The sequence below is a fragment of the Pacificispira sp. genome, assembly GCF_965228185.1.
Classification (GTDB): domain Bacteria; phylum Pseudomonadota; class Alphaproteobacteria; order UBA8366; family Aestuariispiraceae; genus Pacificispira.
This window is the reverse complement of sequence record NZ_CBDDHE010000005.1, coordinates 1-114366: the sequence shown is the minus strand read 5'-3', so window position 1 is coordinate 114366 and position 114366 is coordinate 1. Positions and strand designations below refer to the sequence as shown.

108 protein-coding genes and 1 tRNA gene (1 of these 109 only partly in view) are annotated in these 114366 nt (G+C 62.1%); 55 read left to right on the top strand and 54 right to left on the bottom strand.

Annotated features, from left to right (window positions below; genetic code table 11):
• Both ACO06O_RS10775 and ACO06O_RS10770 read left to right on the top strand, forming a co-directional pair.
• On the top strand, positions 1 to 732 hold the 3' portion of the coding sequence (locus ACO06O_RS10775) for a DUF3095 family protein (protein WP_421879396.1). Its footprint begins 474 nt before the window's first position; only the last 732 of its 1206 coding nucleotides appear in the window; its start codon lies beyond the left edge, outside the window; it ends in the stop codon at positions 730 to 732.
• Positions 733 to 741: 9 nt separating this feature from the next.
• Positions 742 to 1389 (top strand): glutathione S-transferase family protein, encoded by a 648-nt coding sequence (locus ACO06O_RS10770; protein WP_421879393.1) that lies wholly within the window; start codon positions 742 to 744, stop codon positions 1387 to 1389.
• Between the two features lie 10 nt (positions 1390 to 1399).
• On the opposite strand, the gene ACO06O_RS10765 is transcribed toward ACO06O_RS10770, so the two are convergent.
• The 4 genes from ACO06O_RS10765 to ACO06O_RS10750 are packed head-to-tail and all read right to left on the bottom strand — an operon-like array spanning position 1400 to position 5180.
• Positions 1400 to 2140 (bottom strand): class I SAM-dependent methyltransferase, encoded by a 741-nt coding sequence (locus ACO06O_RS10765; RefSeq protein WP_421879390.1) that lies wholly within the window; start codon positions 2138 to 2140, stop codon positions 1400 to 1402.
• The gene (locus tag ACO06O_RS10760) at positions 2130 to 2774 is read right to left on the bottom strand and encodes a class I SAM-dependent methyltransferase (RefSeq protein ID WP_421879387.1); all 645 of its coding nucleotides are present in this window, start codon (positions 2772 to 2774) and stop codon (positions 2130 to 2132) included. The genes ACO06O_RS10765 and ACO06O_RS10760 overlap by 11 nt, the downstream gene beginning before the upstream one ends.
• Positions 2771 to 4201, bottom strand: a complete 1431-nt coding sequence (locus tag ACO06O_RS10755; RefSeq protein ID WP_421879383.1) for a hypothetical protein — start codon at positions 4199 to 4201, stop codon at positions 2771 to 2773. Before ACO06O_RS10755 ends, ACO06O_RS10760 begins: the two co-directional genes overlap by 4 nt.
• Complete coding sequence (locus ACO06O_RS10750; protein ID WP_421879380.1) at positions 4194 to 5180, bottom strand: glycosyltransferase family 2 protein; 987 nt, start codon at positions 5178 to 5180, stop codon at positions 4194 to 4196. Before ACO06O_RS10750 ends, ACO06O_RS10755 begins: the two co-directional genes overlap by 8 nt.
• A gap of 132 nt (positions 5181 to 5312) precedes the next feature.
• On the opposite strand from ACO06O_RS10750, the gene glmM reads away from it, so the two are divergent.
• Positions 5313 to 6650 carry a phosphoglucosamine mutase gene (glmM, locus tag ACO06O_RS10745; RefSeq protein WP_421879378.1) on the top strand — a complete coding sequence of 446 codons (1338 nt, stop codon included), beginning with the start codon at positions 5313 to 5315 and terminating at the stop codon, positions 6648 to 6650.
• Between the two features lie 10 nt (positions 6651 to 6660).
• Here the strand turns inward: glmM and ACO06O_RS10740 are convergent, their stop codons facing one another.
• Entirely contained in the window at positions 6661 to 7587 is a 927-nt protein-coding gene (locus ACO06O_RS10740; RefSeq protein WP_421879375.1) for a DMT family transporter, read from the bottom strand.
• 351 nt (positions 7588 to 7938) lie between these two features.
• Here ACO06O_RS10740 and urtA point away from each other — a divergent pair, with 351 nt between their 5' ends.
• From urtA to rpsD, 6 genes are all read left to right on the top strand, one after another.
• Complete coding sequence (urtA, locus tag ACO06O_RS10735; RefSeq protein WP_420416165.1) at positions 7939 to 9231, top strand: urea ABC transporter substrate-binding protein; 1293 nt, start codon at positions 7939 to 7941, stop codon at positions 9229 to 9231.
• Between the two features lie 116 nt (positions 9232 to 9347).
• Positions 9348 to 10979 (top strand): urea ABC transporter permease subunit UrtB, encoded by a 1632-nt coding sequence (urtB, locus tag ACO06O_RS10730; RefSeq protein WP_421879371.1) that lies wholly within the window; start codon positions 9348 to 9350, stop codon positions 10977 to 10979.
• Between the two features lies 1 nt (position 10980).
• Complete coding sequence (gene urtC / locus ACO06O_RS10725; RefSeq protein ID WP_421879368.1) at positions 10981 to 12135, top strand: urea ABC transporter permease subunit UrtC; 1155 nt, start codon at positions 10981 to 10983, stop codon at positions 12133 to 12135.
• Positions 12132 to 12878 carry an urea ABC transporter ATP-binding protein UrtD gene (gene urtD, locus ACO06O_RS10720; RefSeq protein WP_421879366.1) on the top strand — a complete coding sequence of 249 codons (747 nt, stop codon included), beginning with the start codon at positions 12132 to 12134 and terminating at the stop codon, positions 12876 to 12878. The genes urtC and urtD overlap by 4 nt, the downstream gene beginning before the upstream one ends.
• A 9-nt stretch (positions 12879 to 12887) precedes the next feature.
• Positions 12888 to 13583 carry an urea ABC transporter ATP-binding subunit UrtE gene (gene urtE / locus ACO06O_RS10715; protein WP_421879363.1) on the top strand — a complete coding sequence of 232 codons (696 nt, stop codon included), beginning with the start codon at positions 12888 to 12890 and terminating at the stop codon, positions 13581 to 13583.
• A gap of 206 nt (positions 13584 to 13789) precedes the next feature.
• The gene (gene rpsD, locus ACO06O_RS10710) at positions 13790 to 14404 is read left to right on the top strand and encodes a 30S ribosomal protein S4 (protein ID WP_421879360.1); all 615 of its coding nucleotides are present in this window, start codon (positions 13790 to 13792) and stop codon (positions 14402 to 14404) included.
• A gap of 81 nt (positions 14405 to 14485) precedes the next feature.
• On the opposite strand, the gene ACO06O_RS10705 is transcribed toward rpsD, so the two are convergent.
• The 6 genes from ACO06O_RS10705 to ACO06O_RS10680 form a co-directional block, all read right to left on the bottom strand.
• Positions 14486 to 16054, bottom strand: a complete 1569-nt coding sequence (locus tag ACO06O_RS10705) for a caspase family protein (RefSeq protein WP_421879357.1) — start codon at positions 16052 to 16054, stop codon at positions 14486 to 14488.
• A gap of 155 nt (positions 16055 to 16209) precedes the next feature.
• A complete protein-coding gene (locus tag ACO06O_RS10700) occupies positions 16210 to 16629 on the bottom strand; it encodes a DUF7282 domain-containing protein (protein ID WP_421879354.1) in 420 nt (139 codons plus the stop codon).
• A 222-nt stretch (positions 16630 to 16851) separates the two neighbouring features.
• Positions 16852 to 17925 carry a tartrate dehydrogenase gene (locus ACO06O_RS10695; protein WP_421879352.1) on the bottom strand — a complete coding sequence of 358 codons (1074 nt, stop codon included), beginning with the start codon at positions 17923 to 17925 and terminating at the stop codon, positions 16852 to 16854.
• A 73-nt stretch (positions 17926 to 17998) separates the two neighbouring features.
• Positions 17999 to 19312: an MFS transporter gene (locus tag ACO06O_RS10690; RefSeq protein WP_421879349.1), complete on the bottom strand. Its 1314-nt coding sequence runs from the start codon at positions 19310 to 19312 to the stop codon at positions 17999 to 18001.
• A 96-nt stretch (positions 19313 to 19408) separates the two neighbouring features.
• Positions 19409 to 20194, bottom strand: coding sequence for a TIGR03084 family metal-binding protein (locus ACO06O_RS10685; protein ID WP_421879345.1), 786 nt, complete (start codon positions 20192 to 20194; stop codon positions 19409 to 19411).
• A 1-nt stretch (position 20195) separates the two neighbouring features.
• Complete coding sequence (locus tag ACO06O_RS10680) at positions 20196 to 20819, bottom strand: glutathione S-transferase family protein (protein ID WP_421879341.1); 624 nt, start codon at positions 20817 to 20819, stop codon at positions 20196 to 20198.
• 343 nt (positions 20820 to 21162) lie between these two features.
• On the opposite strand from ACO06O_RS10680, the gene ACO06O_RS10675 reads away from it, so the two are divergent.
• Entirely contained in the window at positions 21163 to 23457 is a 2295-nt protein-coding gene (locus ACO06O_RS10675) for a CHAT domain-containing protein (RefSeq protein ID WP_421879337.1), read from the top strand.
• Between the two features lie 78 nt (positions 23458 to 23535).
• Here ACO06O_RS10675 and ACO06O_RS10670 read toward each other — a convergent pair whose 3' ends face one another.
• Both ACO06O_RS10670 and rpmE read right to left on the bottom strand, forming a co-directional pair.
• Positions 23536 to 24000, bottom strand: coding sequence for an Hsp20 family protein (locus tag ACO06O_RS10670; RefSeq protein WP_421879334.1), 465 nt, complete (start codon positions 23998 to 24000; stop codon positions 23536 to 23538).
• A 243-nt stretch (positions 24001 to 24243) separates the two neighbouring features.
• Positions 24244 to 24465, bottom strand: coding sequence for a 50S ribosomal protein L31 (rpmE, locus tag ACO06O_RS10665; protein WP_420416179.1), 222 nt, complete (start codon positions 24463 to 24465; stop codon positions 24244 to 24246).
• A gap of 224 nt (positions 24466 to 24689) precedes the next feature.
• On the opposite strand from rpmE, the gene ACO06O_RS10660 reads away from it, so the two are divergent.
• Both ACO06O_RS10660 and ACO06O_RS10655 read left to right on the top strand, forming a co-directional pair.
• On the top strand, positions 24690 to 24962 hold the full coding sequence (locus ACO06O_RS10660) for a hypothetical protein (RefSeq protein ID WP_421879331.1): 273 nt from the start codon (positions 24690 to 24692) through the stop codon (positions 24960 to 24962).
• 96 nt (positions 24963 to 25058) lie between these two features.
• Positions 25059 to 25709, top strand: a complete 651-nt coding sequence (locus ACO06O_RS10655) for a MarC family protein (protein ID WP_421879329.1) — start codon at positions 25059 to 25061, stop codon at positions 25707 to 25709.
• A 9-nt stretch (positions 25710 to 25718) separates the two neighbouring features.
• Here ACO06O_RS10655 and ACO06O_RS10650 read toward each other — a convergent pair whose 3' ends face one another.
• Positions 25719 to 26099 (bottom strand): hypothetical protein, encoded by a 381-nt coding sequence (locus ACO06O_RS10650; RefSeq protein WP_421879326.1) that lies wholly within the window; start codon positions 26097 to 26099, stop codon positions 25719 to 25721.
• Between the two features lie 217 nt (positions 26100 to 26316).
• Here ACO06O_RS10650 and clpS point away from each other — a divergent pair, with 217 nt between their 5' ends.
• Both clpS and clpA read left to right on the top strand, forming a co-directional pair.
• Positions 26317 to 26700 carry an ATP-dependent Clp protease adapter ClpS gene (gene clpS / locus ACO06O_RS10645; protein ID WP_420416183.1) on the top strand — a complete coding sequence of 128 codons (384 nt, stop codon included), beginning with the start codon at positions 26317 to 26319 and terminating at the stop codon, positions 26698 to 26700.
• Between the two features lie 159 nt (positions 26701 to 26859).
• Positions 26860 to 29205 carry an ATP-dependent Clp protease ATP-binding subunit ClpA gene (gene clpA / locus ACO06O_RS10640; protein ID WP_421879323.1) on the top strand — a complete coding sequence of 782 codons (2346 nt, stop codon included), beginning with the start codon at positions 26860 to 26862 and terminating at the stop codon, positions 29203 to 29205.
• A gap of 82 nt (positions 29206 to 29287) precedes the next feature.
• Here the strand turns inward: clpA and ACO06O_RS10635 are convergent, their stop codons facing one another.
• Entirely contained in the window at positions 29288 to 29794 is a 507-nt protein-coding gene (locus ACO06O_RS10635; RefSeq protein ID WP_421879320.1) for a hypothetical protein, read from the bottom strand.
• Between the two features lie 299 nt (positions 29795 to 30093).
• On the opposite strand from ACO06O_RS10635, the gene ACO06O_RS10630 reads away from it, so the two are divergent.
• Together ACO06O_RS10630 and ACO06O_RS10625 are read left to right on the top strand one after the other, a co-directional pair.
• Positions 30094 to 30495 (top strand): DUF2946 family protein, encoded by a 402-nt coding sequence (locus ACO06O_RS10630; RefSeq protein ID WP_421879317.1) that lies wholly within the window; start codon positions 30094 to 30096, stop codon positions 30493 to 30495.
• Between the two features lie 40 nt (positions 30496 to 30535).
• Positions 30536 to 31948, top strand: coding sequence for a PepSY-associated TM helix domain-containing protein (locus ACO06O_RS10625; protein WP_421879314.1), 1413 nt, complete (start codon positions 30536 to 30538; stop codon positions 31946 to 31948).
• Between the two features lie 43 nt (positions 31949 to 31991).
• On the opposite strand, the gene ACO06O_RS10620 is transcribed toward ACO06O_RS10625, so the two are convergent.
• The 5 genes from ACO06O_RS10620 to ACO06O_RS10600 all read right to left on the bottom strand — a co-directional run bounded on the left by ACO06O_RS10620 (position 31992) and on the right by ACO06O_RS10600 (position 34826).
• Positions 31992 to 32528, bottom strand: coding sequence for a hypothetical protein (locus ACO06O_RS10620; protein ID WP_421879312.1), 537 nt, complete (start codon positions 32526 to 32528; stop codon positions 31992 to 31994).
• Positions 32525 to 33766 (bottom strand): DUF2325 domain-containing protein, encoded by a 1242-nt coding sequence (locus ACO06O_RS10615; RefSeq protein WP_421879309.1) that lies wholly within the window; start codon positions 33764 to 33766, stop codon positions 32525 to 32527. Before ACO06O_RS10615 ends, ACO06O_RS10620 begins: the two co-directional genes overlap by 4 nt.
• A gap of 100 nt (positions 33767 to 33866) precedes the next feature.
• A complete protein-coding gene (locus ACO06O_RS10610) occupies positions 33867 to 34307 on the bottom strand; it encodes a YqaA family protein (protein ID WP_421879305.1) in 441 nt (146 codons plus the stop codon).
• Between the two features lie 13 nt (positions 34308 to 34320).
• Entirely contained in the window at positions 34321 to 34476 is a 156-nt protein-coding gene (locus tag ACO06O_RS10605; RefSeq protein ID WP_421879301.1) for a hypothetical protein, read from the bottom strand.
• Between the two features lie 89 nt (positions 34477 to 34565).
• Complete coding sequence (locus tag ACO06O_RS10600; protein ID WP_421879298.1) at positions 34566 to 34826, bottom strand: hypothetical protein; 261 nt, start codon at positions 34824 to 34826, stop codon at positions 34566 to 34568.
• A gap of 104 nt (positions 34827 to 34930) precedes the next feature.
• Here ACO06O_RS10600 and ACO06O_RS10595 point away from each other — a divergent pair, with 104 nt between their 5' ends.
• Positions 34931 to 35395 (top strand): GNAT family N-acetyltransferase, encoded by a 465-nt coding sequence (locus ACO06O_RS10595; protein ID WP_421879295.1) that lies wholly within the window; start codon positions 34931 to 34933, stop codon positions 35393 to 35395.
• Between the two features lie 20 nt (positions 35396 to 35415).
• Here the strand turns inward: ACO06O_RS10595 and ACO06O_RS10590 are convergent, their stop codons facing one another.
• Positions 35416 to 35835: a hypothetical protein gene (locus tag ACO06O_RS10590; protein WP_421879292.1), complete on the bottom strand. Its 420-nt coding sequence runs from the start codon at positions 35833 to 35835 to the stop codon at positions 35416 to 35418.
• A 287-nt stretch (positions 35836 to 36122) separates the two neighbouring features.
• On the opposite strand from ACO06O_RS10590, the gene ACO06O_RS10585 reads away from it, so the two are divergent.
• Complete coding sequence (locus ACO06O_RS10585) at positions 36123 to 36647, top strand: hypothetical protein (RefSeq protein WP_421879290.1); 525 nt, start codon at positions 36123 to 36125, stop codon at positions 36645 to 36647.
• Between the two features lie 11 nt (positions 36648 to 36658).
• Here the strand turns inward: ACO06O_RS10585 and ACO06O_RS10580 are convergent, their stop codons facing one another.
• The 4 genes from ACO06O_RS10580 to cueR all read right to left on the bottom strand — a co-directional run bounded on the left by ACO06O_RS10580 (position 36659) and on the right by cueR (position 40296).
• A complete protein-coding gene (locus ACO06O_RS10580; protein WP_421879287.1) occupies positions 36659 to 37561 on the bottom strand; it encodes a hypothetical protein in 903 nt (300 codons plus the stop codon).
• 70 nt (positions 37562 to 37631) lie between these two features.
• Complete coding sequence (locus tag ACO06O_RS10575; protein WP_421879284.1) at positions 37632 to 39296, bottom strand: acetolactate synthase large subunit; 1665 nt, start codon at positions 39294 to 39296, stop codon at positions 37632 to 37634.
• A gap of 176 nt (positions 39297 to 39472) precedes the next feature.
• Positions 39473 to 39907, bottom strand: coding sequence for a c-type cytochrome (locus ACO06O_RS10570; RefSeq protein WP_421879281.1), 435 nt, complete (start codon positions 39905 to 39907; stop codon positions 39473 to 39475).
• Positions 39904 to 40296 (bottom strand): Cu(I)-responsive transcriptional regulator, encoded by a 393-nt coding sequence (gene cueR / locus ACO06O_RS10565; protein ID WP_421879278.1) that lies wholly within the window; start codon positions 40294 to 40296, stop codon positions 39904 to 39906. Before cueR ends, ACO06O_RS10570 begins: the two co-directional genes overlap by 4 nt.
• Positions 40297 to 40419: 123 nt before the next feature.
• Between cueR and ACO06O_RS10560 the strand changes: the two genes are divergently transcribed.
• Positions 40420 to 42576 carry a heavy metal translocating P-type ATPase gene (locus tag ACO06O_RS10560; protein WP_421879275.1) on the top strand — a complete coding sequence of 719 codons (2157 nt, stop codon included), beginning with the start codon at positions 40420 to 40422 and terminating at the stop codon, positions 42574 to 42576.
• Here the strand turns inward: ACO06O_RS10560 and ACO06O_RS10555 are convergent, their stop codons facing one another.
• The 7 genes from ACO06O_RS10555 to ACO06O_RS10525 all read right to left on the bottom strand — a co-directional run bounded on the left by ACO06O_RS10555 (position 42577) and on the right by ACO06O_RS10525 (position 51327).
• On the bottom strand, positions 42577 to 43401 hold the full coding sequence (locus ACO06O_RS10555) for an FG-GAP repeat domain-containing protein (protein ID WP_421879272.1): 825 nt from the start codon (positions 43399 to 43401) through the stop codon (positions 42577 to 42579).
• Between the two features lie 10 nt (positions 43402 to 43411).
• Entirely contained in the window at positions 43412 to 44671 is a 1260-nt protein-coding gene (locus ACO06O_RS10550) for a polyhydroxyalkanoate depolymerase (RefSeq protein ID WP_421879270.1), read from the bottom strand.
• Between the two features lie 198 nt (positions 44672 to 44869).
• Positions 44870 to 46450, bottom strand: a complete 1581-nt coding sequence (serA, locus tag ACO06O_RS10545; protein WP_421879267.1) for a phosphoglycerate dehydrogenase — start codon at positions 46448 to 46450, stop codon at positions 44870 to 44872.
• 4 nt (positions 46451 to 46454) lie between these two features.
• Positions 46455 to 47612 carry a phosphoserine transaminase gene (locus ACO06O_RS10540; RefSeq protein ID WP_421879264.1) on the bottom strand — a complete coding sequence of 386 codons (1158 nt, stop codon included), beginning with the start codon at positions 47610 to 47612 and terminating at the stop codon, positions 46455 to 46457.
• Between the two features lie 107 nt (positions 47613 to 47719).
• Entirely contained in the window at positions 47720 to 48394 is a 675-nt protein-coding gene (locus ACO06O_RS10535) for a gamma-glutamyl-gamma-aminobutyrate hydrolase family protein (protein WP_421879262.1), read from the bottom strand.
• On the bottom strand, positions 48391 to 49419 hold the full coding sequence (locus tag ACO06O_RS10530; protein WP_421879429.1) for an amidoligase family protein: 1029 nt from the start codon (positions 49417 to 49419) through the stop codon (positions 48391 to 48393). The genes ACO06O_RS10535 and ACO06O_RS10530 overlap by 4 nt, the downstream gene beginning before the upstream one ends.
• Before the next feature lie 33 nt (positions 49420 to 49452).
• Positions 49453 to 51327 carry an SLC13 family permease gene (locus tag ACO06O_RS10525; RefSeq protein WP_421879259.1) on the bottom strand — a complete coding sequence of 625 codons (1875 nt, stop codon included), beginning with the start codon at positions 51325 to 51327 and terminating at the stop codon, positions 49453 to 49455.
• 347 nt (positions 51328 to 51674) lie between these two features.
• On the opposite strand from ACO06O_RS10525, the gene ACO06O_RS10520 reads away from it, so the two are divergent.
• Positions 51675 to 51917 (top strand): hypothetical protein, encoded by a 243-nt coding sequence (locus ACO06O_RS10520; protein WP_421879256.1) that lies wholly within the window; start codon positions 51675 to 51677, stop codon positions 51915 to 51917.
• Between the two features lie 88 nt (positions 51918 to 52005).
• Positions 52006 to 52524, top strand: coding sequence for an invasion associated locus B family protein (locus ACO06O_RS10515; protein WP_421879254.1), 519 nt, complete (start codon positions 52006 to 52008; stop codon positions 52522 to 52524).
• Here the strand turns inward: ACO06O_RS10515 and ACO06O_RS10510 are convergent.
• Complete coding sequence (locus ACO06O_RS10510) at positions 52509 to 53504, bottom strand: glycosyltransferase family 2 protein (protein ID WP_421879251.1); 996 nt, start codon at positions 53502 to 53504, stop codon at positions 52509 to 52511. The two genes, ACO06O_RS10515 and ACO06O_RS10510, sit on opposite strands and share 16 nt — an antisense overlap.
• An 11-nt stretch (positions 53505 to 53515) precedes the next feature.
• Here ACO06O_RS10510 and ACO06O_RS10505 point away from each other — a divergent pair, with 11 nt between their 5' ends.
• The 11 genes from ACO06O_RS10505 to ACO06O_RS10455 all read left to right on the top strand — a co-directional run bounded on the left by ACO06O_RS10505 (position 53516) and on the right by ACO06O_RS10455 (position 69349).
• Positions 53516 to 54535, top strand: a complete 1020-nt coding sequence (locus ACO06O_RS10505) for a glycosyltransferase family 2 protein (protein WP_421879248.1) — start codon at positions 53516 to 53518, stop codon at positions 54533 to 54535.
• 86 nt (positions 54536 to 54621) lie between these two features.
• Entirely contained in the window at positions 54622 to 57285 is a 2664-nt protein-coding gene (locus tag ACO06O_RS10500; protein ID WP_421879246.1) for a class I SAM-dependent methyltransferase, read from the top strand.
• Between the two features lie 24 nt (positions 57286 to 57309).
• Positions 57310 to 58173, top strand: a complete 864-nt coding sequence (locus ACO06O_RS10495; protein WP_421879243.1) for a sugar nucleotide-binding protein — start codon at positions 57310 to 57312, stop codon at positions 58171 to 58173.
• Complete coding sequence (locus tag ACO06O_RS10490; protein ID WP_421879239.1) at positions 58170 to 58952, top strand: ABC transporter permease; 783 nt, start codon at positions 58170 to 58172, stop codon at positions 58950 to 58952. The genes ACO06O_RS10495 and ACO06O_RS10490 overlap by 4 nt, the downstream gene beginning before the upstream one ends.
• A 36-nt stretch (positions 58953 to 58988) precedes the next feature.
• Positions 58989 to 59747 carry an ABC transporter ATP-binding protein gene (locus ACO06O_RS10485; protein ID WP_421879236.1) on the top strand — a complete coding sequence of 253 codons (759 nt, stop codon included), beginning with the start codon at positions 58989 to 58991 and terminating at the stop codon, positions 59745 to 59747.
• Complete coding sequence (locus ACO06O_RS10480) at positions 59731 to 63216, top strand: SPASM domain-containing protein (protein WP_421879233.1); 3486 nt, start codon at positions 59731 to 59733, stop codon at positions 63214 to 63216. The genes ACO06O_RS10485 and ACO06O_RS10480 overlap by 17 nt, the downstream gene beginning before the upstream one ends.
• Positions 63217 to 63297: 81 nt before the next feature.
• A complete protein-coding gene (locus ACO06O_RS10475) occupies positions 63298 to 64269 on the top strand; it encodes a hypothetical protein (protein WP_421879230.1) in 972 nt (323 codons plus the stop codon).
• A gap of 58 nt (positions 64270 to 64327) precedes the next feature.
• The gene (locus ACO06O_RS10470) at positions 64328 to 65395 is read left to right on the top strand and encodes a sulfotransferase domain-containing protein (protein ID WP_421879227.1); all 1068 of its coding nucleotides are present in this window, start codon (positions 64328 to 64330) and stop codon (positions 65393 to 65395) included.
• 31 nt (positions 65396 to 65426) lie between these two features.
• On the top strand, positions 65427 to 67049 hold the full coding sequence (locus ACO06O_RS10465; RefSeq protein ID WP_421879224.1) for a hypothetical protein: 1623 nt from the start codon (positions 65427 to 65429) through the stop codon (positions 67047 to 67049).
• A 19-nt stretch (positions 67050 to 67068) separates the two neighbouring features.
• Positions 67069 to 68016: a sulfotransferase domain-containing protein gene (locus ACO06O_RS10460; protein WP_421879221.1), complete on the top strand. Its 948-nt coding sequence runs from the start codon at positions 67069 to 67071 to the stop codon at positions 68014 to 68016.
• Positions 68017 to 68065: 49 nt separating this feature from the next.
• Positions 68066 to 69349, top strand: a complete 1284-nt coding sequence (locus tag ACO06O_RS10455; protein WP_421879217.1) for an SGNH/GDSL hydrolase family protein — start codon at positions 68066 to 68068, stop codon at positions 69347 to 69349.
• 8 nt (positions 69350 to 69357) lie between these two features.
• Here ACO06O_RS10455 and ACO06O_RS10450 read toward each other — a convergent pair whose 3' ends face one another.
• Positions 69358 to 70725: a hypothetical protein gene (locus ACO06O_RS10450; protein WP_421879213.1), complete on the bottom strand. Its 1368-nt coding sequence runs from the start codon at positions 70723 to 70725 to the stop codon at positions 69358 to 69360.
• A 431-nt stretch (positions 70726 to 71156) separates the two neighbouring features.
• On the opposite strand from ACO06O_RS10450, the gene ACO06O_RS10445 reads away from it, so the two are divergent.
• The 10 genes from ACO06O_RS10445 to ACO06O_RS10400 are packed head-to-tail and all read left to right on the top strand — an operon-like array spanning position 71157 to position 79234.
• Entirely contained in the window at positions 71157 to 72176 is a 1020-nt protein-coding gene (locus tag ACO06O_RS10445) for an NAD-dependent epimerase/dehydratase family protein (RefSeq protein WP_421879210.1), read from the top strand.
• 39 nt (positions 72177 to 72215) lie between these two features.
• A complete protein-coding gene (locus ACO06O_RS10440; protein ID WP_421879207.1) occupies positions 72216 to 73253 on the top strand; it encodes an NAD-dependent epimerase/dehydratase family protein in 1038 nt (345 codons plus the stop codon).
• A gap of 2 nt (positions 73254 to 73255) precedes the next feature.
• Positions 73256 to 74794 carry a PfkB family carbohydrate kinase gene (locus ACO06O_RS10435; protein WP_421879203.1) on the top strand — a complete coding sequence of 513 codons (1539 nt, stop codon included), beginning with the start codon at positions 73256 to 73258 and terminating at the stop codon, positions 74792 to 74794.
• Positions 74795 to 74825: 31 nt separating this feature from the next.
• The gene (locus ACO06O_RS10430; RefSeq protein WP_421879200.1) at positions 74826 to 75434 is read left to right on the top strand and encodes an SIS domain-containing protein; all 609 of its coding nucleotides are present in this window, start codon (positions 74826 to 74828) and stop codon (positions 75432 to 75434) included.
• Positions 75435 to 75451: 17 nt separating this feature from the next.
• Entirely contained in the window at positions 75452 to 76264 is an 813-nt protein-coding gene (locus ACO06O_RS10425) for a sporadic carbohydrate cluster 2OG-Fe(II) oxygenase (RefSeq protein ID WP_421879197.1), read from the top strand.
• Entirely contained in the window at positions 76257 to 76718 is a 462-nt protein-coding gene (locus tag ACO06O_RS10420) for an LIC12192 family sporadic carbohydrate cluster protein (RefSeq protein WP_421879194.1), read from the top strand. The genes ACO06O_RS10425 and ACO06O_RS10420 overlap by 8 nt, the downstream gene beginning before the upstream one ends.
• Positions 76719 to 76743: 25 nt before the next feature.
• Positions 76744 to 77412: a class I SAM-dependent methyltransferase gene (locus tag ACO06O_RS10415; protein ID WP_421879191.1), complete on the top strand. Its 669-nt coding sequence runs from the start codon at positions 76744 to 76746 to the stop codon at positions 77410 to 77412.
• 34 nt (positions 77413 to 77446) lie between these two features.
• Positions 77447 to 77947: a hypothetical protein gene (locus ACO06O_RS10410; protein ID WP_421879188.1), complete on the top strand. Its 501-nt coding sequence runs from the start codon at positions 77447 to 77449 to the stop codon at positions 77945 to 77947.
• Complete coding sequence (locus tag ACO06O_RS10405; RefSeq protein ID WP_421879426.1) at positions 77896 to 78288, top strand: hypothetical protein; 393 nt, start codon at positions 77896 to 77898, stop codon at positions 78286 to 78288. The genes ACO06O_RS10410 and ACO06O_RS10405 overlap by 52 nt, the downstream gene beginning before the upstream one ends.
• A gap of 28 nt (positions 78289 to 78316) precedes the next feature.
• Entirely contained in the window at positions 78317 to 79234 is a 918-nt protein-coding gene (locus ACO06O_RS10400; RefSeq protein WP_421879185.1) for a transketolase family protein, read from the top strand.
• Positions 79235 to 79268: 34 nt separating this feature from the next.
• On the opposite strand, the gene ACO06O_RS10395 is transcribed toward ACO06O_RS10400, so the two are convergent.
• Positions 79269 to 80195 carry an SH3 domain-containing protein gene (locus ACO06O_RS10395; protein ID WP_421879183.1) on the bottom strand — a complete coding sequence of 309 codons (927 nt, stop codon included), beginning with the start codon at positions 80193 to 80195 and terminating at the stop codon, positions 79269 to 79271.
• 131 nt (positions 80196 to 80326) lie between these two features.
• On the bottom strand, positions 80327 to 81232 hold the full coding sequence (locus ACO06O_RS10390) for an NAD-dependent epimerase/dehydratase family protein (protein ID WP_421879180.1): 906 nt from the start codon (positions 81230 to 81232) through the stop codon (positions 80327 to 80329).
• A gap of 32 nt (positions 81233 to 81264) precedes the next feature.
• On the opposite strand from ACO06O_RS10390, the gene ACO06O_RS10385 reads away from it, so the two are divergent.
• From ACO06O_RS10385 to ACO06O_RS10350, 8 genes are all read left to right on the top strand, one after another.
• Positions 81265 to 82623, top strand: coding sequence for a hypothetical protein (locus ACO06O_RS10385; RefSeq protein ID WP_421879176.1), 1359 nt, complete (start codon positions 81265 to 81267; stop codon positions 82621 to 82623).
• Entirely contained in the window at positions 82616 to 83467 is an 852-nt protein-coding gene (locus ACO06O_RS10380; protein ID WP_421879173.1) for a VanZ family protein, read from the top strand. Before ACO06O_RS10385 ends, ACO06O_RS10380 begins: the two co-directional genes overlap by 8 nt.
• Positions 83430 to 85076 carry a sulfatase-like hydrolase/transferase gene (locus tag ACO06O_RS10375; protein ID WP_421879170.1) on the top strand — a complete coding sequence of 549 codons (1647 nt, stop codon included), beginning with the start codon at positions 83430 to 83432 and terminating at the stop codon, positions 85074 to 85076. The genes ACO06O_RS10380 and ACO06O_RS10375 overlap by 38 nt, the downstream gene beginning before the upstream one ends.
• A complete protein-coding gene (locus ACO06O_RS10370) occupies positions 85076 to 85435 on the top strand; it encodes a hypothetical protein (RefSeq protein ID WP_421879167.1) in 360 nt (119 codons plus the stop codon). Before ACO06O_RS10375 ends, ACO06O_RS10370 begins: the two co-directional genes overlap by 1 nt.
• Positions 85436 to 85961: 526 nt before the next feature.
• The gene (locus ACO06O_RS10365) at positions 85962 to 87035 is read left to right on the top strand and encodes an autotransporter outer membrane beta-barrel domain-containing protein (protein ID WP_421879163.1); all 1074 of its coding nucleotides are present in this window, start codon (positions 85962 to 85964) and stop codon (positions 87033 to 87035) included.
• Between the two features lie 102 nt (positions 87036 to 87137).
• Entirely contained in the window at positions 87138 to 88010 is an 873-nt protein-coding gene (locus ACO06O_RS10360; RefSeq protein ID WP_421879160.1) for an alpha/beta fold hydrolase, read from the top strand.
• Between the two features lie 78 nt (positions 88011 to 88088).
• Positions 88089 to 90155, top strand: coding sequence for a hypothetical protein (locus ACO06O_RS10355; protein WP_421879157.1), 2067 nt, complete (start codon positions 88089 to 88091; stop codon positions 90153 to 90155).
• A 14-nt stretch (positions 90156 to 90169) separates the two neighbouring features.
• On the top strand, positions 90170 to 91111 hold the full coding sequence (locus ACO06O_RS10350; protein ID WP_421879154.1) for a glycosyltransferase family 2 protein: 942 nt from the start codon (positions 90170 to 90172) through the stop codon (positions 91109 to 91111).
• A gap of 229 nt (positions 91112 to 91340) precedes the next feature.
• On the opposite strand, the gene katG is transcribed toward ACO06O_RS10350, so the two are convergent.
• Positions 91341 to 93506, bottom strand: coding sequence for a catalase/peroxidase HPI (gene katG / locus ACO06O_RS10345; RefSeq protein ID WP_421879151.1), 2166 nt, complete (start codon positions 93504 to 93506; stop codon positions 91341 to 91343).
• A 332-nt stretch (positions 93507 to 93838) separates the two neighbouring features.
• Positions 93839 to 93913 (bottom strand) — tRNA-Thr (locus ACO06O_RS10340).
• Positions 93914 to 94444: 531 nt separating this feature from the next.
• Between ACO06O_RS10340 and murA the strand changes: the two genes are divergently transcribed.
• Both murA and ACO06O_RS10330 read left to right on the top strand, forming a co-directional pair.
• Positions 94445 to 95719: a UDP-N-acetylglucosamine 1-carboxyvinyltransferase gene (gene murA, locus ACO06O_RS10335; RefSeq protein WP_421879423.1), complete on the top strand. Its 1275-nt coding sequence runs from the start codon at positions 94445 to 94447 to the stop codon at positions 95717 to 95719.
• Entirely contained in the window at positions 95719 to 96531 is an 813-nt protein-coding gene (locus ACO06O_RS10330; protein WP_421879148.1) for a phosphate/phosphite/phosphonate ABC transporter substrate-binding protein, read from the top strand. Before murA ends, ACO06O_RS10330 begins: the two co-directional genes overlap by 1 nt.
• A 1-nt stretch (position 96532) precedes the next feature.
• Here the strand turns inward: ACO06O_RS10330 and ACO06O_RS10325 are convergent, their stop codons facing one another.
• Together ACO06O_RS10325 and ACO06O_RS10320 are read right to left on the bottom strand one after the other, a co-directional pair.
• Entirely contained in the window at positions 96533 to 97063 is a 531-nt protein-coding gene (locus ACO06O_RS10325) for a hypothetical protein (RefSeq protein ID WP_421879146.1), read from the bottom strand.
• A 62-nt stretch (positions 97064 to 97125) separates the two neighbouring features.
• A complete protein-coding gene (locus tag ACO06O_RS10320; protein ID WP_421879143.1) occupies positions 97126 to 97920 on the bottom strand; it encodes a helix-turn-helix domain-containing protein in 795 nt (264 codons plus the stop codon).
• A gap of 100 nt (positions 97921 to 98020) precedes the next feature.
• Between ACO06O_RS10320 and hppD the strand changes: the two genes are divergently transcribed.
• Positions 98021 to 99100 carry a 4-hydroxyphenylpyruvate dioxygenase gene (hppD, locus tag ACO06O_RS10315; RefSeq protein ID WP_421879140.1) on the top strand — a complete coding sequence of 360 codons (1080 nt, stop codon included), beginning with the start codon at positions 98021 to 98023 and terminating at the stop codon, positions 99098 to 99100.
• Positions 99101 to 99144: 44 nt separating this feature from the next.
• The gene (locus tag ACO06O_RS10310; protein WP_421879138.1) at positions 99145 to 99933 is read left to right on the top strand and encodes a creatininase family protein; all 789 of its coding nucleotides are present in this window, start codon (positions 99145 to 99147) and stop codon (positions 99931 to 99933) included.
• Positions 99934 to 99935: 2 nt separating this feature from the next.
• Here the strand turns inward: ACO06O_RS10310 and ACO06O_RS10305 are convergent, their stop codons facing one another.
• The 11 genes from ACO06O_RS10305 to ACO06O_RS10255 all read right to left on the bottom strand — a co-directional run bounded on the left by ACO06O_RS10305 (position 99936) and on the right by ACO06O_RS10255 (position 109582).
• Positions 99936 to 100655 (bottom strand): SOS response-associated peptidase, encoded by a 720-nt coding sequence (locus ACO06O_RS10305; RefSeq protein ID WP_421879136.1) that lies wholly within the window; start codon positions 100653 to 100655, stop codon positions 99936 to 99938.
• 7 nt (positions 100656 to 100662) lie between these two features.
• The gene (locus tag ACO06O_RS10300) at positions 100663 to 101277 is read right to left on the bottom strand and encodes a CDP-alcohol phosphatidyltransferase family protein (RefSeq protein WP_421879133.1); all 615 of its coding nucleotides are present in this window, start codon (positions 101275 to 101277) and stop codon (positions 100663 to 100665) included.
• Positions 101278 to 102317: 1040 nt separating this feature from the next.
• Positions 102318 to 103412 (bottom strand): 1,2-phenylacetyl-CoA epoxidase subunit PaaE, encoded by a 1095-nt coding sequence (gene paaE / locus ACO06O_RS10295; RefSeq protein ID WP_421879130.1) that lies wholly within the window; start codon positions 103410 to 103412, stop codon positions 102318 to 102320.
• An 11-nt stretch (positions 103413 to 103423) separates the two neighbouring features.
• A complete protein-coding gene (gene paaD / locus ACO06O_RS10290; RefSeq protein WP_421879128.1) occupies positions 103424 to 103948 on the bottom strand; it encodes a 1,2-phenylacetyl-CoA epoxidase subunit PaaD in 525 nt (174 codons plus the stop codon).
• 3 nt (positions 103949 to 103951) lie between these two features.
• Positions 103952 to 104725 carry a 1,2-phenylacetyl-CoA epoxidase subunit PaaC gene (paaC, locus tag ACO06O_RS10285; protein ID WP_421879126.1) on the bottom strand — a complete coding sequence of 258 codons (774 nt, stop codon included), beginning with the start codon at positions 104723 to 104725 and terminating at the stop codon, positions 103952 to 103954.
• A gap of 3 nt (positions 104726 to 104728) precedes the next feature.
• Positions 104729 to 105022, bottom strand: a complete 294-nt coding sequence (gene paaB / locus ACO06O_RS10280) for a 1,2-phenylacetyl-CoA epoxidase subunit PaaB (RefSeq protein ID WP_420416255.1) — start codon at positions 105020 to 105022, stop codon at positions 104729 to 104731.
• A gap of 12 nt (positions 105023 to 105034) precedes the next feature.
• Positions 105035 to 106018, bottom strand: coding sequence for a 1,2-phenylacetyl-CoA epoxidase subunit PaaA (paaA, locus tag ACO06O_RS10275; RefSeq protein ID WP_420416256.1), 984 nt, complete (start codon positions 106016 to 106018; stop codon positions 105035 to 105037).
• A 158-nt stretch (positions 106019 to 106176) separates the two neighbouring features.
• A complete protein-coding gene (locus ACO06O_RS10270; RefSeq protein WP_420416257.1) occupies positions 106177 to 106617 on the bottom strand; it encodes a DUF2948 family protein in 441 nt (146 codons plus the stop codon).
• Positions 106618 to 106691: 74 nt separating this feature from the next.
• Positions 106692 to 107354: a flavin reductase family protein gene (locus tag ACO06O_RS10265; RefSeq protein ID WP_421879122.1), complete on the bottom strand. Its 663-nt coding sequence runs from the start codon at positions 107352 to 107354 to the stop codon at positions 106692 to 106694.
• A gap of 117 nt (positions 107355 to 107471) precedes the next feature.
• Positions 107472 to 108386 carry a fumarylacetoacetate hydrolase family protein gene (locus ACO06O_RS10260; protein ID WP_421879120.1) on the bottom strand — a complete coding sequence of 305 codons (915 nt, stop codon included), beginning with the start codon at positions 108384 to 108386 and terminating at the stop codon, positions 107472 to 107474.
• 71 nt (positions 108387 to 108457) lie between these two features.
• Positions 108458 to 109582 carry a cupin domain-containing protein gene (locus ACO06O_RS10255; RefSeq protein ID WP_421879117.1) on the bottom strand — a complete coding sequence of 375 codons (1125 nt, stop codon included), beginning with the start codon at positions 109580 to 109582 and terminating at the stop codon, positions 108458 to 108460.
• 331 nt (positions 109583 to 109913) lie between these two features.
• On the opposite strand from ACO06O_RS10255, the gene ACO06O_RS10250 reads away from it, so the two are divergent.
• Positions 109914 to 110639, top strand: a complete 726-nt coding sequence (locus ACO06O_RS10250) for an FCD domain-containing protein (protein WP_421879114.1) — start codon at positions 109914 to 109916, stop codon at positions 110637 to 110639.
• A gap of 10 nt (positions 110640 to 110649) precedes the next feature.
• Here ACO06O_RS10250 and ACO06O_RS10245 read toward each other — a convergent pair whose 3' ends face one another.
• From ACO06O_RS10245 to ACO06O_RS10235, 3 genes are all read right to left on the bottom strand, one after another.
• Complete coding sequence (locus tag ACO06O_RS10245) at positions 110650 to 110955, bottom strand: type II toxin-antitoxin system RelE/ParE family toxin (RefSeq protein WP_421879111.1); 306 nt, start codon at positions 110953 to 110955, stop codon at positions 110650 to 110652.
• Positions 110952 to 111203: a type II toxin-antitoxin system ParD family antitoxin gene (locus ACO06O_RS10240; RefSeq protein WP_420416263.1), complete on the bottom strand. Its 252-nt coding sequence runs from the start codon at positions 111201 to 111203 to the stop codon at positions 110952 to 110954. The genes ACO06O_RS10245 and ACO06O_RS10240 overlap by 4 nt, the downstream gene beginning before the upstream one ends.
• Before the next feature lie 140 nt (positions 111204 to 111343).
• A complete protein-coding gene (locus tag ACO06O_RS10235; protein ID WP_421879108.1) occupies positions 111344 to 113908 on the bottom strand; it encodes a GcvT family protein in 2565 nt (854 codons plus the stop codon).
• Positions 113909 to 114366: the final 458 nt, after the last annotated feature.

Genomic DNA, 114366 nt, shown 5'->3' with positions numbered 1-114366 from the left:
GGCGGCGTCTTGGAAGCGGAGCGCCGGATCAAAGCAGAGCCGGAGACCGGCGGGCGCTATCGCATCGCGACGCTGGAGAGTGCTGAAGAACCGGACATGACCGGGCTATCCTGTCGTTGGGAGCCGCTGAAGGCACGACTGGGCGTCATGCTGTGCATGATTGTGCTGGCCCTGCCGGAGGAGACTTCTGCCCGTCGAGTGGTCTATGACGGTGTACTACAGGGCGTGGAACGTATTCTGGGCGGCGATTTGACGGCCGCCAGCCCGGTTACCGCCGATACCATGCGGTTTCGCTGGATCCCGAACGGCCTGCGGATGGAGGCCCGCCTGACCCGCGGCGTACGGTCGACCTGGCGGCGATATCTGTGGCTGGTGGTTGAGAGCTTCATCCAGTTCCTGTTGGAGAAATTCGATCGGGCTGCCGGCGGGTACGATGCCCCCTCCTATCGCCGGGAATTGCGGGCCAATTCGGATTACCGGCGGTTTGACGATGTCCTGCGCCTGACCTTGGACTGTACCGAAGCGCAGGCGGATGCCATTGAGGGGTTGCTGCGCGAGTTGCATGGCCTGGGCAAAGTTGTCTATGGCACGCACCGCGCGGATCATGCCTTAATGACCTGCTTGGTCTTCAATCTGGACCAGGGTGAGCATGTGCATTTCGTCGACGGCGGAAATGGCGGATTTGCCGCTGCCAGCCTGCCGTTCAAGGAACAGCTTCGAAGCGCAAGGTGAAGGTTCAGAATGCTGACAGTCTATGGCCGCCGTTCCGCGTTCAATGTTCAGAAAGTCCTATGGCTGGTTGGGGAATTGGGCCTGGAGCACCGCCATATCGAAAAGGGCGGGTCCCATGGCGGGTTGGACGATCCGGAATTCCGCCGCATGAACCCGCATGGCAAGGTGCCGGTCATCCTGCATGACGGTGCGGCGATCTGGGAATCCCACACGATCCTGCGTTATCTGGGCGCGACCTTCGGTGCGCCGGATTACTGGCCGGCCAAACCGGCGGAGCGCGCACGTATCGAGCAATGGATGGATTGGGGGCAGACGGTGCTGCAGCCCGATTTCCTGAACGGCGTCTTCTGGAATGGATTCCGCGTCCCGGAAGAAAAGCAGGACAAGGCCGCGGTCCGCGCCAAGATCCAACGCTGCGCCGCCCATATGACCCTGCTGGAGCGCGAGATCGGCGACCGGTTCTTCCTGCTGGGCGATAAGCTGACGCTGGCCGACATCGTTATCGGCACCCATCTCTACCGCTATTTCGAAATGGATATCGAGCGGCCGTCCGTTCCCGGGGTCGAGGCGATGTATGCCCGTCTGACCGCACGGCCCGCCTATCGCGCGGCAGTCATGTTGCCCTTCGAAGACATGCGGGGACGGGTCGAATACTAAACCGGCCGCTCTAAACCGGCCGCGCGACCGCCAGGATCGACAGTCCGGCCGGGAACGGGATGCGGGCGGCCAGCGGTGCTTCCAAGGCGAAGACGGCGTTCAGCACGGCATTGGCGGGACCGGTCGCGCCGCGCGCCGCGTCGTCGCCTTTCAGGAAGGGCGTGTATCGCTGCGCAAGACGCACCAGGACGGCGGGCGGCAGCAGCAGCAGATTGAAATGGCCCATGAAACAGATATCGAAACCCGCGCCGCGCAGCTCGGCCCGCAATGTGGACCGTGTGTAGCGCCGCAGATGATGATGCCGCCGGTCGTGGTCGCCATACATCCACGGATAGGCGGGAACGGTAAGCAGCAGACGGCCGTTGCGCACGATACGGCCATGGATCGCCGCCAGGGCGCCGGGCGCATCGTCGATATGCTCCAGCACGTCCAACATCGCGATCAGGTCATAGGCGGGCGCCAAATCCTCCGGCAGGTGATCGGGTAATGCACCCTGCAGGACGGTCGCACATCCCTTCTCGCGCGATTTGCCCGCTGCCCACGCATCCGGTTCGACGGCATCGACACGCCCGAACCGTGAGAGCATCTCTAGATTGCCGCCGACGCCGCAGCCGAGTTCCAGGATGCGGCAGTCGGGATTGAAATCGCCCAAGAGCCGCCGAAGAGCGGCCGTCACGATGCGTCGCCGTCCCTTGAACCACCAATGGCTTTCTTCGACCGCCGCCATGTGGCGATAGGTTTCAGGCTCCATGACCGCCTTGGTTCGGCGAACGGCCGATCGATATCGCGTGATTATAGGGCAGGTTCAGCAAGTCATCGCGGATGACGATTTCGACCGATTGGAAGACCGGTGACAGCAGGGCCCTGTATTCATCCGGCCGCCGGACATGGCATCCGCGATCCAACTCGGCGAGGTGGCGGGCGATGGGGTGCTGCCCGTCGACGAAGACCGGGTCCAGCATCGCCAGGCGTCCGCCCGGCTTAAGCAGGCTGGCGGCCGTTCTGATCATATCCAGCGAGACGGTATCGTCGAGGTGATGCAGCAGCCCGGCGCCGACAACGACGTCGAACCTGCCGGTTTCGATTGCCGCCAGATCGGCGACATCGGCCGCCATCCAATCGGATGCGGGTGGGTACCGTTCGGACGCTGTGGCGATGTAGTCCGGGTTCCGGTCAATGCCCAGGTAGTCCGCCTGCCGAACGTAGCGGCGCAGCGCACCGGTCCCGCAACCGAGGTCCAGAATGCGTTCCCCTGCCAACGGCTTGGCATGATCCTCGATCAGGGCGCGGCGCCACTTCTCCGCCCCCAGAACCGCCTGCAGGGTGTCATACACCCCGGCCCGGGACAGCAGGTGCCAAAGTCCGTGACGGCGTTCCGCGCTCATGCGGCGCTCTCCGATTGTTTTGCAGGGCGGGTCAGGGTCCAGACGCCAATGGCGATCAGGAAGGGGCTTAACATGATGACATAACGCAAGACCAGAAACAGCGCGCAGTAATAGGCGATGACCGCTGCGCAGGTGATCCATAGCGCCGCCGAAAGAACCGCCCGCCGATCCAGCGTGCCCTGTCGCCAGGCCAGGGCAAAACGTATGGGTGTACCAAGTGCCGCGGCAGCAAAAATCACGATGGAAACCAGCATGCCCAAGGCATAGAGGATCGCATAGGGAATGGCCGCGACGCCGCCTTCGCCGCGTTTAAGAATGGCGGAAAATCCTGGCAAGGCCCTTTCCCCGAGGACCAGTCGATGCGCCTCGTGCAGACCGAAGGCCGGGTTTACCAAACCTATGGCGAACTTGTCGTCGAAATTTGAAACCCACATCCTTGCGAAGGCAGCGGGGAAGGCGATGACCGTGTCCAGATAGAGCCGAACGTTGGCGTTGGCGATCTGATTGGGGGTCAGTCCGTGCTCGGTGGAAAGGGCGCGATCGACATCATAGATTTGTTCATAGCTCAGATCAGGCGCGTGTTCGCGGATCGTGCGGCACAACAGATCGTCGCCGACAAAGGGGGAGGCGCCCAACTCCGCCATACGGATCACCGGCTGCACCATGGCGATCTGACCGCCTGTGGTGAAGAACCGCTCGCCGGTCCGATATTCGTTCCATAGGCTGACGGCGCCGTAGGCTAGGAAGCCCGGCAGATAGACAAGAAGCAGCGACACCGCCCGCAGATCGCGTCTTTGCCCGGGCTGGCAAGTCGCCAACAAGACCACTGGCAGTGTGAGCAACAGGAGATGCAGTCCGTTGCCGCGCGCCATCACCACATAGACGGCCATCAGGCCGAGCAGTAATGCCGCCGCGGGCTTCATCGGGCGCATGTCCAGCCAATGGATCGCCGTGATGGACAGAAGTGCGATCCAGGCGGCGATCAAGAATGCGTCCGGCAGGATCGACAATTCGTAGGCTACGGTCACCGATAGTCCGAACCCCAGTACCGAGAGAGCCGCTGCCGCCGGTCCCACCAGACGGCGCGCCGCACCGAACAGTGGCAGGCAGGCCAGAACGGTCGCGGCGCATTGCAGAATTTGGACAGCCAACGCGAAACCTAGTTGGCCGAACAGAATCTGTAGCCCGGCCAGGATCAAGGGGTAACCTGGCGCCCGGAACGCGGTCCCCGGCAGCGGGGACCCGTCATAGGCCTGGTGCAGCCACTCGGTCCCGGTCAGGATCGTCTCGGCGTAGGCCAGATAGCCGAACCGGTCGGGAAACCCGGTCGCCGGGTAGAACGCCACCGCGACGATCCGCACGGCGATGATGCCGCCGATTGCAATCCAGAACCACGAAGTCGCGCTTAAACGGGGAAGACTAGGCATCTGACGACCTGTTCTCCGCATTGCCGCTGCGATGAACCCGCCGCAAAACGTATAGCGGCCTTCCTTTGACCTCGGCATAGATGCGGCCGACATACTCGCCCAGCAGGCCCAGTGACAGAAGCTGGAGTCCGCCTAGGAACAGGACAATCACCAGCAGCGAGGCATAACCCGGCACGTCTATGCCCGCGAACAGGGTGAACAGAACAATGAAGGCGGCGTAAAGAAAGGAGATCGCCGCCACCGCCGCCCCGATATAGGACCAGAACCGCAAGGGCAGGCTGGAGAAGGAGGTGATACCCTCCAGCGCGAAGTTCCAGAGCTTCCAGTAGTTCCATTTCGTATCCCCGGCGGCGCGCGGGGCGCGTTCGAAGTCGACGATGGCGGTCTTGAACCCGACCCAGGCGAAAAGCCCCTTCATGAAGCGCCGCCGTTCCGGCAGCCGCGTCAGTACATCCACGACGCATCGGTCCATCAGGCGGAAGTCGCCGACATTGTTCGGGATCGGATGCTCCGCCAGGACATTATGCGTGCGATAGAAGGCCCAGGCGGTGAACCGTTTCAGCGCCCCTTCGGCGCGGCGGTCCGTGCGTCGGGCCAGCACGACATCGAAACCGTCGCGCCATTTGGCGACCAGATCGGGGATCAGCTCCGGCGGGTCCTGCAAATCGGCGTCGAACGGGATGACGGCCTGTCCGCGGGCAATATCCAACCCGGCGCTGAGCGCGGATTCCTTACCGAAATTCCGGGACAGTTCGGCGATCACCAGTTGCGGGATGCGATCCTGGATCTTTGCAAGGGCCGTCAGGGTTCCGTCGCGACTGCCATCGTCGACACAGACGATCTCGTACGGCTCGCCAATACCGTCCAACACCGGGCACAGCCGGTCGAACAGGATGTCCAGCCCGTCCTCTTCATTGAACATGGGTATGACGAGCGACAGGACCGGCGGGTCCTTCGCCTCGTTGATCTCTTCCGGCATGCCGGCCCCCCGTTGCCTTACCGCGTGAGGCGCAGAATGGCCCGCATTCCCCCGGTCGGGCAAGCGTTCAAACCTTGCTTATGCCGGGACTCCCCCGCATAGATAGGGTGAAATTGCGGTATGGAGTTTGGCATGTCTCGCCGGTATTTCGGGACGGACGGCATTCGCGGCACGGCGAACAGCGCGCCGATCGAGGTGGATACGGTACTGCGCCTGGCCTTGGCCGCCGGTGCGCATTTTCGACGTGGCGGGCACCGTCACCGCGTCGTTATCGGCAAGGATACGCGCCTGTCCGGCTATATGCTGGAAAACGCGCTGACAGCCGGATTCAGCGCGATGGGCATGGATGTCATGCTGCTGGGGCCGCTGCCGACTCCTGCGGTTGCCATGCTGACGCGGTCGATGCGTGCCGATGTCGGCGTCATGATCTCTGCGTCGCACAACCCCTATCGCGACAACGGGATAAAGCTGTTCGGGCCGGACGGGTACAAGCTGTCCGATGAGACCGAAACCGAGATCGAGCGCCTGATGGACGAGGGCGTCGGCGACCGTGCCGCGCCCGAAGATATCGGCCGCGCCACCCGGATCGATGATGCCGCCGGCCGCTATATCGAAGCGGTGAAGCGCACCTTCCCGGAAGATCTGAGCCTGGAAGGCCTGAAGGTCGTCGTCGATTGCGCCCATGGCGCCGCCTATAAGGTCGCCCCGATCGTGCTGCGCGAATTGGGCGCGACGGTCGTTCCGATCGCCGTCAGCCCGAACGGAAAGAACATCAACGCCCATTGCGGCGCGACCTCGCCGACTGCGATGTGCGAATCCGTCATGGCCCATGGCGCCGATATTGGCCTGGCCCTGGACGGCGACGCTGACCGCCTGATCGTTTGCGACGAGAATGGCCGTGTCGTGGACGGTGACCAGTTGATGGCACTGATCGCCGATTCCTGGTCGGCGGCAGGTCTGCTGCGCGGCGATGTCGTGGCGACGGTGATGTCCAATCTGGGGTTCGAGCGATTTCTGGCCGGGCGCAATATCGGACTGGTCCGCACCAAGGTCGGTGACCGCTATGTCGTCGATGCCATGCGTAGCCGCGCCTGCAATCTGGGCGGTGAGCAATCCGGCCATATCGTGCTGAGCGACTATGCGACGACCGGCGATGGGTTGATTGCCGCCTTGCAGGTTCTGGCCGTTGCCGCCCGACAGGGCAAGGCGATGAGCGCGTTGAGTCGGGTGTTCTCACCGGTTCCGCAGAAGCTGCACAATGTGCGCTATTCCGGCGGCAAACCCTTGGACGCCGCACCTGTAAAGCGCGCGATCGAGGAAGCGGAGACGACGCTGAACGGCAGCGGCCGTTTGGTGATCCGCCCGTCGGGTACCGAACCCGTCATTCGCGTGATGGCGGAAGCCGACGATCCGGCGCTGATCGATCAAGTCATCGCCCGGATCGCCGCAGCGATCGAGGCTGCGGCCTAGTCCCGTTGGGCTACCCGGTTGTTGCGCTGACGGCGGGACGCCGTTTCAGGCGCCAGATCGCGTGTGCGGTCAGCGCCCCCAGCACGATCAATCCGCCGATTACCGCATAGGGTCCGGGCACCTCGCCGATCACGGCCCATACCCAGATGGGGCCGATGATCGTTTCCAGCAGCATCAGAAGGCTAACCTCTGCCGCGGGCAGGCGACGCGGGCCCAGCGCGATCAATCCGAAACACACCGGCAGAAGGACCACGCCGAGGAGCCCGATCAGGAGCGCCTGGTCTTGATCGACCGCCAGAGGCGCGGCGAAGGGCAGGGCGATCAGAGCGGCGAAATAGCCGCCCACCGCGGTCGCGGGCACCATGTTGACTTCCTTGCGGCGCCGGATCAGCACGAAACTGGACGCCAGCATCAGCGCCGCGAACAGCGCCATCGCGTCGCCGCGAAGGCTGGCCCGCCCCGCGCCGGCGTCCAGGCCTTCGAACATGACGACGCCGATTCCGGCGAAGCCAATGACGATGGCAGCCCAGGTTTGCGGCGGCGTCCGTTCCTTCAGGATCAGGCGTGACAGCAGGGCCGCGAAGAAAGGGGAAGCCGCCAGGATCACCAAGGTGTTGGCGGTGCTGGTATGATGCAGCGCGCCCATGAAGCCGAATGTGGTGCCCGTATAGCACAGCGCGACGCCGATTCCGGCCGTTCCCCCGACCTTCAAGCTGTCGCGGATCATCGACGGGCCGAAGCGAAGGGTCAGGAAACACAGGAAGGTCGTGGGGACCAGTACACCGCGCCAGAAGACCATCGTCCAGGCATCGGCATCGATCAGCCGGACGATCAAGGCGTCCGGGGTGATCAGCAAGACGCCCAGCAGCGTCATCGCGAAGCCGTTACGATACTGGCTCGCCTGATACGCGGCTGATTCCTGATACTCCGCCTGCACTAAGACCTCCCTAAATCGCGAAATGGTCATGCGATTTTTCTATCTATCCTGGAACAAGCAGCTAAATCCAGCCGGAATGGCGAAATAAACTAAAGTGATATAAAAATACGCAGTTTGTGCGATAGCGAAATTATGTGATTAAAAATTAACCTAAACGGCATGATTCTGAACCCAGATTGGCGAGTGTTGTTCAGGCAATCATCCCAAAAAATGTCGTTTAATCAATGTAATAGGTCGCGGATTACGAAATTGTGTCAATGGTGGCATGGAACTTGCGCTGCAATGCTGCGCTGCGGCATCGCAGTTGCAACATTGGCTCGGCAAGGGCCGAATTTCGAACAGGGGACAGCGATGAAATCAATGAAACTCATGGGGGCCGCCATTGCCGGTCTCGTCGGGTATACGGGCGTTATGGGGACGTCCCTTGCCCAGGACACGATCAAGGTCGGAGTTCTTCATTCGCTCTCGGGGACGATGGCCATTTCCGAAACCACGCTGAAAGACGCCATGCTGATGCTCATCGAAGAGCAGAACAAAAAGGGCGGCATTCTGGGTAAGCAGTTGGAAGCCGTGGTGGTCGACCCGGCGTCGGACTGGCCGCTTTTCGCGGAAAAGGCGCGCGAGTTGATCGAGGTATCCAAGGTCGATGTGGTCTTCGGCTGCTGGACGTCGGTGAGCCGCAAATCGGTTCTGCCGGTCTTCGAGGAACTGAACTCGCTGCTGTTCTATCCGGTGCAGTACGAGGGCGAGGAAAGCCAGCGCAACGTGTTCTACACCGGCGCCGCGCCGAACCAGCAGGCCATTCCGGCCGTCGATTACCTGGCCGAGGTCGAAGGCGTCGAACGCTGGGTCCTGGCCGGCACCGACTATGTCTATCCGCGTACGACCAACAAGATCCTTGAGACCTATCTGAAGGACAGCGGCGTCGCCGAAGAAGACATCATGATCAACTACACGCCGTTCGGTCACTCCGACTGGCAGACCATCGTCGCCGATATCAAGGCGTTCGGGTCGGCCGGCAAGAAGACCGCCGTCGTCTCGACGATCAACGGCGACGCCAACGTGCCGTTCTACAAGGAACTGGCCAACCAGGGCATCGCCGCGTCCGATATTCCGGTCGTCGCCTTCTCGGTCGGTGAAGAGGAACTGGCGGGTATCGATACCGGCCCGCTGGTCGGACACCTGGCCGCGTGGAACTACTTCATGTCCGTCGACACCCCGGAGAACGCCGAGTTCATCAAGGCGTGGCACGCCTTCATCGGTGACGAGGGCCGTGTGACCAATGACCCGATGGAAGCCCATTACATCGGCTTCAACATGTGGGTTAAGGCGGTCGAGAAGGCCGGGACGACGGCGCCGGATGCGGTCATCGACTCCATCGTCGGCGTGGCGGTTCCGAACCTGACGGGCGGCTATTCCGCGATGATGCCGAACCACCACATCACCAAGCCGGTTCTGATCGGTGAAATTCAGGATGACGGTCAGTTCGCGACGGTCTTCGAGACGCCCGGTCTGGTCGTCGGCGATGCCTGGTCCGACTATCTGCCGGACTCCAAGGACCTGATCTCCGATTGGCGAGCGCCGATGAGCTGCGGCAACTTCAATACCGCTTCGGGCACCTGCGGCGGCATGCAGGGGCAGTAACCCGGACGGCGGTCGGGCATGGGTGGCTAGGCCCATGCCCGCTGCCGCCTTCGGATGAGTTAACCAGCCAATTCCGATCAACATCGTAACGGTGCGACCGCGCGGCGGAGGAAGACATGGCGTCTGCCTTGCGACTGATGCTTTTCGCCGGGCTGTGGCTCGGGCTGACTTTTGGGGGGGCTCATATCGGCTTCGCCCAGACCAACCCGCAGCTCACCCCGCTGCTTGAAAAACTCGATACCCGCAATTTCAAACAGAAGGCCGATGCGGTGACGGCCATCGCGGCCATCGACGACCCGATGGTCGTCCCGCTGCTCAAGACGCTGGGCGCGGGCGATCTCTACCGGCGCAAATCCGACGGCACCTATTTTCGCGCTATCCGAAAAGGCAGCGCCTTCGCGCTCCACGATCTGGTGTCGGGCGACGAGGTGGAAACCCTGTCCAAGAGCGCCGTCGAGCGGATCATCGTGAACAATTCCATGCGCGGCCAGATCGACGCGCTCCTGGGCTCGCTGACCCTCCGGTCGGCCGATCCCAAACAGCGGCTCAGCGCCGCCCAATCCCTACTGAAGGAACGCGATCCGTCCGGCCTGAGCGCCCTGGAAGCCGCGATCGAAGCAGAGGAGCAGGATCACATCCGCGACGTCATGATCGCGGCCCGCTCCGCCATCGTTCTTTATGACACTTCCGCAGCCCAGGCGGACCGTCTGGCGGCCGTTGCGGCGCTGAAGGCGCGCGGCGGACGCAGTATGATGTCGCTTCTATCCGGCGCGGCGGGCGACCAGGACCCGGAAGTCGCGGATGCGGCCACAGCGGCGGCGGCGGCCATCGACAAGGAACTGCAGTTTTGGGCACTGGGCCAGAATGTCTTGTACGGCCTGTCGCTCGGCTCCGTTCTGCTGCTGGCGGCAATCGGGCTGGCAATCACCTTCGGCGTCATGGGTGTCATCAACATGGCGCATGGCGAACTGGTCATGCTGGGCGCCTATACGACCTTCGTGGTGCAGGACGCGATCCGCAGTTCGGCGCCGCATCTCTTCGACTATTCGCTTTTGATCGCGGCACCCTTGGCCTTCTCCATCGTCGGACTGGTCGGGATCGCCATCGAACGCGGCGTGGTGCGTTTCCTCTATGGCCGGCCGCTGGAAACCCTACTGGCAACCTGGGGGATCAGCCTGCTGCTTCAGCAGACGGTCCGGTCGATCTTCGGGCCGACGAACAAGGAAGTCGGCAACCCGTCCTGGATGACCGGCGGGTTCGAACTGGGCTATCTGACCATCACCTATAACCGGATGTGGATCCTGGTCTTCGCCCTGGCGGTCTTCGCCGGCCTCCTTCTGCTGCTGAAGAAGACGGCCATCGGCCTGCAGATGCGCGCGGTGACGCAGAACCGGGCGATGGCTTCCGACATGGGTGTGCGCAGCGGCATGGTCGATGCGATGACCTTCGGCTTGGGAGCGGGGGTCGCCGGATTGGCCGGGGTCGCACTCAGCCAGATCGACAACGTCTCCCCCAATCTGGGGCAGGGCTACATCGTCGACAGTTTCATGGTCGTCGTCTTCGGCGGGGCCGGCAATCTGTGGGGCGCCCTGGCCGGGGCGTTTACACTGGGCATCGCGAACAAGTTCCTGGAGCCGTTCTCCGGCGCGGTGCTGGCCAAGGTCCTGGTGCTGGTCTTCATCATCCTGTTCATCCAGAAGCGGCCGCGGGGTCTGTTCCCGCTGAAGGGCCGGGCGGTGGAGTCCTGACATGGCGCATTCTTCGTTGATCGGCCAGGCGGTCGCGGCGCGGTCCCAGGCGTTTCTTCTGGTCCTGCTGGCCATCGCAGTTCTGGTTCCGGTGATGAATCTGGCTGTGCCGGCGGGATCCTTCTTTCACATTCCCAGCTATGGCGTGTCGCTGTTCGGGAAATATGTCTGCTACGCGCTGCTCGCCCTCTCCATCGACCTGATCTGGGGCTATTGCGGGATCCTGTCGCTGGGCCACGGTGCCTTCTTCGCGCTGGGCGGCTATGCGATGGGCATGCATTTGATGCGCGAGATCGGGCCGCGCGGCGTATACGGCGATCCGATCCTGCCGGACTTCATGGTGTTCCTGAACTGGAAGGAACTGCCCTGGTTCTGGCACGGCTTCGATTTCTTCCCCTTCGCCCTGTTGATGATCGTCGCGGTCCCGGGGGTGTTGGCCTTCGTCTTCGGTTGGTTTGCCTTCCGCAGCCGGGTCACCGGTGTCTATCTGTCGATCATCACCCAGGCCCTGACCTTCGCCCTGATGCTGGCCTTCTTCCGCAACGAAATGGGGTTCGGCGGCAATAACGGGCTGACCGACTTCAAGGATATTCTGGGCTTCGATCTGCAGCGCGACACGACGCGGTGCGGCTTGTTCGTGGCCAGTATCGTGGCACTGGGGCTGGGCTATTCGATCTGCCGCTTCGTCGTGCGGTCGAAGGCCGGAAAGGTCCTGGTTGCGATCCGCGATGCCGAAAGCCGCACACGGTTCCTGGGCTACCGGGTCGAAGGCTACAAGCTGTTCGTATTCGTCCTGTCGGCGATGCTCGCCGGGGTCGCGGGCGCGCTCTACACGCCCCAGGTCGGGATCATCAACCCCAGCGAATTCAGCCCGGCCAACTCCATCGAGGTCGTGGTCTGGGTCGCTGTCGGCGGGCGCGGCACGCTGATCGGCGCGGTTCTGGGCGCAATCATCGTCAACGGCGCGAAGACCTTGTTCACCGGCTGGTTCCCGGAGATATGGCTGTTCGCCCTGGGCGCATTGTTCGTGGGCGTGACCCTGTTCATGCCGAAGGGCGTCATGGGCCTACTGCGCGGTGACGGCGGCGGGGGCGCGAAGATCAAACTGCTGCTCGAAAAACTCGGCGCGGCGCGGACGGGGAGAATGCTGCGATGAAGGAGACCAATGCGCTCCTCTATCTGGACAATGTCACCGTTTCCTTCGACGGGTTCAAGGCGATCAACAACCTGTCGCTCTATATCGAACCCGGCGAGCTGCGCGCGGTGATCGGGCCGAACGGGGCGGGCAAGACGACGATGATGGACATCGTCACCGGCAAGACACGCCCCGATACCGGCGACGTCCTGTGGAAGGGCGAGGTCGATCTGACCAAGGAGGACGAGGCCAGCGTCGCGCGGCTGGGCATCGGTCGTAAGTTCCAGCGCCCGACGGTGTTCGAGACCCATACGGTAGAGGACAATATCCGCCTGGCCCTGAAGGCCGACCGGGGCGTCTTCACCACCTTGTTCGCGGCCGTGACCGGCGCGGAGAAGGCGCGTATCGACGAGCTTCTGGATCTGGTGCGCCTGACCGCCCGACGGCATGAGCCTGCGGCGGATCTGTCCCACGGCCAGAAGCAATGGCTGGAGATCGGGATGCTGTTGGCGCAGGAACCGGAATTGCTGCTGGTCGACGAACCGGCGGCGGGAATGACCGATGACGAGACGATGGAGACCGCGAAGCTGCTGCGCGACATCGCGGGCGAACGGTCGGTCATCGTCGTCGAACACGATATGGACTTCGTCCGCATGTTGGATGTGCGCGTGACCGTGCTGCATGAAGGCTCCGTGCTCTCGGAAGGCACATTGGATCATGTCAGTGCCGACCCGCGCGTCGTCGAAGTCTATCTGGGCCGATAGGGGGGCGACATGCTGAACGTCGAGAATGTCGATCTCCACTACGGTGCCGCCCAGGCCCTGACGAATGTGTCGGTGACGGTCGTACTGGGGGAGGTGACCTGTCTTCTGGGACGCAACGGTGTCGGCAAGACCAGCTTGCTGCGCGCCATTGTCGGGCGACGGAAGATATCCGGGGGGCGGATCGGATGGCAGGAGCGGGAAATACAGGGTCTTCGTCCGGATCAGCGAGCCAGATTGGGGGTGGCTTCTGTACCGCAAGGGCGCGAGATCTTCCCGCTCCTGACCGTTCGAGAGAATCTGGAGGTCGGTTTCGCGCCCCTGCCGCGGGGCCAGCGCACGATTCCTGATGAAGTGTTCGAGTTGTTCCCGGTGTTGAAGGACATGCTGGGCCGGCGCGGCGGCGACCTGTCCGGCGGGCAGCAGCAGCAGCTGGCCATCGGCCGGGCGCTGGTGACGCGACCCAAACTGCTGGTCCTGGACGAGCCGACGGAGGGGATTCAGCCGTCGATCATCAAGGATATCGGCCGGGCCATCGAACATCTGCGCGGCAAGGGCGACATGGCGATCCTGCTGGTGGAGCAGTATTTCGACTTCGCCCGGGATCTGGGCGACCGGTTCTTCGTGATGGACCGGGGCGAGATCGTGCATGCGACGGACAAGTCGGGTATGGTCGAAACCGACGTTCGCAAGTGGCTGACGGTCTGACGCACCCCGAAATCCCAGGAAATCCGCCATCGGGGTTTGACAAGTTACATTCTGGCTGATACTTCGGCGCGCTTTCCGGGAATGTGGATTGCGTCGGGACTTGTCCCATTTCGCTCTCCCGCCACCCGAACGCCTGAATAGGCGGGCTGGGATCGGACTACCGGGACAACTTGGCACAACACCGTGAGACAACGGGAGAGTAACTTATGTCGAAGCGTATTAACGCAAAGCACAAGATTGACCGCCGCCTTGGCGTTAACCTCTGGGGCCGTCCGAAGAGCCCGTTCAACAAGCGCGAAACCCCGCCGGGTCAGCATGGTCAGCGCCGCCGCAAGCCGTCCGATTTCGGGACGCAGCTGATGGCGAAGCAGAAGCTGAAAGGCTACTACGGCAATATCGGTGAGAAGCGCTTCCGGAAATACTACGAAGAAGCCACGCGTCTGCGCGGCGACTCCGGCGAGAACCTGGTTGGTCTGCTGGAACATCGCCTGGACGCCATCGTCTACCGCGCGAAATTCGTCCCGACCGTCTTCGCCGCCCGCCAGTTCGTGAACCATGGCCATGTCCTGGTGAACGGCCGCCGCGTCACCGTCGCGTCCTACCGTGTGCGGATCGGCGACATCATCGAAGTCCGTCAGAAATCCCGTGAAATGCCGCTGGTCCTGGAAGCGATCCAGAGCGCCGAGCGCGAAATTCCGGAATATCTGGAAGTGGACCACAACAAGCTCAGCGCTTCCATCACCCGCACGCCGAAGCTGGAAGACATTCCGTATCCGGCGCAGATGGAACCGAATCTGGTCGTCGAGTTCTACTCGCGTTAATCGACCGGTTCGAAATTCGTTACACGAAAGGCCGGGCCCGTTGGGCCCGGCCTTTTGCTGTTCCGGTGTGGCTTTTCGCCGTCAGAGTTTGACCAACTCGATAATCAGCATGCAGGCAAAGCCGTTCGGCGTCACAAATTCGATGCGGTCGCCATCGCCGTCCAGGTCCAGAAAAAAGACGTTCCGGCTTTGAACCCATCTGGGAATCCGGGCATCGACCCTGAGACGCCCGCTTGAATTGGTGCTCATTTTCAGATCGGCATAGTGGCCTTGCGATGAGGTCAGGCGGCCGGAAAACGCGCCGTCGACCAGTGCGAAATCCAGCGCGGCGGTTTCGCCGGGCCGGCAGAAAGCGTCGCTTCCCTGGCTTCTGCCGACGGACCATTCGATGCGCCATTGTGCACCGGACGGGGCGGCGGACTGCGGCACTTCCGGTGGCGCTGTGGGCGTGGGCAGCGCGGCCGTCTGCTGGGGCTGATCCACTTGTGCGGTTTGCTGTTGCGCCCGGGCCCGATTGGCCTCTGCCTGGGCATTCAGTGACTCCACGCGGGCCTGAGCCAGTTTCGCATAGAATGTGTCGCCGTAACTCTCGATCAGCGGCATGAACAGGGATGGGTCAGGGCTGTCCTTGACGCTTTCCCAGAATGCTCTTGCTTCTTCCAGACGGCGGGCGCTGGCCTGTTCCGCCTCTCTGGACAAACGGGCGGCGGCCAGCGCGTCGATACGCTGACGGGCGATATCCGCGAAAAGCCCGTCCGGATACTGGGCCAGATAGCTTTCGAACAGGGTCGTGTCGTCGCTAGTTGCGATCGAACGCCAGTAATCGATCTCTTCGCTCGTGTCGGGGGCGGAAGGCGGCACCGGGGCGGCCGGTTCCGCGGCGGTGACGGCGGGGCGTTCCGGTGTGAAGAAAAAGTCGCCGGTCAGCGACGAGCTTTCCCAAGGAACCTGCTGCTTGCCGGTGCGTTCCATGACATCGACACGCACCCGTTTAAAGACCTGTTCTACCGGAAGGCCAGGGACACGCAGGGCTTTGATCAGGGCGGCGGTATAGGGGGAGTTGCGTCCGGCGCCGTCCGCGGCGACGTCGCCGGGTGCCGTGGAATAGGCCAGAAGTGTCCCGTATGGTGCATCCACCTTCGCCAATCCGCGCGAACCGGATCGGCTCATGCTTGGAAAGGGATTGTCCCGGCAGGCGTCCAGCACCACCAGGTTCAATCGGTTCCCGGCGCTCTCCAGGCTTTGCATGACGGTCGACAGCCGAAGCGACTGAATTTCCAGATCCAGCGAATCCTGGATATCTGCGTCGACGGGGATCAGATAGTTCTCGCCGTTCGCCTGCACGGCATGGCCCGCATAGTAGACCATGGCGACCGTTTCTTCTCCGGCGGCCCGGACCTCCCGGCTGAAACGGACAACGGCACGCTGCAGATCCCGATAGGAAAGATCCGTGGCCAGCGTGACGTCGAAGCCGGACATTTCCAGCGCCTGCGTCATCGCCTGCGCATCGTTGATCGGATTGGGGAGCGGACTGACGCCATAGGCGCCGTTGCCGATCACAAGGGCTTTGCGGGTTTCAGGCGTGTTGCCGCTGGCAGGACTGTGGAACGACACGAAGGCGCATAGAAAAGCGACAATCCAAAACCGCATGGAAACCCCCGACTACCGTACATTCCGCCCAAATCCCGTGATGTCATCATAAGGGGATGACATCCTCGTTCAAGGCTTGGGCTATGGCAGGGCCGGCGCGGAAATAGAAAAGGACCCCGCCCGGGGGGCGGGGTCCTCAGGCCGGCGTGTCCGGTTTATTGGGCCGTGACGACCGTCATGACCAGCTTGCCGTCGACCTTCACCGGGCCGTCTTCCTTGGCGCCCAGTGTGTATTCGAAGATGCCGGTCTTCATGCCGCCGTCTTCGCCATGCAGCATCAGCATCAGCATTTCGCCGGATTTGACCTCCTCGGTCAGGATCGCGGTGACGTGCATGTTCTCACCGGCTTTCAGCGGCGCATAGCCGACGACGGGGCCGGGCTTCATGTCGCTGCCGGTGCGGTGCACGACCATCCAGCCGTTCTTTTCCGCCATGATCGTGTCGGCCGTCACGGTGCCGCCGGACATGTCCTGATCGGAGGCTTTCACGGACAGGCCGCCATGGGCGGCGGCGAAGGCGGCGGTGCTGGCGAGGACGGAGGCCAGGATGCCCCAGCGCAGGGTGGACTTCAGCATTCTTAGAATCTCCTGATCGCGCCTGTTGTCGAACCCGGTCGCCCGTTCCGGGCAGGTTCGCGATCCGCCGGCGTCTGGCGGATCCGGTACCGGGGCCCCTCCCGTTCAGGGCACGGGGCGGCCGCGCCGCCCTGTTTCGTACCGTTGTCGATACGGCGCGATCCTGGCAGTGGTTCAAAATGGGTGGGATTTGACGGAAATGCCGGTGGCTGGCTGCCGGGGTTAGATGTTCGATCCCCGGATCGCGCCGATCACCGCGTCGGTGACGTCCTTGGTCGTCGCCGTGCCGCCGACATCGGGGGTCAGAATGCCCGCCTCGCAGACCTGCTCGACCGCGCGCATCAGCCGGTCGGCGGCGGCGGGTTCTCCCAGATGTTCCAGCATCTGTGCCCCGGTCCAGAAAGTCGCGACCGGATTGGCGATGCCCTTGCCGGTGATGTCGAAGGCGGAGCCGTGGATCGGTTCGAACATCGATGGGAACCGGCGCTCCGGGTCGATATTGGCCGTCGGCGCGACGCCCAGGCTGCCGGCCAGCGCCCCTGCCAGATCGGACAGGATATCGGCATGCAGATTGGTGGCGACGATCGTGTCCAGACTTTGCGGTTTCAGCGTCATGCGCACGGTCATGGCGTCCACCAGCATCTTGTCCCAGGTGACGTCCGGGAATTCCTGCGCAACCTCCGCCGCGATCTCGTCCCACATCACCATGCCGTGGCGCTGGGCGTTGGACTTGGTGACGACGGTCAGCAGCTTGCGCGGTCGGGCCTGGGCCAGTTTGAAGGCATAGCGCATGATCCGGGTGACGCCGGTGCGGGTGAAGATCGCGACCTCGGTACCGACTTCCTCCGGCATGCCGCGATGGGCGCGCCCGCCATGACCGGAATACTCGCCCTCGGAATTTTCGCGCACGATGACCCAATCCAGGTCGCCCGGTCCGGCATTGCGCAACGGCGAGGTGATGCCCGGCATGATCCGGGTCGGCCGGACATTGGCGTATTGGTCGAACCCCTGACAGATCGGCAGCCGCAGGCCCCACAGCGTGATGTGGTCGGGCACGTCCGGCGCGCCGACCGCACCGAAATAGATCGCGTCGAACCCTTTCAGGCGTTCGATCCCGTCGGCCGGCATCATGACGCCGTGCCGCTTGTAGTAATCCGACCCCCAGTCGAATTTCTCGAAGCGGAAGGCGATGTCGCCCATTCGTGCCTGCAGCGCCTCCAACACGGCCTGACCGGCCTCGATGACTTCCGGTCCGATACCGTCGGCGGGGATGGCGGCGATCTTGTATTCACGCATGGATGGGGTTCCTTGAGGTGAAGGCTGATGACCGGGGGAGCCTAGCCAACCCGTAACGGCTGGGCAATCGGCCCTATTTTGTCGACGGGCTGTAGCGCGGCGGCTCGGCACGGCCATCCGCGTCGTCGCGCCCGAAGGCCGCTTCTATGCTCTCGTCGACTTCGGGATGGGGTGCGCGTGGATCCAACTGGGAGATGGCGGTCGAACTTGCCGGCATATTGACATAGGCAGACCGTGCTTCCGTTGGCGGGGCGGACCGCCGGATCATCCGGTACAGCGCGAACAGGATGAAGAAGCCGCAGAAGAAGATGGAATGCATGTAGAGCCCATTCGGCCCGACCAGATCCATCAGGGCGGAGGCGGTGATCGGGCCCAAGGTCATGCCAAAGGCGAAGGCCAGCATCAGCGTTGCGCAGAGTGGCACCATCTTCGACGGCGGCACGAAATCCCCGGCATGGGACAGCAGAACCGGATAAATTGACATGGCGAATCCGCCGACCACGAAGACGATGGCGGTTGTGATCCACAGCGGCAGTCCCGGCGACACGGCCAGGACCGTGCTGAAGCCGGCGACAGCGGCCATGCCGAAGATCATCACCTTGCGCCGGTCGGTCTTGTCCGATGCCCAGCCCATCGGCCATTGCAGGATAAGGGCGCCCAGTTGCAGGGCGGAACTCAGGATCGCCGCCCCGGCGACCCCCAGACCGACCTCCACGGCATAGAGCGGCATCAGATTGTTCAGCGGGCTGTTGGACATGCCGAGGCAGATACAGCCGACGATGGCCAGCGGCGTCGTGCGATAGACGCTCATCAGGCCCATGCGTTCGTCACTGGGCGGGGTCGGATTGCCGCCGTGGCGCAGCGCAACGGGGACCAGAGACAGCGAGAACAGCGCGCTGACCAGCATGAAATGCCAGTTCCCGGTGATCGACGCGAAGGTGAAGATCAAAGGGCCGGACGCCTGGGCCAGCTTATAAAGGATCATGTAGACGCCCATGACCCGGCCGCGCACGGATTTGTCGGTCTCCCCCGAAATCCAACTGTCCGAAACGGTCAGCAATCCCGCAAAGCAGACCCCGGAAATCAACCGCGCGCCGGTCCACAGGACCAGCGACGTGTCGATCGCGAAGGCCAGGGTGAAGGCGGACAGGACGGTCGCGAAGGCCGAAAAGGCGCGAATATGGCCGATACGTGCGATCAGCCTGGGCGCATAGATACAGCCGGCCAGGAACCCGGCGGAGAAGCCAGCCGCCATGATCCCGATTTCGGTGGAGGTAAATCCCGCCTCGTTCATGCGCAGGGGCAATACGGCGGTCAGCAGTCCCATACCGCCCTGCAAAAGGACGATCCCGGAAATAATGGCGCTGACGGCGATGACGGGGTTCATGGGACGAATGGCTGACGGAAGATCGTGTCAGCTTAGGGCAATTCCGTCGCTGGCGGAATATGTAATGGACGTAAACTGTCTTGTTTTGGACGAAATTTATCGAATGCCGCGGGTGCCGGGGGGCGGCGGTGTCATCGGCGGACCGGCGAAGCATTGCGCGCGGGCCATCCAGGCCGCTGCATTGGAACCTTCCACGCGCAGCGGCGTATCCGCCACATTGCGGCACTGGGTGACGACCTGACAGAAGGCCTCCGCCGGGCCACTGATTTCGCCGCCCCCGGTATCCTCCCCGAAAGTCCAGATCTCCCCCGACGGCGCGGTCAGGCGCAGCAGGGGGATGGCGGAGGGTACGTCCTCGCCGCGATTGGAGAAGCTCCAACCATAGGTGTTCACGCCCAGGACGACGATGTTCCGAATGCGATCCTCATTGCGCCTCACGACACCCAAAAGGTCATAGACCGCCTGGCCGTGGGCCCAGCTTTCCATCAGGCGCGCGGTCATGGAGGAGCGGGCGCTCATATCCGGCCCGGCCCAGCGCAGGCGGCGCTTCGGGTCGACCTCGGCATAAAGGTCTGCCACACGATCGGCCTCATTGATCCAGGCGTCCAGAAGCGGCCTGCCGCGCGGATCGCCAAGCGTCTCGCGCTCAAACGCTCGCATACCACGCTTGTCGGACAGGGCACCGTCGATCCGTTCCGCCAGAAGGTCGGGATCGGTTATCTGCAAGGCGGCCATGCCGTTCCAGAAATGCAGATGCTGCAGAATATCGTCGACGGTCCAGTCCTTGAACTGGGTCGGTTCCCGGTAGCGATGATCCGGCAGATCTTTCAGCAATGCGTGCAAGGCGAGGCTTTCCGCCCGGAAATCCTCGGCCTGCTGCATATCACTTCGTGTCTTCGAACGGTTCCATGGGGATGAAGCCCGGCAGGGCCGCCATGCGGTCCAGCCACTTCCGAATCGCCGGATAGGGGGCCAAGTCGATGCCGCCTTCCTCCGCAACGCTTGTATAGGAATATAGCGACACGTCGGCGACGGTGGGATCGTTGCCGACCGCCCAGTTGGCATAGGTGAAATTCATCTCCATCAGGTCCAGGGCCTTGCGTCCCTTTTCCTGCTTTTCGGTCAGCAGTTTCACCCGTTCCGGCGTCATCTCCTGATGGTGCATCCAGAACCGGGCGACCGCAATATTGGGTTCGTGCTCGTACTGCTCCCACATCAACCAGCTGAGCACCTGTGCCCGGGCGAACCGGTCCTGCGGAAGATAGTCGGAGCCTTCGGCCAGATAGCACAGGATGGCGTTGGACTCGGCCAGCACCCGACCGTCGGAGAATTGCAGTGTGGGGATGCGACCGATCGGGTTGATTGCCAGAAACTCCGGCGTCCGGGTCTCTCCCTTATGAATGTCTTTTAAAACAAGGGTATAGTCGACATCCAGAAGGCTCAACATTAAGCGGACTTTGTGTCCGTTGCCGCTTTCCAGGCAGTCGTAAAGAGTCAGGTCGGTCATAGGGGCCTCTCGAGAATTTGCGGCATAGTGCCCGATGCAATTCTTGCGGCAAGTTCGAAAGGCTCGGCCTAAGATTAGAAAAACTTGGCCAAAACGCGAATGTGCGGCGGTTAGCCTGTTTCCGGCCCTGAAGTTTCTATAGCCTGTATGCAGTGCTTAGGACTGTTGATGATGTTAGGGGGATTCGATGGAGATTTTTCAGGGTCAAACCCGTTGTATAGCGACCGTGCTTCTTTGCCTTACGCTCGCCGGATGTGTCACCGCGACCTCCCGAAGTGCCAGTCAGGGCAATTTTTCCGCGGTCGTCGAAGGGTCGTCGAACTCCGAATATTCTGAAATGTCCTTGGCGGATCACTACCATGTCTGCAAGGCGCTGCAGACCTTGCAGCGCTATTCCGAGTTGGATCGGTGTCTCGAGCCGCTAAAGGCGCGGGCTTACAAAGAAGATTTCAGCCCGGCCCCGATCATGACCTACAACGACGATTATGTTGAGATTTTGCTGAATGGGTTGGAGGTCGAAAAGCACCTTGCCCTTGGCCGGTATGATGAGGCGCAGCAATTTGCTTCGGCCGCCTATGCAGCGTCGAAACGGAACCCGCGTGCGGTGATGAATGAGGGCCTCAACGCGATGACGGCCATCCTCACGCTCGGGCTCAACAATCCGAATTCCGAGGACAGCTTTTATGCTCAGCAGGTTCGGACTTTTGCACGTATCGAGCCGCTCGGCTGGCTTGCCACCATTGAAGCGCTGAGAGGCGATTTCGCGGCCGCCCAACATCATCGTGACGGGCTGCTTGCGATCTATGATCAGTCCAGAAAATCCGAAATCGACGACAAACCGCAACTGGCGCTGCTCCGTCGCTGGATCGGGCAAAGCTATTTTATCGAGGGCCGATACGCAGACGCCTACGATATTTTCACCCGGGATGATCGATCCGATTTTCAGAGGGCGACAGACGCGTTTATTGGCGCCTTGCTGGTCATTGAGAAGCCGATCCTGGAGCCGGTGGCCTATGCCGTCGCTGGTACCAATTTCGATGACATAGGTTTCGTTCAGGACTTTCCGTTGAAGGTCATGGTCAATCGAACGGCGTTCAAGGCCGGTCGCATCGACGAGGCGCAGGTGGGCTATGACGACCTGCTTGCGGAGCCACGCTTGGCCAGCTTCGGCGACACCCATTTCCAGATTTTGTATGAGCGTGGCCAGATCGCGTTGGCGCAGGGGGATCCCGCGACCGCCGCGGATTATTACCGCCGCGCAATCGAAGTCCTGGAACGCCAGCGGTCGCATCTTGAGAGCGAGTCCTACAAGCTGGGCTTCGTCGGCAACCGCAACGATGTCTATCAGGATCTCGTCGTCCTGCTGGTGGAGAAGGGCGACGCCGTCGCTGCGTTCGACTATGCCGAACGGGCCAAGGCCCGGGCCATGGTCGACATGCTGGCGAGCCGCAGCCAATTCGCAGCGGATAATCCCCAGGCGGCGGCGTTGGTCGGTGAGTTGGATGCGCTGGAGCGCAAATCGGTGGAGATCGCGTCCCTGGACGCGGACAGCCAGGCGACACGGGCGGCCACGCTGGATCAGAAACGTCAGGCCCTTCAGGCCGCCGCGCCGGAGCTGGCGTCGCTGGTGACCGTCTCGCCGGAACAGGCGGCGGCGATCCAGGCGCGTCTGGCACCGGACGAAGTGCTGCTGGAGTATTTCGGTCAGGGCGAAAACTTGTACGCCTTTACCGTCACTCGCAGCGAGATCCGTGCGGTGGCGCTGCCGCGCTTCCCATTGGCGTCGACCGTCACCAATTTCCGGCGCTCGGTTCAGAATGTGCGGGCGGATGCATATATGGTCGCCGGTCAACGCGTCTATGACCGTCTAATCGCGCCGGTCGCGGATCAATTGTCCGGCAAGCGCCTGACCATCGTGCCGCATGGACCGTTGCATTACGTTCCCTTCGCCGCGCTGCATGACGGGTCGGGCTTCCTGATCGACCGCTACAATTTGCGTATTCTGCCCAGCGCGTCGGTCATGCGTTTCCTGAACAAAGACACGACCCCGACCGAGGAATTGCTGGCCTTCGGCAATCCCGATCTGGGCGATCCGTCGCTTGACCTGCCGGGGGCGGAGAACGAAACGCGCGCGATCGACAAGGGCTGGGCGCAGTCGCGCATCCTGCTGCGCCAATACGCATCGGAATCGAGCTTCAAGAAGTTCGCGCCGGCTTTCCGGTATTTGCATCTGGCATCTCATGGCCAGTTCGATCCGGAAGCCCCGCTGTCGTCCCGCCTGCTGCTATCGCCGGGCGAGGGGGAGGACGGGTCGCTGACGGTGGACGAGTTGTACGGTCTGCGCCTCAATGCCGATCTGGTCACGCTGAGCGCCTGCGACACCGGTCTGGGGACGGTCGAGACAGGCGACGATGTGATCGGCCTGACCCGCGGTTTCCTCTATGCCGGGGCGCAATCGGTCGTGGCCAGCCTGTGGCCGGTGTCGGATGAAGGGACTGCCTATCTGATGGAGCGATTCTATCGGAATCTGCGGACCATGCCGAAGGCACAGGCGCTGCGCGCGGCGATGATCGAAACCCGCAAGGAATTCCCCCATCCGGTCTATTGGTCGGCGTTCCAACTGACAGGTTCCGTCTGACGCGAGCCGCTCGAAAGATGCGAAAGGGCGCGCCGGTTGCCCGGCGCGCCCTGCCTTCTGTCCGGTGAGTCGAAGGCGTTACGCGGCTTTCTTTTCGATGGCCGCGCGTTTGCCGCCGGTCGCGCTGGTGATCGCGATCTGACGCGGACGGGCCTCTTCCGGCACTTCGCGTTTCAGCGAGATATGCAGCAGGCCGTTTTCCAACGACGCGTCGGCGACCTTGATATGGTCGGCCAGGCTGAACTGACGCTCGAAGGCGCGTTCGGCGATGCCTCGATGCAGGAAGTGGCGTTCGACCGCACCTTCCGGCGCTTCGATCTTGCCCTTCACCGTCAGCTGATTCTCCTGGACGGTGATGTCCAGATCGTCTTGCGAGAAGCCGGCCACCGCCATCGTGATGGTGTAGCGTTCTTCATCCAGCTTTTCGATGTTGTAGGGCGGATAGGACGGAATTTGTTCGGCGGACAGGGTGTCCAGGGTACGGGCCAGACGGTCGAAGCCGACGGTCGTACGCAACAGCGGGGTCATGTCGAATCCACGCATGGTGATCCTCCTTCTTGAGCGATACCAGTTTTTCCCGAGACGCCCCGAAGTCGGCGGCGTCTCCCGTTTTGCCTTCCGATGTCTGTCCGTGTGTCGGAACCCCAGCCTGGGCATTCCACGGCACCGGTCGGCATCCGGGATATAGGAACCGGAAATTTTCTGTTCAAGAGGGAAAAATCGCGCCTTCAACACGAAAAGGGCGGCCGAAGGGCCGCCCTGTAAATTCGCTGACGCAAGCGCTGCTTACTTGATGCCGAAGTTGGCAAAGCGCTTGTTGAAGCGGTCCAGCTGGCCGGACGCCATCAGCTTGCCCGTGCCGCCGGTCCAGGCCGGGTGACCGGTCGGATCGATGTCCAGCTTCATCTCGTCGCCTTCCGAACCCCAGGTCGAGCGCGTCTTGTAGCTCGTGCCGTCGGTCATGGTGACGGTGATCCAGTGGTAATCCGGATGAATTTCTTTTTTCATCGCACTCGCGCTCCAAAAATCTTGCGTCGCGGCGCGCCCAGGGCGCGGGTCCGACGGCTTCGTCTATGCGTATCGGACGCGGCTTGTACCCGCGCGGAAGGCGCAATGCAACCGGTTTCTGCGGAAAATCTCGCTGTCGACGCCTGCAAGAGAACGGGGCTATGCTGCATTCAAGGGCGATCGGGAATGTCCGCTGACGAACATCAAGGTGAGGAGACTGTCCAATGACGCATTTTTTGGTTTCCGAGGAGCATCCGGATGGGCAACGCCTGGAAACGATCCTGCGGATCCTACGCAAGGACGTTCTGATCCGCTGTACCAAGATTACGGATGATGCGCGTCCCGAGGCTCAACACGTCTTGGCGAACAATATCAAGGTTCTGGAACATCTGAGTGAGGCCATCAGACTGGCAGAGGACTCCACTCGCGTGCTGGATAAGGCCTTTGGGCCGAGCCAGGCGGCGAAGGGGGGACCGCCCCGGATCGGGACAGAATAAAATATACTTCTGATGTCTCCCATTTTCGTGAATCGGACCATATATTGTAGAGGGGTGATTTTGGGGCCCGGTCATATTGGAAACTAGGGATATTTGATGCCGGAATGGCTTAATTGGGTGGAACTTGCGCGGGAATTCATAACCATTCTGGTGGTCGTGGATCCGATCGGATCCTTACCGGTCTTTTACTTTGCGACGGCACGTGTTCCCCGGCACCTTCATGTAAAGTTTGCAGTACGTGCAGTATTGATCGCTACGATCGTGCTGCTTCTTTTCCTCGTCGCGGGTCAATTGTTGCTGGAGTCGCTGGGGCTGCGATTCGGATCCTTCCAGGTTGCGGGCGGCATCATCCTGTTCCTCTTCGCCATGACGATGATTTTCGGCGAGGCCAAGTCGGATCGCGAGATCAAGGAAGCAGAGCGGGATTATCTGTCTGGCGCGGTTTTTCCGTTGGCCATGCCGTCAATCGCCTCTCCGGGGGCAATGCTGGCCATAGTCGTCCTGACGGACAATCACGAGACGCCGATCGCAGAACAGGCCGCGACCGGCGTTTTGCTGGTGTTTGTCATGGCGATCACGCTGGTGCTGCTGCTGTTGGCGGCCAAGCTGAAACCCCTGTTGGGCAATACCGGCGCGAATGTGGTCAGCCGGGTCATGGGCATCGTGCTGGCGACCATCGCGGTCGATGCGGTGCTGGGCGGGCTCCAGGATCTGGGGCTGCTCGAACTGCTGCCACCCGGCTCCTGACCGATTGCCTCAGGGCGCACGCGCCGGCAGGGTCGATGGGTCCAATTCGTCCATCCAGCCCAGATGCGTCATGCCTTCGGCGTCGAGATAGGCGCGGTACTGGTCTTCCTTTCCGTCCTCGACAAACAGCATGTACAGCAGGGAATGGGCATCGTTCCGGCATAGGGCGGCACGCAGGCCCTGGCGCGGCAGGGTCCCATTCAGGGAATTGGCGGCGTAATAGCCGAACTCCTTGCGCGTGACGTCGAAGGCCGTGGCAGCACGGTTGTCGGTCCGAAACGTCACCTGTTCGTCCGGCGCCAGCCAGACGGTCCCGCAATCCAGCAATTCGATTTCACCGTCTGCGCCGACCCGGAACGCGCGCGGCGGTTGCTTGGCATCGAATTTCATGACCGTCTCCTCTAGCTTCCCCAAAGTCAGGGGGGTAGCGACCCCAGCACGGGTCCGAACTCAAATCAACCGGCGTTAAGCGTCGATCTCCCCCTTTGAATGCGCTTGAATCGCACAATATAATGCGGTGCACTAGGGCAGTGACCCGGTTCGGCCATCGCGGTCCGTTCCCGGCACGCCGAATTTCCAATCCAGATCACGATCGGTCGGAACAGACATGACGGAATGGCAGCGGCAGGAACCCAAATCGGCGCTTCACGGCGGGCCGGACAGGGACGACCGCAAGGATGGCGGTGATGGCGGTGCGCCCGGGACGGGCGTGGTCACCAAGACGCGTCCGAAAACCAAGAAGCCGTCGATGTACAAGGTGCTGATGCTGAACGACGACTACACGCCGATGGAGTTCGTCGTCTTCATTCTGGAGCGCCTGTTCAACAAGAGCCGCGAGGAGGCGACGCAGATCATGCTGCACGTCCATAATCGCGGCGTCGGCGTATGCGGCGTCTATACCTACGAAGTCGCGGAGACCAAGGCGACCCAGGTCATGGACCTGGCGCGCAAGGAAGGCCATCCCCTCCAGTGCACGCTGGAGAAGGAGTGAGGGAAATTCGGCGCGGGGCTTGCATAGCGATCCCCGCGTTCCAAACTCAGTCTTAAGGACTTCGTTAACCCGACTCGCGTTAGACTCGAGTCATCAGGGCCGGCCATCAGACGGAATCCCCCACCAGGCCGGCTCCTCGAACCAGGAGACTGCCGTTACATGTTATCCAAGGCTCTCGAACAGACTCTGCACCGCGCGCTCGGCCATGCCGGATCGCGCAGCCATGAATACGCGACGCTGGAGCACCTGCTGCTGGCCCTGACCGAAGATCAGGACGCCGTCGCCGTCATGCGCGCCTGCGGGGTCGATGTCGAGAAGCTGGGCGGCAGCCTGTCCGACTATATCGACAATGATCTCAGCAACCTCGTCACCCTGCTGGACGAAGATCCGAAGCCGACTGCCGGCTTCCAGCGCGTGCTGCAGCGCGCGGCCATCCACGTCCAGTCGTCGGGCCGCGAGGAAGTGACCGGCGCCAACGTCCTGGTCGCGATCTTCTCCGAACGGGAAAGCCACGCCGTCTATTTCCTGCAGCTTCAGGACATGACGCGGTTTGACGCGGTCAATTACATCTCGCACGGCATCGCCAAGGTGCCGGGGCAGGAGCCGGACCAGACTGCCGCCAGCGCCGCCCCGTCCGGGACGGAAGAGGATGCCAAGGCCGAGGAGGTCAACAAGTCCGGTCACGAGGCGCTGGACGCCTATTGCGTCGACCTGAACCACAAGGCAGGCGAGGGCAAGATCGACCCGCTGATCGGCCGCACCCAGGAAGTGGAGCGCGTGATCCAGGTCCTGTGCCGCCGGACCAAGAACAACCCGCTGCTGGTCGGCGATCCGGGCGTCGGCAAGACGGCGATCGCGGAAGGGCTGGCCAAGCGGATCGTGGAACTGGACGTGCCCGACGTTTTGGCCACCTGCACCATCTATTCCCTGGATATGGGCGCGCTGTTAGCCGGAACCCGCTATCGCGGCGATTTCGAGGAACGCCTGAAAGCAGTGATGAAGGAGCTGGAAGCGACCGAGGGCGCGATCCTTTTCATCGACGAAATTCACACCGTCATTGGCGCCGGGGCGACGACCGGCGGCGCGATGGACGCGTCGAACCTTTTGAAGCCCGCGCTGCAATCCGGCACGCTACGCTGCATCGGGTCGACGACCTATAAGGAATATCGCGGCCATTTCGAGAAGGACCGGGCGCTGGCCCGCCGCTTCCAGAAGATCGACGTGACCGAACCGTCGGTCGAGGATGCGATCAAGATCCTGATGGGCCTGAAGCCGTATTACGAGGATCACCACCGGGTGAAATACACCCATGACGCCATCAAGACGGCGGTGGAACTGTCCTCGCGCTACATCAACGACCGTAAGCTGCCGGACAAGGCCATCGACGTGATCGACGAGGTCGGCGCGGCGCAGATGTTGCTGGCCGAAAGCAAGCGCAAGAAGCAGATCGGCACCAAGGATGTGGAGGCCGTGGTCGCCAAGATCGCGCGTATCCCCCCGAAACAGGTCAGCCGCGACGACCGCGACGCCCTGTCGAATCTGGAATCCGATCTGAAAACCATGGTCTATGGCCAGGACAAGGCCATCGATGCCCTAACTTCCGCGATCAAGCTGGCCCGCGCCGGCCTGCGCGAACCGGAAAAGCCGATCGGGTCCTACCTGTTCTCCGGCCCGACCGGCGTCGGCAAGACCGAGGTCGCCAAGCAACTCGCCCGCACCATGGGCGTCGAACTGAAGCGCTTCGATATGTCGGAATACATGGAGCGCCACACGGTCTCCCGTCTGATCGGCGCGCCTCCGGGCTATGTCGGCTTCGACCAGGGCGGTCTCTTGACCGACGCCATCGACCAGACGCCGCATTGCGTCCTGTTGCTGGACGAGATCGAGAAGGCCCACCCCGACCTGTTCAACGTGCTGCTGCAGGTCATGGATCACGGCAAGCTGACGGACAATAACGGCAAGTCGGTCGATTTCCGCAATGTGGTCCTGATCATGACCACCAATGCCGGCGCTGCCGATATGGCCAAACCCGCCATCGGCTTCGGCCGCGAACAGCGCGAGGGCGAGGATACCGAGGCGATCGAACGCCTGTTCACGCCGGAATTCCGCAACCGCTTGGATGCCGTCATCCCCTTCGCGCGCCTGTCGAAGGATGTGATCGGCCAGGTCGTCGACAAGTTCGTGATCCAGTTGGAAGCACAGCTTGCCGACCGCGACGTCACCATCGAACTGACCGACGAAGCGCGCGCCTGGCTGGGCGAGAAGGGCTACAGCGACCTATATGGCGCCCGCCCGCTGGCCCGGATCATCCAGGAACACGTCAAACGTCCGCTGGCCGAGGAACTGCTGTTCGGCAAGCTGGCCAGTGGCGGCAATGTCCTGGTCGACACCGACAAGGCCGAAGACAAGCTCCGCTTCGCCTTCCCCGATACAACGGCGAAGAAAGCCAAGGGCAAGAAGGGCAAGGGCTCCAGCTCCGTACCGAAGACGGGCGAGAAGGCATAAGGGACCGACGATCTGACAAGAAAGCCTCCGGTGTCGTCCACCGGAGGCTTTCGTTTGTCAGGGACAGGAGAAGGGGGGCCGATCAAACCCAGGCGTGCGGCGTTTCCAGGACGCGGAAATGTTCGATCTCCGCCTGGGGCAATGTGGCGGCGCTGAACAGGTCGGCGAAGGGGACCGGCGGTTTGGTGACGGTGATTAGCGCCAGGACGCAGGGGCGGCCGTTGCGGGTGACCGGGTAGAAGCTGCGTTCCGTCATCAGGGACTTCTCGTAGTCGAAACTGGACCGGGTGTTGGAGAAGACCGGGCGCTTTGTCTCATGGGCGCGCTGGGCCAGGCACATGACGCTGGCGCGGATGTTCGGGAAGGGGAACATCGAAAGCGGCTTGCCCGTCATGTTGACCCTGGCAAACTCGATCAGCCTTTCGCCCATCACGCGGTAAACAAAATCCACCGCCTCGCCGTCGTCGCCTTCTACGACCTCGAACAGCACCAGATAGGGGAAGATCGACGGATGGAATTCCTCCGGTCGGATGCTACGCCAATCCACGATACCGTCTTCCGGCGCGATCCCGGCCAGATATTCGGACAACCAGTAATGTTCCTGATGCGTCGGAATCAGGTCTGACGACGGGGCCAAGTTTGGGGCTGCGCGGGTAGTCGCGGCAGACATAAACGCTTGATAAAACATGGCGGAGCAACCCTCGCTTCCAGTCGCTCCCCACCCTCAGTCACGACGATAGCGCGAACCCCCTAAGCAAAGGTTAATAAGGCAGGCTAGGGACCATAATACCATGCACCGGCTTGACGCGGTTCGGCCTTGCGTGTCATTTGCGCGAGGAAGTTCGCGGACCCGGGCGGGATCGCGGATTTGAGGGTCGGGTGAAAAACATGTTCCGCCGCAGGACATTCCTGAACGCCGTCGTCGCGCTGCTGTATTGCCTCGCGAGCGTCACAGGTGTCGGCCATGCCATGGCCGGAACGTCCGATTCCGGCCGGACGATCTGGATCTGTACCGGAACCGGTTTCGCGCAGATCACCGTATCGGCTGAAATGACGGCAGAGGCCCCGGCGGAACAGCCGGGCGATGCCAACGAAGATGGCCAGGGATTTCAGCCGGTCTGCCCGCTTTGCGCGGCCGGCAAGTCGCTGTCCGTCCCGCAACAGAACGATATCGCATTCATCGAATCGCGGCCGGTGGCGGCATTGTGCTTTCCCATCGGGGATACAGATGCCGTGCCCCGGTCCCTGTGCGAAACGCCCGAGGCGCGGGGGCCGCCGCTTTCCCTCTGACTGAACCGCATCCACAGTCTTCATTCAGAGGAAAGAAATCATGGTTTCCATCGACCAAACCGGCGATGCCGGTCTGGAAGCGCGTGCTTCCGCAAATGTGAAATTCTATGGCGCCGCCTGGCGCTGGCACTTCTATGCCGGGCTTTATGTCATCCCCTTTCTGCTGGTACTCGCCACGACCGGCATGATCATGCTGTGGACCAGCGTCCTGCAGGGCCGCGACGGCGAATGGGTCGAAGTCCCCAGCGCCGCCGGAACGCCGCTGCCGGTGTCGCAGCAGGCGGAGGCCGCGCGGGCGGCCGTCGACGGCGATCTGCGTCAGTACATCGCCCCCCGTGCCGACGACCTGGCCGCGATCTTCCGGGTCGACCGGGGCGAGGATGCGATCATGGTCGCCGTCGATCCCTATACCGCGACGGTGCTGGACAGTTTCCCGCGCCGCAGCGGCCTCTATGATCTGGCCGACGACATTCACGGCACGTTGCTGTTCGGCACAATCGGCGACCGCGCGATCGAAGCGGCCGCGTCCCTGGCCCTCGTCATGATCGCGACCGGTCTTTACCTGTGGTGGCCGCGCAATGGCGGGACGCTGAGCGCATTCGTGCCAAGTTTTTCGGCCCGGGGCCGGGCGCTTTGGAAAAACCTGCATTCCGTCATCGGCGTCTGGATCTCTTTAATCCTGGTCGTCTTCCTGATTTCCGGTCTGTCCTGGGCGGGGATCTGGGGCGAGAAAATGGTTCAGGCCTGGAGTACCTTCCCGGCGGAGAAATGGGACAATGTTCCGTTGTCTGACGACACCCATGCGTCGATGAACCATGCCGGCCGCAAGGAAGTCCCCTGGGCGCTGGAACAGACGCCGATGCCGGTTTCCGGGTCGGATGCCGGAGCCCCGGGCATTCCGGAAGGGCAGGCGGTGTCGCTGGACAGTATCGTCGCCTTTGCGCGCCAGACCGGGTTCGACGGCCGCTTCCAACTTGCCTTCCCGCGCGGCGATCAAGGCGTCTGGACCCTGTCGCGGGATTCGATGAGCAATGACAGCGAGGATCCGACCTCGGACCGGACGATGCATATCGACCGGTATACCGGCAAGGTTCTGGCCGATGTCGGCTTTGCCGATTACTCGATCTACGGCCAGAGCATGGCTGTCGGGATTGCCTTCCACGAGGGCGATCTGGGGGCCTGGAATGTCGCATTGAACACCGTGTTCTGCCTGTCGGTGGTGTTCCTGTGCGTCAGCGGGATCGTCATGTGGTGGAAGCGCCGGCCCGCCCGCGCCTTGCGCCTCGCCGCGCCGCCCATGCCGCGCGACATGCCGCTGTGGCAGGGGGCGGTACTGGTCGGATTGGCGGTGTCGCTGGCCTTCCCGATGGCCGGAATCGCGCTTCTGTCCATCATCGCGTTGGACGTTCTGGTTCTGCGCCGCCTTCCGGCGCTGAAGCGGGCCCTGTCCTGATGGGTAAGGGGGCGGGTCTCAAAGACCCGGCCCCCTCTGCCATTCAATGGATCGTGTGGACCGTCGCGCTCCGCCCCTCGATGGCCTCGCCGACAGCGGCCGATTGCAAGACCCAGCTTCGCGGACGCAGACGCAGTTCGGCCTCATCGAAAGCATGGGCCAGGGCCTGTAGAGGCGCGCGGGACAATCGGATCGCGGCGGGGGGCAGCCAGACCGACAGATACCGGTCCGGCGCCATGGGTAGGATGGCCGGATCGTGCCGGCCGGTCTGCTGCATCGCCGCCAGGGCCCCCATCAGGCGGTGCTCGTCAGGGCTGACGCTCTTGCAATTCGGGCAACGGATGTCGATGGAGACCTGGGTCGAGACGGCGAGGACCGTCATGAACCGGTCCAGCGCCGCATCCGTCCCGTCGGGCACATCCGAGAGGATCAAACCGTGCCGGATGGCTTCCGCGGCTTCCCGGTCCTCAGTGCGGTAGGCGCGCACCCACATGCGGATCGCCCACAGGGCCAATTGCTCCGGATGGGTCAGGGCGCGGAAACTTTCTTTCAGATAGGCTTCGTCGGCAAGGTGGCTCACAGGTAGTTCCTCGTCTCTTCCGGCGGGGTTTCTTGGGCGGACGTTGCAGTGCCGCCGTCCTTCAGGGTTTTTTCCAATCCGGCCAGGAAACAGGACAGGCTGGAGGTGCGCAGCGGGACGAAAGGCTTCTTTGTCTGCTGGCAGACGGATTTCAGGCGGTACATCGCCTTGTGACTGACGCAATCGGTCGGAAAGAAGACCGCATCCGCCTTCAGGATCGCGCCGGACAGTTCTTCGAGCGACTGTTCCAACCCGCCGTCGTGATGCAGGAGGATGCCGTTCCAGTCGGAGACCAGATTCCGCATCTGCCCGACATGGCGGGTCCTTCCCCCGACATAGAGAAGGCAGCGGTCTTTCAGGTCGCACCGGAAATTGTCGCAGCCTGCTTCACCCGGCTCAGCCTCGTCCGGATCGCCCAATGCCCGCTCCAGCGCCTGGATTTCGTCGCGCAGGGACGGGACCAGCGTATGAAAGGCCGCATTGTCGCGTTGCAGGATTTCGTTTTGCTCGGTCATTCGGGCGAGTTGCGCCTCCAAATGGGCGACGACCGCGCCGGATTGATCGCGGTCGATGGCACAGGGCGGCGCTTTCTTGCTTTCCTTGCGGGCGGATTCCAGGCGGCCGGACAGGCTGGCGACCTGTGCTTCCAGCTCTTCGATTCGCGCGTCCTTTTCCCGTATCTTGGCGGCGGACCGTGCCCGCGTCTGCTCCGCCAGTTCCTGGGCACTGGCCAGGTCGCTTTCCAGGCGGCGCAGATTGGCCAGATCGGCGCGGTTCGATGCGCCGACCAGATGCGACAGCATGTGGACGTCGTTATAGATCTTGCTGCCCAGGCGCAGGTCGATCAGCGGATGGCTGAGCATCGCCCAGTAGGGGCCGGGCACGTCGCCGATGCTGAAGGCCGCTGTCCAGGCGTCGCAAAGATCGGCGACCGTCTTCACCTTCTGCAGTTTGCGGATGGCGCCCGCGTGACGGCGGTTCAGCACCTTCTCCAGCATTTTCGCGGCGATGGTGGGCTTGCCGCACAGCTTCACGAAATAGCCGTGCAGGTAGCTGTCGACATCGTAATAGGGATCGACGGGGGGCTTGTAGCCGAGCTTACGCGCGACGCGGCGCAGATCGCCCAAGGTCAGGCAGGTGCCCACGATTGAGCAATGCCAGTTCGAATCGATTTCCCAAAGGCGCCGCCGCCGTTCCAGGCCGGCGCCAATGGCGGCCGGTTCACATTTCTCGCACATGACATCCTCACAAGATGTTCTGAGAATGCGAATGATTTGCAATATCAGGCTCTACGTCAACCCCTGTCTGCGAAGAATCTTTAACTCCGGTGGAAAGGGATCACAGCCACTGCAGGGTCAAGGCGGCGACGACGATGTAACGGACCGTCTTAGCGATGGCGACCAGCAGGACGAAGCTGAGGATCGGTTCCCGCAGGATTCCCGCGACGACGGTCAGCGGATCGCCGATGAAGGGCGCCCAACTCATCAACAGGCTCCATCGGCCGTATTTCCGGTACCAGGCGATGGCCCGGTTTAGTTGATCCGGTTTGACGGGAAACCAGCGCTTGTCGCGAAACCGTTCGACACCGCGGCCCAGCGCCCAATTCACGACGCTGCCCAATGTGTTGCCGGCACTGGCTACGACGATCAGCAGGGCCAGACTGTAATCCTGGGACAGGATCAGGGCCGCCAACCCGATCTCGGACTGGGCCGGGAAGATGGTCGCGGCCAGGAAGGACAAAAGGAAAAGGCCACCGTATACGACGATGAATTCAGCCACGAATCCGGCGATCTCAGTACCGTCTTTGCGCCGCGCGTTCTTCGTCGCAACTGACGGAGGATTCGGCGAAGCAAAGCTGTTTCAGGAGGGCGCGTCCGGATTCGCGCCAGTTCCAATCGGCACAGCCGGTGAGAACAAGCAATAGGCCGGTCAAAGCAACCACACGCATCGAACCTATCCTTTGCCATCCGAAACGACCGCGATCCGCCGGGCGCAACCCTAATGGCGGGCCGGACACCTGTCTACCGCATGCCGGCGTCAGAAATATTTCCCGGTTTTAGGTTGATCCAGATAGGTTGGGAAGGGCGGGCGCGGCGCTTCGTTCAGGAACAGTTTGCACTTGGTCATGATGACCGATGTTTCCGGCGCGCGGCGGCGGGCGATCGTCTGAATTCTGCCGCGTTCGCTGTTGCAGCTCTCAACGGACTGCCAGCCGTAGTTCCAATGGGTAACCGGTCCGCAATGGAGGAGATCCGGTTTGCAAACGACGATCAACATGACCGCGAAAATGGCATGCATGACTTGGCCCCGATGTGAATGGCGTGTTTCGATAATGATAATCAGTCGCAATTGCAAATGGCGATTTCGCTCGAACGTCGAGATTGGCCGAGAAAGGGGGAGGGATGACCGAGATCCGATCAATCGAATCCGGGACGGATTGGATGTACCGCTATGCGCGGTGGCGTTATGAGGCCTTCTTCGATCCGGCGGAGGACAATTATTCGGAATCGGAACAGCAAGTCGCCGATCACTGTGTCGATCGCGGTCCCTGGGCGGTGCTGGGCGCGCTGCGGGAGGCCAATCTGGTCGGGGGCGCGATGCTGGTGCCGCGTGAGCTGATGGAGCGGGATTACGAGCGCGCGCCCTGGCTGGCGGCGATCTATGTCGTCGAGGCGGCGCGCGGGCAGGGGATCGGCCGCCTTCTTGTTCAGGCGGTGGAAGCCGCGGCGCGGGATCGCGGATTCGCGGCGGTCTCTCTTTATACAATCGACAAAGCGCCGTTCTATGCGCGTTGCGGCTGGCGCTCTGTCGAGACCTTCGATTACGACGACGGCGAAACCTATAGCCTCATGGACAGGCGGTTATAGGGTGTGCCGGACGGTCACCGTTAAGATGCCGGCCCCTTTGTCACCGTTCGCGGGGCAACCGGCTGCGTTTCCCAGGATTGGCCGGCGGCGACGAGGCAGCTCACCCCGTCCGGACGGGTGATGACGATTGTCCAGGAGCCGGTCTCCGACACGAACAATTCGGCGACCAGGCCGCTGCCGGTCACGCCGTAGCCCGCTTCGGATTCCTGATAGCCGACTTTAAGGCGTTCCACCACGGCGGCGCGCTCGGCGCACGCAGCCCATTGAGCTTTCGCGCTATCCAAGGGCCAGGTCAGGGCGATGATCGCCGCCGTCGCGACTGCCAGCAGACCGACTGTGCGGCTTGCGGTGCGGTGGACGGAGTCCAACCCTGCGGCACCTTGCCGAGAAATGTACTGCGAGAAATAGCGATCCGTGGACCTAGCTTGCGAGCGTTTCATGGCGTTCTCCTTTCCGGACCGGTACTGGCTCCGAACGGGGCCTGCCGACCCAATGCCACTGCGCATTCTGCGCTGTTTCGCCTACGCTCCCTGCTGGTGCACTTCCTCTTTTGGGGTCCCGTCGACCGCCCGATAACTGACGGGCAGGCGGGGCCAGACCACCTGTGGGCATCCAATACGTATTCCGGGACGCCGCTGATGAATATTATATTGGGGCGATTCCGATTAAATTCGAGTAAATATGCGTTACGCTGAATAAAATGTGATCGGCAGGCCAGGCGGGTGACATGCGCGGATTTTTTCTGACCTTGGCGGTGACGATGTTCGCAATACCGATATCGGTTCATGCGAATGTAGAGATTGTGTTCGAGGAAGGATCGCCCAACGATTACATGACGATCCGAAACAAGGATCTCTGCGAGTTGGGGCCGGTATCGGTGACAATCGATCTTTCGACCTCGGCGGGCGGCCTCTATTTCGATACGACGGCCAGCGGCGCGGGTGTGTCCGAATACCAGCCATTTCGGATCTATACCGGCGGCGACCGGGTCCGCTCTGTCACCAATGTGTCGGATGGCGGGACGATCGTGACCCTGTCGCTAACGCATCTCGGGCCGGCGGAGTCGGTCGGTTTCACCATTGATCTGGACGACAGCGGTCGGTCCGGCCCAACGACCATCGAAGGCGGCGAGATTCTGGGAGCGACGGCGGCGCTGAAGTTCGATCTGGCGGGCGACGATGTGCCGCCGACCGTCGCCCGGTTCGGGACCGACGGCCGCGCTGTGATCTCGGCGTCGACCTGCCTGTCCTGAACAGGGCGGGCCTATCCCGCGCCCGGTACCGTTTCGTCCAGGGCGTCGGTCAGCGACTTCTGCAGATCGCGCATGCAATTGTCATAGATCATCGGCATGAGGTCACGGCGGTCGTCGAGGTCAGCCGGGCTGATATCCCATGCGCGGCCCTTGGCGGTGTAGTAGCCCAGCGCGAAATGGACCAGCATGGTGAACTGGTTCGGATTGCCCTTGAACGATTCAGGGGGCGGGCCGAACACGTCACCGCAGGCGCCGCCGAAGGGGACACCTGTTTCTCCGGCCGGGGTGTGACCGGCCAGGGGTGCCGGGATGGATTCCGACAACGCCGTTAGGAAGGTTTCGTCCGGCCGATCCAGGCAGCGCTGACGCAGGCCCGGGATAACGTCCTTGCGGGTCGCGATCTCGTTGACGCTCAACCCATCCGGCGTCGCGGCGGCGTAATAGCCCAGGGCAAACATCGCGACCCAGGGCATTTCCTCCTCCGGTCGGCTATAGACCTTGTCGCCGGGTTGGAACATCGCCCCGCAGAGATCCTCGTAGAATGCTGTTTCGGGCGACGTGCTGGCGGCGGGGTTCGCGGCCAGAAACCGTGCCAGCGGTCGGCGACCGGCCTCGGTGATGACATACGTCCTGGTTTCCGACGGCAATCCTTCCGGCGGGTCGACGCGTCGCATCCATCCACGGTCCGTCAGCACAGTCCAGAATGCGTCATTCGCCGATCCCTCGGCAGTCATCAGTACCGCGTCGCCCGCGCGCAGCGCCTGGGGCAAGGTCGACTGATCGCCGGGGGTCAGCGATTGCCATTGCGCGATCAACGCGGTGTCGCCGGCCGCGGAATCCTGGGCAAACGAGGGCGCCACCACGGCCAGTCCGATTGCCGCTATAATGGCAGCTATGCGCATCGTCTTCAGCATGTCGCCTCCAATCGGGTGAGATCGCGGCGGACCTTATGCGCCGCTATCCGTCCCGGCAACGCCCCGTCGATCACAGGGCCACGCTGACATTCCCCAGCCGTTCGGACAGGCGCATGTTTTCGGAGTAGTCGACCGGCACCGCGATCAGCGCCGGGCCGTCCTGCTGGAAGGCTTCCTCCAGGGTCGGAATAATCTGATCCGTCGCCGTGATCTCGCGCCCCCACATCCCGAAGCTGTTCGCCAGTTGGACGAAATCCGGATTGTTGAAGGACAAATCGGAATGCCGGCCCTGGAAGCCGTTCTGCTGCTTCCATTTGATCAGGCCGTATTCGCCGTCGCACCAGACCATGGCGACGATGTTCAGCTTGCGCCGGACGGCGGTCTCCAGTTCCTGCACATTCATCATGAAACCGGCGTCGCCGGAAATCGACAGAACCTTCTTGTCCGGATAGGCCATCTTCGCGCCGATGGATCCCGGCATGGCAAAGCCCATCGTGCAGAACCCGTTGGAAATCAGGCAGGTATTCGGTTCCTGGCACTGGTAATGGCGGGCGATCCACATCTTATGCGCCCCGACATCGGACAGCAGAATGTCTTCCGGTCCCATGAACTGCCGCACGTCCCACAGGATTTTCTGCGGCTTCACCGGGACGGCGGTGTCGTCCTTTTCGGCCGAGAACTCATCCGACATGATGCCGCGCAGCTTCGCCCGATCCTGGATGTCGAACAGGGGCAGGCGGTCCTCATACATGTCGTTGACCGCCTCGTTCAACTGCCACAGCGCGTCGGCCAGGTCGGAAACGACCTCAACGGTCGGCTGATAATCCCGGTCGACCTCCGCCGGCCAGAAATCGATATGGATGATCGTCTTGTCGTCCTTGTTCGTGCGGTTCCAGGCGGCCGGGCCGTATTCGACGAGGTCATAGCCGCAGGAAATCACCAGATCCGCGTCGTCGAAGGCCAGGTTGTTATAGTCGCCGGATCCCAGGCCCATGGTGAACAGGCAATGCGGATCGTCCATAGGAACCGCGCCCTTGCCCATGAAGGTGTTCACCACGCCGATCCCGGTTTTCGTCGCCAGGCGGTAAAGCTGTTTCGCGGCGCGTTTCCGGATCGCGCCGTTGCCGGCCAGAATGATCGGCTTCTTCGCCTGACCGATCAGGCGGGCGGCCTCGGCGATGGCCTTATGGTCCGCGGCCGGACGGCGCACCTTGTTGATGCGTATCGGCTTGTCGTCGATGTCTTGCTTGGCGATGTCCTCGGGCAGTTCGATGACGGTGACGCCCGGTTTTTCCTGTTCGGCGACCTTGAACGCCTTGCGCACGACCTCGGTGATGTTCTTGGCCGAGACGATGGATTGCGCCCATTTCGAGATCGGCCGCATCATTGCCACCGAATCCATGTTCTGGTGGCTTTCCTTATGCAGTCGGCTGATTGATCCCTGGCCGATGATGGCGACGACCGGCGCGCGATCCATGTTGGCGTCGGCCAGACCCGTGACCAGGTTGGTCGCGCCCGGACCCAGGGTCGACAGGCAGACGCCGGCCTTACCGGTCAGCCGGCCATAGGCATCGGCGGCGAAGGCGGCGGCCTGTTCGTGGCGGCACAGAACGAAATCGATGCTGGAGTTCATCAGCGAGATCATAAGATCGGCATTCTCTTCGCCGGGAACGCCGAAAATCCGCTCGACCCCTTCTGCTTCTAGACATTGGACGAAAAGGTCGGAGGCTTTCATCGGTTTTCTCCCAGTTTAATGGCTGGACCAGCGCTAGATGCCGAACCGCTTTGCGGGTTGAAAGCGGGATTTCATTTGCGTCGAGGGTAAACTTTCCGGCGGCGCTTGAGGGGCGTCAGTGTCAGATTTTTCCCCCGGCCCTGGCAAGCAAACTATCCATGACAGAAGAGGCCGGTCTATTGTCTGCTCATCATGTCGTGGCGCGTGCGGATGTCTTCGGGCCAGGTGCTCTTGATGTAGGACAGGACGGCCAGGATCTCGGAATCCGTCAGTGTCGATTCATATGCGGGCATGTCCGTGCGATAGTTCGGGCCGGCAAATTTTTGCAGTCCGAACTTCGTGATCTCAAAAAGCTGCCGCTCGCTGTGGTGCCAGGTATGGCCGGTTTCGTCATGTGGCGGGGCCGGCATCTTGCCGTCGGGTTTCCTCTGGCGCCAATCCGGTTCGCCTTGCAGATCGACCCCGTGGCAGGCGGCGCATTGGGACTGATAGATCACCTTTCCGATGCCGGTGAATTGCGGATCGTCCGGAATGAAGAGCGTTTCGGCGGCTGCGGTTGCCACGGACGACAGGGAAAGAACAGCGGCATAGGCAAATGTCCGAAGGATCATCGGCTGTCTCCGGCCAGATTTTGAAGTATCGGGCAGGTCGGCCGGGAATCCCCGTCGCAGCAATGCACCAGATGGGACAATGTCTCGCGCATGGCATTCAACTGCTCAATCTTCGCATCGATCTCGGACAGATGATTCTGGGCAATCGACTTCACTTCGGCGCTGGCTCTGTTCGCATCGGTATAGAGACCGAGCAAGGTTCGGCAATCCTCGACGGAAAACCCCAGATCCCGGGCGCGCCGAACGAAATGGAGAAGCTGAACGTCCTCAAAGCTGAAATCGCGATATCCGTTCTCGCCCCGGGTTGGGGAAATAAGGTCGATCTGCTCGTAATAGCGGATCGTTTTCGCCGGTAACCCGGTTCGTTTTGCGGCGTCCGATATGTTCATTTTCTGCACTCCGATGGGCTCAATAGCTTTTTTTGCACCTTCCATCTACTGGAAGGTCAATACACCCCTTGACCTTCCAGTGACTGGAATCTCCATGTTGGGGGTCGAAAGGAAGGTGGCAAGATGGCTATCCAAGAGTTCGACATCGACGGCATGACCTGCGCCGGCTGCGCAAAAACGGTCGAAAGGGCGCTTTCTTCCGTACGCGGCGTTGAGCAGGCAACAGTAAATTTGGCGTTGGAACGGGCTCATGTGGAAGGCGACGCGTCCAAGGAAGATTTGATCGCGGCCGTTGGCCGGGCGGGATATGCGGCATGGCGGCGGGAGGATATCGACCCCGATGAACGGGCGGCGGCCGTGCGCGCGGAGACCCGAAAGACGTGGCTGTGGCTCGGCCTGTCGGCGGTGTTGGCGATACCGTTCCTTTTACAGATGATCTTCATGGTGCTGGGGCTCCATTGGATGATGCCCTATTGGCTGGAACCGCTATTGGCGGCGCCGGTCGTGTTCGGCGCCGGCTTCCGATTCCATAAGGGCGCCCTTCACGCGATCCGGTCGCGCAGCGGCACCATGGACCTGCTGGTCTCCATTGGAACGGGCACGGCCTATCTTTATTCGCTGTGGATGGTGCTGGTGCTGGGGAGCCACGCCGAAGGGCATCTCTATTTCGAGGCGGCCGTCGTCATTGTGACGCTTGTTCTGTTCGGCAAGCAGCTGGAAGCGCGTGCCAAGGCGGGCGCCAGTGAGGCGATCCGCGGGCTGATGGCGCTGCGCCCCGATACCGTTCGGCGCGAAACCGAATCCGGCGGTGAAGAAACCGTGTCCATCGATGACGTGGCGGTCGGACATATCCTGATCGTGAAGGCAGGCGAACGCATTCCGGTGGACGGGCGAGTCGTCGGCGGAGATTCCGATGTCGATGAATCCCTGGTGACGGGCGAGAGCGTTCCGGTCCCCAAGGGCAAAGGCGATCCGGTAATCGGTGGGGCGGTTAACGGCGATGGGCTTTTGCGAATTGAAGCGACTGCCGTCGGCAAGGATACGACCCTGTCCAAGATTACGCGACTGGTTGAAAGGGCACAGAGTGGCAAGGCGCCGGTTCAGAAACTGGTCGATCGGGTCAGTGCGGTCTTCGTGCCCGTCGTTCTTGTCATCGCCGTTGTCACCTTCGCGGGATGGCTGATCGCCGGTCAGGAACTGGAACAGGCGATCATCGCAGCGGTATCCGTCCTGGTCATTGCCTGTCCCTGTGCCTTGGGCCTTGCATCGCCGACGGCGATTGTCGCCGGGACGGGCGCCGCCGCACGGGCCGGCATTCTGATCAAGGACGTCGATGCGATGGAACGGGCCATGGGCATCGACACCGTCCTGTTCGACAAGACCGGAACGCTCACCCGGGGCAAACCGGCGCTGGTGTCCGGCGGGGACGATGAAGAGGCGCTGCGTCATGCCGTAATCCTTCAGCGGGGCAGCGACCATCCCCTGGCAAGCGCGTTTCGTAAGGCTTTTGCCGGCAACCAGGATGCCTTGCCGTCGCCGCAATCATTCCGGAACCATTCCGGTGAAGGCATTACCGGGACCGTCGACGGACGATCCCTCGGCCTCGGCAACCGGGCTTTGATGAAACGGCTGAGTGTCGCCGTTTCGGCGGCGGATGAAAGCCGCATCCAGGAATTGGAAGAAGGCGGCAGCACGGTTGTTCTTCTGGCAGAGGACGGGAAACTTCGCGCCCTGTTCGGCCTGTCCGATACGCCGCGCGACGGGGCTCGGACGGTGATCTCCCGCCTGAAGGACCGTGGGCTTCGGCTCGGGATGATTTCAGGCGACAGTGCGGCCGCGGCCAACCATGTCGCCCGGTTGCTCGGCATCGACGATGTCGCGGCACAGGTGAAACCGGACCGGAAGGCCAAGACCGTGCGGGCTTACCAACAAGACGGTCGGCGCGTTGCGATGGTCGGCGACGGGATCAATGACGCGCCCGCCCTGGTCCAGGCCGATCTGGGAATCGCGATGGGGACCGGTGCCGAAATCGCACTGGATGCGGCCCCGGTGACCCTGATGCGGCCCGATCTCGATCTTGTTCCGGGTACCCTCGAAATCTGTCGCCGGACGGTCTGGAAAATCCGCCAGAACCTGTTCTGGGCCTTCATTTACAATGTGATCGGCCTGCCGCTGGCCGCGTTCGGATATCTCAGTCCCGCCATCGCCGGGGCGGCCATGGCGATGAGTTCGGTCAGTGTCGTCACCAGCTCGCTTCTGCTGCGTCGCTGGCGGCCCTGATCATTTCTTCTTCGGATAGGGCCGGGCGAGGGTGCGATTAAGCCCGCCCTTCAGTGGAATTTTCACGAAGTTTCCAAGCAGTTCCAGGTCGCCGATGATCTCGCGCCGCAGTTTGAATATGCCGATCTCCTGGAACTGCCCGCCCGCCATGGATAGGGCCACCAGTTCCTTGCGGTCCTGACGCGGCACCATCAGATCGGTGACGCCGTCGCCGTCCCAATCGATCACCAGGGACAGCCCCAGGGCCCGTGAGCCGATGGCATGCGTCGAGTACCCATTCTTGCGACTTTCCTCGACTAGGCGCCCGGACGAACGGTCCCAAGTGTAGAGGATCAGAATTCCGCCGATATGCGGCGTGCGGATCACCGCGATTTCCGGGTCGCCATCCCCGTCGAAATCCGCCACGCCGGCCGGGTTGAGCCATCGATTGGCGGTCCCTATCGGCGCGGCCTCCGCCAGCAGCGTGATCGCCCCGGCGCGAATGCCGAACAGGGCGATCGTCGCACCACCGTCCAGATAGGACCGTATAGTCAGGATTTCCGGTTCGCCATCGCCGTCGGCATCGACGATCCGTGGGGTCAGGTCCTCGAAGACGCTGTCTTCAGGCAGATCGTAACGCAGAGTGTCGCCGTCGCGTTCGACGATCAGGCTACCCGCCTCTATCGCGTCGCCGAGAATGCCATGCGGGTACCGCTCGGTGGGCGCCGCGTACCAGGCCTTCAGCCCCATGCCTTCGGCGACGCCGCCATCGGGCAGCATTTCCTGCGCGGCGGCTGTGCCGGACAGAAGGAAAATCAGGGCGAAGATCGGAAGAGGACGGGCCATGCCCGCCACTTTATGCCGCGTCTTGTTTGACGTCACCTGCTTCCATGCGGCGGACGAAGGCGCCGATCTGCGGACAGATCTGCTCACGCCAGCGGCGGCCGTTGAAGATGCCGTAATGGCCGACATTTTCCTGCAACAGGTGCTCGCGCAGGGCTTCCGGAATGTTCGGGCAGATATCGTGTGCGGCCTCGGTCTGGGCGGGGGCGGAGATGTCGTCCAATTCGCCCTCGACCGTCATCAGGCCGACATCGCGGATGGTTTCCGGCCGGACCAATCGGCCCTTCCACATCATCTCGCCCTTGGGCAGGGAATGACGGCGGAAGACATGATCGACCGTTTCCAGGAAGAAATCGGCGGCGACGTCGGCGACGGCCATGTATTCGTCATAGAAGGTCTGGGTGCGTTCGGCCGATTCCCCGTCGCCCCGGACCAGATGTTTGTACATCGACCAATGGGCCCCGGCATGGCGCGCCGGGTTCATCGACCAGAAGGCCCGCAATTGCAGGAACCCCGGATAGACCTTGCGGTTCGCGCCGGGGAAACGCGCCGGGACGCGATGAATGACGTGCCGTTCGAACCAGGGGATGCTGCGGTTCTCGGCAACCTGGGTCACGACGGTCGACGCGGCCCGGGTATCGACCGGCCCGCCCATCAGAACCATGCTGGCCGGACAATGCGGCGCCTTTTCCTCCGCCAGCAGGGCGACCGTCGCCAGCACCAGGGGAGCCGGTTGGCAAACCGCCATGATATGGACCGGACGCGGGTCTTCGGCATGCAGATGGGCCAGGAAGTCCATCAGATACTGCATATACGCGTCGACCCCGAAACGGCCTTCCGATTTCGGCACCTGGGCAGCGTCGCGCCAGTCGGTGATCCACACTTCGTTTTCGATCAGCAGCGCACGGACCGTGTCGCGCAGCAGGGTGGCGAAGTGCCCGGACATCGGCGCGACCAGTAGAATGCGCGACTGCGGGCGTGAGAACCCGGCCTTCTTGAACCGGACAAGATCGCCGAAGGGCTGCGACAGGACCGGTTCGATCTCAACCGGATAGGACGTGCCGTCCACCGATACTTCGTCGATCCCCCATTCCGGCTTTCCGCGTTCCGCCAGCAGGCTCTCGATGACGCCGGACCCGGCAGCCATCATCCGCCCCAGCGGAGTCCAGCTCAACGGATGGAACGGGTTCACGAAGGTCAGACGCGTCGCCTCCGCCATCAGGCGGACCGGCGCCAGCGCGCGCGATCGCGCGTCATACATGGAATAGAGCATCAACCATCCTTGGAGTTTCAGCGTTTCGCCAAGCTTACCGGCTTATGTTGCAGGTGCGAAAGCCAAAATAAGACAAAATGGTAAAATTGGTCTTACCAAGCTGAAAACAGGACGGAAATGCGGGCGCGGCCGTGCTGCCGCACCCGCGAAATTCCCGGTGCCGCTGTGATGCGGTTAGGGCGACAACCGGCGGATCGGTCAGAACCGAAGGGTCTTGACCTGTTTGATCTGCGGCAGGGCCTGAATCTGCGCCAGCAGGTCCGGTGAAATCTCCTCATCGACTGAGATCAGGGCGATGGCGTCGCCGCCGGCCTGGGCGCGGCCCAGATGGAAGGTCGCGATATTGACGCCCGCATTGCCCAGAACGGTCCCCAAACCGCCGATCAGGCCCGGCTTGTCGTGGTTGGTGATGTAGAGCATATGTGGCGTCAGTTCGGCTTCGATGGCGATGCCCTTGATGTCGACGATCCGGGGCAGGGCGCCGCCGAACAGCGTACCGGACAGGGACCGCTCGAATCGTTCGGTCTTCACCGTCAGCTTGATGAGTGTCTGATAGTCGCCAGGGCGGTCATGCACCACTTCCGACACGTCGACCCCGCGCTCGCGCGCGAAGACGGGGGCGTTGACCATGTTCACGGCGTCGGAGAACGGTTTCATGACTTCGGCCAGGGCCGCCTGGACCAGCGGTTTGACGTTCAGCTTCGCGACATGCCCTTCGAATTCCAGCGTCACCGCCTTGATGGCCGTCTCTGTTACCTGACCCGCGAAGGATCCTAACTGGCACGCCAGCGCCATGTAGGGCTGCAGCCGGGGCGCGTCCTCGGCCGAAATCGACGGCATGTTCAGTGCGTTGCTGACAGCGCCGGTCAGCAGGTAATCGGACATCTGCTCCGCGACTTGCAGGGCGACATTTTCCTGCGCCTCTTCGGTCGCCGCGCCCAGATGCGGGGTGGCGACGACATTGGGAATCCCGAACAGCGGGTTGTCCCGGGCCGGTTCTTCCGCGAAGACGTCCAGCGCCGCGCCGGCAACTTGGCCGCTTTCCAGCGCGTCCTTCAGTGCGGCCTCGTCGATGATACCGCCGCGGGCGCAGTTCACGATGCGGACGCCCGGCTTGCACTTCGCCAGCGCCTTCGCGTCGAGCAGATTGCGGGTGCTGTCGGTCAACGGTGTGTGAATGGTGATGAAATCGGCGCGGGCCAGCAGGTCGTCGATACCGACCTTCTCGACCCCCAATTCCCGCGCGCGTTCCGGCGACAGGAAGGGATCGTAGGCGACGACCTTCATTTTCAAGCCCTGGGCGCGGTCGGCGACGATGCTGCCGATATTGCCGGACCCGACCAGGCCCAGCGTCTTTCCGAACAGTTCGACGCCCATGAACTTCGATTTTTCCCACTTGCCGGCGCGGGTGGAGGCATCGGCGGCGGGAATCTGGCGGGCCAGCGCCATCATCATTGCGACGGCGTGTTCGGCGGTCGTGATCGAGTTGCCGAAGGGCGTGTTCATGACGACGACGCCGTTCTTGGTCGCGGCGGCCAGATCGACATTATCGACGCCAATCCCGGCGCGGCCGACGACTTTCAGCCGCCCGTTCCCGGCGGCCAGGACCGCGTCAGTCACCTTCGTTGCGGATCGGATGGCGAGACCGTCATAATCGGCGATGCGGGCCAGCAGATCCTCCGCCGATAGGCCGGGTTCGAAATCGACGTCGATTCCCCGGTCCCGGAACACGGCGACGGCGCGGTCGCTCAGCTTGTCGGAAATCAGTACTTTCGGCATCAGCTTACTCCGCCAGGATTTGGGCATAGGCCCAGTCGAGCCACGGCATCAGCGCCGCCATATTCGACGGTTCCACTGTCGCCCCGCCCCAGATGCGCAGGCCCGGGGGGGCATCGCGATAACCGTTGATATCCAGGGCGATTCCTTCCTTCTCCAGCAGTCCGGCCATGCGCTTCGGCGCGGTTTCCCGCCTGTCGCCTTCCAGCGGGCATTTGTCCGACAGCATCAGGCAGATCGAGGTGCTGGAGCGCGAGGCCGGATCGTTCGGCAGGAATTCGATCCAATTGGTGCGCGCGACCCAGTCCTCGACGATTTCCAGATTCTGTTGCGACCGGTCGATCAGGCCGCGCAGGCCGCCGATATCCTCGGCCCATTTCAGGGAATCGATCGCGTCCTCGACGCACAGCATGGACGGAGTGTTGATCGTCTCGCCCTTGAAGACGCCTTCGATCAGCTTGCCGCCCTTGGTCAGGCGGAAAATCTTCGGCATTGGCCAGGCGGGGCTGTGGCTTTCCAGGCGCTCGACGGCGCGCGGCGACAGGACCAGCATGCCATGGGCACCTTCACCGCCCAGCACCTTCTGCCAGGACCAGGTGACCACATCCAGCTTCGGCCAGGGCAGATCCATCGCGAAGGCGGCAGAGGTCGCGTCGCAGATGGTCAGCCCCTTGCGATCATCCGCAATCCAATCCGCGTCGGGGACCCGGACCCCGCTGGTCGTGCCGTTCCAGGTGAAGACCACGTCCCGGTCGGTATCGACGGCGTCGAGATTCGGCAGCAGGCCGTAATCGGCCTCGATCACCCGGACATCCTCCAGCTTCAATTGCTTGGCGACGTCGGTGACCCAGCCTTTGCCGAAGCTTTCCCAGGCCAGCATGTCGACGCCGCGCGCGCCGAGTAGGGACCACAATGCCATTTCCACCGCGCCGGTATCCGACGCGGGCACGATGGCCAGCCGGTAATCATCGGGCAGGCCCAGGATTGCGCGGCTGCGGTCGATGACTTCCTTCAGCTTCGCCTTGCCCGGCGTGGACCGGTGCGAACGCCCCAGCAGCGCGTCCTCCAGCGCGGCAGGCGACCAGCCAGGCCGCTTCGCGCAGGGTCCGGAAGAGAACAGCGGATTTGCCGGACGTTGATCCGGGCGAGGGACGTTGGCGGTCAAGGCGGGCTCTCCATGGGATGAGGAAGTGTGCGGAAGCTAGGGTCGGTCACGCAGTACGTCAACGGCCTTTTGTCGCTAAAACGCGCAAAAGCGTCGCATTCACCGATTCACCGCGCGGCGGCCACCAAGGCGCGGTAGAGCCGTTGCTGAGCCGCTTTCTGGGGCATGTATTCCGGATGCCATTGGACACCCAGCAGAAACCGGTCGCCGAGATGCTCGATCGCTTGCGTCACGCCGCGCCGATCCGCCGCAGCCAGGCGCATGCCGTCGCCGGGTTGTTCGACGGCCTGATGATGCAGGGAATTCACCCAGACCTGATCGCGGCCCAGGATGGCGGCCAACCGGGTGTCCGGTTCCACGTCGACACGCTTGCGCGGCAGCACCGTTCGCAGTCGCGGCAGGTCCGGATAGGTGGTGTAGATGTCCTCGATCAGTGACCCGCCGCGCCACAGGGCCAGCATCTGCGCGCCACGGCAAACGCCCAGAACGGGGACGGGACAGCCGGCCAGAGCGTCCAGCAGCGAGTATTCCAGACGGTCGCGCTCCGGGTCGATGCGAATCGCGGGCTGTACCGCGCCGCCATACAAGGATGCCGAAATATCGTCACCCCCGCCGATGACGAGCCCGTCGAGTGCCGACGCGGCTTTCGCTACGTCGTCGACGCGACGGGCGGTCAGGCGCCGGGCCTTGCCGCCGGCGCGCCAGATCGCGAAACGCTGAAACTGCCAGGACCGCCAACCGCGCAGATGGCTGGTCGTCACGCCGATCAACGGTCTGCTCATATCCGGTACTCCGCCCCCAGCCGATCCGACAGGCGTTGCAGGTCACCGGACAGGGGGAAGGTGGAGAGCGTCTGGAGTTCGCGACAGGCCTCCGTCAGCGCTTCGCGATCCTGGGCCAGGCGCTCGACCGCCAGCCAGCGCTGCCATTCCGCCGCCGGTCCCGCATACCGTTCCGAAAACAGGGTGTTGGGCAGCCGCCAATGATACGCGGGGCGCGGCTTCACCCTGGGGTCGTCGACCGCTGCGCGTACCAGGTCCGACCGCAAATGTGCGAAGAGGGGCAGCATGTCCAACTCGCGGTTCCGGGTGTCGTTGAAGGACAGATAGTCGGCGATCATCCCGTCGATATCCGGCGCATAACCCGGCCGGCAGATATGGCGCAGATAGGATGATGGGAACGGATCGATATAGGGAAAGGCCCGCCGCATGCCATCGACGCGGATGTCCGAGCGCAGCCAAGGGCTCAACAGCAGATAGGCCTGTAGTGTAGGCAAGATGTCGTCCACCGTCTCGCCGGTCACCTCGATGTTGAGATGCAGGCCGAAGGCATAGAGCAACCCTTCATCGGTGCCCGCCGCGCCGGCATGGCCCAGATCCCGATAGAGCGTCTCCATCTCCATCAGCCGGGGCCATTCGATCGGCGGGGCCACGATCTCGCAGGGGATCAGGTCGCCGGCCAGATCGCCCAGAATGCGGCTGGTTTCGGCATCCAACTCCTTTATCCACGTGACCAGGTCGGTCAGCCAGGGGCGGGTCTCGTCGATGTCCCGAAGCCGGTCGTTCGGATGTACATACTGGGCGTCCAGTTCAACCCGGAAAGGGGAGGGATCGCCGTTTTCGATCGTATAGCGGTGGGGATTGTTCTGCCGGATCTCGCCGCCGAAACGGTCTCGAACAAGTTCAGCGGCGTCGCGCGGCCTCAGCGCGGCGAACTCGAACTCCAGGCCGACTCGACGGTGCGACCCATCCTGGCCGGCCGGCACAGGGGGCGGATAAATTGCGGATTTGGTCGGAATGCCCGTCACAACATCCAAGGATGTAGGGGGCTCCCGCCGGATTTAAAGGTCGAACCAGAACGGCGCGAATAGACTGAACGCGGCCCAACAGATCAGAAGCAGCGGCGTGCCGGCCCGAATGAAGTCTTTGAACTTGTACCCGCCCGGCGCCATGACCAGAAGGTTGGTCTGATATCCGACAGGACTGCCGAAGGAACAGTTGGCGGCAAACACGACCGCGACGGCGAAGGCCTCCGCCGGGACGCCGATATCGTGGGCGATGGCGACCGCGATGGGGGTGAACAGGACCGCTGTCGCCTTTGTCGACAGAACATTGGCCAGCACGGCGGTCAGAAGGAAGAACCCGGACAGCACGACGGCCGGACTGGATTCGCCCAGCAGTACGACCAACCCATGGGCCAGGAAGGCGGCCCCGCCGGTCGCCTGCATCGATGCGCCCAGGGCCAGGGCGGCGGCGATCAGCAGAATGATCTTGTGGTCGATGGCGCGGATCGCCTCTTCGGCGCTCAGGGCGCCGGATATCACCATCGCCGCGGCGCCGGTCAGGGTCGCGACCTCGGTCGGCAGAACTCCGGTCGCGGCGGCGCCGACGGTCGCGAAGAAGATCAGCCCGGCCCGTTTGGCATGATGCGGCTGCGGCAGGTCTTCCGCCGACCATTCCAACAGCACGACCTCTTGGCTGCCGCGCAGGGCTTCGATATCGGCGCGGCGGCCCTGGATCAGCAGGATGTCGCCCGATTCCAGCGGGATCTCGGTCGGGCGGGTACGCGGCATCCGGCTGCGGCGTTCGATGCCCAGGACGACGCAGTCATGGCGATAGCGGAAGCCGATCGTGTCCAGTGTCCGGCCGACCATGCGCGATCCGGGCGTGACCATCACCTCGGCGACGGATTGCGCGCCGGTACGCCACCGGGCGTCGGCATCGATCATCCGCGCCATGCCGCTGCCGGACATGATCTCCGGCGTCAGGGATTTCGGGTTGTCCTTGTGGAACTGCAGCAGGCGTTCGCGGGTCGCCGCGACGATCAGGATATCGTCCCGCTGCAGGGGGATTTCCTCATAGGGCGGCGTGAATGTCTCCTCGCCGCGTTCGATCGACAAGACGGTGATCCCGGGCAGACCGGGGAAGAAACCGGCGGAGGGCGTCATCCCGTCCAGCACGCTGCCGCGTCGGACGGTGATCTGGGCCTTGAACTGTTTGGCCTCGCGCTGGGCGCCGCCGGTGTCCCCTTCACGGTCGGGCAACAGTTTCGGCAGGATCAGGATGACATAGACCATCCCGGCACCGGCCACGACCAGTCCTGGGATGGTGAAACTGAAAAAGCTGAATCCTTCCTCGCCCAGTTCGATCATCGCACTGGACACCAGAAGGTTGGTCGACGATCCGATCAGCGTCGTCATCCCGCCCAGAATGGCCGCGAAGCTGAGTGGCATCATGTAGCGGCCCGCGCTGCGGTTCGACCGGACGGCCAGGGCCTGCATGATGGGGATGAACAGGACAACGACAGGAATGTTGTTCAGCACCGCAGAAACAGCGCCGACCAGTAAAAGTGCCATCCCGATCGCCGCGGTCGGCCTTCCTTTTGCCGCCGCGTAGACGACCGTCGCGGCGCTGTCCAATGCGCCTGTCCGGTTCAAACCTTCGCCCAGGATCAGGAGGGCCAGCACGGTCATCATCGCCGGATTGGCGAATCCGGTCAGCAGCTTGTGGGCGTCCAACAGATTGTCGCCGTCCGGGCCGGGCACCGGCAACAGATGGAAGACGACCATCAATGCGCAGATCACCGCCAGCGATGTGACCTCCAGCGCCAATTTTTCGGTCGCATAGAGATACAGCGCGCCGCCGATCAGAATGAAGACCAGGATCATTTCCAGGGTCTTCACATCGGCCAAATCCATCGCGATCCCGCCCCCCATCCAGTTTCTTCAGTCGCCCGCCGGGCGCGGCGACAGCTTAGCGCATTCTTTACTCAAAATAGAAACCCCCGTGGCCATCCGTCGGCCTGTTCGCCCCAAAACCGCAGTGGGTTGCGCCATGTTTTCCCGTTCCGGCAACAGATTTGAACGAACGAGGTCCGTAAGACCTATCCCGCGGGGGCGGGGCCTTCAATCGCAATCCGATTGTCCCACTTGGTCGCGTGAGTGGCAATTACGGTCGCTTTTGGAAAAAAGATATTGAAGCCTCGACGAGTCTCAGTATATCTCGCACTGCAACATGCGGAGAAGGATTTTCCCGCGCTCACCGCCAGACCGGAACCGTCATCATGCCGAAATATCGAACCCATTTCGAGTTGGACATTCAGGATATCGACCGGATTGAGGCGTCGCTGACGCAACGCGTGGGGGATCTGTCACGGAAGGTTCTGAACACGACCGGTGACGGCGTTGGCGGCAAACCGGATCTGACCGGATTGCAGAACGAGATTCAGCAATTGCGCGGCTTGCTGGGCCGGATTCACGAACAGAAGATCTGGTTCGCGCCAAAAGACTATCAGCCTCGCGGCTGATTGATTCTTCTTGCCGTGTGAGACGGGTTTATCGGGCCGTCGGCAGCCGTTAGACTTGGCGGCAGACTGAACCGAACCGGGTGATCCGATGTTTATCCGAGCCATTGCCGCCTTGGCGCTGGCCATTGCGGCCTCGCTGCCCATCGGCAACGCGACGGCGCAGAGCCAACCCGCCCAATCCACCGAAGTTTTGCGCGAAACCTATGGCGATTGGGACATACGCTGCAATGCGGCCCGCCCGGACGAATGCTACATGGTTCAAACCGCGTCGAACGACCAGGGTCGACCGATGGTGGAGTTCAGCCTGATCCGGCTTGCACCGGGCGGGCCTGCACCGGCCGGCGCCACGGCGGTCGTGCCACTGGGGACGGCCCTGCCGGAGGGGCTGCTGTTCCAGGTCGACGGCGGGGAACCGCTGCGTTTCGCCTATGATTTCTGCGCTCCGGCGGGATGTATCGCCAATTTGGCGCTGACGGCGGAGCAGGTGGCAGCGATGAAGCGCGGCGCGCAGGCCCTGATCACGATCAAGGCCGCATCCCGTCCTGAGAATCCCATACCGGTCCGCGTCTCACTGCGCGGCTTTACGGCGGCTTACGAGTCCCTCTGATCGACTGGACGCGTCAAGGCGTCCCGGGTCAACAGGCGGTGCGGCGAAACGGCCATGACCCGCAGAAGGTCTCCAATCCTCGCCCGCCGTTGCTCTTGGACAATACGCCGCTGCCGCCAGACCGCCCCCAATCCGTCGATTGCCGCAACGAGCCCGCGCAGCGCCGCTGGTCGCAGCATCGCAAGATCGCGCAGCGCCATGGCGGTTTGGGTCAGGATGAAAAGCGGCAGCAGCGGGATCATCAAAACGGCGGGCATGTTCTTCAGCCAAACCCAGACGCGGTTGCGGCTGCCATGATACGCCGCGAAATCGCTGTGTCTTGCGGAGGACGCATATCCTTCGTGCCGTACTTCTGCCGCGCCGACTTGCAGGATCGGCCGCCCCGCCATCCGCAGCCGGAAGGACAGGTCGACATCCTCGCCATAGCAGAAGAAGCCTTCGTCGAAACCGCCCAGTGCCTCGAAATCGGCGCGACGGTAGAACGCGGCCGCGGCGCATGCGGCAAAAACCTCGGCCAAGGCGGGTGGCGATTCCGGTTGGACCCTTTGCCCATAGCCGCCGCGCCAATACAGACCGCCAATCCAGAACGTATCGCCCAGCCCGTCATACCGGCCGGGTTCGGCATCGGAAATCTGGGTCGATCCGAAGGCGGCGGCGGGATGCGCGTCGGCGGCGTCGATCAGGCACTGCAGCCAGTCCCTGGCGGGGTAGGCGTCGGGGTTCAGCGTCGCGATGAATTCGGAGTGTGTCGCCGCCGCCGCTTGATTGTTCGCCGCGGCAAATCCGGTATTGTCCGCGTTTCGCACCAGGGAGAAGCGCGAATCGGGAAGGGTGATCCGGTCCGGCGTGCCGTCGGTCGACGCGTTGTCGATGACGACGACGTCGAAATCGCTGAAATCCTGCGCCGCGACGGCGGTCAGGCAACGCTGAATCTGTGATGCGTTATTGTAGGTGACTATGAGGATCGAGACGCGGGGCATGGGACCGGATCATGGACTCCGAACAAACTGAAACGGCGGCCGGCGGGGCCGAGACGGGGTTGATATCCGTCATCCTGCCTTGCCGGGACGAAGCGGCGGTGCTGGCCGAAACGTTGCAGTCGTTTCTGGCGGCGCAGGAGTCTATACACGAAATCGTCTTCATCGACGACGGGTCCCGCGACGGTAGCCTGGAAATCGCCAAGCGCCTTTTGGCCGATTGCGGCAAGGCGGTCTTTATCCGGCACGAAACAGCAATCGGTGCTGCGGCTTCGCTGCGGGAAGGTCTGACCCGCGTGTCGGGCCGCTACGTTTTCATGGGGGCGGGGGACGATCCGATCGATCCGGACTTGCTGCCCGCGGCCTTGCAATGGTTGGGCGAATATCCCGGCGCGGGGGTTTTTTCCGCCGAAAGCCGGGGTGTCGATCGGTCGGGGCGGGTGCAGGAGGTTCCTGCCTTGCCGAGACCGGTCGACGGCGCCGGATATTTGGACTCGCGGAGCTGCCGGGCCGCGCTGTTCCGGATGGATTCCTGGTTTGCGGGCAATACCTGTGTCTACCGAACGGATGTCCTGCAAGAGATCGGCATTCACGACGATCTGGGCCCATTTTGCGATGCCTATGCCGCCTGGACCGCCGCCTTACGGCACGGTGCCTGTTTCGTCGCGGCGCCCCTTGCCACGAAACGCGATCTGGCCGGCGGGGCCGGGGTGGCCATGTTTCGCGAACCGGCGCGGGCCGAGACCATATGGCTCGCGGCCCGTCGTCGCATGGAAGCCGATCCGGTCGGTGCCTATCCCAGGGCATTGATCGACCGGATGGAGCGGCGCTGGCGGTACAATATTGCCCGGGCGCGTCTGGCTTCGCGTTTCGACAAAATGGGCGGCTGTGCCGGTTCGTTGGCCTTCGCGGTCTTTCGTTTTGCTGTTGCGGTGCGGTATAAACCTTTCGATGTACTTGGTATTCTATCGCGTCGTGGGGGAAGGCCGGTTTCCGGCACATTGCCGCGTGACGAACCGGACAGCGGAAAATAAGGTTGCAGGGCCGATGTTCCGGTCGGTTCGTCGATATTTTAAAGATTGATCGTTCGCCCGTCGGCGACGAACTAGGGGGGTCCATTATGGACACGCGTTCCGTTTCATCGACCTGGTTGGACCATGTCGAGCTGCTCTCAAGCCCGACCGACGACTATAAGCCCGCGATCACGGCCGACGGCACGCAGGTGAAGGTTCTGCTGGCCATGTGGGGCCAGGATTTCATTGAACAGTTCTTCGCCCTGTCCTTTCCGACCCTGATGGCACCGGGCAATCTGCCGGGGCTGGCACAGGAATTTCCGACGGAATTCGTATTTCTGACCGGCGCGCGGGACCGCAAGGCGATTGAGGCGCACCCGGAATTTCGCCAGTTGAAGGCGGTCTGTGCGGTATCCTTCCTGGAAATAGACGACCTGATTATCGGCACGAACTATTCCACCACCGTGACCCTGGCCTATACCCGCGCGATGCGGTCGCAGGGCGACAAGATGCTGGACACGTATTTCGTTTTCATGGTGTCCGATTACATCATGGCCGATGGGTCGCTGCGGAACTTGGCCGGCTACATGCGCCGTGGGGTCAGCGGGGTCTATGCCGGCAACTTCCAGATCGCCCATGACGAGGTCTACCGGCCGCTGCGCGAATGGGTCGATCCGAAGACCCATGTCGCGACGATTCCGCCGCGCGATCTGATGCGCTTTGCCCTGAACCACCTGCATCCGGTCACGATCGCGAATTTCGTCGACCAGCCGGTGTCCCATAACCGGCACGGCAACCGACTGTTCTGGCGCATCGACGACAGCACGGTCGCAGGTCGGTTCTTCCTGATGCATATGCTGTGCATCAAGCCGGAACTGACGGATTTCCAGATCGGGTCTTCCTGCGATTTCTCGTTCATTCCGGAACTGTGCCCGTCGGGCAATGTCGCCTACATAACGGATTCCGACGAATATCTGGTCGTCGAGCATCAGATGTTCGCGCATGAGACGGGGTATCTGCGCGGCGGGCCGGGCAGTATCGAGGTGCTGGCCCATGCCTTTGGCGACTGGTCGACGGAACCGCACCGCAAGAATGCGAATACGATGGTCGTGTTCCACGCGGACGGCATACCGGAATGCACCGCCGAAGTAGAACGGGAATCGCAGGCCTATATCGACGCGCTGGTGAAAAAAATGCCGCCGGCGAACCCGTATCGCGGGCACAAGTTTTGGATTTCGGCGATCAACGACTTCGTGTTCGAACTGATCCGCCAGAACCGCATGCCGGCGGTGATGAAGCGCGACGGGCGCGACCAGGGTAAGCCGTCCTACTTGCGCCGCAAATACTGGGACATCTTCGGGCGCGCCCCACATGTGACGCACTGGCACTATGCGTGGCTGGACTACAAGGACCTGATCGCGTCGATCGAAACCGAACTTGCCGATAAAGATAAGAAGGTCGCCCTGATCACCGATGCCATCAATCCCGTCACGCTGTGGCTGGGGCGTCAGGATCGGGAAATCCCGCAATGGCGTGCCTCAGGCATCGCAGAACGTGGCAAGACGCGGGTTTACGGCAGCGAGCGGGTCGATTGCGTCATCATCCTGCTGGAGCCGAGCAACGCCCATCTGGTCGACAATCTGTTCCGATATCTGCCGAAATTGGTGCGGCCCGGGGCGCGGATCCTGCTTTGGATCTCGGCGGCGGGCGATTCGAATTTCGACATCGACAATTTCGTCGCGTCACATTCGACGCATTTCTTCCGGTCCTTCGTCACGCTGCAATCCTACAAGGCCGCACGCGGGGAGCGTCGCCGGGCGGCCTACCAGGCGATGTTGCGCGCCCAGGAAATGCTGCGCGGCGGCCGGTTGTTCCGCGGTTTCGCCAACGCACTTTCCGGTGTCGTTTCCGGTGCGCTGGAAAACCGGAAGGCCCTGCGCGGCAGTCACCTTCTGACAGGGAAGCCGATCAGCGGGCTGTTGGAATTCAAGGTGACCCAGAAGGAATCGGTGTTGCGTCAGCAGCCGGGTCCGAAGCGGACGGGGACGACCGAACCGGTTACGGAAGCGGAGAAGAAAGAGCGTGCCTTGGAAGAGGGCACGAAGGAAACGCAATACAACAACTGTCTGGATGTGCGAGACGAGGTCGGTTTCACCCGACTGGGGTTAATGACCAATCAGGTCTGGCACGATGACCCGCGCAGGCTGGTGTTCTCGCTGGCCCGCTACAAATTCGTATCGAAGATGATGTCGGGGCGTGCGCGCGTCGCGGAACTGGGATGCGGCGACGCATTCGGGTCTCGGATCGTGCTGCAGGAGGTCGGCGAGCTGTCGGTCTTCGATTTCGACCCGCTGTTCATCGACGATGTCCGCGAGCGCTATTCCGATCACTGGCCGCTGAAGTCCGCCGTGCACGACATTCTGGAGGGACCGCTGCCCGGACCTTTCGACGGAATCTACAGCCTGGATGTCCTGGAACATATCCCGCAGGAAAAAGAGCACGTCTACATGGACAATCTCTGCGCGGCGCTGGACGGCAAAGGGATTGCGATCATCGGTATGCCGTCGCTGGAATCCCAGGTACATGCCTCGCCGGTCAGCAAGGAAGGCCATGTCAATTGCAAGACCGGTAAGGATCTGAAGAAATTGTGCGAACGGTATTTCGAAACCGTCTTCGTGTTTTCGATGAATGATGAGGTCGTCCATACGGGCTACTACCCGATGGCGCATTACATTATTGCGTTGTGCTGTCACCGGAAGTCCGGCGGCTGACCGCGCGCGCTGCTGGGACCTGCCGTGACCCGCGAAATTGATCTGGTCGTTGGTGCCGGCGGTAAGGTCGGCGCCGCGTTGGCCGGCGCGTTGCGTCGCCAAGGGGCGACGGTCGTGACGACCGGCCGAGCCGGATCGGTCGCGTCCGATGTGACGTTCGACTTGGACAAGCCGGATTACGCCATTCTGCCGGAGAATGTGGCGCGGGCGTATATCTGCGCGGCAATGCCGGGGGCGGATGCCTGTGCGGCTGATCCGGAAAAGGCGTTCCGGGTCAATGTGACCACGCCGGTCGAACTGACCCGGCGCTTGGCGGCACGGGGCGCCTTTGTCGTAAACATTTCCAGCACTCAGATTTTCGACGGTAACAGGCCTGCGGTATCACCAGGCACACAGCACAGTCCCTACAGCGAATACGGTCGCCACAAATCCGCTCTCGAAGAGCGGCTGCGCACCCTTCCCGGTACGCCTGGCGCGATCGTGCGGATCTCGAAAATCCTGTCCCCGAACGATCCGGGTATTCTATCCAAATGGCGCGATGAGCTTGCGCAAGGCCGCGCGGTGAGCGCCTTTCGGGACCGTGCGATGTCCCCGGTAAGCTTGCGACAAGCGGTTGACGCGCTGGTGGCGGTGGCGTACGGGCGTTGGTCTGGGGTCAGTCAGGTTTCCGCTTCGGACGAAATCAGCTATCTCGACGCCGCGTTGGCCGTTGCGCGGATCGCGCGGGCGAACCCGGAATTGGTGCGGTCTGTGTCGGCGGACGATGCCGTAGGCACCGTGCCCCCGCGGCATGCGGGGTTGGATTGTGACGCGACGGAAACGCGGTTGGGTTGGCGTTTTGCCCGCTCTGTTCAGGTCGTAAAGGAAGCATTGGGCGCGGAACAGTGAAAGACGTCTTGCAGGAAATTGGTGCCGGTCTGATGAACTGGCGTTTGTGGTGGACCCTTTCGTGGTTCGACCTGAAAAGCCGTTACCGGCGCTCGGTCATCGGTCCGTTCTGGCTGACCTTGAGCATGGGCCTGACGGTGATGATGCTGGGAACGGTCTATAGCTACATCCTCGGTACCCCGCACACGGCCTACATCCCGCATCTCAGCCTCGGTTTCATCGTCTGGACCATGATGTCGATGATGATCGTGGACGGCTGCCGCACCTTCATGGAGGCCGCGGCGATCATCAAGCAGCGGCCGGTACCCGTCATTGTCTTCGCGATGCGGGTCGTCAGCCGCAACCTTCTGTTCACGGCGCATAACTTCCTCGTCTTCGTCCCGGTCGTCTTCTACTACAAGATCGTGCCGACCTGGGTGACGCCCTTGGCGCTGGTCGGGCTGTTCCTGATCACGATCAATGGGATCTGGATCGTGATTTCCATCGGGATCGTCTGCGCCCGTTACCGCGACATCCCGCAACTGGTCCTCAGCCTGGTCCAGATGGCTTTCTTCCTGACGCCGGTTATCTGGGGTGTCCAGGAAATCGGCAACGAGATCCCGCTCTTTTTGCAGCTGAACCTGTTCTACCATTTCATGGAATTGGTCCGCGCGCCGTTGCTGGGCATGGAGCCGAGGATGATGTCCTGGTACGTGGCAATTGCGACGACAGTGATCGGTTGGATTTTCACCGTGTTCCTGTACCGGATCGCGCGCCGGCGGCTAGTTTTTTGGATCTGACGCGGAAGCCTTCCGTAAAGTTGGGGTTAGAGACCGATGTTGGTATCCGTTGATAACGTGTCCTTGCGCTATCCGGTCTATGACGCGGCGGCGCAGTCTTTCCGTCACCGTTTGGTGAAGCACGCCACCGGCGGCCGGGTGAATGTCGAGGGGTCCCGGGTCAAGGTCGATGCCTTGCGCGATCTGTCCTTTACGATGCAGGAGGGCGACCGGGTCGCACTGATGGGGGCCAACGGAGCGGGCAAGAGCACGCTGCTGCGCGTCCTGGCCGGCGTTTATCCGCCATCCGAGGGCACGGTAACCGTCGCCGGACGGGTTTCGACGATGTTCGATATCTCTCTCGGGATGGACAGCGAGGCGACCGGCTGGGAGAACATCAAGCTCTGCGGCCTGCTCTGGGGTCTCAGTCTCGAAGAATGCGATCAGCATGCGCAGAGCATCGCCGATTTCTCGGAACTGGGCGACTATCTCGCCATGCCGATCCGGACCTATTCCGCCGGCATGCGCTTGCGTCTCGCCTTCGCGATCGCTACCACGCGGGAACCGGATGTGTTTCTGGTGGACGAGGTCATCGGCGTCGGGGACACGTCCTTCTTCCAGAAGGCGAATGCGCGCCTGTCGGAAATGGCGTCGAGCGCGCGCGGTCTGATGATCGCCCTGCATTCGGAAGAGGCGCAGCGCCGAATCTGCAATAAGGGCCTTTGGATAGACCATGGCCGCCTTATGGCGTACGGTCCTTTCGATGACGTCGCCGCGCAGTACAGAGGACATGTAAGCAATGGCACAGCTGGCTGATCCCGTCGCAGACGAACTCGACAAGGAACGCGCGCGTACCATTCGCGAGTCGCTGGCCGGCGGCACGACGCCTGTCCCGGAAATCGTACACTTCATCCACACCGTCTGGCAGGAATTCGATGCCGAAGACCAAACCGGAATTTCCGGTCGCGTCGGGGCGCTGGGCTATTTGCTGGATGGCCGTCCGGACGAGTTCGAACTGTTGGACAAGCTTGCCGAGGCACAGCCTGGCGATGCGGCGATACCGATCCGGCAGGCAGAATTGCGACTGGCGGAAGGAAATGTATTCGACGCAATCGACCTGATCGGCAAGGCGCAGAAGAAATCGCCCTCTGCAAAACCTCTTACCCGGCTGGTGTTCCGTGTTCTGTCGATCATGGGACGAACACCGATGCCGGAACGCCGTGTGGGCACTAGCGCCGAGATTGCGGTTCGGACCCTGATCGATGTCTCGCACCGTGTGCGCAGTGATCCCAGCGAAGAAAACCTGATGCACGCACTGCATTTCGTACATCAGCATTATGCGCTGTTTGCCGGCAAGCCGGCGCAAGCCAACGATATCGGCGCACATATTCGTGCCGGAGACGTGTTGATCGACATGTCGGTCGCGCCCGAGCCGGAGCAGACGCGCCCGACACGCCGCGCCCAACTGATCAGCGCAATCGGCAAGCTGATGCCGGATGACCGCGTCTTTTTGAACCTTGCGGCGCGGGCGCTGCAGAACACGCCCTGGGTCGCCGCTCGATTGGCCGTGCGTGCCTATCGTCAGGACCCGCTCTGCGCGGAAACCGAGACATCGCTTCGGCAGATTGCCGCCATCCTGCTGGCCGACAGCAAGGATTTCGGCCTTGATGTGGATCTCGATGCGGCACCGGTCGGATTGATCCACGATTTGCTGGCCAACGCGATCGCGCTCGGCAACTGGCGCGAGGACGCGGCCGACATCATTGGCCGGACACGGATGCATTATCATCGGTGGTTCAAGTATTACCGTCCGGACACGCTGATTTTCACCAAGCTTAAGGTTCTCGGCACGAACGAACAGGCGACCCATCTCGCCGCCTTGTCGCATCTGCTGCATCTCTCGTTCGGCGATGACAACGAAAAGCGGGACATCCTGCTGGACAATCTGCTGGAGTTCACGCGGACTGAAGGCGGGGATCGGGTGCCGCTTCTTTACCTCGCCGGGCAGAAACTGCGCGCAGAGGACTGGCAGGGCGCGATCAAATATGCCCAGGAGGCGCTGAATAGCGACTCCCGATGCCTGCTGAGCCAGAGCGTTGTGACCCATTCCCTGGCGCAGCTCGGGCGTAAGGCGAAGGACATCAAGGGAATCCCGCCGTCGTTCAAGATCGATCTGACGGAGCGCTTCTGCCACATCCCGTTCACCACGGCCGCCGTCAATCCGGGTGGGGACGTCCACCAGTGCTGCGCCCTGATGGTGCCGGTGCGATCCGGCAACATTTACGACGACGAGAACTGGGACGATATCTGGAATTCGGAAGCGGCCCAGGAAGTACGTAAGTCGATCCACGACGGCAGTTTCCGGTACTGCAGCCGCGTTCATTGCCACCTGATGAACAGCGCGACGCTGCCGAAACGGGATACGATCAAGGATCCGTGGCTGAAGTCGATCATCGATAACGCAACGGTGTATCTGGACGGGCCGGTGCGCAGTGTCGATCTGGGCCACGACGAAACCTGCCAATTGTCCTGCCCGCAGTGCCGAATTCATCTACTGATCGCCAAAGGCAAGGAGCGGCAGCGTCTGGAAGTGGCAAAGGATACGGTCATCCTGCCGCTGTTGGAGAATGTTGAAGAGGTCATCATCACAAACGGGGGCGATCCCTTCGCCAGCCGGCACTACCGCCAGATCCTTCGTGCGATCGACAAGGATGTTCACAGCAACCTGGAAAGCATTGTCCTGATCACCAACGGATTGCTTTTCACGGAACGCGAATGGGATGAACTGGAGAACATTCATCACCTGGACATCAAGGTCGCCGTGTCGATCGATGCCGCGCGGCCGGACACCTATGCCAGCGTGCGCCGCCGCGGCGATTTCCATCGGCTGCGCGAAAACCTGCAGTTCATTTCGGGGCTGAGGCGTGACGGCAAGATCAGCCAGTTCGAGATCCGCTTCGTGACGCAGATCGAGAACTTCGAGGAGATGCCGGAATTCGTGGCCCTGGGCCAGGAACTCAATGTCGACGTTGTGGTATTCACCAAGCTGGCGAATGTCGGAACGTACAAGCAGTCCGAATATGCGCAGCGGTCGATTTGCGAGCCGGAGCATCCGCGCCACCAGGAGGTCATCGATGTCCTGAAGGCGCCGATCATGCGCTGGGGCCGGATTCATTTCACCAACCTTGAGCCGCTGTTCCTGGAAGCCAATGGCGCGTTGCACCTGGGCGACGCGCGGTGCGGCATTCGCAGCGCGCTGTACAAGTACAACAAGGCCATCGGTGCGATGGCTCTGTTCAAGTCGCAGGAAATTTCGGGAACCGTGACCGACATGTATGCGGCTTGGCGCGGGAAAAACCTGGACAAGGTGGAAGAGATTTTTGACGCCGCGATCGACTACGATCCGGCGCTCGACAAGGTCGGGTCTCGCGAAAGCCGCCTCCGTCACGGACTGGCGGTCGGCCTCGCCCATCTGGGCCGCCTGGAAGAAGCTGTTCAGATGATGCAGGATTCCGGACTGCGCTCGACCGGCGATTATGGCGGCATCCCCTATCATGCGCATGTCGAACTATCCCAGGCGCTGAAGGATGGTCAGGCCCGCCGCATCAAGGAAGGTGTCCCGGGCGGACTGGTGATCGGCCTGGCAGGCAGTTCGAACCAGTTCCTCGTCAATGCGTTGGCCGATCTGGTGGGGCTGCCCATCCTGCGCAGCTCGCTCATGGCGGATGCCTATATCGGCCGGATCGTGCCGCGCTGGCTGGAAGACGCCGCGCGTGGCGGCTGCGTCGTGTCGGATCGGTTCGACGCGTCGCCCGACAATCTGGCACTGATGGCGCAGCATCGAATGGATCATACATTCCTGGTGGTGCGGGAGCCCCGTGCAGCCGCTTACGAGACAACATTGCGCCAACTGATGATATTGCAGGAATCCGTGACGGAAGAAGAAGTCGCAGCCCTGTTCCTGAAGACCCTGACCAGCACCGTCGAATGGATGGCTGGTTGGAAAAGGGCTATAGAGGCAGGTCTGGATTGCCGGATCGTGCGCTTCTCCGACCTGCTTTCAGAACCGGAATCGCAACTGTCGGACGTGCTTTCCCGCTTCTCCACGGATCCTGGTGAGGAAGCGTTGAAGAACTATGTGAATGTGGCGAAAGAAGACGGTGGTGACCCGTTTTCCGCGCTATGCGCCTTGTCGTCGAAATGGCGCGACGAACTTCCCGAATCGTTGCAAGAGAAGGCAGATTCCCTGGTGTCGGCGGAACTGCTGAATTTTTACTCTGTGTGACGGTTGTTCCCTTGCTGATTCCAACAGGTGCGACTAGACAGGCTGCGGTCAGCGTGGGCTCATTTTTTATGGCGGAGTGATATGAGGAACGATTACGCGCGTTTCGTGGACGCTTTCGATATTTTAGAGCCGTTTTCCGGCGATGTGCCGAAGGGCTTCCTTGTTGATTTCGTCGGTGCGCTGACCGATGGCGAATTCCGTACCATGTGGGGTATCGATCCGGAGACGATCGGCGGCGGTCACATGCAGACCGCGTTGCCCGATATGACCTGGGGCGAAGGTTGGTTCGAGGCTGTCGGCTGGCTGGAGGCCGCGAAAGCCGCGAAAGACCGTTATGTGATGGTGACACTGGGTGCGTGTTATGGCGCGCAGGCGGTGGGTGCCTACAAGATGCTGCAGGCGATTAACCCGATGCCGGCGAAGCTTGTCGCCGTGGAAGCGGAGCCGACCAACTACGAATGGGTCGTCCGGCACTTTCAGGACAATGGCATCGATCCCAAGGATCAATGGATCATCAAGGCGGCCATCGGCGCCGATAACGAACCGATCCTGTTCCCGATCGGTGCACCCGGTTCGGGGGCTGGCAATTGCATTTCGACGAACGAGACCCTGTCGCGTGACATCTACGCGAAACAACTCATCGCCGGCGGCAATACCAAGGATGCGCTGAGGAACTTGATCCAGACCGGTTCCACGGGGCTGCAGAAAGACCTGGTCCCCGGCTATGACTTCAAGGCCGAGATCAAATTCGTCAGCGCCGTGACCCTTGGCGACGTGCTGGGCCCGTTCGATGTGGTGGATTATCTGGAATCCGATATCCAGCAATCCGAGATCATCGTTTTCCCGCCCTGCATGGATATTCTGAAGCGCAAGGTGCGTCGGGTGCATATCGGTACGCATGGCAAGGACGTCCACGCGGAACTGCTGGCCCTCTTCGAAGCCGACGGATGGGAGATCGTCTTCGACGTGCCGCCCAATACCGAACACTTCACCCAATGGGGCAATTTCAACATCAACGACGGTATTCTGCATGCGGTGAACCCGACGGTCTGACCGCAACCGGCGGCGGGTCCGTTCAGATCACCGAAACGGCACGTCGTATGGGGGGAAGATGCGCTGGCCGAGCTTGCTGGAAATCGACATGGATCGATTTCGCTATGCGCCGGACGACATTGCCCGTACCGACGCGCAGGACTTGCGCGACCTTGTAGCAGCGGGTGCGTTCAGGGCCGCCGTCGCGCGTTTCCAAAACGCGGCATCTTTCCGCCCCTTCGATCTGCTGCCTGAAGCGAACTACGCGGCATTCGCGAAGTATTGCGCGGCCGTTGCGGCGGCGCAGAACGGCGACGTTGCGGCGGCGAGAGGCTTCATGGCGGCCGTCGACATCCCACTGTCGGGCGATTTCGACCTGTTGCCCTATGCCGATGCGGTCGCTTACGGACATGAGATGCGCAGGCGGCAGTTGGAGTGCATTTCTGAGGAGCGGCCCGGCATCTACGTCGCATCCTTGCCGAAATCGGCGAGCGGATTTCTGTCCAATACGCTTGCGTCGATACTAGGCGTGCCGATCGCGCGGACCGCGATGGTCTGCAGGCCGGGACCCGCCACTCTGGATTATTTCGTCGTTGATGCCTGGGCCAAATGCGTCGCTCAGGGCGGATGTGTGACCCACGAACACACCAGTGCGTCCCACGGCAATCCGGAGCGTCTGGCGGAAGCCGGGATTCGAAAGATTGTCGTGCAGATCCGGGATCCACGCGCCAGTACGGCGTCGCTCTATCACCATTTCTTCGGGACGGAACCAAAGGCGCCATACGCGCGATCCTTCAAGGAGTTTGCGGCCGAATACTATGGTCACCTGGCTGGGTGGGTCGACGGCTGGCTGTGCTATGCCGATCAGGCGGAGAAGTCGGTCGACGTTCGGATCGTCACCTATGACGCAATCCGATCGGACGCGGCCGACACGATTGCCGATATAATTGATTTCGCTACCGGGTCGGGCCGTCGGGATGCGGTCGCCGACCATCTGAATGGCCGGGCGGCTCGGGGCGAGACACCGCATAACTTCCGGCAGGGCGATCCCGAAGGCTGGCGCGGCATGGCGAATTCGGACCTAATCGAGTGGTTCTGGTGCAACACACCCGACCGCGTTCGGTCCTATCTGGCGATGTCGAAGTGAGTGGGCCGACTGGAGAGGGCAAGTTCCGCACATGAAGAACGGTCTAAAAATCGTCACGATCAACTTGCTCTTACTGATCTTGTTCGCAGGGGGGCTGGAAGTCGCCAGTCGCATCATGGATTGGTCCGCTAAGTCGGGCGGACGCACCGTCCTGGAACTGAATCTTCAGCCTTACATGATGTTTTCCTTCCACCGGCAGAAGGACCCGGTTTGGGTCGATACCTTGTCGGATACGACAATCCCGTCGACCCTGTCATTCAACAACTACGGCTTCGCGGAAGAGGGCGACTTTTCCCTTTGGCCCGAGGATGGCGGCATCGTCGATGACGGCCCGAATGTCCGCACGATCCTGATCACCGGAGGGTCCGTGGTTCATGGCGTTGGCGCGACCGCAAACGAGAACACGATCGCCGGACAATTGCAGCGCATTCTGAACCAGTCCCAGGACCGCTATACCTATCGCGTTGTCAATCTGGGGATGGGCAGTTGGATCGCGTATCAGCAGTTTGTCGGGTTGTCGCTGTTCGGTGTCAGGTTCAATCCGGATTGGGTCGTCGTGATGGACGGCCACAATGATGGTGCCGTGCCGTGCAGCCATGGCAGCGGCCCTGGCAATCCGCTGGGCTGGCCGAAGATGCTCTATCTGGCCGGCGGTGGCGACGGCATAGAAAATCAAAGTGCTGTAGTCCGGTTTCTTTTGGAGAACAGCGCGCTGGCCCGCATGGTCAGCGGAATCGATCCGGACGCCCACAACCGAGAAATGGGACGGGTTTACTTCGACCGGGACGATCCGGATCAGCGTTTCGACATCAAGCTGTCAGGCAACACGGTCGGTGGCCTCGACGACCAGGTGCGATTCTATATCGCCAGTCAGCGGAATGTGGCGAACCTGTTTCATCAGGCCAATATTCTGTTCAGTTCTCAGCCGCTGATGTATGGCAACGCCTTGGGGAACGCCTATCGCGACGCTTTCTCCGTCACTGCGGATGAAAGCGCCGTCCAGTCCGCGCGAGCACGGCTGAAGGATGCTCTCGACACCTATATGGCGGATAACCGATCGGTAAACTGCGATACCCGGGTTGCCTCTCAAACGTTGGGCTATTTCATGGGGCGGTCCGCCATCGCGCTCGAAGGGGCCGCGGCGGAGTGGGACGCGGAATCGGATCGCCGAAGCGTGTCTTACCTGAACGCCGAATACGCGATGCCGCTGGAACCTCATTTGCGGAAGCCGCATTTTATCGACAATGCGCATATGACGGATCTCGGGCAGCGGGTGACGGCGGAACTGTTCGCAGAACATATCCTGGAAAAGGATACAGATCGCCCGTTTGACGCGGCGCAGCGCTATAGGGACATGCATCGTCAGGCCGTACGGTCCAGCGCGGAAGAAGGCTATATCTTCGATGTGTCGGCGACCTATGGCAGGAATTGCGGCGTCCCGGATGGGAATGTGTCTGAGGCCGTTATTGACGCGTGCCAAGGCAAGATGTCGTGCACCTTTACGGTGGATGTCACCGTACTGGGTGACCCGGCCGGCGGATGCGGCAAGGCTTTCGACGCCGAGTGGAGCTGTGCCGAGGATGACCGTCGTCAGGTCAGCCTGCCACCGGAAGCGGGTCTGCCGCCCCATAATGTCACCTTGACCTGTTTCTAAGGCTGTTGGATACCGCATCATGGCTGACGCAACGATCACACTGGAAGCTCGCGCCGCCCGGACCGCGGAGCGTTTGCTTGAAATGGGCGAGCCCAAGGCCGCACAGGACCTGCTCTATGCCGCCCTGTCCCGCGCTCCGTCGGACGTGGATCTGCTGATGCCCTTCGCCCGTGCCTGTCAGGCGACGGGGGCCGAAGCGTTGATGGTGCAGATTTTTGACCGGGCGGTCGCTGAAACGCCCGATCTGCCGATCTATATGGCGCCCGACTTCTTTCGGCGCCGGTCCTTGGCCCAGGACCGTGGCATTCCAACCGTCCTGCTGATCACCCTTGGGCAATGCGGTAGCCTTTACCTCCGTTCGTTGTTCGAAGATGGCTTGGACATGCCCTGGTGTTATGTCTGCGCACCCGGATATCTCGATGGTTATCTGCTGCCGTCCTGGATGCATCGCATCGCCGGAGGCGGGGCGGTCTGTAACGAGCATGCGAATCCGACCGAAGAAAATGTCGATGTTCTGAAGAGATCCGGTGTGACGCGATTGGTCCTGCATGACCGCGATTTGCGTCAGAGCTATATCTCCTGGTGCAGTCACGTTTTGATGGCGCAGGGCCAGTTCGCCTCCGTCGAGGAAATGCGCGAAACCGATACCTTTGCAGCATTTCTGGATGAGAACCTGGAAAGGGTCGTCGGTCAGCGCGCCCAGTGGGTGAACGGTTGGAAGGACATCGCCGCGCGGCATTCGGATCTGGATATACTGTTCACCCATTATGAAGATATGACCGACACGCCGCGGGAATTCATGAACACGCTTCTGGAATTCTACGACATCCCGGCGGATCGGTTCGATTTCTCGCTGCTGAAGCAGAAACCGGTCCAGGGGCAGAAAAACTATCGAAAGGGCGAGCGCGAAAGCTGGCGATCGATTCTGAACGACGACCAGCTGGCGCGCATTCACGACCTTGCCTGACGCCGGGGAGCGTCGAACGACCTGGGGCGTCGAAAGACCGGGGGATGGCATGAAGCGGATTTGGTTCTTGTTGCGGGTCGCGACAATCAACGTGGTGGTACTTGTCGCGTTGGTCGCGGGGATTGAGGCCTATTTCCGGGCCACAGCATCGCCGGCCAATTTGGATCCCGGCGGCAACATGATCTGGCAGCGATTCCACCCCTATGTGATGTTCCATTCGCTGCCGACCGTCTATACCAGCTGGGTCGACCGTTATACCGGAGAGAACATCGCCGCGAACGTCACGACCAATGCGCTCGGCTTTCGGGATGCTCGTGAGTTTTCCACGACTGAAACGTATGAGAAGTCGCCCGACGAACGCGTCGTGCTGTTCACCGGCGGTTCCACCGCCTGGGGGGTAGGGGCGTCCGGTGACGACAAGACCGTCGCGTCACGGTTGGAGGCCTATCTGAACGAGGCTCAGGACGAGGTAACCTATACCGTCGTCAATATGGCCATGGGAAGCTGGATCGCCTATCAGCAGTTCATCGGACTGGACCTCTGGGGCCGGCAGTTCGATCCGGATTGGGTGGTCGTTCTGGATGGCGCCAACGATGCCACCGTGGTCTGCGCATCCTCTCAGGGCGTCGGGAATCCAATGTATACCGCCGTGATGCGCGCCTATGTGGACGGCTATCTCGGAACCCAGCTGCAGCCGCCCTTTTATCGCGGCTGGTTTGAAAACGAGTTGATCCGGCATAGTGCGGCCTATCGGGAACTCACCGGTAAGAAGGTCGTCCCGAACACACTGCAAATCGATGAAGCGAAATCGGATGCCTTCCTACAGCGGGTCGCGATTGAACCGCTGGAGGCGCGGGAGTCCTTCTCGCATACGGCTTTCTACATCAAGAGCCAGAGGGCGGTCGCCGATCTTTTCGACGGCACGAAGACCCTGTTCGCCTTTCAGCCATTCCCCAATCCTTCCGATCTGGAGTTCCCTTGGACCGCTCCCGGGGTCGAGAATCCGGCCATTGTCCAGCGGGATCACATGGAGCAGGTCGATATCGGCATCAAGGCATTGCCGGACGGGCTGCGCTGCGGCCAGGAGGCGTTCCAGACCCAACCGGTCGTCTATTATCAAAAGGTTCTTCTCGCCACCGCGTTGGCGGAGTTGGTTGAAGATCTGCGGGTAAAGGGCAAGGCCGCCTATTACATCAATACAGGCCCCTGGTTCCCGGCCGATGCCGACGGCCGCAAGGCGCATTTCATCGACGCGGTGCATCTGAAGGACAGCGGCATGGACATCGTTGCCAGGGGACTGGCCGAACAGGTGCTGGAGGCCGACGGATTCTGACCGGTCCGCTATCCGGGAGGGCAGGACAGTTCGTAGGTCTTCCGGAAGGAGTCGCCGTTGGACTTCAGTCGTCGCGCGGTTCCCACCGGGCCGCAGAAATATTCGACCTGAATATCCTTGGCGCAGGAGTTTACCGGGTCCGAGAGAGCCCCGGGGCCGACGTCGACGAATAGATCGCATCGGTCACGTCCAGCGCATTGCCGGGCGACATAGCCGGTCGCGTTCCCCCAATGATAAAGGTTCGGTAAATCGTTGGGCGGCGTGAAGTCCGCACAGGCCGCCCCAAAATTTGCGTTCCGGACCGTCAGCCCCGCGGCGGGAAGTCCCCCCAAGTGACGCTCGACCAGGGCGCCGCCCAGTTCATGTCCCCAGATCAGATGGGTTCTTTCGTTGGGATGGCCGCCATTGTGCAAGATCAGTCCCAATTGGGCACGTCGCCAATCAAGGCGCATATCGACGAAGTCGATCCCATTGTCGCGCATATAGGCCATCATACGCTCCGCCAAGGCCGGGGTGCGGACCATGCCAAGTTGCGGATCGAACAGATAATCGTCGAGCATGGCCACGACCAGTTTCGATCCGCGCCGGCGCACCGCTTCGTCCAGGCGCAAGAGCAGTCTCTGGGTGACTTCCTCGGAATCGTCGGCGCGCGGCGTCATGGTACGGCGCATCCACCAGTCCTTTAGCACTGCGGAAATCGCCAATTCTCCCATCAGGCCGGTCGAGAAGAAGGCGTTTGTGCGGAGCGGGACCTGGATCAGATTGCCGTTGTCCAATTCCGCATGCGGCAGATCGACGATCATGCCGAGCAGATCCGAAAGCGGCTTGTTCCAGCCAAAAGTACCGACATTGCGTTCCAGGTGGTGGCCGATGAACCCGTAGACCACGACTTTTTCTTGTGCTGCCGGGTTAAGACGCGCCATCCGATCCAGGGTACCCAGCACCTGACTGGTGCCGTAACCTTCGGTCGCCAGGACCGTGACATCCGCATTCGGTAGAACCTGTTGCAGGACCGCGCCGTAGTGTTCGGAATCGCGAACACCGATTCCTTGAGAAATCGACCCGCCCAGAATGACGATTCCCGGCGCGCCTGACGCCCGCCCGATCTTTCCTTCGATCGCACGCCGACCCTGGGACAAAATGGTCATCGGCCGTTGTTCGGACTCTTTCGGCCAAACACCCTCGGCCGTGTACCAGCCGGTTTCTTCGGCGTATTCGCGAAAGCCGCCACCGCACCAAATGGTCGGACAGATCCCCTGCGGATAGATTTCGGCCAACGGACGGGTGCCGGTGGCGCGCAGATAGGCTTCGGTCGCCGCCAAACCTGCGAGTAACGAAACGACGACCAGCGCCGCGGAGATCAGCGCCGGCCGCATCGCACCGTTCCATCGAATGCTGAGGCGAGGTACGTCGCAGCGATCGGGCGCGAAGCGGTATCTACGTAATTCACAGATTCGAGTCCTATGCGCGAAACGGGCGGTGAAAGCGGTTCCTCCCTGTCAGTCTTATCCGATCCGTCAGGTGCCGAAAACCCGTCGAAACATCAACAAATGCGGCATTCGCATCCCAAGCTCCGGTTCCGATGCAATTTATGTGAACTACGCCTTGCTGCACACGGTCCGGTATGTATTAAAGAGGGCGGGGAAGGCGATATTCCGGATTGCGAATCCGTCGGACGGCGTCCCTACGGGACATGCCGGGCGGGTAGACTGCTTGGCGGCGGTTGTGACTTGGCGAATGTCGGTTGGTACCAAGAGATCTTATGGCGTCATCGGCGGATCGGCGCACCTTGCGGAGGATATCGGATATGGCTGACAGCAATCAGTTCAAGCGCGTTTTGGTGACAGGTGGCGCCGGCTATGTCGGAAGCCTGCTGATCCCGACCTTGCTGGACGACGGCTATGAAGTGACGGTGTTCGACATCATGTATTTCGGCACCGATCACCTGCCGAAAGACAATCCGAACCTGACCCTTGTGGAAGGCGATCTGCGCGATACGCCGACCTTCGCGGCGGCGGTCGAAGGCCATGACGCGGTCATTCATCTGGCCTGCATTTCCAACGATCCCAGCTTCGAATTGGACAGCGCCCTGTCCAAGTCGATCAACTACGACTGTTTCGAGCCGATGGTCGTCGCGGCGAAGCAGGCGGGCGTGAAGCGTTTCATCTATGCCTCGACCAGCTCGGTCTACGGCGTTTCCGACGCGCCGGATGTGCGTGAAGATCACCCGCTGGTTCCGCTGACGGATTACAACAAGTTCAAGGGCATGTGCGAGCCGCTGCTGTTCAAGCATCAGTCGGACGATTTCACCTGCGTCACGATCCGGCCGTCGACGGTCTGCGGCTATGGCCCGCGGCTGCGCCTGGACCTGACGGTGAACATCCTAACCAACCATGCGGTCAACAAGGGCAAGATCACGGTCTTCGGCGGCGAACAGTACCGTCCGAACCTGCATATCAAGGACATGGTCCGGGCCTATCAGCTGCTGCTGGCCCTGCCGTCCGACAAGATCCAGGGCGAGACGTTCAATGTCGGGTTCCGCAATCTGCAGGTCAAAGAGATCGCCCAGATCGTCAAGAAGGTCGTCGAAGAGGAAATGCCGGAACTGGGCGGAATCGAGATCGACTTCACGCCCAGCAACGACACCCGATCCTATCGGGTGAATTCCGACCGGATCAAGGAGAAGATCGGATTTGAGCCGATCTTCACGGTCGAGGATGCGGTTCGCGATCTGGTCGAGGCCTTCAAGGCCGGAAAGATCCCGAACAGCCTGACCGACCCGAACTATGTGAACGTCACGACGATGAAGATGAAGAAGGCGTCATAAGGCGGGTTTCTGTTTGGCCGGACAAGACAGGGGGATGTGGTGACGGCTTCAGACAAGATTGCGGTAGTGACGGGGGGCGCCGGTTTTATCGGCAGTCACATGGTCGACCTGTTGCGGGACGAAGGCTTCACGGTCCGCGTCATTGATAATCTGACCGGCGGTCGGGAAAGCAATCTGGCGCATCGCAAGGACGATCCCGGTCTGGTCTGCGAATGGCGCGATATCTGCGACGTCGAGAAGGACGACCCGCTATTCGACGGCGCGACCTATGTCTTCCATTTTGCCGGCATCGGCGACATCGTCCCTTCGATCGAAGCGCCGACCGACTACATGCGGGTCAACGTTCAGGGAACCGTTCGTATCCTTGAGGCCGCGCGTCACGCGGGGGCGAAGAAATTCGTCTATGCGGCATCGTCTTCCTGTTATGGCTTGGCGGACACGCCGACCCGGGAAACCAACCCGATTTCGCCGCAATACCCCTATGCGCTGTCGAAAAATCTGGGGGAGCAGGCGGCCCTGCATTGGCATCAGGTCTATGGTCTGCCAGTCAATTCGGTACGCATCTTTAACGCCTACGGCACGCGGTCCAGGACGACCGGCGCCTATGGTGCCGTATTTGGCGTGTTCTTGAAGCAGAAGCTGGCCGACAAGCCGTTGACGGTCGTTGGCGACGGCACGCAGTCGCGCGATTTCATTTATGTCACCGACGTCGCCGCCGGGTTCTATGCAGCCGCCCGGACGGATGTTTCGGGTGAAGTCTTCAATATCGGTGCCGGCAATCCGCAAACGGTCAACAAGCTGGTGGAATTGCTGGGCGGGGAGCGCGTGACGTTGCCGAAACGGCCTGGCGAACCGGACTGCACCTGGGCCGATATCGACAAGGCGAAGTCCGTGCTGGGTTGGTCGCCGAAGATCTCTTTCGAAGAAGGTGTCGGCCGTGTGGTCGAACGGATCGAGGATTGGCGCGAGGCGCCGCTCTGGACCCCGGACAGCATTGCCAGCGCGACCGCGAGCTGGTTCGCCCATTTGGATAAGTCGAGCGACAATGTCGGTCGAGCAACGACTGAATCGAAGTGACTATGACAAAGTCCGCCTATGCGCGTTCGCGCGTCCTTACCATCGATGAATTGAGTGCCATTTCCGCGAAGGCCCGTCAGGCAGGACAGTCGGTTGTTCTGGCGCATGGCGTCTTCGACCTTCTGCATCTGGGGCATGTTCGCCACCTGGAGGCGGCACGGAAGTTCGGCGACGTGCTGATCTGTACGGTCACCGCGGACAAGTTCGTGAACAAGGGGCCTGGCCGACCGGTCTTCCCCGAAGACCTGCGGGCCGAGATGCTGTCGTCGCTGACCTGTGTCGACTGGTCGGGCATCAATCCCGATTCCTCCGCCGAGACCCTGTTGGACGCGATCAAGCCGACCTATTACGTCAAAGGGTCGGATTACGCGAATGCCGACGACGACATTACCGGCAAGATCCAGGCCGAACGCGAGATGGTGGAACGCCATGGCGGGAACCTGGTCTTTACCGATGAACTGACCTTCAGCTCGTCGGAACTGATCAACCGTCACTTCTCGGCCCATGATTCCGAAGTGACGGCCTTCCTTGAGGAAATGCGGGAGGAAGTGTCGCCGGAGAAGCTGATCGCACTGGTCAACAAGGTGAAGGACTACAAGGTCCTGCTGATCGGCGAGACCATTCTGGACGAATACCAATACGTCAATCCGATGCAGAAATCGGCCAAGGAGAACGTCCTGGCCGTGCTGTATCAGTCGAAAGAACTGTTCGCCGGCGGGGTGCTGGCGGCGGCCAACCATTTGGCCGGCTTCTGCGAACAGGTCGATGTGATCACCTGTATCGGTCAGGACGGCTACGAAGATTTCGTACGCAAGCATGTCAGCGGTAATGTGAACCTGTTGCTGCATACCCATTCCAGCCGGCCGACGATCCGCAAGCGGCGCTATGTCGACCCGGTCCGCATGCAGAAACTGTTCGAAATCTATTACATGGACGACCGCCCAATCAGTTCTCAGCGGCAGGCAGCCATCGAAGCGCAGTTGAACGATTGCATCGATGATTATGACCTGGTCATCGTCTGTGACTTCGGACACGGCATGCTGACCAACGGGTTGATCTCACTCTTGGAGGAGAAGGCCAAGTTCCTGGCGATCAACACCCAGTCGAACGCGGCCAACCGAGGCTTCAATCCGGTTACCAAGTACCGCCGCGCCGATTTCGTGTGTATCGACGAACCGGAAAGCCGTCTGGCGGTGCACAGCAAGCATGGCGATCTGAACGACATTCTGACCAAGGACCTGCCGGCCAGCATCGATGCGGAGAAGATCTTCATCACGCTGGGCAAGCAAGGCTGCATGGCCTGGTGCCGCAAGAATGGCATTGTCCATGTTCCGGCCTTCAACACATCGGCCATCGATACGATGGGGGCGGGCGATGCTTTCTTCGTGGTCGCCTCCGCATTGACCCGCGCAGGCGGCCAATTGCGCGATGTCGGTTTCGTCGGGAATATTATTGGCGGCTTGAAGGCCAGCTATATCGGGCATCGCCAGAATGTCGAGAAGACGGCGACGCTGAAATCGATTGTCAGCCTTCTGAAATAGCGGCGAACCGTTCCGGCATGGGAGAGACAGAGTGACCGAGACAGTCCTGACCCCGATTGCAACTTATGCCGAGACAGTGTCTGCCTTGGTGCGGGATGGGGTTTCGACCGATCGGGACGGGACGGCGGCATCGATCGATAACGGGCTTGCGACGGCCTGCCGCCTGCTGACGGAATTGAAGACCGACGGTGGGGTGTTGCGGATCGTCGGGAATGGCGGCAGCGCGGCCATCGCCAGCCATATGTCGGTCGATTTCTCAAAACGCGGTGGGATTGCCGCCGTCGCGCATAACGATGCGGGCATGCTGACCTGCCTGTCCAACGATCTGGGCTATGATCAGGTCTATGCCCATCAGATCGGCCTGCATGGCCGCACGGGCGACCTTTTGATCGCGATTTCCAGTTCCGGCCGTTCGGCCAACATCCTGAACGCCTGTAACAGCGCACGGGAAAAGGGGATGAAGATCGTCACCTTGAGCGGTTTCAAGCCCGACAATCCGCTGCGCGGGCTGGGCGACGTGAACTTCTATATCGCCAGCGAAGAATACGGTCCGGTTGAGCTAAGTCATATGATGCTGCTCTCGGCCGCCATAGATATGCTCCTGGGCTGGAACGGGCCCGGCACCTTGAAGGGCATCTGAAAAGGCGTATCGGACCGATGGAACTGAATACCGAGTTTCTGACTGACGAAGAACGGCGGCTGACTTCCGAATTTTTCGACAAAGGCTATGTCATCCGCGACGCGGAAGACCGCCCCGGTCTGGATCGGATCCAAACCCTGGTTGCGGGGATCGCGGCCGATCATCTTGGGTTGGACGCGCCCGCGGATCCGGGTGCGTTCCTGAACGACATTCATTCGCGCGTGACCGGCCAGACACTGAATGACCTGCGCCTGACTGTATTCAACCGAATGAACCAGCAGGAAGGCTTCCGCCGCGACTATTTCAGTCAGGCGCGCACCGTGCTGGGCATGTTGGTCGGTAATGAAATCGCGATGCAGCGCCGGGTAAACCTGTCGATCCAGATGCCGGATGACGACAGCTCGATCCTGCCTGTCCACGCCGACGTCCTGTCCGGCGATTCGCCTTACGAGGTGGTACAATGGACGCCCATGGTCGACTGCTATGGGACCAAGGCGATGTATATCCTGCCGCCGAAGCGCAATCAGGAAGTTCAGGATTCCCTGAAGAATTACCCCGATGCCGATGCCCTGATGGAGGATATCCGCGACGATCTGGTCTGGATCGAAATCGCTTACGGGCAGGTTATGGTCTTCAATCAGAACCTGCTGCACGGCAATGTCGTGAATGCGGAGCCGGAAACTCGGTGGAGCATGAATTGCCGCTACAAGGGCGTGTTCACGCCCTATGCCGACAAGCGGCTAGGCGAGTTTTTCGAACCGATCACCCTGCGGCCGGCCAGCGCGATCGGGATCGCCTATCAGCTCCCCGGAGGATTCCGTGATGCCTGAGGACAGGCTGAAGAACGATCCTCTGGAAGCGGCGCGCGGCTATATCTTCAGCCGCCCGATCGCCGGAGACCGGATCCCGCAGCATATTCAGAACCTGGTGAACCGCGATTTCGCATCGCGCCAGGGACTGCAGTTCAAACTCAGCACGACCGAATATGCGTCCGACAACTGCTATCTGATGCTGGATGCCGAGATATCCGCGATGTCCGAGCGGCAGGGCGTCATCCTATATTCACTTTTCATGCTGCCGCCCACCGAAGAGCATCGCCGGGACATCTACCGCCGGGTCCTGGAACGCGGCAGCGTCCTGTTCGCGGCGGTCGAGAATTACCGGATCGGGACGGCAGACGATGTCGACCGGGTGGAACGGGTCCTGCAATTGTGCCAGATACTGGCGCAGCGCGATACCGACGACATTGTCGGACGGTTGGCGCACGGCATACGCGCGGCCTGAATTCGGGCAGGTTCTAGGGGGAAGAATGCTTCAAGAAATCGATTTCGTTTCCGCGCTGCATAACAGCACCAAACGCGATTACGTTCAGCGCGTCGTGGAGTTCGACAAGGCCGAATGTGCGGCGGTGGCCAAACAGTTCGGCCGGGATTACTGGGACGGCGAACGGCAATACGGCTATGGCGGCTATCGCTATGACGGGCGCTGGTATCCGATCGCGGAGAAGATCGCGAAACATTACGGCATCAAGCCGGGCGACCGCATTCTCGATGTCGGCTGTGGCAAGGGCTATCTGCTCTATGAATTCACGCAAGCCGTCCCAGGCGTGGAAGTGCATGGGATCGATATCTCGCAATACGGTATCGACGATGCGAAGCCAGAAGTGCGTGACAATCTGATTCAGGGGCACGCCCGCGAACTTCCCTGGCCGGACGATCACTTCGACTTCGTGATCTCCTTCACCACGCTGCACAATCTGAAGATCATGGACCTGTTCAAATCGGTTCAGGAAATCGCGCGTGTCGGCAAGGGCGACAAGCAATACATCATGCTGGAATCCTATCGCAATGAACGCGAGAAGGTGAATCTGCTGTACTGGCAACTGACCTGCGAGAGCTTCTATTCGCCGGAGGAATGGCGTTGGATCTATGAGACCAACGGGTATACCGGGGATTACGGGTTCATCGTTTTCGAATAATCGCTTTTCATCGTCTATCCGGGGGACATTCCCAATGACCGCGACCGCGCGACCACTGCTTCTCAACGATTTTGACGCCGCGGCGTCCCGCAAGCGCTGCATGGGGTTCCGCCGGCGCATTCTGGACGTATCGCAGACCGTCACCGCGTTGCACATCGCGCCGGCCTTCTCGTGCATGGAAATCGCGGACACCGTCTATAACGGCCTGATGCGGCGTAAGGACGACGGATCGAGCGACGACGTCTTCCTGATGTCCAAGGGCCATGGCTGCATGGCGCAATACGCGATCCTGGAATATCTCGGTGTCCTGGCGAATGGCGAATTGGACCGGTACTGCACGGCCCATGGCGAATTGGGCGCGCATCCGGATTATGGCGTACCGGGGATCGAAGCCTCGACCGGCAGCCTGGGTCACGGTCTTGCCATGGCGGTCGGCATGGCGATCGCAGAGCGCAACAAGAGTCCGGCGCGACCGTCTATGCGATCCTGTCCGACGGTGAGATTCAGGAAGGGTCGACCTGGGAAGCGATCATGATGGCCTCCTCCCTGGGGCTGACCAATCTGGTCATGCTGGTCGACAACAACAACTTCCAGAGCCTGGGGCAGACGCATCTGACGCATCCCAGCTTCTATCCCCTGGACGACAAGTTCCGCGCCTTCCAATGGGAATGCGAGACGGTGAACGGCCACGATGCCGCCGCGATATTCCAGGCGGTCACCTCGCGCGAAGGGAAGGGGCCTTTCGCGCTGGTCTGCAAGACGACCAAGGGCAAGGGCGTTTCCTATATGGAAGGGGTGCCGATCTGGCATTACCGGTCGCCCAATCCGGACGAGTACAAGACCGCGCTCGACGAGCTGACGGAAATTTCAGGTTAATCAGGCTGGTCGTCGAGGAGCTACGAAGATGCGCAATCATTTCGCGGAAACGCTGTACGCCAAGGGCGTCGAAGACCCCCGCATCCATGTCGTCGTCGCCGATATCTCGCCGGCGGGCAGCATGGGCAAGTTCCGGGAAGAGTTTCCCGAACGCTTCATCAATACCGGTGTCGCCGAACAGGCCATGATCGGTATCTGTGCCGGTCTGGCGCTGAAGGGCATGCGGCCCTTCGCCTATACGATCGCGACCTTCAGCCTGTACCGGCCGTTTGAGATGGTCCGCGACGACCTGTGCTATCAGAACCTGCCGGTCACGGTGGTCGGCATCGGCGGCGGTGTGATCTATTCGACCCTGGGCGGCACGCATTATGCCCAGGAAGACGTCGCCATCGCCGCCTCCATCCCCAATATGACGGTCATCGCGCCCAGCGATCCGCTGGAAACCGTGGCCGCCACGGAATATTGCGCGACGGAGAGCCAGGGGCCGGTCTATCTGCGTCTCGGCAAGGCCGGGGAGCCGGTTCTGACGGAAGGGGCGGTCGATCCGTGGCGTTTCGGCAAGCTGCGCCGCATCCAGACCGGTGATGATGTGCTGATCCTTTCCTATGGCGTCACCATGCGCCACGCGTCCCAGGTTGCCCAGCGACTGCGCGATTCCGGCCGTTCGGTTTCCCTGGTCGCCGCCAGCACGCTGAAACCCTTCGACAAGGAAGGTGCCGCGGCCCTGATCAAGGCGCATAAGCATGTCATCGTCATCGAGGAGATGGTGCCGCGCGGCGGTCTGGCGTCCGAGATCAAGCAATTGGCCTGGGATATCGGCGCGACAGCACGAATCGACACCCATACGCTGAAGGACGAGTTCGTGCACTGCTATGGCAGCCACGACGATATCCTGGCGGAACATGGGATCAGCGTGGAAAAGATCGTCGCCCAGGCGGCCGCCTGATTGGCTCCTGGCGAGGGACTGACCTCGTTCGGGGCTATTGGATCGAAAGGTAGTTTTCGGAGACCCAACCGACCTGTTGGTCGATTTGGACGAGGCTCCAATCCCCCGCACGTTCAATGACGAAGCCGTGGTACTGGCCGGCGCTGAACTGGCCGACCACCGCGCAATCTGTGGTCGGGCAGCGCCGAATCCGCAGCGCATTTGCCTTGACCGAGATCGTCTTCATCGTCGGCAGGCTGCGTTCGTCATGGCGCGGCGGACGGTAGCGGCTGGTCAGGGTGAAGGCAGGGGGCTCACCGCCTACCATGTTTAAAAGGCGACCCCCGTGCAGCGGAAAGATGTTGAAGCCGATCGGGGCCTGAGCCCAGGCGACGAGCACGGGATTTTCGCATTGCGGCAGGTGCTCCGCCGCCAGAGTGGCCTTCCAACCGGCGGTTGTCAGGTTCATATGGACATTGTCCGCCACATCGGGCCGGGGGTCCTGAACGGTCGTGACACCGACAATCGTGTCACAGACGCTGAACAAGACGGTCGGCGTGCGCATGCCGAATTCGGAGTGCCCGGCCCACCCGGTCAATGTGATGACACTGTCGCGACGAAGATCGATGACCTGTTGTGCGGTGCGGTCCTCGTCGTCGACGACGATTCGGTCGATGAAGCCGGAATAGAAGGACACGGCGTTCCACTCCGATATCTTATACTGCAGCGCTGCCGGAACGGAATCGACCTGCCGGATTTGCGGCGGGGCCGCCGCCTGCTGCGCCGCCGCCGGCGCGCTGGTTTCCGCCTCCTGCGGTTGGCTGCCGTTTTGGGAAGCGTTGGGGATCTGGACGCTCGTACGGACTTTCTCCGGAGTTTCCTCCGGGGCGTCGCTAAAGATATACATGAAGCCGACAATGGTCAGAATGCCGGTCAGCGATGCCCCGAACATGCCGATCAAAAAATACGGAAAATTGCGCACCCTTCCCCCTGTCCAGCATATGGTTCAATTCCGTATGCCACCGCCTTCCCCACCGCGGTGATGGCGGAAAGTATGGCCGACTCCCACGTCCGCGCCAATCATTCTACCGTCGCGTCAGGTGTAGAACGCCCCTAACTTGCCAAGACGTGTATCGGTGCCAAGAGTGCGTCCGCCGACGGGGTGAAGGCGCGGGGCGAAAACCCGAAAGCGCGGGCCGCCGGTTCGTTATCCGCGACCTGATCCAGGTGCATCCGGTACAGCGCGCTCACAGTGGGATAAAGCGACGGCCGGATCAGCGATGCGGCGTGCATCACCTGCTCGAAGCCCGGAACCGTGACCAGCCGGGGCGGGCGGCCGATTGCCTCGCCTATGCGGTGGACCATTGCGCGATAGGGCAGTTGTTCGCCGCCTGCAATGTCGAAAGCCCGGCATTGTCCGTTCCCGCCAAAGGATGGATCGGACGCCGCTTCCAGTGCCAAGGTGGCGATGTCGTCGGCGTGAATCGGTTGGCGCAACCCGTCCGCCTGGCGGGGCAGCGGCAGCAGCGGGCTGCGGGCGATCATGCGGGCCAGACGGGCCACGTTTCCATCCATGCCCGCCCCATAGACCATGGTCGGTCGAAAAAGCGTCCCGGCGATCCGATGGTTGGCGCAGGCCTGCGAGAACTCTTGCTCCAGTCGGCGCAGCATGGCCGCCCTGACCGGATCGCCGAAAGGACGCGGCAGGTCGTGGTAGACCGCCGATGTCGATCCGAACGCAATTACCGATCGGCATTTCAAAGCAGCGGCCAAACGTGCGGCGTTCGGTGCGAATTGCGGCGGGCCGCAATGGATCAGCACATCCGCGCCGGCCATGGGCCCTTCCGTCAAACCGGGCGCAGGATGCTGCAGGTCGATCCCGGTCCACGTTTCCTGGGCGACCGGGGCCGCGAACTTGCGTCTGTGGAACCCTGCGAAGACCTGATGCTCCGCTTCCCCGGCCCGCCGCAGAACCCAATAGCCGATTTGACTGACCGCGGCGGTGACAACTATCTTCAACGCGTCATTCTCCACTGAAATCCCAGGCCAATATGGCATTCCGAAGATATGCGCCGCCAGCCTTTAACGTGCGCCGATTTCCCTTCCGGAAATGCGCCCTGGCATTGGCGCTCGGATGGCTTGGCGGCTGCTCCGGCATCGGGGAGGTCTATCGGGCGCCGGCGGTCCAGACGCATCATTCGCAAGGTGTCCCGCATGTCGCCGATACGGGGCAGGTGGTTCAATCCCCGATACCGGGGGCGAGCCGCGTTCAACGCGTCCTGTACCATGCTTTGGCCGGCCGCTTTCATGGCCGGGACTATGGACTGGAATCGGCACGCGATGCCGGGTTCACGGCCGTCCATCCTTGGGAAGGACAGGATCTGGAAGCGTTTTTGAATGCAGCACGTACGGCCGGATTGGCAACGGTTCCGCATTACCCGTCGGACGCCATTGCGGTGCGAGGGGACGAATTCGGCGTTCTCGCGTGGTATCTGGACGAAGAACCGACGCTTCGTTTCGCCCGCGACGCGCAGTCGGAGCTACGCCGCGAGTTCCGCGAAAGGCGTGCGGAACTTAAGACGCTCGATCCCTTACGCCCGGTATTCGCGCTGCTTGGACCGCCCTTGAGCCGGGTCCGGCCCCAATGGGACCATTGGGCCGCGGAAGGCGATCTGACCGCCCACGACAATTATGCCGTAAACGAGAAACTGACCCAATCGACCAATCCGGCGCGTCATGTCGCGCGTTCCGTCTCAATCGCCCGGGACCTGGTTCCGGAAGACCGCCCGGTCTGGTTTGTCATACAGGCATTCGCGTCGGAAGACCGCGGCTGGATCCTTCCGTCGGCGCATGAATACCGGGCCATGGCGATGGCGGCATTGATCCACGGCGCGTCGGGTATCGTCACCTTTGCGCAGGACAGTTTCGTCACCCGCGATGACGGCGTGTTAGGCATTTCCCCATCGCCAATCGCCGATTACGGAAAAGATCTGCCGGACTATAACGGCGACGGGAAGGCGCACCGTATCGCCCCCGAAGACGACCTTCGCGGGGCGGTGGCGCTGTGGGAGGCCGTTGCGGATTTCAATCATTACCTGACACGGTTGGATACGATCCCGCTTCTGCCGAACCGAACCGGTCTTATCGCCGTCTCCGCGCCCCCAACTGCGGGTCTCGACCATCCGGTTCGGGTCGCCGTCAAACAGAGGGACGGGGTGATCCATGTGCTGGCGGTCAATTTGTCAGATCAGGATGTGGAGGTTGATTTCAGGGCACTTGCATCGGTCCCGATGGCGCTGGAGTCGGACTGGCCCTATGGTCCCTATCGACGTGAAAGGTTGAGCGATGGCGCCTGGCGCGACACGATCGAACCAACGGGCGTCCGGGTCTACAGGTTGACGGATGACTGAAACCGATACGGCAAGCCGGCTTCGGATCGGCGCTGATGGGCCTCGGGCCGCGGCGGCTCTGGCTGCGATTGTGTTGCTGCCGCCGGTCTATGCGGTCACCGGCTTCGGCCTGTTCGATACCCTGCGGTCGGTCGGGCTAGGACCAATCTGGCAGGCCGTTCTGTTCGCTTGTATCACGCTCACCGGGCTTGCTCTCCTGCTGCGCCGGGCGGGAAGGGCGCATCTTTCGGGGCGACATGCGGCCGGGGCGGGGCTGTTGGTGGTCGCCGCAATCGCGGTGAATTGGGATTTTCCTGCCAAGTTCGTCCATGTACCGCAATATGCGGTTCTCGGAATGATCCTGGCGATCACATTGCGCCTGTCCCGCGATCGATGGACGGACGCTGCGTCGGCCTTGCTGGCAATCGGGCTCGCCTCTTTTTCGGACGAGCTGATCCAGGGTTACCTGTCCGCCAGAACCTTCGGCCTGGATGATCTGATCGTCGATATCGCGGCAGCGGGCGGTGGCTATCTGCTGTTGGCCAGCCCGCCGGAAGGGAAGGCGGCAGGTTTGTCCCGTTGCATCGATTTCCTGGTTTGCTGCATCGCGCCGGGACTTGCGGCTGTTGGGTTCCTTACCTTCGTGACCCAGCGTGCATCAGCCTTGAACGTCCCGCCGCCACCACAGGCCTTCGCGCCTTTGGCAGCGGCCGCCGCGGCGGCCCTGTTGTTTGCGGCTTTCCGGTGGGGGCGGGCCGGGGCAGATAATCGTGCGACTTTATTGGCGGCTCTGCTTGGCACGGCTGCTCTTGCATTGGTGGCGATCCATGGCGCGCTCTACAGTCTTCCGCTGGCTTTCCGGTAGCCTGGCCGCCGTTGCCGGTCTGACGGCCGTGGCGCTATTGGCGACGTCCAGCGATCACGCCGGCGGCAGTCCGCGCTACAACCTTATTCTCCTGACCGTCGAAAGCTTTCGGGCCGACGCGGTTTCCCCTGATCTGACACCGCGGCTGCTCGCGCTGCTGGACGAAAGCAACGGCGTCTATTTCAGAAACCATCGAAGCGTGTCGGCATGGACCGTCCCGAATGTTGTCGCCCTGTTAAGCGGCGTGCATCCGATACGCCAAGGCATCTTGTCGCGCGGGCACGGTTTGGCGGTGCAGCCGGAGAACGGGCTGACGGGTAGGGATGGCATCAACCTGGCAATGTCGAGCGTCCAGCCCTTCGCATTGATCGACTCCTATAGCGGGCTCGGCCTGGTGCGGGAACCGGGTGGGGAAATGCCCCTGGCCTTGGCGGCCATGGCACGGGCAACGAAACCACAGGGACTTTGGTACCATTATCTGGATACGCATCTGCCGCATCGTCCAACCCTTCCGGATGGGACACAGCCGGAGCCGGATACGCCTGAGTTCGATACCGCATTCGGCTTGCCGCCGCCCCAGGACGACCTGGAACGCACCCGGCGCCTTGCGGTTGCGACACAACCGGTCGTGCCGGTCGATCAATTTCGGTTTCCGGCTGGGGACCGGCAATGGGTCCAAGCCTTCTATCAGTCGGAGATCAGGGCGTTCGATCGCTGGTTCGAAGGGTTCTTCGATATGTTCCGGCGGACCGGGCTGGCCCGTAACACCGTTCTGGTGGTGACCGCGGACCACGGTGAGGAACTGGCGGAAGCGGGACGCGTCGGCCATGCATCCACAACCCGCGAGGGCGTCCTCAGCGATGCCGTCCTGAACGTGCCGATGATGATCTGGACGCCCGATTCCGGTCATCGCGCTGCGTTGCATGCCTGGTCGGAGAGCGGGGTGGTGACGGATCATGTCGATCTGGGCGGATCCCTCGCGGCGTTGCTGGGCGCGCAGATGACGACTTTTGGGGCGGCACCGGAAGTGCCGGTGGGTCTTCAGCCAAGGGACCTGACCGATAGCGTTGTCCCGGCGGCGCGTTATGCATTCACCTCGGCGGCGGGATTTGCCGAACCGGATCCGGAAATATCCGCCTACCTGCTACTGTCGCGGGAGGATGCGGCGGGGCGCCGGATCGTCCGCGTGGACTGGCGTGCGGTCGCGGACCGTGACGTGTCACTGGAAGACGAGTTCAAATCCGTTGCGGCGACACTTGCCCTACCGACCGCAACTGGAGGCGGCGCAGAGAATGTGGCAGTGAATAGCACCATCCGTTGGATCTGGCCTCGTCAGTCCGGCGAAGTGACGTACTCCGAGATTCGCGATCGCAGCCGGATCGAGTGGTCAGGTCCGGCCGATACGCGCTACGTTCTGGAATATGCTGCCGGAACGGGGGCGCTGCAGATGGCCGGCGAAATCGATGTTCAAGGCAATGGTTACGCGTTCGGAAAGGTCGACGAAGACTATTGGCGATCCTTTGTCGTCCCCTATGGGCAGGTCCGTTTTCGGGTGCGGGACCCGGCAAGCGGCACTGTGAGCGAATGGCTGACGGTGAGATTGAAGTAGTGATCCAGAAAACGCGCATCGTCTGGCTGATTGTTCTGCCGCTAATTGCGGTGTGGGGCGGGACGATTGTATCGCTTTGGAACGGCCCGTTCCTCGACGCGGACCGATATGCCGAAGCACGATACGCCAATCGTCTGATGGAAAGCGCGGGGGCGGGGGATACCGTGTCGTTGCGAGAGGAATCCGCGCTGGCATACTGGTCCTGTTATCCCGATGTGGCACAGGACGCGTATTTCGGCCGCGAAGGCCCCTTGAACCTATTGGGCGCGCGGGAGCATTTCGACCGTCATGGACGGGGGGAAGGCCGTATCTGGCCTATGACAGAGGATGATTGCAGCACGGCGGAAAGCGTCCAGTGAATAGAAATCGGCGACCTCAAATCATCCTAAGCAGAATCCGCGAGCGGAACCGACATTTCTAGAAGATTTACTAGCTCAACCTAAATCTACTGACATTTCTTGAATCTTTACTCCGAATCAGAATGCGAAATCGGACCGCCTGTAGAGGTGTTTTGGATGGTATGTCTCGCAATAGGAGCGGAATTCGCCCTGGCAGATGGACCCGATCGCGGTGCGGACGTACAGCTTTCATCGCCTCCGGGGAATTATTTGGCCTATGCCTCTAGTGCGTTGTATTTAAAAGAATAAAACATGTCTCGCCCGACCCTGGTGCGAGGTGCGCGCGGGGCGCGCGTGACCTATCGGCAACACATCCGCATTAACATCCGGTTCCGTGAATGAGAATGTGCCGAAAAAGGGGCGTTTTGTGTTGAATTGGATTCGGGGATTTGATACCTCCTCAATTGTAGAAGCGTTTGTTTCGATGACTGCCAGAAAGGCAGGTGTCGAAAGTCGCTCAACGCAAAAGTCTGACTTGGGGATAGCAATGAAGAAAATTTTCGGAGTCGTCATCGGTGCCGCGGTCATGGCAATGACCGCGTCGAACGCGATGGCGCAAAGCTCGGTCTCTGACGATCAGGGCCAGGCGAACAACCTCGTCACCACCTCGGTGACGCCGACCGTGTCGTCGACGACCGTGTCGATCATCAGCACGGGGATCAGCAACGCGATCTCGCTTCCAAGCCCGTCCTTTGGCGGTGGCGGTGGCGGTCCGATCATTCAAGGCGATGCAGGCCGCATGTTGTTCAACACGCGCGCTCTCGCCGGGGAAGGCGAAGCCGCCGGTAACGCGCCGCCGAAGATGGGTGTCTGGGTTCAGATGGCCAATACTTGGGTCGACGGCAGCGATCCGGGCGGTGAGTTCGAAGGCGACGCCCAGAACATCACGGCCGGGGTGGACTACAAGGTCACCGATAACGCGGTCGTCGGTGTCGCGGTCGGTTACGAGCTGACCGATATCGATACGACCTTCAACAACGGCACCTTCGAAGGCAACGGTATCACCGTGACGCCCTATGTCGGTGTGAACCTGAACAAGACCTGGTCGCTGTCGGCGCTGGTCAGCTACGGCGCGATCGAATACGACACGTCGTCGACGACCGCTGGAACCACCGGGTCCTTTGATGCGACGCGTCTGATGGGGTCGGCCGCCGTGGAAGGCAACATCTACCGCGATCGCCTGCGCATCTCGCCGAAGGTCTCGGTGATGTATCTGTCCGAAGAACAGGACGCCTACACGGACTCCGCCGGTACCGCGGTCAATTCGTCGACCATCGACCTGGGTCGTGCGGCCGCCGGTGCGACGCTTGGCTATCAGTTCGACGCGGTTGAGCCCTATGTCCGCGCCATGTTCGAATATGACTTCTCCAAGGAAGACCCGGTCAACCTGGGTGGCGGTCAGTTCTCCAGCGACGACAAGTTCGGTGTGAACGCTTCGCTTGGTGCCAATTTCGGTCTCGGCAGCAATCTGTCGGGTAACATCGAAGGCAATGCCAGCACGATCGGTCGCGAGAATCTGGACGTCTACACGATCAGCGGTCGCCTGCGCTACCAGTTCTGATCAGAGTAAATCCCTAAGTCAGAAGGAGGGGGTGGTTTCCGCCCCCTCCTTTTTGCGTTTAAAGTTCGTGTTGGGAATGGTCCATGGGGGGACCTGGGGGCGATGCAAGTTACTTGGTTCAAGAGTGAAAGCTTTCCCGCCACCGGCCGGGCGATCCTATGTGCGGCGCTGCTGTTGATCGCAGGCTGTGCCGGCCCCCTGTTCGGCGACGGTCTGGATCTGGCACGGGATGTCGGAACGCGCGCCGGCATGACGGAATTCCGCATTGATACCGGCGATTTCGTACTGACCGGGTTCCGGTCGAATCACCAAACGGCCCGAAAGCTGGCACTCTATATAGAAGGCGACGGCTACGCCTATGCCAGCCGCACCCAGCCTTCGGCAGACCCGACGCCGAAAGACCCGATCGGTTTACGGATTGCGGCCGTCGCGGCGCGTTATCCTCATCCGGATGTCGCAGTCGTCTATCTGGCCCGTCCCTGTCAGTATCTGCGCGGGGACGGCGATCAGAAACGCTGCAATGTGCTCCATTGGACCCTTCACCGTTTCGCGCCGGACGTCGTGGCCGCCTATCAGACGGCCCTGTCGACCTTGATGCGACAGTTCGGCGCAAGCTCGGTCGATCTTTATGGCTATTCGGGCGGCGGAACCGTCGCGGCTTTGTTGGCCGGCGCGACCGAAGGGGATGTGCGCTTGACGACCTTCGCGGCCGTCCTGGATCTCGACACCTGGGTCTCGGTTCGCCGTTTGACGCCACTGTCCGGCAGCTTGAACCCCGCCGAAACCCCAAGTTTGGCCAACATTCCGCAAACCCACTATATCGGTCAGGACGACGAGCGGGTGCCTTTGGAGATTGCCCAAAGCTATGTCAGTCGGATCGGCGGAAAGGCGGAAAACTCCCTGTTCTATGCACCGGATGTCGACCACGATTGCTGTTGGGACAGGTTCTGGGAATCCGGCTACGCCAAGCAGTAATCTCTCCATTGTCCGGTTGTAACCGCCGGTTGGCGGATGCCACCATGGTCAGGCCAAATTCTGTAGGAAAGTCCGAAGATGACACCGCCCCTGCGCGATGCCGATAGCGGGACCGGACAGGCGTTCCAAGCCCTGGCCTGCGCCGCCGTGGCGGTGATGCTCTTGTCGCCGTTCGGGGCGTTGCAGCCGTTTGAATGGGGGGCTTGGCGGCTGACCGCGGTGTCCATCTGGATGATGCATCTGGGGGGCGCACTGGCGTGCGGCGGCCTGGTATTGGCACTGGCACGCGGCGGTCCCGGCCTGGCCTTCCGTTCATTGCGAGGGCCTGGTTTCGCTCTATTCTGCGGGGGCCTTGCCCTGGCGGCCGGCGGGCTGCCCGGTGCGGTCAGCGCCGAGTTTCCGCTACTGGCCGTCGCCGGCACCTATCAATCCGGTCAAGGCCTGCTCTGGTTCATGCATTTTGCGGTCGCCGCCCTTCTTTTCTCGGTCCTGGTGGGGATCGATACATGGCGTCGCCTTCTCGACTGGGGCCTGCTTGCGGCGCTTGGCGGCCTGACTCTCGGCAGGATCGTCGACATGCTGATGCCGGAGACCGTCCTGTTCCTGCCTGGAGGGGATTCATACGCCTATCTGGCGGCGGCAGGAATCGCCGTGTCTCTGACCGGGCGCGGTTTAGCCGGGCAACTGAACTGCGCGATTCTGGGGATCTCCATTGTTCTAATGGCGGTGTCCGGCAATCTGGCGGCAATTGCCATTTCCGCCGGGCTGGCCCTGATGCTGACGCTTTTCCGTTTATCCCCATCGGTCGCCCATGGAATGCGGTTCTTCGCTAACCCGCTGGCGGCGACCGGTCTGCTTGCCAGTACCATTCTTGCACCGGTTGCGCTGCTGTTTGCGATGCCGTCGGATTTTGTGCCGGCATCCCTGCAATCGCGGGTCCTTATTCATGAATTGTCCTGGGCGGTGCTGCAGGATTCGAGCCTGGCCCAGTTGGCGTTGGGGCGCGGCTGGGGCCATGTTCAGGCGGCATATTATTCTAACTTTCTCGCCGCGGATTATCCCGTTTATCGGCAGGAATGGGACTTTGTCTGGCGGGATATATTCCACAGCCACAATGCGGCGGTTGAAACGCTGTTGTCCGCGGGAGTGCTGGGGCTGACCGTTCATGTCATCGTGTTTGTGACCGCAATTCGGTATGCCGCGCGCGCGCAGAGGGGGGCATTGTGGTTCCTGCTGTTATTCTATCTGGCAATGGGGGGGCTTTGGTTCGAGTTCAGCTTCGCGCTTCCGTTCCTCGCCTTGGCGGCGGTCTGCTGCATCGTTCCGGATCGACCTGGCTCGGATCAACCGGAACCTGCGCAGAAGACGATCCCGGCAGGGCGCCGGGTGGCCTGTATGGCGGCTATGGCGGCAATGGCTGTTCTATTCGCGGTGACCTTCACTCGGTTGGCGGCTTTCGACATTGCCGTGACGGCGCATAAGTATGACCAGATTGCAGAGACGCCGGAACACGCTTTGCGGTTCGATGCGTTTCCGCGCGATCCGCGAGGATCCTATTTCGTCGAATCCATCCTGATGCGGGAGATCTGGCGGAAGCGGGAGCGGCTGCGCGACAGCCGGGACTGGCAGGATGATGCGCTGCTGGCGCGGGCGCTCCTGGAGCGGACGGAAACGGTGCGGAGTTCGACCGCCGCGGCGCCCATGCTTCTGGTCGGCCTATCCGTTCTCAACGATCTCGCCTTCTATCAAGGCGCGGCAATGCAACAGATTGCCGTGGAAAATGTGAATTTGTGGCGTGCGCTCGTCGAACGACATTGGGCCTTGGAACCGAAACGAACCGACGTCTCCGTCGGCTATTTCGAGCTTCTGAAGCAAGCAGGGGCGTTTGACCGGTTGGCGGCCGAAACCGCGCAAAGACTGCAGCAGAACCCGGACGACCCGGTCGCTGTATATTACGCGGCGCTTGCATCCCTGCATAAGGTTCCGGCAGAACGGAACCGCGACGCGATGCGCTCGATCCTGCGTGCAATCGATTTGGGGCTGGACCTGATCCTGCCCATCGACCCACAGTTCGAAGCGGATTTGCGGCGCGACTATGGTGACGGGGCGGCGGGAGGCACGGCGGCACCGGTGCCGCAAGATTGAGGGGGGCAGATCGGATGGCCGTCCGCAAGGACACGGCGGTTTCCGTCATTATCGTGAACTACAATGCCGGCCACTATCTGCTGGACGCCGTGCAGAGCGTCCTGGCCCAGACCCGCGTCGACCTGGAAGTGATTGTCGTCGACAACGCGTCGACGGACGACAGCCTGGCGGCAATCCGCACGCTGTCCAACGACCGCCGCACCATCACAATTGTCGAGGTCGGCTATAATTCCGGCTTCGCCCATGGCTGCAATGCCGGGCTGAAGGCCGCGTCGGGCAGGCATATCCTGTTCTTGAATCCGGATTGCGTCCTGTCGGCCAACAGCGTGTCGCGCCTGAGCCGGTTCCTGGAGAAGAACGCCAAAGCCAGCATGGTCGGTCCGCTTATCCTCGGCCCCGACGGACGCGAGCAGGCGGGGTGCCGTCGGGACATCCCATCCCCCTTTCAGGTCGGCTGCGTCCTGTTAGGCATTCACAAATTGTTGCCGAACCACCCGCGCTTCCGGCATTTCAATCACACCCAGCGCCCCCTGCCGAAAGGGGCGACCATCGTTCAGGCCGTTTCCGGTGCCTGCATGATGGTCCGGGCGGCCGATTTGAAGAAGTTCGGTGCCTTCGACGAAAGCTATTTCCTGCATTTCGAAGATATCGATCTATGCCTGCGCCTCACCCAGGATGGGCGCGACATCTTCTTCCTGCCGACGGTCGAGGTCCTGCACCATAAGGGTGTCAGCTCGCAGCACCGGCCGGTCTTCGTCAACTGGCACAAGCACCGGTCTCTGATCCGCTTCTTTCGCAAGAATTTCTGGGAGTTCTATCCCAAAGCGGTTCTGGCCGGCCTATCGGCGATCATCTACCTGCATTTCCTGGCGACCGTCCCACTCGCCCTCCTGCCGCGCCGCCGCCGTACCAGCGTCTCCGGCTGGGACATCCTGACGGACGGGAATACGGATTGACGGGGTCGGGCTTCGGCGCTTCGAAATCACGGGTATGCCCTTGAATGGCGGGGTGCATCTGGTGTTCGTTTCGCTTGCCGGTCTAATCTTGCAGTGAGTGCAACTGTTCGTCGCGGTTCACGTATAGAGCCTGTTCAGAAAGTTCCGAGAGTGGGCTGGCTTTGCAAGAGACAGGGGATGCGGAGCACAGTACCCGGGCGGAGCCTTCTCCGCCCGGGCACGTTTACACTTACGCGACGAGATCGAAACGATCCGCATTCATGACCTTGGTCCAGGCCGCGACGAAATCCCGGATGAATTTATCCTGGTTGTCGTCCTGGGCGTAGACTTCGGCATAGGCCCGCAGGATCGAATTCGACCCGAAGACCAGATCGGTGCTTGTGGCGGTCCACTTGACCGCGCCCGACTTCCGATCGCGGATCTCATAGGTGCCGCCTTTCACCGGGTGCCAGCTATAGGCCATGTCGGTCAGATTGACGAAGAAGTCGTTCGTCAACTGACCGACCCGGTCGGTGAAGACGCCATGCTTCGAGCCGCCGTGATTGACACCGAGGACCCGCAGACCGCCGACCAATACGGTCATCTCCGCGGCCGTCAGACCGAGAAGCTGCGCCCGGTCGAGCATCAGCTCTTCGGGGGCAACGGCATAGCGTTCCTTCTGCCAGTTCCGGAACCCGTCGGCGATGGGCTCCAGCACGTCGAAGGACTCAGCGTCCGTCTGGGCTTCGGTGGCGTCCCCACGGCCCGGCGAGAACGGCACGTCGGCCTTGGCACCGGCGGCTTTGATCGCCTGCTCCAGCCCGACGGTGCCGCCCAGGACGATGACGTCGGCAATCGACGCACCGGCCGCGGCCGCGATCGGTTCCAGCACGCCCAGGACTTTCGCCAGGCGGGCCGGCTCATTGCCTTCCCAATCCTTTTGCGGGGCCAGTCGGATATGCGCACCATTCGCGCCGCCGCGTTTGTCGGACCCACGGAACGTCCGGGCGCTGTCCCAGGCGGTGGCAATCAGTTCGGCCGGAGACAAGCCGCTTCCGGCGATCTTGGCCTTCACCGCTGCGACGTCGTATTGGGTGTTGCCGGCCGGGACCGGGTCCTGCCAGATCAAGTCTTCGGACGGGACGTCGGGACCGTAATAGTTCACCTTCGGACCCATATCGCGGTGGGTCAGCTTGAACCAGGCGCGGGCGAACGTATCCGCGAAGTAATCGGGATCGGCCATGAATTTCTGGCAGATCTCGTTGTAGATCGGGTCGACCTTCATCGCCATGTCGGCGTCGGTCATGATCGGATTGCGGCGGATCGACGGATCTGTCGGATCGACCGGCTTCTGGTCTTCCGGCATGTCGACCGGTTCCCATTGCCAGGCGCCGGCGGGGGATTTCTTCAGCTCCCATTCATAGTTGAACAGGTATTCGAAGTAGCCCATGTCCCACTGCGTCGGGTTCTTGGTCCAGGCGCCTTCCAGGCCGGAGGTATGAGCGTTGGTCGCCTTGCCGTCCAGCGCCGGATTGGCCCAGCCGAAGCCCTGCTGATCGATCGGCGCGGCTTCCGGTTCCGGGCCGATATCCTTGCCACGACCATGGGCCTTGCCGACCGTGTGGCCGCCGCAGGTCAGAGCCGCCGTTTCCTCGTCATTCATGGCCATGCGGGAGAAGGTTTCACGCACATATTTGGCCGTCATGGTCGGGTTGGGCTGTCCGTTGACGCCTTCCGGGTTCACATAGATCAGGCCCATATGGATGGCCGCCAGCGGATTGAACAGCGTGGACGCGTCTTCCAGGTCCTCGTGGCGGTTTTCGCTCGCCGCCAGCCATTCGGTTTCGGCACCCCAGTAGACGTCCTGCTCCGGGCCCCAGATGTCTTCACGGCCGAAACCGAAGCCGAAGGTCTTCAGACCCATGGATTCATAGGCCATGTTGCCGGCCAGGATGATCAGGTCCGCCCAGGACAGCGCGTTGCCGTATTTCTTCTTTACCGGCCACAGTAGGCGGCGGGCCTTGTCGAGGTTGCCGTTGTCGGGCCAGCTGTTGAGCGGCGCGAAACGGATGTTGCCGGAACCGGCGCCGCCCCGGCCGTCGCCCATGCGATAGGAACCGGCCGAATGCCAGGCCAGGCGGATCATCAGACCGCCATAGTGACCCCAATCCGCCGGCCACCATTCCTGGCTTTCGGTCATCAGGGCTTTGACGTCCGCCTTGACGGCTTCGTAGTCGAGCGCCTTGACCGCGTCCCGGTGATTGTAGTCGGGGTCCATCGGATTGGTCCGGGCACCGTGTTGGTGCAGGATGTCCAGATTGAGTGCGCGCGGCCACCATTTCGTGACCGAGGCGCCGGACGACGTATTACCACCGTGTGCGACGGGGCAGCCTGAGGGGATGTTGTTTCCGTCCATAACGATCTCCTTGCTTGATCGGGTTATGTTTGGACGTCGGAAGGGGGAGGTGACCCCGGTCCCGGCCGTCGCAGGTTGTTCCAAATTGGTGCCGGCTGAAACTGAACCGCCGGGTCACGCTTTCGACCTTTTCGCAGTTTATACTCATTCTAAACTAGGTCAATTGCTTTTTATAGCTATTCTAAACTAGATCGGAGATGCGCGTTTTAAAGATCGGGAAAGAACGAAATCGTTCCCGGAAACGGCGGAATCGGCAGGTCGGATGCGACGGCGGGCAAAGGTTAATGCCCGCTGCGAGTCGCAACGGTGGTCTGGATTAAATTCTTTGGAAATGGTGCTGCCGCGGGGAATTGAACCCCGGGCCTCTCCCTTACCAAGGGAGTGCTCTACCCCTGAGCTACGGCAGCTTTCTCGTCGGCGGAAGGAATGTCGAGAATCCTACATTCCCTGCCCAAGCGGGCGCGCTTATGCCATAGCGGTTGGGGGTGTGCAAGGCCGAAGGTGATCGACTTGACTCGAACCGCGCGGGACGGCATTTCCGGGGCATGACGAACGGTCGCAAACTCTCCGACAGCGAACAGGCTCGCCTGGATCGGCAGGCCGAGAAACTGCGCGCGAATCTTGCCCGCCGAAAGGCGCAGCAACGTGCCAGACGACAGGAGACGGAGGGCGAATCGTCTACACTCCCCGGCGACGGAACCCCTGAAGGCGGCGGTTCGGACCGGTCCGGCTGATCGCCCCGGTTTCGCCCCGTTTAGGCCTTCATATCAGTCCGAGTGAACGCGTAAGTCAGATCCGGCCGGCCTGATCAGTCCGGCCCACCCGAAAACAGGTTTTTCAGAGAGGTTTCCATGTCGCCCCATGATCTGAATAATGCGTTGCTGGACAATGTCGCCGCCCCGAATGTGGATGCGCCGACGGCTGGAAAGACGGGCGGCATGGACAAGATCAGGATCATCGGCGGCACTCCTTTGAAAGGGAATATCCGCATCGGCGGCGCGAAGAATTCCGCGTTGAAACTGATGTGCGCGTCGATCCTGACCGATGGGGTTCTGACCCTGACCAATGTACCGCGCCTGGCGGATATCCGGACCACGGCGCAGCTGTTGGAAAGCCTGGGCATCGAAGTCGCGTTCGAAACGCCCGATGGGGACGGCGCACCGCAGCGCCTGGTGATGAACGGCGGCACCCTGAACAACACGGTCGCGGAATACGATATCGTCCGGAAGATGCGCGCCGGTGTTCTGGTGCTGGGCCCCTTGCTGGCGAAGCACGGGAAAGCGCGGGTCTCGCTGCCCGGCGGCTGCGCCATCGGCACGCGGCCGGTCGATCTGCATCTGAAGGGCCTCCAATTGCTTGGGGCGGAGATCGAACTGGACGGCGGCTACATCGTCGCCGTTGCGCCGAACGGTCTGACCGGCGCGGAAGTGACCTTCCCCTTCGTGTCGGTCGGCGCGACGGAAAATTTGATGATGGCGGCGACCCTGGCGAAGGGAACGACGCGCCTGATCAACGCCGCGCGTGAGCCGGAAATCGTCGATCTGGCGGAATGCCTGAAAGCCATGGGCGCACGCATTCAAGGCGCGGGCAGCGACACGATCGAGATCCAGGGTGTCGAGTCTCTGAACGGCGCGGAACATGCGGTGATGCCGGACAGGATCGAAACCGGCACCTATGCCATGGCCGTTGCCGCCACGCGCGGCGACGCGACCCTGATCGGGGCGCGGCCCGATACGTTGGGGGCGGCAATCGCGTCGATGGAGGCAGCGGGTGTTATCGTCGACCGCGTGCCGGACGGCATGCGCATTCGCTGCGGCGCCCTGGTCGGAACCGATGTGATGACGGAACCCTATCCCGGTTTCCCGACAGACCTTCAGGCCCAGATGATGGCGCTGTTGTCGACGGCGCAGGGCGCGTCCATGGTGACGGAGACGATTTTCGAGAACCGCTTCATGCATGTGCCCGAATTGAGCCGCATGGGGGCCAGCATCAACCTGCACGGCCGATCTGCCATGGTGCGCGGCGTGCACCGGTTGACCGGGGCGCAGGTCATGGCGACCGATCTGCGGGCCTCGGTGGCGTTGGTCATTGCCGGTCTGGCGGCACAGGGCGAAACCATCGTGAACCGGATTTATCACCTGGACCGGGGGTATGAGCGCCTGGACGTCAAACTTGCGGCGTGCGGTGCGCAGATTGAACGTATCGCCGGGTGATGAATTCGCCCTTCGCCAGCCTTCCGCAATATGACCTTCCGGAACTGACCGGCGCAACGGATGCCTGGTGGGTGGGTATCGCCGGGCATCTGCGCCGGCAGGGCGTGGCGGATGTGCCTGATACGCTGACCCGGGCGTCGGATGGCGAAGCGCTGTGGCGCGATCCGGCCCTGCTGCTGACCCAGACCTGTGGCTACCCTTTGATGACAGAGTTGCGGGACTATCTGCAGCCGGTGGCAACGCCGGACTATGACTGCGAAGGATGCGCGCCGGGTCACTATTCCAGCGCGATCATCGTCCGCCGGGCCGATTCCGTGACGTCGCTGAGCGATCTTCGGGGGCGCCGGGCGGCCGTGAACAATGCCAATTCTCATTCCGGCATGAACGCGCTGCGCCATACAGTGGCTCCCTTGGCGCCGGCGGGGACATTCTTCGGTTCCATCGTCCTGAGCGGCGGGCATGCCTTGTCGGCCGAGGCAGTCCGGCGCGGAGAGGCGGATGTCGCCGCGATAGACAGCGTGACCTGGGCGCTGCTGCATCGATATCGGTCGCAGGCGGTGGAGGAGCTTCGGGTGCTGCAATGGACGCGCCAGGCCCCGGCTTTACCCTATGCCGTGCGCGTGGATGCGCAGGCCGATCTGGTCCGGCGAATCCGGGATGCCTTGCTCGACGCCGCGAAAGACCCGGATCTGGCCACGTGCCGCGGGGATCTGTTGATCAAGGCAATGCGACCCGCCGGGGTGGAGGATTACGCGCCCATGCTTGCCATGAAGGCAGAGGCCGAACGGTTGGGTTACCCGCAGGTCGCCTAGATCAATTCTTTCGCTTGTAGGCCTGCAGGAACTGGACCCCGCCAGACAGAAATTCGGATACGGCGCTTTGCAGGATGCCCTCTGACTTGGCGCGCATCTGCGTGTCGATCTGGGGCTTCACGGTTTGCAAATCGGTGAAAGCGGGCGACATCTGACGCTCGGCGGTCAGTGATGTCAGTTGGTCGTCCGTCAAGTGCGCGGCATAGGCGGCAGCAAGATTGCATTCCCAGGACGGCGTATGCATCAGCAGGGTTTGATCCAGCATCTTCTGATAAAAGCCGACCATCTGTTGACCGAAGCCTTTCGATTGGGCTTCCGCCAGGGTCGCGTTGAACGTGGTCGTCTGTTGAGCCACGCCCATGATCATCCCGGCCAAGTGGCGCTTCGGTTTGATCGTGTCGCGGACGAAGGCGAGGCTGGCCGCCGTGCCGCAACGGATCTTCTCGGTGGATTGCGCGGTCGCCGACGGAATGGTCGCGGCGAACAGGAACAGGGCGGTCACCAATCCAATCGGACCGCAAATGCGGGACATAAGATCACCTATCGGGTTCGAACCATGCCGGATATGGCAATGCCCCTCCACAAGTTCCAGGCCTAGCGCATCCGATCCGAAGAAGAAAGGGCCGCCCTGGAAATTTCATCGGCGGCGGCGCGCATCGCGTCCAGATGGTCCCGGGCGACCCCGTCGGGGGTTCGGTCCCGGGACGGCCAGACCAGGCTGACCGCGCCGAGAACGCGGACGCCGGCGATGATCGGGACCGAAATGTCCATCGGTTCCGCGCCATAGTCTGAACTGTCCGGCCAATAGCCCGCCGCACGGATGCCATAGCCGCGCCGCCGCGTCGCGTCCAATTCCTGCGCCAGGCGTCCGCTGGTCAATTCGAACCGGATGGCGGGCGAGTCCGCCCCTTGCACATAGGTCAGTATGCGCTCCCGTTCCGTGTCGGGCAGATTGGCGAGGACGGCCCGACCCGGGGAGGAGAACAGGAAGCTGGGACGGAAACCGGCAACCAGCGGGTCGACGCCTCCCGGTGTGCGGCGGCGCGTGCTGTCGACGACTTCCAATGACGGGATGTCGGTCAGCGCGACCAGATCGGCCGGCAGGCCGGTCATATCGCTGAGGGATTGGACCGCCGCCATTCCCGACTGCAAAAGCCAATGACGGATGTCGAAACTGGGGCGGGCGGTCGTGGCGGGCAGATATTGGCCGTCATTGAACCGTCGCACGATCCAGCCCGATTCCTGAAGCGTGCGCAGCAGTCGCAGCAGGGTCGCTTTTGGCAGCCCGGTTTCACGGGCAAGGGTCGCCAGGCTGGTGGCGCCCTGCCGATGAAGCAGGTCATAGACCGCCAGACCGCGGCGCAGGCTCTCGATGGATTTGACTGCCATATATGGTTATCTGTGTTTCACTATGTGAAACAGCTTTCTATCACACCCAAGCGACAGGGACTAGACTGCGCCGCATTCCCAATCTTGCCGGAGGCAGTCGATGACCCAGGAAGCGCAAAACCCGATCGGGCTTCAAGGTTTTGAATTTGTGGAGTTTTCCGCGCCGGACCCGAAGCTTCTCGAACAGGTCATGACCGCGCTGGGATTCACCAAGGTCGCTCAGCACCGATCCAAGAAGACCGCGCTCTACCGGCAGGGCGATATCAATTTCATCCTGAACGAACAGCCCCGCAGCCAGGCGGAGTTCTTCGCGGCGGAACACGGTCCCGCTGCCTGCGCCATGGCATTCCGGGTTCAGGACGCGCATCACGCCTATGACGAATTGCTGCGGCGCGGGGCGGAACCGATGGAACTGCCGACCGGGCCGATGGAACTGCGCCTACCCGCGATCAAGGGCATCGGCGGCACGCCGATCTTCCTGATCGACCGGTTCGGCGATCAGGCGACGATCTATGACATCGATTTCAAGTATCTGGACGGGGTCGATCGCAACCCCGCCGGGGCCGGTCTGAAGACGATCGATCACCTGACCCACAATGTCTACAAGGGCCGGATGGGCTATTGGGCGTCCTTCTATGAACGCTTCTTCAATTTCAAGGAAATCCGGTATTTCGACATCAAGGGCGAGTATACAGGGCTTCATTCCAAGGCCATGGCCGCGCCCGATGGGCTGATCCGAATCCCGCTGAACGAGGAAGCGACCGAGGGCAAGGGGCAGATCCAGGAATTCCTGGACGATTTCAACGGCGAGGGCATTCAGCATATCGCCCTGTCCACCGACGACATCTATGCCACGGTCGACCGTCTGCGGGCGCTGGGCATCGATTTCATGAAACCGCCGCCCGCGACCTATTACGACATGCTGGAAGAACGCCTGCCCGGTCATGGCGAACCGGTTGACGAGATGAAGGCGCGCGGCCTGTTGGTCGATGGTTCGACCGAAGACGGCGATCCGCGCATCCTGCTGCAAATCTTTACCAAACCGTTGCTGGGCCCGGCCTTCTTCGAGATCATTCAGCGCAAACACGACGAAGGCTTCGGCGAAGGCAATTTCAAGGCCCTGTTCGAAAGCATCGAGCGCGATCAGGTGCAGCGCGGGGTGATCGCCGCAAAGGCGTAATCCCGGCGGTTGCGGTTCCCGGCGTCTGCGGCCATTCTCCCGCCATGACGGCACGATACTGGGTAGATTTGACGGTGGAAGAGTTTCGCGCGGTCGACAGGGACCGCGCGATTGCCGTTCTGCCTGTCGGCGCGACGGAGCAACACGGGCCGCATCTGCCGCTTTCGGTCGATAGCGACCTCGCTGCCGCCGTGTTGGACGCAGCCATTCCCGCGATCGATCCCAATCTGGACATCCTGATCCTGCCGATGCAGGCCATCGGACGCAGCATCGAGCATGAGGATTTTCCAGGCACGCTCAGCCTGTCGGCGGAAACGCTGATCCGGCTGTGGACCGAGATCGGGCAAGGCGTGGCCCGGGCGGGTATCCGCAAGCTGGTGATCTTCAACGGTCATGGTGGCAACGTATCTGCCATGGATATAGTGGCGCGCGATCTGCGTGCGGCCCATGGCATGCTGACCGCCCATACGTCCTGGTATGCCCTGGCCGAGGCGGAAGGGGTGCTGGACGCCGATGAGTTGACCCACGGCATTCATGGCGGCGCGCTGGAGACATCGGCCATGCTGGCAATCCGGGACGCAGCCGTGCGACAGGACCAGTTGGCGAGATTCCCGTCCGCTGGGGAAGAATGGGCCAAGCGCAACCGTTTCGTCGGCGTCGGCGGGAAGCCGGTCAAACTGGGCTGGCTGATGCGGGATCTCAATCCGCAGGGCGCGGCGGGGGACGCCTTGGCCGCAGATGCGGAGACCGGGCGCCGCCTGATTGCCCGTGCCGCGTCGAACTTCGCCGTCTTCCTGTCCGAATTCGACGGGATGGCGCCGCCGTCGCGGTAATCCTAGAACAGCGACATTTGGTCGTCGGATTTCTTCGCTGGTTCTTTCAGCAATTCCGGATCCAGTTCGATCGGCCGGGACAAGTCCTCATCGTCGTTGCGGACATCGTTAAGGCGCGGCGATACCGGATGATAGACGAGTTTCCGTACGCCGACATAGGGGCGCATGACCCGCGCGGCCTCGTCCTCGTCGGCATGCAGCCAAGTTTCGAACCGATGCGGATCGACAATGACCGGCATGCGGTGATGCAGGTCGTGCAGCGCCTCGTTCGCTTCCGTGGTGACGATGCTGCAGGTCTCCACATCCGCCCCGTCCGCCCCTTGCCAGCGCTCCCACAGGCCCGCGAAGGCGAAGACCTCGCCATCGTCGAAAGCGATACGGAAAGGCTGTTTCTTGCCCCCCAGCGTCTTCCATTCATAGAAGGCGTCGACCGGAATCAGGCAGCGACGGCGTTTGAAGGCGGTTTTGAAGGAGGGCTTCTCCCGAACCGTTTCAGCGCGGGCATTGATCATCTTCGCACCGATGGACGGGTCCTTGGACCAGCCGGGGATCAAGCCCCAACGTGCCATGAAACAGGTTCGGACGCTGTTTTCTTCGCGCACGGCCAGGACGGCCTGTGTCGGGGCGATGTTGTGTCGGGCGGGCAGGTTGGGAATGCGTTCGAATCCGAACAATCTGCGAATGCCTTCGATCGGCGTGGTCAGCGAATACCGTCCGCACATATCGGTCCTAACCCTCTTCCTTGAACATCGACCGCGCCGCCAGAACCCGGGTTGCGGTCGTCACCCAGCACAGGGCGCCGAAGATAACGGCGAGGACCGGGAAATGCTCGGGCAAAACGCAGCACAGGATGAAAAAGGCGATGGTCTCGGTCCCTTCGGTCAATCCGCCCAGATAGTAGAAGGATTTGGATCCGCGCAGATCGGTCGACATGCCGCGTTTCGCCGCGACGATGGCGAAGGCGAGGAAGCTGGTGCCGGTCCCGACAAAGCTGAAAATCAGGAAGGCCGCGGGCAGGGCGTTCTCAACCGGATTCAGCGCCGCAAAGCCCAACGGGATCGCCGCATAGACGATGAAGTCCAGCACGATGTCCAGATAGCCACCGAAATCCGTCGCGCCCTGCTGCCGAGCCAGCGCCCCGTCCAGCCCGTCGAACAATCGGTTCGCGAGGATCAGCGCGAGACCGAGCCATATATAGTCGGCACCAATGGCTGCGGCTCCCGCTATGCCAATGAGAAAGCCCAGGAAGGTCACCGCATTCGCCGTCAACCGAAGCGCGGTGAGGCGCCGCGCAATGGCGTCCAGGGGCGGATCGATCAAGGGACGAAGGCGAGCGTCGAACATGGAGCCATGATGCGGCGGCCAGATGCAGGAGACAACATCCGCGCTCCTGCGGAAACAGGAGCCTTTGCGGTTTTCGCACGGTAGGTGTGGCGGGAAGGTTCCTGCGTTTGCAGGAACGCGGCGTTGGGAAGCGTCGTCATTCCGGCGGAAGCCGGAATCCAGGACCACCGGCAGAGGGTGTGCCTGTTGCTCCTGGACCCCGGCTTTCGCCGGGGTGACGCTTTGATGTACTCCGTGCTCCTGCGGCAGCAGGAGCCTTTGCGGAATTCGCACGGTGCGTGCGGCAGGAAGGTTCCTGCTTTCGCAGGAACACGGCGTTGGGAAGCGTCGTCATTCCGGCGGAAGCCGGAATCCAGGGCCACCGGCAGGGTGCGTGCCTGCTGCCCCTGGACCCCGGCTTTCGCCGGGGTGACGCTCCAACATGCGCCGCGCTCCTGCGGCAGCAGGAGCGTTCTCGGATTTCGCACGGTGAGTGTGGCAGGAAGGTTCCTGCTTTCGCAGGAACGCGGCTTTGAGATGTTTCGTCATTCCGGCGGAAGCCGGAGTCCAGAGCTACCGGCAGAGGGTGTGCCTGTTGCTCCTGGACCCCGGCTTTCGCCGGGGTGACGTGCACCGTGCTCCTGCGGAAGCAGGAGCCTTCGCGGATTTTGCACGGTGGGTGTGGCAGGAAGGTTCCTGCTTTCGCAGGAACACGGCTTTGGGACGTGTCGTCATTCCGGCGGAGGCCGAAACCCAGGGCCACCGGCAGGGCGCGTGCCTGCACCCCTGGACCCCGGCTTTCGCCGGGGTGACGTTTCGATCCGCCCCGAGCTCCTGCGGAGGCAGGAGCCTTTGCGGATTTCGCACGGCGGGTGCGGCAGGAAGGTTCCTGCTTTCGCAGGAACGCGGCTTTGAGATGTTTCGTCATTCCGGCGGAAGCCGGAATCCAGGGCCACCGGCACGGAGCGTGCCTGCTCCCCCTGGCCCCCCGGCTTTCGCCGGGGCGACGATCCGATCTGCACCGTGCTCTTGCGAAAGCAGGAGCCTTCGCGGCAATGCCGCTACTTCACGTCGAAATCCAATACCACGCGGTCGGTCATCGGGTGGGCCTGGCAGGCGAGGACGAAGCCGGATTCGGTTTCTTCCGGCGTCAGGGCGTAGTTGACGTCCATCGCGACTTCACCCTCCAGCACCTTGCAGCGGCAGGTACAGCACATGCCGCCCTTGCAGGAATAGGGGATGTCCGCGCGGGTTTCCATGGCGGCGTCCAGTATGGCCGGGCCGTCGGAGGCGACGGCAAGGTCGCTTTCGATACCGTCGAAGATCAGCGTCACCTGCCGTTGCTTGGCGCGGTCCGCGTCGCTGAGCGTCTTGGCCCGTTCCTCGCGTGCCTTCAGTGCGGCCGCGCCGCCATCGGCCGGGGTAAAGAGTTCGGTGTGGATTTTGCGGTCTTCGACGCTTGCATCCTTCAGGGCGGCGACGGCTTCATCGATCATGCCCTGTGGACCGCACAGGAAGACCTCGTCGGCATCCGACGCGTCGACGGGCCCGGCGAACAGGGCGGCGCATTTTTCGCGGTCGATCCGGCCGTTCAGCAAGGGGACTTCGCGCGGCTGGCGGGACAGGATGTGGATCTGGCTGAAGCGCGTCGGATAGACGTCCTTCAATTCCTGTAACGCCTCCAGGAAGATGATCGAGGCCGACGTCTTGTTGCCGTAAATCAGGGTAACCGTGCTGTTCGGTTCCGCTTCCAGATAGGTCTTGGCGAGGGACAGGATCGGCGTGATGCCGCTGCCCGCCGCTATCATCAGATAGGATTTCGCCGCGGCGGCATCGATCGGGGCCGTGAAGCGGCCTTCCGGTGGCATGACCTGAAGCGTATCGCCGACCGCCAGCGTGTCGTTTGCATAGGACGAAAAGCGGCCGTCCAGCACCTTCTTCACGGCGACCCGCAACTCGTTGTCATTGACGCCGCTGCAGATGGAATAGGACCGGCGGACATCCTCGCCGTCGATTTCTGCGCGCAGGGTCAGATACTGGCCGGGGGCGAAGCGGAAGGCGTCGCGCAGAGCATCGGGGACATCCAGGCGAATGGAGACCGCGTCGTCCGTCTCACGCCGAATTTCCGATACCGTCAGAGAGTGAAAACCCGCCATCGTCCCGTTCCTCAGATACATTTGAAATATTCGAAAGGCTCCAGGCAGTCCGTGCAGCGGTACTGTGCCTTGCAGGCCGTGGAGCCGAACTCGCTGACCTTCTCCGTCGCGGCGCTGCCGCAATGCGGGCAGGGGACGTCCGGGTCGACACCGAACAGGGTGCCGCGTCCGGCGCCTTCATCCGCTGCCTTGCCGACCGGCGGCGCGATGCCGTAGTCGCGGAGCTTGCGCTTGCCTTCGTCGCTGATCCAATCGGTCGTCCAGGCCGGGGCCAGGACGGTATCGATGGCTACATTGTCATAGCCCGCGCGGAGCAGCCGGTCCCGGATCGACAGGTTGATCGCCGCCGTCGCCGGACAGCCGGAATAGGTCGGCGTGACGGCCAGGCGCACCGCGCCGTTCTCGTCGACACGAACGTCCCGAACGACGCCGAGGTCCCGGATGGAGAGTGCAGGGACCTCGGGATCCGGCACCTCTTCCAGAAGGTCCCAGATCGCCGCTTCCCGCCGCTTATCGTTCAGGGCGACGACGGTCATGGCCTACCACTCCATGCCCGGATAGGCGCGCTGCATGAATTGCAGATCGGACAGAATGAAGCCGAGATATTCCGAATGCGAACCGGTGCGCCCACCGCTGCGTGGGAAATCCGTCTGCGGCCGGGTCAAGGTCGCTTCCGCCAGGACCCGGTCGACCATCGAATCCCAGGCAGGCCGCAAGGCCGTCAGGTCGGGACCGATACCCGCCGAGACGATGGCCGTGTCCAACGCGTCGGTTTCGAACAGTTCGTCGACGAAGATCCAGTGGTCGTCCAGGGCCCTTTGGACCCGGCGATGGCTTTCGTCGGTACCGTCGCCCATGCGGATGATCCATTCGCCGCTGTGCCGGCGGTGATAGGTTACTTCCTTCAGCGACTTGGCGGCGATCGCCGCAAGCTCCGTATCGGTGCTCTTCGACAGGGCCGTGTAGAGTTCGACATTGAAACAGTCGATCAGGAATTGTCGCACCATGGTCGCGGCAAAATCGCCGTTCGGCTGTTCCGCCAGCAACAGGTTCTTCCAGTCGGTCACATCGCGCTTGAAGGCGAAGTCGTCCTCGTCCCGGCCTTCGCCCTCGACGGTTCCGGCATAGGTGTAGAGCAGCCGTGCCTGACCGATCAGATCCAGCGCGATATTGGACATCGCGATGTCTTCCTCCAGCACCGGGCCGTGGCCGCACCATTCCGACAGGCGGTGGCCCAGGATCAAAGACGTGTCGCCGAGCCGCAGCAGGTATTCGGTCAGGCTCTTGCGGTCGATATCGGTCGCGGTCGTCATGGCTTACATATTCTCCACGCCGTCCGGGACGTCATAGAAGGTCGGGTGGCGGTAGATCTTGTCGTCGGCCGGGTCGAAGAAGGGGCCACGCGATTCCGGCTGCGAGGCGTGGATATGGCTGGCCTCGACCACCCAGATGCTCTCGCCTTCGCGGCGGCGGGTATAGACGTCGCGGGCGTTCTGGATCGCCATCTCGGCATCGACCGCGCGCAGCGATCCGACATGTTTGTGGCTGAGCCCCTGGCGGCTGCGCACGAAGATTTCCCAAAGCGGCCATTCGCGGGAGGAAGCGGGCATCACGATATCTCCTTATTCGGCGGCTGCGGCCTGCCGGCGCGCCCGGCGTTTCTCGGCATGGGCCAGGGCGGCTTCGCGCACCCAGGCGCCGTCTTCCCAGGCCTTGCGGCGGGCATTCAGGCGTTCGCGGCCGACCGGCCCGCCGCCCTTCAGAACGCGCTTGAATTCGTCCCAGTCGATCGGACCGAAATCGTAATGGCCGCGTTCCTCGTTCCATTTCAGGTCGGGGTCCGGGACGGTCAGGCCCAAGATCTCGGCCTGCGGCACGGTCATGTCGACGAAATGCTGGCGCAGATCGTCATTCGACCGGCGTTTGATCTTCCACTCGGTTGACTGGTTGCCATGGGTCGACTCGCTGTCATGCGGGCCGAACATCATCAGCGACGGCCACCACCAGCGGTTCAGCGCTTCCTGCGCCATCTTCTTCTGTTCCGGCGTGCCCTGGGCCAGCTTGGTGACGATCTCGTAGCCCTGGCGCTGGTGGAAGCTTTCTTCCTTGCAGATGCGCTCCATTGCGCGGGCATAGGGCCCGTAGGAGCATCGGCACAGCATCACCTGGTTCACGATGGCTGCGCCGTCGACCAGCCAGCCGATGGCGCCGATATCGGCCCAGGTCAGGGTCGGATAGTTGAAGATCGACGAGTATTTGGCGCGCCCGTCATGCAGCGCCTCGATGGTTTCGTCCCGGGTCGTGCCCAGGGTTTCACAGGCGCTGTAAAGGTAGAGGGCGTGCCCGGCCTCGTCCTGGATCTTGGCCAGCAGGACCGCCTTGCGCTTCAGGGTCGGTGCGCGGGTCAGCCAGTTGCCTTCCGGCAGCATGCCGACGACCTCGGAATGGGCGTGTTGAGAGATCTGGCGGACCAGCAGCTTGCGATAGCCGTCCGGCATCCAGTCGCGGGGTTCGACCTTTTCCTCGGCTGCCAGCAGGGCTTCGAAACGGGCGACCCCGGCCTCGTCCCAGTTCTCGTAACCTTTCTTGTCGCGCAGATCGCTCATGTTTCCATCCCTGGCGCCATGGCCCGCGGGGCGGGCTCGTTCGTCTCACCGTCTTTATGATACACTTTTTTGCGATATTCGCAATTATTTTGTATCACGTTGACATGTGCGAATGCAGCACGCGGGCCGGCGTGCAATGTCGGTGATTCTGAAGGGGGTCAGTCTGTCGCGTCGTCCGGGCGGTGTTCCGGCCGCCACTGGGTCGGCCAAGCCTCGCCGAGATCTTCCAGTCCGACAGCCAGCTTTTCGACGGTCAGCCGCAAGGCCGCGTCGCCGGAGAAGGTCAGCATCACGGTGTCGTCGTGATAGGCGATGGACAGGAGCGACAGCATCCGGTCGCGGTCGTCCTTCGGCATGTTGCGGCGTTCGACCTTGGTGACGGAATCGAAGCGCAGGCCCGAATGGGTGCGGCTGAAGGGCGGGAAATCGCCCGCGACTTCCCAACGGAACCGGTTCAACGCAATCAGGAAGCGCTGTTCGTCCGCCAGGTAGATCATATCCCCCGCCGGAGCCAGGGCGTCCTGGACCATGCTGGACAGGACGGACAAGTCCTCCAGGTCGAACGCCCGCATCTTGAGAGGCGCGGCCTCTTTACGCATAAGGATGGTTTCCCCCGTTAATGCCTTGCCCGGACGATACAAGTCCCGCCCGAGGGTGTCGAGGGCTGCGGCAATCAGTCCTTTGCCAGCCTGTCCTTTGTCATCCCGTCCTTGTGGGGCCAATCCGCCCAGGTCGGCCGGTCGAGTTGGAACGTATCGCCCGTGCGGGTGTACCAGCCGCTGCCATGCATGCGCCCGATCGTGTGGATTGCGGGCGTGTCGACATAGCCCTTTTCGGCGTCCATCACGTATTCGTCGTCGATGCGGATCCCCAGAACCCGCCCGACGACCAGGGTCTGATGCGGGCCGGTGACCATCGAAGCATGGTTGACGCATTCGAATGACACCGGGGATTCCGCGATCTGCGGCGGCTTCACGAATTGCGACGGCCGCCCCGTCAGCCTGGCGCAGGACAGTTCATCGATGTCGCGCGGCGCGTCGATGGAGGTCACATTCATCTTCTCGGCCACGTTCTCCGTCACCAGATTGATGACGAATTCGCCCGTGGTCAGAATGTTTTCCGCCGTGTCCTTGAATCCCTTTTTCGGGTCCTTCAACAATCCAATCACGACCGTCGGCGGCTCGCTGCCCATGACGTTGAAGAAGCTGTAGGGCGCGGCATTCACAACGCCCGCCTTGGACATGCTGGTCACCCAGGCGATGGGCCGCGGCGTGACCGTGGAGGTCATCAGCTTATAGGCGATCTGGCTGGGAATCTGGCTCAGGTCGAACTGCATTCTTTTCGGTCTCTTTCTAGGATTGCGTCATCCCCGCGAAGGCGGGGATCCAGGGCATGGGGCAGGGGCGTGCCGGTGGCCCTGGATTCCCGCCTTCGCGGGAATGACGATCATGATTTAGCCGATCTTCACCACCGGGTGACGGATCGTGCCGATGCCTTCGACATGCGCTTCCACCACATCGCCGGGCCATAGCCATTCCTGCGGCGTTCGGCCGGCGCCGACGCCCTCCGGGGTGCCGGTGGCGATGATGTCGCCCGGCTCCAGCGTGATGCCCTGCGAGATGTCGGAGATCAGCGTCGGGATCTTGAACAGCATATGCTTGGTGTTCGAATTTTGCTTCTCGACGCCGTTGACCGTCAGCCACAGGTTCAGATTCTGCGGATCGGCGATCTCGTCCGGCGTGATGATGCAGGGACCGAACGGCGCATAGGTGTCCATGCCCTTGGAATAGATCCACTGACCGGCCCGGCGGTTGTCGCGGGCGGAGACGTCGATCATCACGCTGTAGCCGAAGACATGGCGCATCGCGTCGGCCTCGGAGACCTTGCGGGCCGTGCGGCCGATGATGACGGCCAGTTCGACCTCCCAGTCGAGCTGCTGGGTGATCGCCGCGTTATGCTCGATCGCCTGGCCCGGGCCGATGACGGCGGTCGGCGGCTTGGAGAAGATCACCGGCTTCTCCGGCAGGTCCTTCGGCCCGTCCAGCGGCTTCTTGGTTTCCTCGACATGTTCCAGATAGTTCAGGCCGATGCCGAAGATGTTCTTGCGCGGCCGCGGGATCGGGGCGCAGAGGCTGATATCCTCCACCGGCAGGGCGGCGCCCAGCGGCCATTTGTTGCGCGTCACGTCCAGAACCTGCGCGATCCGGCTCAGCGCCGCCGGACCCAGATCGATCAGTTCCAGCATGGTTTCCGGAAACACTTCGCCGGTCGCCTCGCCCAGGAAGCCGATATCGATGACCAGATCGTCCTCAAGCGCGCCCAGACGGGCAGGGGCCTCGATGGAGGAGCGGAAGGTTACGAGTTTCATGGCATTTGGTCCTTTGCTTGTCTGGTCGTCATCCCCGCCTGCGCGGGAATGACGGTGTTTATCTTTGGCGTTTAACCGACCAGTGGCTGGTGGCCGCCATTGTCGCCGAAGGCTTCCTCGCGATAGAGGCCCAGTGCCTTCATGACCGGCAGGTCGTTGAAGCAGAACAGGCAGGCATCCTCGCCGTCCGACGCATTGGCATGTTCATGCCACGCCCAGGACGGGACGCAGAAGATGTCCCGCTCCGTCCAGTCGAAGCGTTTGCCGTTGATGATCGAATAGCCCGCCCCCTTGGCGCATTGATAAAGGTAGCTGCCGGTATGGCGGTGGGCGCGGGTCTTCTCGCCGGGGCGCAGTATCTGCATGCTGGCGCCGATGGTCTGCATCACCGGTCCGCCGGTCACCGGGTTGATATAGTTCATCATCACCCCGTCGAAGGGCGAGCCGTCGCTGTTCTCCGCCAGGCGGGACAGCGCCTCATAGGTCGGCTCCCATTCGTATTTGAACATCGGGGAGTAGCCTTTCTCCCACGCGCCGCCGACCGGGGTCAGGCCGGGATTGCCCCAGGCCTTGGTCATGTCGTCGACCGGATAGTTCGTCGCCTGCTGCAGGTCCGGGTGGACCTCATAGAAATTGGCCTCCAGGCAATTGACCAGCGGGATATCCAAACCGTCCTGCCAGATGCAGGGGGTTCCGTTCTCGGCCACGGCGTGCTCGTGCCAGGTGCCGTTCGGCGTCAGCACGAAATCGTTGCGCTTCAGCGTCATCTTGTGGCCGTCGACGATGGTATAGGCGCCGGACCCTTCCATGATGAAGCGCAGGGCGGAGGCCGAATGCCGGTGCGCCGAGGCGCGTTCCCCCGGATGCATGACCTGCAGCCCGGAATAGAGCCAGCCAACGGCCGCCGCGACTTCCTTGCGGCCGGGATTTTCCAGATAGATCACCCGCCGTCCGGCCTTTTCCGGCGATACCAGATCGACCGAGCGCAGCACATGGTCTCGCAGATCGTTGTAGCGCCAGATCATCGGCAGGGAGTCGGATTTCGGCTCCCAGGGCTCGATCTTGTTGGCGACGGTCCACAGGGCGCCCGCGCTGAAGGTTTCCAACTCGTCGTAATAGGCGGCCAGTTCCGGCGTGTCCTCGACATTGGCGCGCCCGGCGACATACTCGCGGTAGTTTTGGCGGGTGGAGGTCATGGTCTTCGCTCCCGGTATGCGTTTCGCCGGCCCGGTTGTCCCGGCCCGTTGTCGGAAGACTGACTCCGGGGGGCATGCTTGTAAACAGGATTTTCGAAAATCTTGAACATTTTCGTAACTATCACTATTGTACTCCTGCGAAAGCAGGCGTCCTCGTTGTCCCGGCACCGTACGGGATCGGCGAAGGTTCCTGCTTCCGCAGGAACACAATGAGTTACTTTCCGTCATTCCGGCGAAAGCCGGAATCCAGGGCCACCGGTACGTACGCTGCCTGTTTCCCCTGGACCCCGGCTTTCGCCGGGGTGACGACAGCACATTAAAGGACCACGCCGTGACCCAGCCCCTGACTTCCCCCTACGCCCCGGCCGCCGCCAATGACGCGGCGGGCAAGGTGACGTTGGCCGACAGTGTCTATGAGCGCATGCGCTGGGATATCGTGCGCGGGGCGCTGGCGCCGGGAATGCCGCTGCGCCTGGAACAGTTGAAGGCGCGCTATGGCGCCGGCTTCTCGCCGCTGCGCGAGGCGCTGAACCGCCTGCAGGGGGAACGCCTCGTCCAGTCCCTGTCCCTGCGCGGCTTCATCGTCGCCTCCCTGTCGCCGGAGGAAATGGCAGACGCCATCGATTCCCGCATCGTGATCGAGACCGAAGCCCTGCGCCGGGCTATTCAACGCGGCGACGATGCCTGGGAGGCGGAAATCCTCGCCGCCGCCCATCAGCTTTCCCGCCAGACCGGCCGGATCGCGGCGGACACGTCGGGCGAGGATCTGGACCAGGCCCTGATCGAACTGGAATTCCGTCACCGCCGTTTCCACCGCGCCCTCATCGCCGCCTGCGGCTCGCCCCGCCTGCTACAGATGGCCGACACGCTCTACATGGAAACCGAACGCTACCGCGTCACCGCCCTGACCCGCGCCGTCACAAAGGGCGAACGCAACGCAGATGCCGAACATAGAGCCCTGGTCGATGCCGTCCTGGCGCGGGACGCGGAGGCGGCCGTCGCCCTGCTGGAACGGCACTTCCGGGATACGGGGCGGCAGGTGGCGGGCTTGTCCTGACCCGGTGACGTCAAAGATCGTGCAGAACGTCCGGGAGATCCCGCGCGCCATGCAGGACCCGTAAAATCAAGGGCGGGTCGCGTTCCGGCGTATAGACCGCAATATGGGGATACCCCCGGATCGGCAGAAAGCGGGTCGGCGGCGAGGCGATATGCGGTTTCCAGGCGCCGATCTCCGGGTGGTCGCCGATGGCGATGGCGAGCTGTTCCAATGCCATACGGAAGCCGCGCGCGGCGACGGGGTTTTCCGCCGCGATCCAGGTAACGATTTCGACGACATCCCGCTCCGCGGCAGGGGATAGGACCGCCCGGATCACCGCTCGGCGGTCTCGATGATCGCGTCCAGTCTTTCCAGCACGTCATCGGCGGATCGCGCGCCGCCCTCGTCCGTTTCGCGGACCGTCTCGGACAGCATGGCATCGAAGGCCCGTTTGCGATCCTCCTGCACCTTCAACAGCCGCAGCGCCGACCGCACAACTTCGCTCACATTGTTGTACTCGCCCCCCTCCACGCAGGCGCGGGCGAAGGATTCCAGTTCCGGGGTCAGGTGAACGTTGGTTGCCATGGCGTCCTCTATGTCAATGATTGACATAGTGTGGGAGGTGTTTTGATTGAGCGCAAGAGTGTTGATGCCGATGGCTTGACCGACAAGAAAAGAGCCACCGGGATCCGGCGGCTCTCAAATTCTGGCTTTGAAGCAGGTTTCTACGACTTCATCCGCGCATTGGTCGGGTCGTAGAGGGCTTTCATGCCGATGCCTTCAACCTTCACCGGGAATTTCTGGTTGAAGTATTCGATCTCCAGTTCCCGGCCTTCCTGGCAGTAATCGTGGGGCAGGTAGCCCATGGCGATGTTCTTACCGACGGATGGGCCGAAGGCCAGGGAGGTCGTGTAGGAACGGCGTCCCAGGCTGTCGATCAGGACCTCGTTAGTCGCCGGATCGACGATCGGGCAGTTGCCCATCATGAAGCGGGCGACGCCGTCGCGGTCGATATTGTCGGTGACCGTCATGGTACACAGCATGGCCGCCTGATGGGGCAGGTCGCGGTGGCGCAGGTTCGCCTCCTTGCCGCGGAAATCGGCGGCCTTGACCTTCGGGCGGGCCAGACCGGCCTCCAGCAGATTGTATTCGGTCAGCAGGTCGGCGTTCTGCAGGCGCAGGCTCTTTTCCAGACGGCGGCTGTTGGCATAGGTCTCGACGCCGACCGGGGTGATGCCGACTTCGCGGAACATGTCCCAGAGCGCCAGGCCGTAGGACATGGAGAAGTGCAGTTCCCAACCCTGTTCGCCGACATAGGAAATGCGGAAACCCTTCACCGGAATGCCGCGCAGGGTGAAATCCTTGCAGGCCCCGAAGGCGAAGTTTTCCAGGTCCAGACCGGCCGGATTGTCGGCCAGCTGCTTCAGGGTCGCGCGGGCATTAGGGCCCCAGACGCCGATACAGCCGTAATGGTCGGTCCGGTCCTCGACGTAGACGTCCCATTCCTTGTCCTGGGCCATGCGGCGCAGATAGGTCGCGTCGCGGTTGCCCGCATCGCCGCCGTCGATCATCTGGAACCGGTTTTCGCCCAGGCGCAGGACGGTCAGGTCCGCCTGAATGCCCCCGGTATCGTCCAGGAAGTTGGTATAGACGCCCTTGCCGACGGCGGTGTCGCCCGCGACCTTGGAGGAGGAGACGTATTCCATCAGCGTCGCGGCGTCGTTACCGGTGACGTCATAGATGGCGAAGTGGGACAGGTTGACCATGCCCACATTCTCGGACAGTTCCAGATGCTCGGCGTTGGAGACGCGCCAGAAATGGCGGCTGTCCCACTCGTTCAGGCGCTCCGGCACGCGGTCGGCGTATTTCTCCAGCAGATGATTGTTGCTGGCATAGCCATGGGCCCGCTCCCAGCCGGCGATTTCCATGAAATGCGCGCCCAGTTCCTTTTCGCGCAGGTAATACGGGGCGCAGCGCAGGTTGCGGCCCTTGGAATAGGGCTCCCGGCCATGGACCGGCGGGTTGTAGATCTTGAAGGCGGATTCGAAGCAGCGGTCGTGGATATAGCGCTCCGACTTCTGGATCGGATAGTAACGGGCATAGTCGATGGCGTGGTGGTCGATATCGGTCCGGCCGTCGGTCATCCAGTCGGCGATCAGCTTGCCGGTGCCGGGGCCGTCCTTGACCCAGACGGAGACGCCGTACCACAGGCCGCGCACTTCCGGGGATTCCCCGATGGACGGGCCGCCGTCGGCGGTGACCTGTAGCAGACCGTTGAAGGAATGCTTCTCGTTATAGCCCAGCTCGCCCAGGATCGGGGTCAGTTCCAGCGCGCGTTCCAGCGGCTCCATGATCTGTTCCATGTCCAGATCGCGCTGAGACGGGGACAGGCGGGCCTCTTCCTTTTCCAGAAGGTCGCGCGGATGGACCAGGCGCGGTTCCTTCTCTTCGTAATAGCCCCATTCGATCTGGCCGCCCTCGGTCGTGCCGGCCGCGCCGGTGTCGCGCAGATAGGCGGAGTTGCCCTGGTCGCGCAGCAACGGATAGCCGATCTCCTTGCCGGTGCCCTTGAACTCGTCATACGGCCCGAAGAAGGTCAGCGGATGGTCGACCGGCATGACCGGCAGGTCCTCGCCGGCCATTTCGGCGATCAGACGGCCCCACAGGCCGGCGCAGACGACGACCTTGGAGGTCTCGATATAACCGCGCGGGGTGTGCACGCCCTTGATCTTGCCGTTTTCGATATCCAGGCCGGTGCAGGGCGTGTTGGGGATCGATTCCAACTTGCCGCTGTTCACGGCTTCCTGAACCAGTTCGCCGGCGACGGTCTGCGAACGCGGGACGACCAGACCGGCATCCGGGTCGTAGAGCGCGCCCTGGATCACGTCTTCCTCCAGCAGCGGCATCATCTCCTTGGCTTCCTTGGCGGAGATCATATGCACCCGGTTGCCGAAGGCGCGGCCGGAGCTGACGCGGCGTTCCAGTTCCAGCATCCGCTCGTCGTCGCCCTTGCGCGCGACTTCGATGCCGCCGATCCGTTCATAGCGGCCGCGCGCCTCGTAGAAGTCGATGGAATACTTCGTGGTGAAGATCGTGATCGGATCGTGCATCGTGTTGAAGCAGAAATCCGATGCATGCCCGGTGGAGCCGATATCCGTCGGGATCCCCGACTTGTCGATGCCGATGATGTTTTCCCAGCCCCGCTCGATCAGGTGGTGGGCCACCGACGCCCCGACAATGCCGCCCAGGCCGATGATCACGACATCCGCCTTCTTGTGGAACTGCGCCATAGATACCGTCTCCGTCTCAGAAGAATAAGTTGAATGCCAACACCGTCAGGCGCCCCAGCGAATGCTTGGTGGCGCCGGGCGGCGTAGGCCTGGTCGGTCCGTCTGCAGGATAGCCCGCCGGACTTACACGCCAATGCGGCGCAGGATGTTGAAAACCGTCCCGGGCGGCTTTCACGATTGCGACGTTGACGGCAATTCCTACGCCACCGGACACTCGCACCTGGGCGGATTCCGTGAAGCTGGCGCCCCAGCGGCGGTTGCCAGATTATGGTTAACGGCGTATGAATGTGTGCAGGGGTTGGAGAAGAATCTCCTCAAATTTTGGCGTTCGGTTACCGGGCATTAAGCCTTTAGGAAGTAGAGTTGCTGTGGCGGAGGAGTCTCCTCCGCCGGCGGCGGGTATTCTTTGCCCGGGACTGAAACGTGTCGGGGTGGTGAAGGACAGATGTCCGTAGGCG

Bases quoted from the DNA above. Each gene is read 5' to 3' on its own strand.
- ACO06O_RS10625 (WP_421879314.1), top strand. From the start codon at position 30,536: ATGGTTTCCATCGACCAAACCGGCGATGCCGGTCTGGAAGCGCGTGCT.
- ACO06O_RS10325 (WP_421879146.1), bottom strand. From the start codon at position 97,063: ATGTCCCGCATTTGCGGTCCGATTGGATTGGTGACCGCCCTGTTCCTG.
- ACO06O_RS10575 (WP_421879284.1), bottom strand. From the start codon at position 39,296: ATGAAAGCCTCCGACCTTTTCGTCCAATGTCTAGAAGCAGAAGGGGTC.
- ACO06O_RS10420 (WP_421879194.1), top strand. From the start codon at position 76,257: ATGCCTGAGGACAGGCTGAAGAACGATCCTCTGGAAGCGGCGCGCGGC.
- katG (WP_421879151.1), bottom strand. From the start codon at position 93,506: ATGGACGGAAACAACATCCCCTCAGGCTGCCCCGTCGCACACGGTGGT.
- ACO06O_RS10480 (WP_421879233.1), top strand. From the start codon at position 59,731: ATGGCACAGCTGGCTGATCCCGTCGCAGACGAACTCGACAAGGAACGC.
- urtD (WP_421879366.1), top strand. From the start codon at position 12,132: ATGAAGGAGACCAATGCGCTCCTCTATCTGGACAATGTCACCGTTTCC.
- paaC (WP_421879126.1), bottom strand. From the start codon at position 104,725: ATGACGACCGCGACCGATATCGACCGCAAGAGCCTGACCGAATACCTG.
- ACO06O_RS10260 (WP_421879120.1), bottom strand. From the start codon at position 108,386: ATGAAACTCGTAACCTTCCGCTCCTCCATCGAGGCCCCTGCCCGTCTG.
- glmM (WP_421879378.1), top strand. From the start codon at position 5,313: ATGTCTCGCCGGTATTTCGGGACGGACGGCATTCGCGGCACGGCGAAC.
- ACO06O_RS10510 (WP_421879251.1), bottom strand. From the start codon at position 53,504: ATGCCCCGCGTCTCGATCCTCATAGTCACCTACAATAACGCATCACAG.
- urtC (WP_421879368.1), top strand. From the start codon at position 10,981: ATGGCGCATTCTTCGTTGATCGGCCAGGCGGTCGCGGCGCGGTCCCAG.
- ACO06O_RS10460 (WP_421879221.1), top strand. From the start codon at position 67,069: ATGGCTGACGCAACGATCACACTGGAAGCTCGCGCCGCCCGGACCGCG.
- ACO06O_RS10650 (WP_421879326.1), bottom strand. From the start codon at position 26,099: ATGAAATTCGATGCCAAGCAACCGCCGCGCGCGTTCCGGGTCGGCGCA.
- ACO06O_RS10310 (WP_421879138.1), top strand. From the start codon at position 99,145: ATGACGGCACGATACTGGGTAGATTTGACGGTGGAAGAGTTTCGCGCG.
- rpsD (WP_421879360.1), top strand. From the start codon at position 13,790: ATGTCGAAGCGTATTAACGCAAAGCACAAGATTGACCGCCGCCTTGGC.
- murA (WP_421879423.1), top strand. From the start codon at position 94,445: ATGGACAAGATCAGGATCATCGGCGGCACTCCTTTGAAAGGGAATATC.
- ACO06O_RS10555 (WP_421879272.1), bottom strand. From the start codon at position 43,401: ATGGCCCGTCCTCTTCCGATCTTCGCCCTGATTTTCCTTCTGTCCGGC.
- ACO06O_RS10385 (WP_421879176.1), top strand. From the start codon at position 81,265: ATGGCATTCCGAAGATATGCGCCGCCAGCCTTTAACGTGCGCCGATTT.
- ACO06O_RS10615 (WP_421879309.1), bottom strand. From the start codon at position 33,766: ATGTGCGAGAAATGTGAACCGGCCGCCATTGGCGCCGGCCTGGAACGG.
- ACO06O_RS10425 (WP_421879197.1), top strand. From the start codon at position 75,452: ATGGAACTGAATACCGAGTTTCTGACTGACGAAGAACGGCGGCTGACT.
- urtB (WP_421879371.1), top strand. From the start codon at position 9,348: ATGGCGTCTGCCTTGCGACTGATGCTTTTCGCCGGGCTGTGGCTCGGG.
- ACO06O_RS10700 (WP_421879354.1), bottom strand. From the start codon at position 16,629: ATGCTGAAGTCCACCCTGCGCTGGGGCATCCTGGCCTCCGTCCTCGCC.
- ACO06O_RS10680 (WP_421879341.1), bottom strand. From the start codon at position 20,819: ATGACCGACCTGACTCTTTACGACTGCCTGGAAAGCGGCAACGGACAC.
- ACO06O_RS10435 (WP_421879203.1), top strand. From the start codon at position 73,256: ATGACAAAGTCCGCCTATGCGCGTTCGCGCGTCCTTACCATCGATGAA.
- hppD (WP_421879140.1), top strand. From the start codon at position 98,021: ATGACCCAGGAAGCGCAAAACCCGATCGGGCTTCAAGGTTTTGAATTT.
- ACO06O_RS10580 (WP_421879287.1), bottom strand. From the start codon at position 37,561: ATGCTGAAGACGATGCGCATAGCTGCCATTATAGCGGCAATCGGACTG.
- ACO06O_RS10300 (WP_421879133.1), bottom strand. From the start codon at position 101,277: ATGTTCGACGCTCGCCTTCGTCCCTTGATCGATCCGCCCCTGGACGCC.
- ACO06O_RS10380 (WP_421879173.1), top strand. From the start codon at position 82,616: ATGACTGAAACCGATACGGCAAGCCGGCTTCGGATCGGCGCTGATGGG.
- ACO06O_RS10600 (WP_421879298.1), bottom strand. From the start codon at position 34,826: ATGCATGCCATTTTCGCGGTCATGTTGATCGTCGTTTGCAAACCGGAT.
- ACO06O_RS10255 (WP_421879117.1), bottom strand. From the start codon at position 109,582: ATGACCTCCACCCGCCAAAACTACCGCGAGTATGTCGCCGGGCGCGCC.
- ACO06O_RS10465 (WP_421879224.1), top strand. From the start codon at position 65,427: ATGAAGAACGGTCTAAAAATCGTCACGATCAACTTGCTCTTACTGATC.
- ACO06O_RS10375 (WP_421879170.1), top strand. From the start codon at position 83,430: ATGGCGCGCTCTACAGTCTTCCGCTGGCTTTCCGGTAGCCTGGCCGCC.
- ACO06O_RS10400 (WP_421879185.1), top strand. From the start codon at position 78,317: ATGCGCAATCATTTCGCGGAAACGCTGTACGCCAAGGGCGTCGAAGAC.
- ACO06O_RS10755 (WP_421879383.1), bottom strand. From the start codon at position 4,201: ATGCCTAGTCTTCCCCGTTTAAGCGCGACTTCGTGGTTCTGGATTGCA.
- ACO06O_RS10605 (WP_421879301.1), bottom strand. From the start codon at position 34,476: ATGCGTGTGGTTGCTTTGACCGGCCTATTGCTTGTTCTCACCGGCTGT.
- ACO06O_RS10570 (WP_421879281.1), bottom strand. From the start codon at position 39,907: ATGATCCTTCGGACATTTGCCTATGCCGCTGTTCTTTCCCTGTCGTCC.
- ACO06O_RS10535 (WP_421879262.1), bottom strand. From the start codon at position 48,394: ATGAGCAGACCGTTGATCGGCGTGACGACCAGCCATCTGCGCGGTTGG.
- serA (WP_421879267.1), bottom strand. From the start codon at position 46,450: ATGCCGAAAGTACTGATTTCCGACAAGCTGAGCGACCGCGCCGTCGCC.
- ACO06O_RS10240 (WP_420416263.1), bottom strand. From the start codon at position 111,203: ATGGCAACCAACGTTCACCTGACCCCGGAACTGGAATCCTTCGCCCGC.
- paaA (WP_420416256.1), bottom strand. From the start codon at position 106,018: ATGAGCGATCTGCGCGACAAGAAAGGTTACGAGAACTGGGACGAGGCC.
- ACO06O_RS10305 (WP_421879136.1), bottom strand. From the start codon at position 100,655: ATGTGCGGACGGTATTCGCTGACCACGCCGATCGAAGGCATTCGCAGA.
- ACO06O_RS10685 (WP_421879345.1), bottom strand. From the start codon at position 20,194: ATGCAGCAGGCCGAGGATTTCCGGGCGGAAAGCCTCGCCTTGCACGCA.
- ACO06O_RS10485 (WP_421879236.1), top strand. From the start codon at position 58,989: ATGTTGGTATCCGTTGATAACGTGTCCTTGCGCTATCCGGTCTATGAC.
- ACO06O_RS10320 (WP_421879143.1), bottom strand. From the start codon at position 97,920: ATGGCAGTCAAATCCATCGAGAGCCTGCGCCGCGGTCTGGCGGTCTAT.
- ACO06O_RS10235 (WP_421879108.1), bottom strand. From the start codon at position 113,908: ATGGCGCAGTTCCACAAGAAGGCGGATGTCGTGATCATCGGCCTGGGC.
- ACO06O_RS10655 (WP_421879329.1), top strand. From the start codon at position 25,059: ATGCCGGAATGGCTTAATTGGGTGGAACTTGCGCGGGAATTCATAACC.
- ACO06O_RS10415 (WP_421879191.1), top strand. From the start codon at position 76,744: ATGCTTCAAGAAATCGATTTCGTTTCCGCGCTGCATAACAGCACCAAA.
- ACO06O_RS10760 (WP_421879387.1), bottom strand. From the start codon at position 2,774: ATGAGCGCGGAACGCCGTCACGGACTTTGGCACCTGCTGTCCCGGGCC.
- urtE (WP_421879363.1), top strand. From the start codon at position 12,888: ATGCTGAACGTCGAGAATGTCGATCTCCACTACGGTGCCGCCCAGGCC.
- ACO06O_RS10355 (WP_421879157.1), top strand. From the start codon at position 88,089: ATGACACCGCCCCTGCGCGATGCCGATAGCGGGACCGGACAGGCGTTC.
- ACO06O_RS10520 (WP_421879256.1), top strand. From the start codon at position 51,675: ATGCCGAAATATCGAACCCATTTCGAGTTGGACATTCAGGATATCGAC.
- ACO06O_RS10330 (WP_421879148.1), top strand. From the start codon at position 95,719: ATGAATTCGCCCTTCGCCAGCCTTCCGCAATATGACCTTCCGGAACTG.
- ACO06O_RS10455 (WP_421879217.1), top strand. From the start codon at position 68,066: ATGAAGCGGATTTGGTTCTTGTTGCGGGTCGCGACAATCAACGTGGTG.
- ACO06O_RS10515 (WP_421879254.1), top strand. From the start codon at position 52,006: ATGTTTATCCGAGCCATTGCCGCCTTGGCGCTGGCCATTGCGGCCTCG.
- ACO06O_RS10770 (WP_421879393.1), top strand. From the start codon at position 742: ATGCTGACAGTCTATGGCCGCCGTTCCGCGTTCAATGTTCAGAAAGTC.
- ACO06O_RS10660 (WP_421879331.1), top strand. From the start codon at position 24,690: ATGACGCATTTTTTGGTTTCCGAGGAGCATCCGGATGGGCAACGCCTG.
- ACO06O_RS10560 (WP_421879275.1), top strand. From the start codon at position 40,420: ATGGCTATCCAAGAGTTCGACATCGACGGCATGACCTGCGCCGGCTGC.
- ACO06O_RS10505 (WP_421879248.1), top strand. From the start codon at position 53,516: ATGGACTCCGAACAAACTGAAACGGCGGCCGGCGGGGCCGAGACGGGG.
- ACO06O_RS10270 (WP_420416257.1), bottom strand. From the start codon at position 106,617: ATGCGTAAAGAGGCCGCGCCTCTCAAGATGCGGGCGTTCGACCTGGAG.
- urtA (WP_420416165.1), top strand. From the start codon at position 7,939: ATGAAATCAATGAAACTCATGGGGGCCGCCATTGCCGGTCTCGTCGGG.
- ACO06O_RS10595 (WP_421879295.1), top strand. From the start codon at position 34,931: ATGACCGAGATCCGATCAATCGAATCCGGGACGGATTGGATGTACCGC.
- paaB (WP_420416255.1), bottom strand. From the start codon at position 105,022: ATGCCCGCTTCCTCCCGCGAATGGCCGCTTTGGGAAATCTTCGTGCGC.
- clpA (WP_421879323.1), top strand. From the start codon at position 26,860: ATGTTATCCAAGGCTCTCGAACAGACTCTGCACCGCGCGCTCGGCCAT.
- cueR (WP_421879278.1), bottom strand. From the start codon at position 40,296: ATGAACATATCGGACGCCGCAAAACGAACCGGGTTACCGGCGAAAACG.
- ACO06O_RS10550 (WP_421879270.1), bottom strand. From the start codon at position 44,671: ATGCTCTATTCCATGTATGACGCGCGATCGCGCGCGCTGGCGCCGGTC.
- ACO06O_RS10630 (WP_421879317.1), top strand. From the start codon at position 30,094: ATGTTCCGCCGCAGGACATTCCTGAACGCCGTCGTCGCGCTGCTGTAT.
- ACO06O_RS10360 (WP_421879160.1), top strand. From the start codon at position 87,138: ATGCAAGTTACTTGGTTCAAGAGTGAAAGCTTTCCCGCCACCGGCCGG.
- ACO06O_RS10590 (WP_421879292.1), bottom strand. From the start codon at position 35,835: ATGAAACGCTCGCAAGCTAGGTCCACGGATCGCTATTTCTCGCAGTAC.
- ACO06O_RS10470 (WP_421879227.1), top strand. From the start codon at position 64,328: ATGCGCTGGCCGAGCTTGCTGGAAATCGACATGGATCGATTTCGCTAT.
- ACO06O_RS10750 (WP_421879380.1), bottom strand. From the start codon at position 5,180: ATGCCGGAAGAGATCAACGAGGCGAAGGACCCGCCGGTCCTGTCGCTC.
- ACO06O_RS10450 (WP_421879213.1), bottom strand. From the start codon at position 70,725: ATGCGGCCGGCGCTGATCTCCGCGGCGCTGGTCGTCGTTTCGTTACTC.
- ACO06O_RS10705 (WP_421879357.1), bottom strand. From the start codon at position 16,054: ATGCGGTTTTGGATTGTCGCTTTTCTATGCGCCTTCGTGTCGTTCCAC.
- ACO06O_RS10670 (WP_421879334.1), bottom strand. From the start codon at position 24,000: ATGCGTGGATTCGACATGACCCCGCTGTTGCGTACGACCGTCGGCTTC.
- ACO06O_RS10500 (WP_421879246.1), top strand. From the start codon at position 54,622: ATGGACACGCGTTCCGTTTCATCGACCTGGTTGGACCATGTCGAGCTG.
- ACO06O_RS10445 (WP_421879210.1), top strand. From the start codon at position 71,157: ATGGCTGACAGCAATCAGTTCAAGCGCGTTTTGGTGACAGGTGGCGCC.
- ACO06O_RS10525 (WP_421879259.1), bottom strand. From the start codon at position 51,327: ATGGGGGGCGGGATCGCGATGGATTTGGCCGATGTGAAGACCCTGGAA.
- paaE (WP_421879130.1), bottom strand. From the start codon at position 103,412: ATGGCGGGTTTTCACTCTCTGACGGTATCGGAAATTCGGCGTGAGACG.
- ACO06O_RS10765 (WP_421879390.1), bottom strand. From the start codon at position 2,140: ATGGAGCCTGAAACCTATCGCCACATGGCGGCGGTCGAAGAAAGCCAT.
- ACO06O_RS10690 (WP_421879349.1), bottom strand. From the start codon at position 19,312: ATGAACCCCGTCATCGCCGTCAGCGCCATTATTTCCGGGATCGTCCTT.
- rpmE (WP_420416179.1), bottom strand. From the start codon at position 24,465: ATGAAAAAAGAAATTCATCCGGATTACCACTGGATCACCGTCACCATG.
- ACO06O_RS10695 (WP_421879352.1), bottom strand. From the start codon at position 17,925: ATGCGTGAATACAAGATCGCCGCCATCCCCGCCGACGGTATCGGACCG.
- ACO06O_RS10410 (WP_421879188.1), top strand. From the start codon at position 77,447: ATGACCGCGACCGCGCGACCACTGCTTCTCAACGATTTTGACGCCGCG.
- paaD (WP_421879128.1), bottom strand. From the start codon at position 103,948: ATGACCGTCGTCGCCCTGAACGATAAGCGGCGGGAAGCGGCGATCTGG.
- ACO06O_RS10585 (WP_421879290.1), top strand. From the start codon at position 36,123: ATGCGCGGATTTTTTCTGACCTTGGCGGTGACGATGTTCGCAATACCG.
- ACO06O_RS10265 (WP_421879122.1), bottom strand. From the start codon at position 107,354: ATGCAGTTCGACCTGAGCCAGATTCCCAGCCAGATCGCCTATAAGCTG.
- clpS (WP_420416183.1), top strand. From the start codon at position 26,317: ATGACGGAATGGCAGCGGCAGGAACCCAAATCGGCGCTTCACGGCGGG.
- ACO06O_RS10350 (WP_421879154.1), top strand. From the start codon at position 90,170: ATGGCCGTCCGCAAGGACACGGCGGTTTCCGTCATTATCGTGAACTAC.
- ACO06O_RS10365 (WP_421879163.1), top strand. From the start codon at position 85,962: ATGAAGAAAATTTTCGGAGTCGTCATCGGTGCCGCGGTCATGGCAATG.
- ACO06O_RS10475 (WP_421879230.1), top strand. From the start codon at position 63,298: ATGAGGAACGATTACGCGCGTTTCGTGGACGCTTTCGATATTTTAGAG.